Source organism: Tunturibacter psychrotolerans (genome assembly GCF_040359615.1).
In the GTDB taxonomy this organism is placed as follows: Bacteria; Acidobacteriota; Terriglobia; order Terriglobales; family Acidobacteriaceae; genus Edaphobacter; species Edaphobacter psychrotolerans.
The window spans coordinates 3,225,055-3,340,397 of the sequence record NZ_CP132942.1 but is presented as its reverse complement, the minus strand read 5'-3'; the positions used below and the strand labels follow the sequence as shown (position 1 = coordinate 3,340,397).

General features: G+C 57.2%; 92 protein-coding genes and 1 pseudogene (1 of these 93 running past the window's edge). 27 read left to right on the top strand and 66 right to left on the bottom strand.

All coding sequences use genetic code 11. The annotated features are described in order from the left end of the window. Positions 1-257 precede the first annotated feature (257 nt). Positions 258-569 (bottom strand): Rieske (2Fe-2S) protein, encoded by a 312-nt coding sequence (locus RBB77_RS13825; RefSeq protein WP_353062330.1) that lies wholly within the window; start codon positions 567-569, stop codon positions 258-260. Positions 570-667: 98 nt separating this feature from the next. On the opposite strand from RBB77_RS13825, the gene RBB77_RS13820 reads away from it, so the two are divergent. Together RBB77_RS13820 and RBB77_RS13815 are read left to right on the top strand one after the other, a co-directional pair. Continuing rightward, a complete protein-coding gene (locus RBB77_RS13820; RefSeq protein ID WP_353062329.1) occupies positions 668-1,597 on the top strand; it encodes an alpha/beta hydrolase in 930 nt (309 codons plus the stop codon). A 52-nt stretch (positions 1,598-1,649) separates the two neighbouring features. Beyond that, a complete protein-coding gene (locus tag RBB77_RS13815) occupies positions 1,650-2,048 on the top strand; it encodes a DoxX family protein (RefSeq protein ID WP_353062328.1) in 399 nt (132 codons plus the stop codon). A 262-nt stretch (positions 2,049-2,310) separates the two neighbouring features. Here the strand turns inward: RBB77_RS13815 and RBB77_RS13810 are convergent, their stop codons facing one another. The 4 genes from RBB77_RS13810 to RBB77_RS13795 form a co-directional block, all read right to left on the bottom strand. Continuing rightward, the gene (locus tag RBB77_RS13810; RefSeq protein ID WP_353062327.1) at positions 2,311-3,627 is read right to left on the bottom strand and encodes a DUF1501 domain-containing protein; all 1,317 of its coding nucleotides are present in this window, start codon (positions 3,625-3,627) and stop codon (positions 2,311-2,313) included. 130 nt (positions 3,628-3,757) lie between these two features. Further along, on the bottom strand, positions 3,758-5,971 hold the full coding sequence (locus RBB77_RS13805) for a DUF1800 domain-containing protein (protein WP_353062326.1): 2,214 nt from the start codon (positions 5,969-5,971) through the stop codon (positions 3,758-3,760). Positions 5,972-6,121: 150 nt separating this feature from the next. Further along, complete coding sequence (locus tag RBB77_RS13800; RefSeq protein ID WP_353062325.1) at positions 6,122-8,308, bottom strand: alpha-ketoacid dehydrogenase subunit alpha/beta; 2,187 nt, start codon at positions 8,306-8,308, stop codon at positions 6,122-6,124. 183 nt (positions 8,309-8,491) lie between these two features. Then, positions 8,492-10,798: a sodium-translocating pyrophosphatase gene (locus RBB77_RS13795; protein WP_353062324.1), complete on the bottom strand. Its 2,307-nt coding sequence runs from the start codon at positions 10,796-10,798 to the stop codon at positions 8,492-8,494. A gap of 216 nt (positions 10,799-11,014) precedes the next feature. On the opposite strand from RBB77_RS13795, the gene RBB77_RS13790 reads away from it, so the two are divergent. After that, positions 11,015-12,706, top strand: a complete 1,692-nt coding sequence (locus RBB77_RS13790) for a S8 family peptidase (protein ID WP_353062323.1) — start codon at positions 11,015-11,017, stop codon at positions 12,704-12,706. A 49-nt stretch (positions 12,707-12,755) separates the two neighbouring features. Here the strand turns inward: RBB77_RS13790 and RBB77_RS13785 are convergent, their stop codons facing one another. Continuing rightward, positions 12,756-13,106, bottom strand: a complete 351-nt coding sequence (locus tag RBB77_RS13785) for a hypothetical protein (RefSeq protein WP_353062322.1) — start codon at positions 13,104-13,106, stop codon at positions 12,756-12,758. Positions 13,107-13,221: 115 nt separating this feature from the next. Here RBB77_RS13785 and RBB77_RS13780 point away from each other — a divergent pair, with 115 nt between their 5' ends. The 3 genes from RBB77_RS13780 to RBB77_RS13770 all read left to right on the top strand — a co-directional run bounded on the left by RBB77_RS13780 (position 13,222) and on the right by RBB77_RS13770 (position 20,734). Beyond that, the gene (locus tag RBB77_RS13780; RefSeq protein ID WP_353062321.1) at positions 13,222-14,154 is read left to right on the top strand and encodes a mechanosensitive ion channel family protein; all 933 of its coding nucleotides are present in this window, start codon (positions 13,222-13,224) and stop codon (positions 14,152-14,154) included. A 415-nt stretch (positions 14,155-14,569) separates the two neighbouring features. Further along, complete coding sequence (locus RBB77_RS13775; protein ID WP_353062320.1) at positions 14,570-17,140, top strand: multicopper oxidase domain-containing protein; 2,571 nt, start codon at positions 14,570-14,572, stop codon at positions 17,138-17,140. Between the two features lie 51 nt (positions 17,141-17,191). Further along, positions 17,192-20,734: a TonB-dependent receptor gene (locus tag RBB77_RS13770; protein ID WP_353062319.1), complete on the top strand. Its 3,543-nt coding sequence runs from the start codon at positions 17,192-17,194 to the stop codon at positions 20,732-20,734. A 145-nt stretch (positions 20,735-20,879) separates the two neighbouring features. Here RBB77_RS13770 and RBB77_RS13765 read toward each other — a convergent pair whose 3' ends face one another. Beyond that, complete coding sequence (locus tag RBB77_RS13765; RefSeq protein ID WP_353062318.1) at positions 20,880-23,042, bottom strand: thioredoxin domain-containing protein; 2,163 nt, start codon at positions 23,040-23,042, stop codon at positions 20,880-20,882. A 265-nt stretch (positions 23,043-23,307) separates the two neighbouring features. Between RBB77_RS13765 and RBB77_RS13760 the strand changes: the two genes are divergently transcribed. Further along, positions 23,308-23,871: a PEP-CTERM sorting domain-containing protein gene (locus RBB77_RS13760; RefSeq protein ID WP_353062317.1), complete on the top strand. Its 564-nt coding sequence runs from the start codon at positions 23,308-23,310 to the stop codon at positions 23,869-23,871. 129 nt (positions 23,872-24,000) lie between these two features. Here the strand turns inward: RBB77_RS13760 and RBB77_RS13755 are convergent, their stop codons facing one another. Then, complete coding sequence (locus tag RBB77_RS13755; protein WP_353062316.1) at positions 24,001-26,151, bottom strand: TolC family protein; 2,151 nt, start codon at positions 26,149-26,151, stop codon at positions 24,001-24,003. Positions 26,152-26,754: 603 nt separating this feature from the next. Between RBB77_RS13755 and RBB77_RS13750 the strand changes: the two genes are divergently transcribed. The 4 genes from RBB77_RS13750 (at position 26,755) to RBB77_RS13735 (ending at position 31,625) form a co-directional block, all read left to right on the top strand. After that, positions 26,755-27,726 (top strand): tRNA pseudouridine synthase A, encoded by a 972-nt coding sequence (locus RBB77_RS13750; protein ID WP_353062315.1) that lies wholly within the window; start codon positions 26,755-26,757, stop codon positions 27,724-27,726. Next, on the top strand, positions 27,726-29,090 hold the full coding sequence (locus tag RBB77_RS13745; protein WP_353062314.1) for a M20/M25/M40 family metallo-hydrolase: 1,365 nt from the start codon (positions 27,726-27,728) through the stop codon (positions 29,088-29,090). Before RBB77_RS13750 ends, RBB77_RS13745 begins: the two co-directional genes overlap by 1 nt. Positions 29,091-29,120: 30 nt before the next feature. After that, entirely contained in the window at positions 29,121-30,263 is a 1,143-nt protein-coding gene (locus RBB77_RS13740) for an alpha/beta hydrolase (protein WP_353062313.1), read from the top strand. Between the two features lie 510 nt (positions 30,264-30,773). Continuing rightward, positions 30,774-31,625, top strand: coding sequence for a hypothetical protein (locus tag RBB77_RS13735; protein WP_353062312.1), 852 nt, complete (start codon positions 30,774-30,776; stop codon positions 31,623-31,625). 78 nt (positions 31,626-31,703) lie between these two features. Here RBB77_RS13735 and RBB77_RS13730 read toward each other — a convergent pair whose 3' ends face one another. Then, positions 31,704-32,651 (bottom strand): chitobiase/beta-hexosaminidase C-terminal domain-containing protein, encoded by a 948-nt coding sequence (locus RBB77_RS13730; RefSeq protein WP_353062311.1) that lies wholly within the window; start codon positions 32,649-32,651, stop codon positions 31,704-31,706. A 270-nt stretch (positions 32,652-32,921) separates the two neighbouring features. Further along, positions 32,922-34,331, bottom strand: coding sequence for a glutamate decarboxylase (locus tag RBB77_RS13725; protein WP_353062310.1), 1,410 nt, complete (start codon positions 34,329-34,331; stop codon positions 32,922-32,924). 526 nt (positions 34,332-34,857) lie between these two features. On the opposite strand from RBB77_RS13725, the gene RBB77_RS13720 reads away from it, so the two are divergent. The 4 genes from RBB77_RS13720 (at position 34,858) to RBB77_RS13705 (ending at position 40,019) form a co-directional block, all read left to right on the top strand. Beyond that, on the top strand, positions 34,858-36,648 hold the full coding sequence (locus RBB77_RS13720) for an amidohydrolase (RefSeq protein ID WP_353062309.1): 1,791 nt from the start codon (positions 34,858-34,860) through the stop codon (positions 36,646-36,648). Continuing rightward, entirely contained in the window at positions 36,649-37,575 is a 927-nt protein-coding gene (locus tag RBB77_RS13715; protein ID WP_353062308.1) for a DMT family transporter, read from the top strand. Positions 37,576-37,736: 161 nt separating this feature from the next. After that, complete coding sequence (locus tag RBB77_RS13710) at positions 37,737-39,398, top strand: trypsin-like peptidase domain-containing protein (RefSeq protein ID WP_353062307.1); 1,662 nt, start codon at positions 37,737-37,739, stop codon at positions 39,396-39,398. Between the two features lie 252 nt (positions 39,399-39,650). After that, complete coding sequence (locus RBB77_RS13705) at positions 39,651-40,019, top strand: peptidoglycan-binding domain-containing protein (RefSeq protein ID WP_434557117.1); 369 nt, start codon at positions 39,651-39,653, stop codon at positions 40,017-40,019. 73 nt (positions 40,020-40,092) lie between these two features. On the opposite strand, the gene RBB77_RS13700 is transcribed toward RBB77_RS13705, so the two are convergent. From RBB77_RS13700 to RBB77_RS13570, 27 genes are all read right to left on the bottom strand, one after another. Further along, positions 40,093-41,100, bottom strand: coding sequence for a hypothetical protein (locus RBB77_RS13700; protein ID WP_353062305.1), 1,008 nt, complete (start codon positions 41,098-41,100; stop codon positions 40,093-40,095). Continuing rightward, positions 41,088-41,396 (bottom strand): flagellar motor switch protein FliN, encoded by a 309-nt coding sequence (gene fliN / locus RBB77_RS13695; RefSeq protein WP_183980634.1) that lies wholly within the window; start codon positions 41,394-41,396, stop codon positions 41,088-41,090. The genes RBB77_RS13700 and fliN overlap by 13 nt, the downstream gene beginning before the upstream one ends. Positions 41,397-41,409: 13 nt before the next feature. Next, complete coding sequence (locus RBB77_RS13690) at positions 41,410-42,423, bottom strand: flagellar motor switch protein FliM (protein ID WP_353062304.1); 1,014 nt, start codon at positions 42,421-42,423, stop codon at positions 41,410-41,412. A gap of 50 nt (positions 42,424-42,473) precedes the next feature. Then, positions 42,474-43,394 (bottom strand): sigma-70 family RNA polymerase sigma factor, encoded by a 921-nt coding sequence (locus RBB77_RS13685; RefSeq protein ID WP_353062303.1) that lies wholly within the window; start codon positions 43,392-43,394, stop codon positions 42,474-42,476. Positions 43,395-43,469: 75 nt separating this feature from the next. Further along, positions 43,470-45,554 carry a flagellar biosynthesis protein FlhA gene (flhA, locus tag RBB77_RS13680; protein ID WP_353067631.1) on the bottom strand — a complete coding sequence of 695 codons (2,085 nt, stop codon included), beginning with the start codon at positions 45,552-45,554 and terminating at the stop codon, positions 43,470-43,472. A 35-nt stretch (positions 45,555-45,589) separates the two neighbouring features. Continuing rightward, a complete protein-coding gene (locus RBB77_RS13675) occupies positions 45,590-46,780 on the bottom strand; it encodes an EscU/YscU/HrcU family type III secretion system export apparatus switch protein (protein ID WP_353062302.1) in 1,191 nt (396 codons plus the stop codon). A gap of 99 nt (positions 46,781-46,879) precedes the next feature. Beyond that, entirely contained in the window at positions 46,880-47,662 is a 783-nt protein-coding gene (locus RBB77_RS13670; RefSeq protein WP_353062301.1) for a flagellar biosynthetic protein FliR, read from the bottom strand. Between the two features lie 7 nt (positions 47,663-47,669). Further along, positions 47,670-47,939: a flagellar biosynthetic protein FliQ gene (locus RBB77_RS13665; RefSeq protein ID WP_353062300.1), complete on the bottom strand. Its 270-nt coding sequence runs from the start codon at positions 47,937-47,939 to the stop codon at positions 47,670-47,672. 30 nt (positions 47,940-47,969) lie between these two features. After that, positions 47,970-48,887 carry a flagellar type III secretion system pore protein FliP gene (gene fliP, locus RBB77_RS13660; protein ID WP_353062299.1) on the bottom strand — a complete coding sequence of 306 codons (918 nt, stop codon included), beginning with the start codon at positions 48,885-48,887 and terminating at the stop codon, positions 47,970-47,972. After that, positions 48,878-49,186 (bottom strand): flagellar biosynthetic protein FliO, encoded by a 309-nt coding sequence (locus tag RBB77_RS13655; RefSeq protein WP_353062298.1) that lies wholly within the window; start codon positions 49,184-49,186, stop codon positions 48,878-48,880. Before RBB77_RS13655 ends, fliP begins: the two co-directional genes overlap by 10 nt. Before the next feature lie 52 nt (positions 49,187-49,238). After that, a complete protein-coding gene (locus tag RBB77_RS13650; protein ID WP_353062297.1) occupies positions 49,239-49,577 on the bottom strand; it encodes a FliM/FliN family flagellar motor C-terminal domain-containing protein in 339 nt (112 codons plus the stop codon). A 45-nt stretch (positions 49,578-49,622) separates the two neighbouring features. After that, complete coding sequence (locus RBB77_RS13645; protein WP_353062296.1) at positions 49,623-50,210, bottom strand: flagellar basal body-associated FliL family protein; 588 nt, start codon at positions 50,208-50,210, stop codon at positions 49,623-49,625. A gap of 179 nt (positions 50,211-50,389) precedes the next feature. Next, the gene (locus tag RBB77_RS13640; RefSeq protein ID WP_353062295.1) at positions 50,390-51,625 is read right to left on the bottom strand and encodes a flagellar hook protein FlgE; all 1,236 of its coding nucleotides are present in this window, start codon (positions 51,623-51,625) and stop codon (positions 50,390-50,392) included. An 85-nt stretch (positions 51,626-51,710) separates the two neighbouring features. Continuing rightward, complete coding sequence (locus RBB77_RS13635; protein ID WP_353062294.1) at positions 51,711-52,205, bottom strand: flagellar hook capping FlgD N-terminal domain-containing protein; 495 nt, start codon at positions 52,203-52,205, stop codon at positions 51,711-51,713. A 48-nt stretch (positions 52,206-52,253) separates the two neighbouring features. Beyond that, on the bottom strand, positions 52,254-54,068 hold the full coding sequence (locus tag RBB77_RS13630) for a hypothetical protein (RefSeq protein WP_353062293.1): 1,815 nt from the start codon (positions 54,066-54,068) through the stop codon (positions 52,254-52,256). Positions 54,069-54,137: 69 nt separating this feature from the next. Beyond that, positions 54,138-54,620 carry a hypothetical protein gene (locus tag RBB77_RS13625; RefSeq protein ID WP_353062292.1) on the bottom strand — a complete coding sequence of 161 codons (483 nt, stop codon included), beginning with the start codon at positions 54,618-54,620 and terminating at the stop codon, positions 54,138-54,140. Between the two features lie 4 nt (positions 54,621-54,624). Further along, positions 54,625-55,965: a FliI/YscN family ATPase gene (locus RBB77_RS13620; protein ID WP_353062291.1), complete on the bottom strand. Its 1,341-nt coding sequence runs from the start codon at positions 55,963-55,965 to the stop codon at positions 54,625-54,627. After that, on the bottom strand, positions 55,962-56,699 hold the full coding sequence (locus RBB77_RS13615; RefSeq protein WP_353062290.1) for a FliH/SctL family protein: 738 nt from the start codon (positions 56,697-56,699) through the stop codon (positions 55,962-55,964). The genes RBB77_RS13620 and RBB77_RS13615 overlap by 4 nt, the downstream gene beginning before the upstream one ends. Further along, on the bottom strand, positions 56,683-57,771 hold the full coding sequence (gene fliG, locus RBB77_RS13610; RefSeq protein ID WP_353062289.1) for a flagellar motor switch protein FliG: 1,089 nt from the start codon (positions 57,769-57,771) through the stop codon (positions 56,683-56,685). The genes RBB77_RS13615 and fliG overlap by 17 nt, the downstream gene beginning before the upstream one ends. Beyond that, positions 57,771-59,564, bottom strand: a complete 1,794-nt coding sequence (gene fliF / locus RBB77_RS13605; RefSeq protein WP_353062288.1) for a flagellar basal-body MS-ring/collar protein FliF — start codon at positions 59,562-59,564, stop codon at positions 57,771-57,773. Before fliF ends, fliG begins: the two co-directional genes overlap by 1 nt. A gap of 32 nt (positions 59,565-59,596) precedes the next feature. Continuing rightward, a complete protein-coding gene (gene fliE, locus RBB77_RS13600; protein WP_353062287.1) occupies positions 59,597-59,887 on the bottom strand; it encodes a flagellar hook-basal body complex protein FliE in 291 nt (96 codons plus the stop codon). A 92-nt stretch (positions 59,888-59,979) separates the two neighbouring features. After that, positions 59,980-60,507, bottom strand: coding sequence for a flagellar basal body rod protein FlgC (gene flgC, locus RBB77_RS13595; protein WP_353062286.1), 528 nt, complete (start codon positions 60,505-60,507; stop codon positions 59,980-59,982). Between the two features lie 3 nt (positions 60,508-60,510). Beyond that, positions 60,511-60,879, bottom strand: coding sequence for a flagellar basal body rod protein FlgB (flgB, locus tag RBB77_RS13590; RefSeq protein ID WP_353062285.1), 369 nt, complete (start codon positions 60,877-60,879; stop codon positions 60,511-60,513). A 154-nt stretch (positions 60,880-61,033) separates the two neighbouring features. Beyond that, positions 61,034-62,413, bottom strand: coding sequence for a sigma-54 interaction domain-containing protein (locus RBB77_RS13585; RefSeq protein WP_353062284.1), 1,380 nt, complete (start codon positions 62,411-62,413; stop codon positions 61,034-61,036). 11 nt (positions 62,414-62,424) lie between these two features. Continuing rightward, positions 62,425-62,682: a hypothetical protein gene (locus RBB77_RS13580; protein ID WP_353062283.1), complete on the bottom strand. Its 258-nt coding sequence runs from the start codon at positions 62,680-62,682 to the stop codon at positions 62,425-62,427. Next, complete coding sequence (locus RBB77_RS13575) at positions 62,675-63,418, bottom strand: response regulator transcription factor (RefSeq protein ID WP_353062282.1); 744 nt, start codon at positions 63,416-63,418, stop codon at positions 62,675-62,677. The genes RBB77_RS13580 and RBB77_RS13575 overlap by 8 nt, the downstream gene beginning before the upstream one ends. A gap of 162 nt (positions 63,419-63,580) precedes the next feature. Beyond that, a complete protein-coding gene (locus tag RBB77_RS13570; RefSeq protein WP_353062281.1) occupies positions 63,581-64,630 on the bottom strand; it encodes an alpha/beta fold hydrolase in 1,050 nt (349 codons plus the stop codon). 627 nt (positions 64,631-65,257) lie between these two features. Here RBB77_RS13570 and RBB77_RS13565 point away from each other — a divergent pair. Together RBB77_RS13565 and RBB77_RS13560 are read left to right on the top strand one after the other, a co-directional pair. Then, a complete protein-coding gene (locus tag RBB77_RS13565; protein ID WP_353062280.1) occupies positions 65,258-66,448 on the top strand; it encodes a tyrosine-type recombinase/integrase in 1,191 nt (396 codons plus the stop codon). Between the two features lie 792 nt (positions 66,449-67,240). Further along, positions 67,241-68,221 (top strand): IS110 family transposase, encoded by a 981-nt coding sequence (locus RBB77_RS13560; RefSeq protein WP_353062279.1) that lies wholly within the window; start codon positions 67,241-67,243, stop codon positions 68,219-68,221. 693 nt (positions 68,222-68,914) lie between these two features. Here the strand turns inward: RBB77_RS13560 and RBB77_RS13555 are convergent. Next, positions 68,915-69,586: a hypothetical protein gene (locus tag RBB77_RS13555; RefSeq protein ID WP_353062278.1), complete on the bottom strand. Its 672-nt coding sequence runs from the start codon at positions 69,584-69,586 to the stop codon at positions 68,915-68,917. 310 nt (positions 69,587-69,896) lie between these two features. On the opposite strand from RBB77_RS13555, the gene RBB77_RS13550 reads away from it, so the two are divergent. The 3 genes from RBB77_RS13550 (at position 69,897) to RBB77_RS13540 (ending at position 74,744) form a co-directional block, all read left to right on the top strand. Continuing rightward, positions 69,897-72,077: a winged helix-turn-helix domain-containing protein gene (locus tag RBB77_RS13550; protein ID WP_353062277.1), complete on the top strand. Its 2,181-nt coding sequence runs from the start codon at positions 69,897-69,899 to the stop codon at positions 72,075-72,077. 407 nt (positions 72,078-72,484) lie between these two features. Continuing rightward, positions 72,485-72,979 carry a M13-type metalloendopeptidase gene (locus RBB77_RS13545; RefSeq protein ID WP_353067630.1) on the top strand — a complete coding sequence of 165 codons (495 nt, stop codon included), beginning with the start codon at positions 72,485-72,487 and terminating at the stop codon, positions 72,977-72,979. Positions 72,980-73,304: 325 nt separating this feature from the next. Next, positions 73,305-74,744 carry a serine hydrolase domain-containing protein gene (locus RBB77_RS13540; protein ID WP_353062276.1) on the top strand — a complete coding sequence of 480 codons (1,440 nt, stop codon included), beginning with the start codon at positions 73,305-73,307 and terminating at the stop codon, positions 74,742-74,744. Here RBB77_RS13540 and RBB77_RS13535 read toward each other — a convergent pair. Further along, entirely contained in the window at positions 74,631-75,233 is a 603-nt protein-coding gene (locus RBB77_RS13535; protein ID WP_353062275.1) for a hypothetical protein, read from the bottom strand. The genes RBB77_RS13540 and RBB77_RS13535 overlap by 114 nt on opposite strands. A gap of 98 nt (positions 75,234-75,331) precedes the next feature. Here RBB77_RS13535 and RBB77_RS13530 point away from each other — a divergent pair, with 98 nt between their 5' ends. Beyond that, entirely contained in the window at positions 75,332-75,991 is a 660-nt protein-coding gene (locus RBB77_RS13530) for a transposase (protein WP_353067629.1), read from the top strand. 415 nt (positions 75,992-76,406) lie between these two features. Here RBB77_RS13530 and RBB77_RS13525 read toward each other — a convergent pair whose 3' ends face one another. The 3 genes from RBB77_RS13525 to RBB77_RS13515 all read right to left on the bottom strand — a co-directional run bounded on the left by RBB77_RS13525 (position 76,407) and on the right by RBB77_RS13515 (position 77,562). Then, a complete protein-coding gene (locus RBB77_RS13525; protein WP_353062274.1) occupies positions 76,407-76,649 on the bottom strand; it encodes a hypothetical protein in 243 nt (80 codons plus the stop codon). Positions 76,650-77,098: 449 nt separating this feature from the next. Beyond that, entirely contained in the window at positions 77,099-77,263 is a 165-nt protein-coding gene (locus tag RBB77_RS13520; protein ID WP_353062273.1) for a heme-binding protein, read from the bottom strand. Further along, entirely contained in the window at positions 77,215-77,562 is a 348-nt protein-coding gene (locus RBB77_RS13515; RefSeq protein WP_353062272.1) for a GlcG/HbpS family heme-binding protein, read from the bottom strand. Before RBB77_RS13515 ends, RBB77_RS13520 begins: the two co-directional genes overlap by 49 nt. Positions 77,563-77,648: 86 nt before the next feature. Here RBB77_RS13515 and RBB77_RS13510 point away from each other — a divergent pair, with 86 nt between their 5' ends. Further along, entirely contained in the window at positions 77,649-78,023 is a 375-nt protein-coding gene (locus RBB77_RS13510; RefSeq protein ID WP_353062271.1) for a winged helix-turn-helix transcriptional regulator, read from the top strand. Between the two features lie 131 nt (positions 78,024-78,154). On the opposite strand, the gene RBB77_RS13505 is transcribed toward RBB77_RS13510, so the two are convergent. From RBB77_RS13505 to RBB77_RS13495, 3 genes are all read right to left on the bottom strand, one after another. Continuing rightward, entirely contained in the window at positions 78,155-78,322 is a 168-nt protein-coding gene (locus RBB77_RS13505) for a hypothetical protein (protein ID WP_353062270.1), read from the bottom strand. Positions 78,323-78,382: 60 nt separating this feature from the next. Further along, on the bottom strand, positions 78,383-78,847 hold the full coding sequence (locus tag RBB77_RS13500) for an IS6 family transposase (protein WP_353067628.1): 465 nt from the start codon (positions 78,845-78,847) through the stop codon (positions 78,383-78,385). A gap of 854 nt (positions 78,848-79,701) precedes the next feature. Next, the gene (locus tag RBB77_RS13495; protein ID WP_353062269.1) at positions 79,702-81,021 is read right to left on the bottom strand and encodes a vanadium-dependent haloperoxidase; all 1,320 of its coding nucleotides are present in this window, start codon (positions 81,019-81,021) and stop codon (positions 79,702-79,704) included. Between the two features lie 195 nt (positions 81,022-81,216). On the opposite strand from RBB77_RS13495, the gene RBB77_RS13490 reads away from it, so the two are divergent. Further along, positions 81,217-83,235 carry a winged helix-turn-helix domain-containing protein gene (locus tag RBB77_RS13490; protein ID WP_353062268.1) on the top strand — a complete coding sequence of 673 codons (2,019 nt, stop codon included), beginning with the start codon at positions 81,217-81,219 and terminating at the stop codon, positions 83,233-83,235. 349 nt (positions 83,236-83,584) lie between these two features. Here RBB77_RS13490 and RBB77_RS13485 read toward each other — a convergent pair whose 3' ends face one another. The 8 genes from RBB77_RS13485 to RBB77_RS13450 form a co-directional block, all read right to left on the bottom strand. Further along, positions 83,585-84,670 (bottom strand): efflux RND transporter periplasmic adaptor subunit, encoded by a 1,086-nt coding sequence (locus RBB77_RS13485; protein WP_353062267.1) that lies wholly within the window; start codon positions 84,668-84,670, stop codon positions 83,585-83,587. After that, positions 84,657-87,803, bottom strand: coding sequence for an efflux RND transporter permease subunit (locus tag RBB77_RS13480; RefSeq protein ID WP_353062266.1), 3,147 nt, complete (start codon positions 87,801-87,803; stop codon positions 84,657-84,659). Before RBB77_RS13480 ends, RBB77_RS13485 begins: the two co-directional genes overlap by 14 nt. Positions 87,804-87,821: 18 nt before the next feature. Next, positions 87,822-89,267, bottom strand: a complete 1,446-nt coding sequence (locus RBB77_RS13475; protein ID WP_353062265.1) for a TolC family protein — start codon at positions 89,265-89,267, stop codon at positions 87,822-87,824. Continuing rightward, entirely contained in the window at positions 89,254-89,571 is a 318-nt protein-coding gene (locus RBB77_RS13470; protein WP_353062264.1) for a PadR family transcriptional regulator, read from the bottom strand. Before RBB77_RS13470 ends, RBB77_RS13475 begins: the two co-directional genes overlap by 14 nt. A 324-nt stretch (positions 89,572-89,895) precedes the next feature. Continuing rightward, positions 89,896-90,594: an IS6 family transposase gene (locus RBB77_RS13465; RefSeq protein ID WP_353062263.1), complete on the bottom strand. Its 699-nt coding sequence runs from the start codon at positions 90,592-90,594 to the stop codon at positions 89,896-89,898. A 122-nt stretch (positions 90,595-90,716) separates the two neighbouring features. Then, positions 90,717-93,926: a TonB-dependent receptor gene (locus RBB77_RS13460; protein ID WP_353062262.1), complete on the bottom strand. Its 3,210-nt coding sequence runs from the start codon at positions 93,924-93,926 to the stop codon at positions 90,717-90,719. 570 nt (positions 93,927-94,496) lie between these two features. Further along, a complete protein-coding gene (locus tag RBB77_RS13455) occupies positions 94,497-96,338 on the bottom strand; it encodes a gamma-glutamyltransferase family protein (protein WP_353062261.1) in 1,842 nt (613 codons plus the stop codon). 152 nt (positions 96,339-96,490) lie between these two features. Then, on the bottom strand, positions 96,491-96,637 hold the full coding sequence (locus RBB77_RS13450; RefSeq protein ID WP_353062260.1) for a hypothetical protein: 147 nt from the start codon (positions 96,635-96,637) through the stop codon (positions 96,491-96,493). Between the two features lie 334 nt (positions 96,638-96,971). Here RBB77_RS13450 and RBB77_RS13445 point away from each other — a divergent pair, with 334 nt between their 5' ends. Continuing rightward, positions 96,972-97,271 carry a hypothetical protein gene (locus RBB77_RS13445; protein ID WP_353062259.1) on the top strand — a complete coding sequence of 100 codons (300 nt, stop codon included), beginning with the start codon at positions 96,972-96,974 and terminating at the stop codon, positions 97,269-97,271. Positions 97,272-97,872: 601 nt separating this feature from the next. Here the strand turns inward: RBB77_RS13445 and RBB77_RS13440 are convergent. The 4 genes from RBB77_RS13440 to RBB77_RS13425 form a co-directional block, all read right to left on the bottom strand. Beyond that, positions 97,873-98,127 (bottom strand): DUF3606 domain-containing protein, encoded by a 255-nt coding sequence (locus tag RBB77_RS13440; protein WP_353062258.1) that lies wholly within the window; start codon positions 98,125-98,127, stop codon positions 97,873-97,875. A gap of 129 nt (positions 98,128-98,256) precedes the next feature. Beyond that, on the bottom strand, positions 98,257-98,883 hold the full coding sequence (locus RBB77_RS13435; protein WP_353062257.1) for a hypothetical protein: 627 nt from the start codon (positions 98,881-98,883) through the stop codon (positions 98,257-98,259). A gap of 679 nt (positions 98,884-99,562) precedes the next feature. Further along, on the bottom strand, positions 99,563-100,942 hold the full coding sequence (locus RBB77_RS13430; RefSeq protein ID WP_353062256.1) for an Hsp70 family protein: 1,380 nt from the start codon (positions 100,940-100,942) through the stop codon (positions 99,563-99,565). A gap of 506 nt (positions 100,943-101,448) precedes the next feature. Next, the gene (locus tag RBB77_RS13425) at positions 101,449-102,006 is read right to left on the bottom strand and encodes a hypothetical protein (protein WP_353062255.1); all 558 of its coding nucleotides are present in this window, start codon (positions 102,004-102,006) and stop codon (positions 101,449-101,451) included. Between RBB77_RS13425 and RBB77_RS13420 the strand changes: the two genes are divergently transcribed. Beyond that, on the top strand, positions 101,942-102,493 hold the full coding sequence (locus tag RBB77_RS13420; protein ID WP_353067627.1) for a recombinase family protein: 552 nt from the start codon (positions 101,942-101,944) through the stop codon (positions 102,491-102,493). The two genes, RBB77_RS13425 and RBB77_RS13420, sit on opposite strands and share 65 nt — an antisense overlap. A gap of 24 nt (positions 102,494-102,517) precedes the next feature. On the opposite strand, the pseudogene RBB77_RS13415 reads toward RBB77_RS13420, so the two are convergent. After that, positions 102,518-102,649, bottom strand: a pseudogene (locus RBB77_RS13415) (7-cyano-7-deazaguanine synthase); the annotation flags it as partial. A 1,130-nt stretch (positions 102,650-103,779) separates the two neighbouring features. Beyond that, positions 103,780-105,654 carry a glycoside hydrolase family 2 protein gene (locus RBB77_RS13410; RefSeq protein WP_353062254.1) on the bottom strand — a complete coding sequence of 625 codons (1,875 nt, stop codon included), beginning with the start codon at positions 105,652-105,654 and terminating at the stop codon, positions 103,780-103,782. A gap of 326 nt (positions 105,655-105,980) precedes the next feature. Here RBB77_RS13410 and RBB77_RS13405 point away from each other — a divergent pair, with 326 nt between their 5' ends. Next, a complete protein-coding gene (locus tag RBB77_RS13405) occupies positions 105,981-107,699 on the top strand; it encodes a PQQ-binding-like beta-propeller repeat protein (protein ID WP_353062253.1) in 1,719 nt (572 codons plus the stop codon). Between the two features lie 203 nt (positions 107,700-107,902). On the opposite strand, the gene bglX is transcribed toward RBB77_RS13405, so the two are convergent. Continuing rightward, complete coding sequence (gene bglX, locus RBB77_RS13400; RefSeq protein ID WP_353062252.1) at positions 107,903-110,188, bottom strand: beta-glucosidase BglX; 2,286 nt, start codon at positions 110,186-110,188, stop codon at positions 107,903-107,905. Positions 110,189-110,483: 295 nt separating this feature from the next. On the opposite strand from bglX, the gene RBB77_RS13395 reads away from it, so the two are divergent. Next, complete coding sequence (locus RBB77_RS13395; protein ID WP_353062251.1) at positions 110,484-110,702, top strand: alpha-hydroxy-acid oxidizing protein; 219 nt, start codon at positions 110,484-110,486, stop codon at positions 110,700-110,702. Positions 110,703-110,761: 59 nt separating this feature from the next. Here RBB77_RS13395 and RBB77_RS13390 read toward each other — a convergent pair whose 3' ends face one another. The 6 genes from RBB77_RS13390 to RBB77_RS13365 form a co-directional block, all read right to left on the bottom strand. Beyond that, positions 110,762-112,294 carry a hypothetical protein gene (locus RBB77_RS13390; protein ID WP_353062250.1) on the bottom strand — a complete coding sequence of 511 codons (1,533 nt, stop codon included), beginning with the start codon at positions 112,292-112,294 and terminating at the stop codon, positions 110,762-110,764. Between the two features lie 12 nt (positions 112,295-112,306). Further along, entirely contained in the window at positions 112,307-112,672 is a 366-nt protein-coding gene (locus RBB77_RS13385) for a hypothetical protein (RefSeq protein ID WP_353062249.1), read from the bottom strand. A gap of 458 nt (positions 112,673-113,130) precedes the next feature. Then, positions 113,131-113,871, bottom strand: a complete 741-nt coding sequence (locus RBB77_RS13380; RefSeq protein WP_353062248.1) for a DUF4386 domain-containing protein — start codon at positions 113,869-113,871, stop codon at positions 113,131-113,133. After that, positions 113,868-114,329 carry a zinc ribbon domain-containing protein gene (locus RBB77_RS13375; RefSeq protein ID WP_353062247.1) on the bottom strand — a complete coding sequence of 154 codons (462 nt, stop codon included), beginning with the start codon at positions 114,327-114,329 and terminating at the stop codon, positions 113,868-113,870. The genes RBB77_RS13380 and RBB77_RS13375 overlap by 4 nt, the downstream gene beginning before the upstream one ends. Continuing rightward, positions 114,326-114,814, bottom strand: a complete 489-nt coding sequence (locus RBB77_RS13370; protein WP_353062246.1) for a hypothetical protein — start codon at positions 114,812-114,814, stop codon at positions 114,326-114,328. Before RBB77_RS13370 ends, RBB77_RS13375 begins: the two co-directional genes overlap by 4 nt. Beyond that, positions 114,811-115,343 carry the 3' portion of an RNA polymerase sigma factor gene (locus RBB77_RS13365; RefSeq protein ID WP_353062245.1) on the bottom strand. Its footprint extends 22 nt past the window's final position, so only the last 533 of its 555 coding nucleotides appear in the window; the start codon falls outside the window, past its right edge — the gene reads right to left on this strand; its stop codon occupies positions 114,811-114,813. Before RBB77_RS13365 ends, RBB77_RS13370 begins: the two co-directional genes overlap by 4 nt.

Sequence of the window (115,343 nt, the reverse complement as noted above, 5' to 3'; positions counted from 1 at the left end):
CTGTGGTGATGATGGTGGTGATGACGGTGATGATGATAGGTGGAAGCGTTAGCAGGTATTACGGCACCGGCAAGAACGACAAAAGCAACTACAGCAAGAAACAACGAACGCAACTTCATGGAAGAACTCCCTCTCGATGAGCCACCCTTTCGAATGGCGTGTCTCTAAAAGGCAGCGTAACCCGTTATTCCTCGCCCGACATACAAAGTTTTCCTCAATCAAGTCGATGTTCCGACCTTGATTCCCCAAACGGGCCGTTACTCGATGTCCACCAGAACGTCCCCACCCTCCACCCGCAGCGGAAACACCTCCACCCGCTCATGCGCCGGATACTCCGCCAATCCCGTCTTCACATGGAACGCCCACGAATGCCACGGACAAACCACCGCCTCACCCTCAATCCAACCCTGCCCAAGCGGCCCCTGCCGATGCGGACACACGTTATCCAGCGCCGATAACTCCCCATTCACATTCGCCAGGCAAACCGCAACACCCTCGACCTCGGCCTCCATCACTCGTCCCACCGGCGGAGCCTCCGCCAACCCACACAACCTCACCCACTGCGCCACTCGAAATCCTCCGCTATCTCCATCTTAGAGGTTCACTCCCGCCCAAACGACTCACCACCTCAGACGCGAATGCTAAAGTCGATACAGAAGCCCGACTCATGCCCCGCCCCACTCCGAAGCCAAGCAAACACACCCCGCCAACCAGCGCTCCACCTGAAGTCGTCAGCCCCGTCTGGCTCGTGAAAGCCATTGCGGTCACCATTGTCGTGGCTCTCCTCTGCGGCTACCTAACCTTTTGCCTGCTCTTCTATCAAGGCCAATGGCAGCTGGTCCTACACCCCACTCGCACCTCAACCGCTCCAGCCTCCATCGCAGGCATACCCTACCAACTCATCCATTTCGACCCGGACGAATCCGCAACTCCCCAGCTTACCGGATGGTGGATTCCGGCCTCTCCCGGCGCGCGCTATTCCAACACCACCATCCTCTTCCTCCCCGCTGGAGACGGCTCCCTCGCCGACTCCAGTACTCTTCTCGCCAACCTCCACAACATCGGCCTCAACGTCTTCGCCTTTGACTACCGTGGCTACGGCCAGAGCGCCTCAACCCGACCCAGCCAGCAAAATATGACCCGCGACGCTGACTCCGCCTGGCAGTACCTCACGAACTCCCGCGCCATCCCCGAGCAACAAATCATCCCCTACGGAACTGGCGTCGGAGCCTCTCTCGCCACTCAACTCGCGGTCGATCACTCGAAAATTCCCGCCCTAATCCTCGACGCCCCCCATGCTGATCTCCTTGAACTGGCCCAGCACGACACCCGATCCCGCCTTATCCCACTCAGCCTTCTCTTCCACGAAAACTTCCCCCTCGCCACGCCCCTCGCCACCCTCAAAACCTTAAAGCTTCTCCTCTCCCGCACCTCTGCCACCGACCAAAGCTACCGCACCGCCGCCGATCCAAAAGTCACTGTAGAGCTCTCCACCCTCTCCGACCCTCTCTTCAATCAAAGCCTCACCCGCTTTCTCGATCAATATCTCCCCGCATCCTCTCCCCAACTCGTACCTTCCGCGGCACCCGTCCGCTAAGATCCACGTCGCCCTCCACTCCTCCGCGATACCCTTTTCAAAAGGATTTTTTATGACGAAATGGCTTAACAGCCTGCAACCTATTGGCGCGCTTCTCATGCGTCTGATCCTCGGCGTCTCCATGACGGTCTTCGGGTATGAGAAGGTTCACCCAGTCAGCGCCCTGCACCACTACGCTCACTACGTCACCACTCTCGGCCTACCTTACTGGCTCGGATACGTCTCCGCCTACACCGAATTTGTCGGCGGCATTCTCCTCGTTTTGGGCCTATTCACCCGGCTGATTGCGTTTTTGATTGGAGTCAATATGCTGGTAGCCTTTGCCACCGTCGGCATCCATCACGACTTCGATTTCTACGGCTACATCCTCGCCCTCGCCGTCCTGGCCATCATGCTCTTCTTTTACGGCGCCGGAGCGATGGCCCTCGATCGCAAGATCGGATTCGCCTGATCAATACCAGAAGAAGCAGCTAAAGGAGTGAAGGCTCCCGGTATTCTGGGAGCCTTACATTGTGGTGGGGGAGTTCTTTTGTTGCGGATATGGGAAGCCGGAACTGTGGGAACTGCTAGCCCGACTGTTTATGTGTTACATCCAATAAGACGCAGTATCGAAAGAAAAGTTGCCGCCTTTTTTCCACTATTTTGTATCCCATTCATTTTTACATTCCATAAACAGAAGAGTGACGCGCAGGATACATTCGCGCCTTTCAAGTCTACGAGAAGTTCAAAAAATCACTCGGACGAACCTGCGCTCCCGGAAACATCAACTCAAGATTTTTCGCGCCAAGAGTTTTGTACGCCGCCTCACCCAACACCCGCCGGAAGTCCGTCGTCACCGTCAGATCCCTTCCTTCGTTCAATTGCTCCTCCGCAAGCCCGGGCCACTTCCCATAAACCCTGCCCCCCTTCACCCTGCCGCCGAGCACAAACATCACATTCGCATGTCCATGGTCGGTACCACCGGTTCCATTCTGCCGTGCTGTTCTCCCAAACTCCGACATCGTCACCAGCGTCACGTTCTCCGCGTCGTCTCCCATATCCTTCCAGAACGCCGCAATCGTCTCCGAGAACTCCTTCAGTCGATTCGCCAGCTGCCCATTCACGTTCCCCTGGTTCTGGTGCGTATCCCAACCTCCGATGTCGGAGAATGCAGCCTCCACTCCCAGGTTCGCCTTCATCAATTGCGCCACCTGCTTCAAACTATTCCCAAACGGAGTATTCGGATAAACCGCTCCAGCCGCCGGTTGATATCTGGATGGGTCCGCAGACTTCAGCATCTTCACCGCCTCAAAGGTCTCCTGTCCGGTCCCATGCAGCACCGCATCCGAGCTCTCGTCATACATCGCCTGAAACGCATTGCTGATCGGCGAGGTCTGCGGTCCCTTTCCAGCGACAGAAAAATCCGCCAGATTATTTAACGCAATCGCCGGAATCTTTCCCTGCAGCGTTCTCGGCACCTGGGTCCCCAGCGCCACCGCACGAAACGCCGACGGCTTCCCCGTCAAACTCTCCGCCTGCAGCGCGCGATTCAACCATCCATCCTCCGTAGTCTTCACACCAGGCGTACCGCTCTCCATATAATCCTGCGCATCGAAGTGCGACCGCGTAGTATCAGGCGATCCCGCCGCCTGCACAATCGCGAGATGCCCTTGCTCATACAGCGGCTTGAACGCGGTCATCGCTGGATGCAGACCAAAAAATCCATTCAAATCCAGAACGTCCTTCTCCTGAATCGCGATCGAAGGCCGCATCGCATAGTAGTTCTTCTCCTTGTAGGGCACTACAACGTTCAACCCATCCACCGCGCCTCGCTGAAACAGAACAACAAGCTTCTTCTTATTCGCCGCAGCAGTCGTCACCTCGGCCAGAACGCTCCGCGACAAAAACGCGGGAATCGTTGAAGTCCCGATCAGCGCAAGTGCCCCACCCTTCATAAACCCACGCCGCGTCACTCCACGTCGTGCTGCGTCCCGCCCATGAAGATCGCATCCCCAGTCGCTCTGATCCGCCATATTCTTCATGTTCGCCATCTTAGACCTCTCTCTGCCCAGCCGTTTGCGTCGCCTGTACTTACAAACGCATCCACATCCGAGAAGTTGCCAAATCGAAACGACTCAATTCACTTACCAAAAGGCTGAGCGAGAACCAGGTTTCAACTCTCTAACGCCTCTGAAACTCCGGTGAACCCAGCAACAAACCGGCAATCCCCGCAGCCTCTCGATCAAACGGCGGCCGTACCCGCTTCGGCGAACTGGCGTTCAACACCTGCGCCATTGGCTCCTGCTCATTTGCTTTGATTCCAAAACTCTTCTCCGCCTGCTGTTGCATCGCTTGATCCTGAAACTGCGCCAACACCGTATCCCTCGTGCGATCGCTCACCGCTTGGCCAAGCAACACAGCTTCCAGCTTCCTCTCTTTCTCAGCAGCAGAGACTCCAGCAGACAAAGACCCCGACTCCCTAAGCAACCGCGCCCAATCCGTCTCCACCCCAACAACGCGATCATTGCTCAACGACACCGCAAAGTTCATCCGGTTCACCAGATCCCCCGAGTTCACCCACGGCTCCGCCATCCAGCTATACCCATTCGGTGTCTGCATCCCGTACAACGGCATCCCCAGCTTCTCAAGCGCCTGGAACAGCGGAATCGCCGTCGTCACCTCCGCCCCGCTCGCACGCACGGCCGACACCACAAACTCCTCCGGCGTCTTCACCTTAGCCCTGTAAACCTCCGGCGACCAGAACTCCGGCGAATCGAACATTGTCCGCAACACAGTTTTGATATCTCCACCACTCGAGAGATATGCCTTCGCCATCCGATCCACCAACGCCAGCGGAGGAGTATCGCTCACAAACCGCACCGCCAGCTTCGTCGAAATAAACTGGGCCGTAGCCGGACTGGTCGCCAACATATGCAGCACCTCCAGCCCCTCAGCCTCACCACTCTCCCCAATCTTCTTCCCAAGTACCGTCTTCGAACCCGGTTCATGACGCCGTTCTTCAAACCGGTACGTCCCACTCCGATTCGGCTGATCAATCGTCCAACCCGTCAGAACCTCAGCCACCTGCGTCACATCCTGCTGCGTATAACCGCGCCCACACGTCCTATCCAGCATTCTCATCGGACGATCCGCGCTCGCCTCGCACTGCACACCCAACGTATGCAGCTCCATCAACTCCCTTGCGTAATTCTCATTCAGCCCGCGGTCTTTCAGCGCCTGCTTCACCTGAGGGTTCGTTACAACCTTCGCAAACTTCCCGCCATTCTTCGCCGCCATCGAATCCGGCCCAATGCTCTGCCAGTTGTCCAGGTACATCAACATCGCCGGGCTCTTCGCCGTCGCCACCAGCAAATCCTCAAATTTACCCAGCGCATGCGGACGAATCACATCCCGTTCGTAGGCGGGCAACAAAAACGGCTCAGTTTGATTCTTCTTGAGATACACATTGAAGTGATTCAGCCAGAAGTCGGTCATCACCGCCTCCAACCGCCGTTCGCTATAGATGTCCCGAAGCATCCGCGTCTCGAGCAACTCCGCCCCAACCATTCGCGGCGAACCCTGCAGTGCAGCTAGCGTCTCGCGCTGCATCGGCGACAGACCCCCCGCGGCCACCAACAGCTCACTCCTGCTCAAACTCTTCCGAAACCGCACCAACTCCTCCGGCGGCATCGCCAGAATCCGCTGCATCCTCTGGTCCGGCGGCAGATTAATCACCTTCACCGCATCCAACCCCGAATAAAACTGCTCCTCGTGCGTAGCCATCGCCGGCGTCGCCGGATCCACCCCATCCCCTGGCAACGCCGCGTTGCTCTTTATCTCCTCCGCACTCTTCGCCATCGAGCCATCGCTCGCCACGGCCATTCCATCATCGTTCTTACCCGCCGCAGCCTGCTCGGCCTCCTTCTTTGCCTTTGCCACCTTATAAAACGCAATCTGATCCGCATAGATCGCATGTTCCACAGGATCGTTCGGGAGCGGCTCGTTCTTCGCAATCATCTGCCGCAACACCGCCGGGCTCGGATATCGCTGCATCAACTCGGCCTGCTCCATCTGCATCGCCGGAAACATCTCCAGCCGAGCTTCCAGCGCAGAATCATCGATGCTCAACGGATTCAACTGCCGCTCAAACCAAGCCTTCACCCCAACCGCCTGCACCGCCGCTACATCGCCCGGCCGTGGCCCGAAGGTAAATCGGTTTAGCGCGTGCAGGACCCGCTGGTCTGCCTGAATCTGCTGCACCGCAGGCACCACAGCCTTCTTCGAAGCCGCAGCCGCCACCATCGGCTGCTCCACCATCAACACACACAACACGCCCGAAATCAAAATCCGAGTGCCATCGAAAAAAAGTCCGGCAGGTTTCCATCCCGATCGCATCACAACTCCTCACTGTGTCCCGACCGAAGTCACACGGTCTGGCCAGTCACAAATTGACATCTGCAATCAAAGACACCAACCCCACCGAGCAGTTGCGAAAAAAATCTCTCCCACCCAAGCCGCCGCAGTCTTCCCCGCGCGAAAGCAGTGTTAAAACGCTGCCAACTCTGCCATCGCCCGATACAAATCCTCAGGCTGCGGCAAAATCGCATCCTCCAACAACGGCTGATACGCAACAAACGTATCCATCGCTGCCACGCGTCTTACCGGAGCATCGAGATCATGAAACAGTTCATCCCCGATCCGCGCCGCGATCTCCGCACCATACCCCCAGCTCAACATATCCTCATGCGCCACGATCACGCGGTTGGTCTTCTTCACGCTCTCCGCAATCGCCTCCCAGTCATAAGGAGTCAGGCTCCGCAGATCGATCAGCTCGACATCCACACCTTTATCGCGATGCAGCTTCTGTGCCGCCTGCAGCGCCCGTGGCACGACCGCACCATACGTCAACACGGTCACATCCTTCCCCGGCCGGACAATCTTCGCCTTCCCAAACGGAATGCAATAGTCCGGCCCTGGATAAGCCGCCCTCCCAAACGTCTCGCGATACAGCCGCTTGTGCTCGAGAAACAACACCGGATCGTCGCAACGAATCGCCGTCCGCAGCAGTCCAATTGCGTCCAGAGCATTCGACGGCATCACTACCCGCACCCCCGGCGTATGCGTAAAGATGCTCTCACCCGACTGGGAATGATAGATCGACCCACCCGTCAGATAACCGCCAATCGGCACTCGCATCACCAGCGGGCAACTGAAGTCGCCATTCGAACGCCACCGCACCAACGAAAGCTCATTGCGCATCTGGTGCATCGCCGGCCAGATGTAGTCGAAGAACTGAATCTCCACCACCGGCTTCATCCCACGCACCGCCATCCCAATCGCACGGCCCGTAATATTCGCCTCGGCCAGCGGTGAATTCCAGCAGCGATCACTGCCAAACTCCGTCTGCAGTCCCGCCGTCAGCTTGAACACTCCGCCCTTGCCCTTGATCTTTCCCGCCCGCAGCGCTCCATCGCGAGTAGCATCGGCCACATCCTCGCCAAACACCACCACTCGCTCATCCCGCCGCATCTCGTCCTTCAGACAGCAGTTGATCAGGTCCGCCATCGTCCGCTCCGTCGCATCCGCCGTCGGCTTCGGCTCCGTCGCAAACCGCATATCCTGCGAACTCAAATCCTCGGAATAAACATGTTTCGTAATCGAAGCGACAGTCGGCAGCGTCGCCATCACCGCACGATCGGCCGCCCGCTGCACCTCTTCATCCACCTGCCGCTCCAGCTTGTTGATCCCATCTGCATCCAGAATCCCCTCGCGCAGTAGCCACATCTGCATCCGCGAAATCGGATCCCGCGCTGCATCCGCGTCCAACTCCTCTACCGACCGGTACAGCCTCTCATCATCGCTCAGCGAGTGCGAATAAGGCCGAATGACATGCCCATGCACCAGCGCAGGCCCTTTACCCGACCGGCAATAAGCCACCGCCTCCACCATCGCCTTATAACTCGCAATCGGATCGGTCCCATCAATCTCCGCAAAGTGAAAGTTGGGAAAATTCGCCACCAGCTTCGAGATGTTTCCTCCTGGTGTATTCACCTCCACCGGCGTCGAGATCGCATACCCGTTGTCTTCGACCACATACAACACTGGCAGCTTCCCATTCGAAGCCGTATTCAACGACTCCCAGAACTCTCCCTGACTCGTCGAACCCTCACCGATCGAAACATAAACAACTTCATCGCCATGGAACTTCACATCCTTAAATTCGCGATAGTCCCCATCATGCTTCTTCGCAGCTTCGGGATGCTTCGTGAAAAATCTTCCGGCTTCCGCGCATCCAACTGCGTGCAGACACTGAGTAGCAGTCGACGAAGAAGGCGAAACAATATTCAACTTTCTGCTCGACCAGTGCGAAGGCATCTGCCGGCCGCCGCTCGCCGTGTCATCCGCTGCACCCACAGCTTGCAGCAACTGCTCCTCCACCGTGTTGCCCAGCGTCAAGCAAATCGCCCGATCCCGATAGTAAGGAAAAAACCAGTCATACCCAGGCTTCAGCGCCATACCCGCAGCAACCAGCAGCGCCTCATGCCCCGCACAAGAGATCTGAAAAAAAATCTTCTGCTGCCGCTTCAAAACAATCTCGCGATCATCCGTGCGCCGCGACAGATACATCAGTCGATAGAACTCCACCAACTGCTCGCGCGTCAGCGAACTCTCCGCCACGCTTGCTGCCACCTTTTTGCTCTCCTGCACACTGGATCCAGACTGTCTTGCCATACGCCATCCTTTACGTTGAAACCATCTTCAGAAACCGCAGCTCAACACAGCTGCAGACAAGATTGTACCGGGAAGCCGCCATCCCTGGCTCTGCTTCACGATCCTTTCCAACCACTCACTTGCAAGAAAAATCCACAGAAAAACGGGCAACCCGAAGGCTACCCGTCTTCATCCTCACCGCCGCTAGACAAACAACGGCGCAAGCACCAGCGTAATCGTAGCCAGTAACTTGATCAGCACATGCAGGCTCGGCCCGGCGGTGTCCTTGAATGGATCTCCAACCGTATCGCCCACCACTGCCGCCTTATGCGCCTCCGACTTCTTTCCCCCATACTGCCCCGTCTCGATAAACTTCTTCGCGTTGTCCCACGCGCCGCCGCCATTGTTCATCAACATCGCCAGCAACACGCCAGAAATAGTTCCGACCATCAGCAACCCAGCCACAGCCTCCGCTCCAGCCAGATTCACAGGAACTCCACCAATAGCCGGCACCGGCAGAATCGCCCCTGGCGCATACAACGCAGAGCTAGCCTGATAGCTCGCGCTGAAATGCCGGAAGATCAAACCCACCACCACCGGCAAACCAACCGCCAGCAGTCCCGGCACCACCATCTCCTTCAACGCCGCGCCAGTAACGATGTTCACGCAGCGCGCATAGTCCGGCTTCGAAGTCCCCAGCATAATCCCCGGATTCTCCTTGAACTGATCGCGCACATCTTTCACCACCATCTGCGCCGTTCGCCCCACCGCCTTGATCGCCAGCGAACTGAACAGGTAAGTCAACATCGCACCCAGCAGCGCGCCCACAAACACCGGCACCTGCGCCAGGTTGATATTCGTAAAGCTCCATCCCACCGGCATATAGCCACCAGCAAGTGCAACCTTATCGGTTACAATTGTCTTAATCTCCTCCAGGTACGCTGAGAACAGAAGAAACGCAGCCAGCGAAGCCGATCCGATCGCATACCCCTTCGTCAGCGCCTTCGTCGTATTCCCCGCCGAGTCCAGCTTGTCCGTCCGGTCGCGAATCTCATGCGGCTGATTCGACATCTCGATGATCCCGCCCGCATTATCCGTAATCGGCCCAAACGTATCCATCGCCAGAATGTAAGCCGCGCAGCTCAACATTCCCATCGTCGCAATTGCCGTTCCGTAGATACCCTTGGCATAGTCGCTGATCCCCGCCACACCGGCCAACCCCTGCACGCCGAAGTAGTAGCTCAGCAACAACGCCGCCGAGATCACCACCACCGGCATCGCCGGCGTCTCCATCCCCACAGCCAATCCGCTGATGATGTTCGTCGCCGGCCCCGTCACCGAAGCCTCAACGATCGACTTCACCGGACGATAGATCGCCTCCGTGTAGTACTCCGTAATCCAAACAAACAGAAACGCCGTCACCAGCCCAATCACGCCGCAGCCAAGCAGCCAGATCGGCTGCACCTGCGGCCCATTCAACATCGTATAAACCGCCCCGGCAAATCCAGCCAGCGCCAATGCCGAGGTCACATAAAATCCCTTATTCAACGCGTGCATGGGATCCTCATCCTCACGCGTCTTCACCACAAACACACCAACAATGCTTGCAATCAAATTGATCGCATGCACGATCAGCGGAAACAGGATCCCCTTCACGCCAAACACCGGATACAGCGCAGCGCCCAGAATCATCGCGCCCACATTCTCCGCCGCCGTCGACTCAAACAAGTCCGCACCACGACCCGCGCAGTCGCCAACATTGTCTCCCACCAGGTCCGCGATCACAGCCGGGTTCCGTGGATCGTCCTCAGGAATCCCTGCCTCCACCTTGCCCACCAGGTCCGCACCAACGTCTGCGGCCTTCGTATAAATTCCTCCGCCAAGCTGTGCAAATAGCGCCACCAGCGAAGCTCCAAACCCAAAGCCCACCAACTGATACGGCACCGCCTGCGGATGCTCCAATCCCCCAAAAAACAGGAACAACAACCCCACGCCCAGCAATGAAAGCGCCACCACCACCAACCCCGTCACCGCACCGCCGCGCAGCGCCATCTGCAGCGCCTTATTCAAACTAGTCCGAGCCGCCGAAGCCGTCCGTATGTTCGCCCGAATCGAGCAATACATCCCCGTAAAGCCCGCCAGTCCCGAGCAAACCGCCCCCACCAGAAAACTCACCACCGTCTTCAGCGCGTAAGGCGAGGTCCTCGGCGAAGCCTTGTATCCCACAAACACCACCACCGCCAACACCACGGCGATTGCACCAATGGTCTTGTATTGGCGCCGCAAAAACGCCTCCGCCCCCTCGCGAATCGCATTCGAGATCGCCTGCATCTCCGGCGTCCCGGTATCGGAAGCAATCACTGCACGTGCCAGCATCAAGGCTGCCACCAGCGCCAGTACCCCAACTCCTAGAGCAATCCACAGATAGACTCGTCCATCGCTACCGTCGACAACCGCAGGGGCATAGGGAACCTGCTGAACGGCCATCGCCAAAAAACTTACTCCAACCATGCAAAGGTCTCCTTAGAACGCAAACTTTCAACTAGCTTCACAAAGGCGGCAATTAGAGCACGTGCGATCAAACAGGGTCAATCTATCCGTTAATCGAGCAGGATCAGTCAGATTTCGCTCAAGCGACAGACCAAAGTAATAGCACACAACTGTACTGGCACTAATGCAAATTCTCGCGGCGCCGATGCATAACTCAGCGCAACAACGAGGTGCAGCGTGTCCGTTCTCATCAAATCCGCTCTCGCAAAGTCGAGTCTCCGAACGGTCAGTACACGTCCGCTATGCCGAAGCATCTCGCGCCTGGCCGCTCTCTTTCTCCCACTTCTTCCCCCACTCGCCGCCGCGCAAATCGACACCACCAGCGTCGCTCCTCACCGCTACATCGTCCTCTATCGCAATGGAACCATCCCCGCCGACGCTGAGGCCCACCTGGTCTCCGCTGGCACTCGCCTTACCCAACGTAACGAACACCTCGGCATCGCCGCCGTACAGTCTCCCCCCTCGCAGGACGACGCCACCACTCTCCGCCTCCTCTCCGCCCAGCCCAACGTAAGCTACGTCCTCCACGATCGGATCATCACCGCGCTTCGTCTACGCCTCAAGCCCGTCGCGATCAAAGCCGCCGACGTCAACAGCGGGGCAGAGCCTCTCACCCCAAACTCTCCGGTCATTGGTAGACTCCCAACCCACGGCCCCATCGTCTCCACCGCTCCAATCACTCTCCCGCCGCCACCCCCTCCCCCGCCGCCGTCTTACGACACCTACTACACCTCCACCCCACAGGGCTGGGCCGTCCAGCAGGTCGGTGGCTACGGAAACAACGTTGCCGGCGGCCCTGCCCACGGTCCGTGGGACACCACCATGGGCAAAGGCATCCGCATCGCCGTCATCGACAGCGGAGTCGACCAATCCCATCCCGATCTCGCCTCTAACCTGGCTCTCAACCTCACCGAAGTCGACCAGACCGCCTACCCCAGCGCCTGCGACGACGGCAGCCCCCAGGACCAGCAGGGCCACGGCACCTGGACCGCATCCCTCGCCGCCGGAGCCATCGGTCCCGGAACCGGCAAGATCATCGGCGTCGCACCTCAGGCGACTATCCTCAACATCAAAGCGCTTCAGCGCATGCCCGCCTCCATCACCGGAGACACCAATCCCAACGACCAGTGCGAAGCGGGCGAAGCCAGCGGCCTCCTCAGCTGGGTCATGCAGGGCATCGAAGATGCCGTGACCAACCGCGCCGACGTCATCTCCCTCTCCGTCGGCGCGGTCGCCGATCTCACGACCGGAGACGGAGCCGGACTCCTCGCCGCCTTCAACCAGATCACCTACGCCGCCGCCCAGGCCAACATCGTCCTCATCGCCTCCGGGGGCAACGACGGTATCGACCTCTCCAATCCCCGCTATGTCGAGCTTCCCGCCCAGTCACGCGGCGTCCTGGCCATCGCTGCCTCCACCAACCCCGCCTGCGCCCAGAACACCGCCCCCGGCGCCACCTGCACGCCAGGCCCAGTTTCACTCGCCTACTACAGCAACTACGGAGCCCCCCTCAACGCCCTTGCTGCACCCGGCGGCAGCTACCCCGACGGCCCCGACACTGGCGTCAGCGGCTGGATTCAGGGCGCCTGCAGCTCAGGCCTCCCCAACACCATCGACGGCCTCCCCGCCGACTCCTCTCACAGCTATGGCTGCTTCAGTCTCGGCCACACCGCCTACGTGCAGGCAATGGGCACCAGTGCCTCCGCCCCCCTCGCCGCCGGAGTCGCCGCTCTTCTCCGTGCCGCGCACCCCGACTGGAGCGCAGCAACCGTTGTCACCGCCATGCGAAACTCAGCCGCCACCCTCCCCGGCCTCTCCATCCCACTGATAAACGCCGCAGCGGCTCTCACCCAGCCCAGCCCACAATAGTCCCCGCCATCTCCCTCAAAATAAATCACTACATTTCTGATACTTACGCCTAACCCTTCATCCGTTCTTTGACACTATGGGCCAGCTTTTCGATCTCATCTGCCTTCTTGATCACATCGACTGACAAAATATTTTTATTTGTCTTATCCACCTGCTGTTTCAGATCCGTCGCCAGCGCCAGCAGCTTATCGGTATCCGCCACCAGCCGTTTCTGCCGTTCTGTGCTCCGGGCCTCTTCCTGCTGCTCCAGACGACGTGGGTCAGTGTTCGGATCCAGATCCCCCGGTTGATGAACCTGACCAGGATAGTGCTGGCTCTGAATCTGCTGAAGCTGGCCCCCACTTACGTTTCCTAAAGCCATCCCGGCTAAAACCGCCCCAACCACCGTTAATCGAAGCATCCTCATAGCATTCCCCAATCTCCGCAGTGTCTCAGTCCCTGTCTCCATTGCATCTTACAAACAGCTGACGCATTCTGGTCACAGCATTTTTCTTCCCCGAAAGCGAGACGCCGTAATGATGCTCCTTCTCACCATGGCCCCGCAAGACGATACCATCATGGATACCATCGGACGAGACTGGCATAACGACATCTTGTTCTTTCTGCAGTACAAACTGCCTAAGATCGTCGCCGTCCTCCTAATCATCTTCCTTCTCCAGCGTGTCGTTCTCTTCTTCGTCAAAAAGATGCGTTCGCGGGCTGACCATCAGATCGGCAACTTCCATCGCGCCGCCCAGCTTCGCACCATGGCCTCCATCTTGCGAGCCACCTCCTATGGTGTTCTCGGGTTCATCGCCTTTCTGCAAATCCTCAACATCTTTGACATCCCCTACCAACCCATCCTCGCCTCAGCCGGAATCATCGGCGTCGGCGTCGGCCTTGGCGCTCAATCCATCTTCAAAGACATGATCAACGGGTTCTTCATCCTCGTCGAAGACCAGTACAACGTCGGCGAAGTCGTCCTGCTCGCCGGTCTCAAGGGCACCGTCGAAGACCTCTCCCTCCGCCGCACCACCGTCCGCGACGGCGACGGCACGCTCTACATCATCCCCAACAGCCAGATCGCCACCGTCTCCAACCTCTCCCGCGACTACGCCGTCGCCACCCTCCAGGTCTCGGTCGACGCCAGCGCCAATCCTGACAAGGTCATCACTCTCCTCAGCAAAGTCGCCAACGAAGTCCGCCACGACTCCGCCTTCAAAGACATCGCCATCGCCGACCCGGTCATCCTCGGCGTCGACAAGATCGAAGGCCGCGCCGTCACCTACCCCGTCCAGATCCGCGTCCGAGCCAATCAGCGCGATGGCGTCCTCCGCGAGCTGCGACGCCGCATCATCCTCGCCTTTGAAAAGGAGGGCATCCCCCTCGGCAACGACCCCGCAAACATGCTCATCCTCCGCGCCCCCAATCCGACAGCTCCACCCGCCCAACAGCCATTTGGCGGCTGAACCCTCGGCAACCCGCCTGCCGAACGAACAGAGCCAATGCGAGCGGTTCATGGCGTCCCATCTCGCAGGATCGCCTGTAACCATCAATTTACAAACGGCTCTTGTATCTACGACCGATATTGTCGTATATTTCGGCTATACCAGATTGCGGACTCTTACAGTCGGAATTCACCTGGCAGAGACCGACTGAACCTCAAGGCTCCGCGTTTGCACTGGTAAAAGGCTGAGAATGCATAAAATCTGACCTCACGGTTGACTCCTGGCGGAGACCGCGAGGACTCAAGAACCACACCTGGGCTAGACTGCGACTCCACCACTAGGCCCCTTGTCCGCAAAGAATTAACCGTCACGATGGCGAGCGGCTCTCTCCGCCCAGCCAAAAGACGAAATTTGCACTTTTTTCGAGGCTTGGTCAATGAACGCTGCAAGAAATGTCTTACCGAGATCCAACCGCGTCCTCTCTTCTCTGCTCCTGATCCTGTTCTCCGCGCTCGTCCTGAGCGCGAACGCGCAGCAGTCTCACCTGACGCATGGCGCAATCTCGGAACAAGACCTCGCAAAGCGCTCCACTCCCGCGGCGACCGGCTCCGACACCGCCGATCAGGTCTGCGCGCGCTTCACCACCGGCTCCGTCGTCTCCGCGCCCCCTGAGTTGAGAAGCCAGAATGGCGTCCTCGAAGTCACCATGCAGTTCCTCGCCACGACCGACTCTCAGGGCCTCCTCCGCTACTGCTACGTCACCAACACCGGCCTTGAAGCCCCGACCCTCCGCGTCAATCCCGGCGACCAGCTCATCATTCACTTCCAGAACAATCTCCCCGCAAACCTGACTCCCCCCACCCCCGCCGACATGGCCGGCATGAACATGACCCTCTCCGCAAAGGACACGCCAGCCACCAGCACAAGCAGTGCCTGCAATGGCACCATGTCGGCCGCAGCCACCAACATCCACTTCCACGGCACCAACGTCGCACCGGTATGCGGGCAAGACGAGGTCATCCACACGCTCATCGCGCCGGGCCAAAGCTTCGACTACAAAGTCCAAATCCCTGCGAACGAGCCGCCCGGACTCTACTGGTACCACCCCCATCCTCACGGCTTCAGCGAAGGTCAGGTCCAGGGCGGCGCAACTGGCGCACTCATCGTCGAAGGCCTCCAGAACGTCAACACCTCCCTCGCCGGCCTTACCGAGCGCACCTTCGTCCTGCGCGATCAGCTTCTCCCCAACTCCGAACTCAACGACACCAACATCCCAGCCTGGGACCTCTCCATTAACTACGTCCCCGTCACCTATCCCGGCTACACCCCCGCGGTCATACAAACCAACCCCGGCCAGCAGGAGCTATGGCGCGTAGCCAACACCGGCGCCGACACCATCTTCAACCTGCAATACCTCGTCAACGGAACACCCCAGCCAGTCCAGATCGTCGCCATCGACGGCTATCCAATCGCCGCAGGCAGCAGCGGCCAGCAGTCGGAAAGCGAAACCAGCGTCCTCCTCCCACCTGGCTCACGCGCCGAGTTCGTCATCACCACACCAAACCTCGGCGACAAAGCTCAGCTTGCCACGCAGTACTGGAACACCGGCCCAGACGGTGACTTCGACCCCGCCCGTCCGATCGCAAATATCGTCAGCCAAGCCGGTGTCGAAAACTCTGCCGTCACCCCAGCCGCAAAGCATCTCCCGTCGAAGGCCGTCGCGGCCAAAGTAACGCGCTTCGCCGCACTCGCCAGCGCAACCCCAATCGCACAACGCAACCTCTACTTCTCCGAAACGCTCCTCGACCCAACCAACCCACTCAGCCCCACCACCTTCTTCATCACCGAGGTAGGCCAGACCCCAACCGTCTTCACCATGGATCAGCCACCCAACATCACCGTCCACTCCGGCACGGTCGAAGACTGGGTCGTCGAGAACCGCGCTGAGGAAGATCACATCTTCCACATCCATCAAATCCACTTTCAGGTCCTCGAGGTCAACGGCCAGCCCGTCAACGACCCCGCCATCCGCGACACCGTCGACATTCCTTACTGGAACGGCAGCGGCCCCTATCCCAGCGTCAAGGTCCGCATGGACTTCCGAGACCCCAACGTTATCGGAACCTTCGTCTACCACTGCCACATCCTCGAGCACGAAGACGGCGGCATGATGGGCGAGATTCTCGTCCTTCCCGGCGGCTCAGCCTCAACCACCTCCGCCGCCGCATCGGCAACCAGCGTCAGCCCCAACGGAAACATCACACTCACCGCCAACGTAGCCGATGCAGCCACTGGAGCCGCCAAGCCAACCGGCCTCGTACATTTCGAGCTCAACGGCCTCAACGTCGGCAATCCTGTGCCGCTCGTCAACGGAAAGGCCGTCCTCTCCACTCCGATCAACGGAGTCGTAGGCACCAGCAACCTCACCGCCTTCTATCAAGGCGACGCAACCTACAACGAATCGCTCTCCGCAGCGATCCCGATCACCATCTCGACCTTCGCTCTGTCGTCACCCGGCACCACAGCTCCCCTGGGCTCCGCCGCCCTCGCTCCCATTAACGTCGACGTCGCCACCAACTACACCGCACCCATCGCCTTCACCTGCGCCATGCCGTCGAGCCTCACCGAGTCAGCCTGCTTCGTCAATCCAAACTCGATGACCGGCACCGGGCAGGCCTCTCTCACCGTCAACACCACTCCATCTCACCCACTAAGCAGTTCGCGACCGAAGACTCCCGGCTGGCTCGCCGCAGGCGGCGGCACTACCTTCGCCTGCCTCTTCCTGATAGCCCTGCCACGTCGCAAAACCCGCGTCCAGGCCATGCTCGCCTTCATCACCACAGCGGCCTTCACTGCAGCTCTCTTCATGGCCATCGGATGCAGCGGCTCCGCAGGGACTGCCCCCGGCACAGCAAAAGGTACCTACACCGTCGTAGTCACCGGCACCTCAGGCACCGGAGCCTCAGCGATCCAGACCACAGTCAACGTACCAATCACCATCCAGTAAACGCATTCACGCATTGCGCAGTTAGGCAGTTAGAAAGATCAGGAGAGAAGTATGTTGAGCAAGTTTCGTCGTCTCGGTTTCGGTATCAGCAAAGCTTTCTGCATCGTTGCCGTTCTCTGTGCCTCCATCGTCTGGGCCAGCGTCGCAGGAAGCATCTCCGGAACCGCAAAGGATCCCTCCGGAAGAGTCGTTCCAAAGGCCGAGATCACAATCCACGAAACCAGCACAGGCCTCTCCTATCACGCCACCGCCAACAGCAAAGGCTATTACACCCTCCCCGTCCTCCCCGTCGGCCACTACGAGCTCGAGGCCCAGTCCCCCGGCTTCCGGAGCTACCAGCGCAAGGACATCATCCTCGACACAAACGCATCCCTCACCATCGACGTCGCATTCGAGCTAGGCAGCGTCAAAGAAACCGTCAGCGTCACCGACGACACCGTCCACGTCGAAACCATCAGCACCCAGATGGGCGAGGTCATCACCGGCCGCCAGATGACCGCGGTCCCGCTCAATGGCCGCAGCTACACTGACCTTCTCTCCCTCCAGGCTGGCGTCGCTCCCGCCACCTCCATCACCTCCAGCACGGTACAGGACGTAGGCGCCACCATCCTCAACCCCTCCGGCACACTCAACCCCGGCACCGTCTCCGTCAACGGCCAAAACGAATTCTCAAACTACTTCAGCGTCAACGGCAGCGACGTCGAAGAGGACGTCAACGGCGGCACCGCCATCGTCCCCAACCTCGACGCCATCTCCGAGTTCCGCATCATCACCAGCAACTTCGACGCCGAGTACGGTGAATTCAGCGGCGGCCAGATCAGCGTCATCACCAAATCCGGTACCAACGCCTTCCACGGCAGCGCCTTCGAGTTCCTTCGCAACACCGACCTCGACGCCCGCAACTACTTCTCCCCTACGCGCGGCGCCTTTCGCCAAAATCAGTTCGGCGGAACCTTCGGCGGCCCAGTTCACAAAGACAAAGCCTTTTTCTTCATCGACTATCAAGGCACCCGCCAAACCCAGGGCGTGGACACAGGAAACATTAGCGTACCCTCCAACGCCGACCGCCAGGGCAACCTCTCCGATCTCTCCAGCAACCTCACAGGAGCAGTCGGTGGCCCATACTTCGCACAACTCCTCACTCAAAAACTCGGCTACGGCGTAACCTCAGGCGAACCCTACTACGTCCCCGGCTGCACCAGCTCTGCACAGTGCGTCTTCCCCAACGCCACCATCCCGCAGAACGCATGGTCCACTCCCGCACAGAGACTCCTTCAATACATCCCCGCACCAAACACCGCCTCCGGCACCTTCGCAACATCCTCCTTCAACCAGACCGTTCGCGACGACAAAGCCGGAGCACGCTTGGACGTCAACACCCGCATCGGACTCATCTCCGCCTACTACTTCATCGACGACTTCAATCTCGACGACCCCTACCCCGTCGCGCAAAGCGGCGCCAGTGTTCCCGGCTTCGACGCCCTCACCACCGGGCGCGCCCAACTCTTCTCCGTCGGCGACACCAAGACCTTCAGCGCCTCTTCGGTCAACGAATTTCACCTCAGCTTCATGCGCAACCTCACCAATCTCGGCCAGCCCATCGGCGGTCGCAACGTAAGCCTCGCATCCCAGGGCTTCGTCAACGCAGACGGCAGCACCAGCATCGTTCCGCTCGATCCCAAAGGCCAGAGCGTCATGAACCTCAACTTCAACGGCTACTCCACCGGCGCCGCGGCCAATCAACTCATCCAGGCCAACAACACCTATCAGGTCTCTGACGTCTTCTCCAAAGTCATAGGCAGACACACCCTCAAGTTCGGTGGCGAGTTCCACGCCGATCAGGTCAACGGCGCACCCATCGCACAGTTCAACGGCAACTTCGTCTTCACAGGAACAGAAACCGGAGTCGACTTCGCAGACTACCTCATCGGCGTTCCCAGCCAGTACAACCAGAGCCAGCTCAATCCCTTCTACGCGCGCAACAAATACGCCGGCCTCTTCGCGCAAGACAGCTTCCACGTCCTCCCCAACCTAACCATCAACTATGGCCTACGCTGGGACCGCGTCACACCATGGAGCGAGCGCTACAACCAGATCTCCACCTTCGTCGCCGGTGCACAATCCACCGTCTTTCCCGGAGCGCCTCCAGGAATCCTCTATCCCGGCGACCCCGGAATTCCCGACACCCTAGCGCCAATCAGCAATCGAAGCTTCGCCCCGCGCGTAGGTCTCGCATGGTCTCCCCAATCTGACTCAAGCTTCCTCGAAAAAATCCTCGGCGCCCCAGGATCCACCAGCATCCGCGCCAGCTATGGCAACTTCTATACCGCGATCCCCGCGCTCTCCATAGGCGTACTCGCAGCCAACGCTCCCTACGGCACCACCTACACGAGCCCCCAGGCACCGCTCTTCGCTACCCCGTTCGTCAACGCGGCCGACGGCCAGAGCAACGGCCAGCCCTTCCCCTACACCTTCGCACCGCTCAACTCCTCGCGCAGCAATCCCGACCCCAACATCGACTGGAGCACCTTCGAACCAATCGAAGGCATCCCCGGCTATGACATCCACAACAAGATCCCCTACACCGAAGAGTGGGTTCTCTCCATCGAACGTCAGCTAGGCCCCAACACCGTCTTCAGCGCGAGCTACCTAGGCACCTCCAGCCACCGCCAGCTAGTCCTCATCGAACCTAACCCCGGCAACCCCGCGCTCTGCCTTAGCCTCAGCCAACCCAGCCAGGTCCAACCCGGCACCCTCACCTGCGGCCCCGGCGGCGAAGACACCGTCTACTTCCCCATCGGCGGCGGCCAGGTCAACGGAACCCGCGGCCCTCTCGGCTCAAACTTCGGCAGCAACGCCCTCCAATCCACCCTCGGCCACGCCAACTACAACGCCCTCGAACTCAGCGCCCGTCACACCAGTGGCCGTCTCGAGTTCTCCGTCGCCTACACCTACGGAAAATCGCTCGACCAGTCCTCGAACCTCGGCGAAGAGGTCAACCCCTTCAACCCCTCGCTCAGCTACGCAATCTCATCCTTCGACGTGAAGCACAACCTCGTAATCAGCTACGAGTACCAACTTCCCTTCGATCAGTTCCTTCATCCCAACCGCCTCACCAATGGCTGGTCCCTCTCCGGCATCACCCACTTCGCGACCGGCTTCCCCATCACCGTCATCAACAACGGAGACAACTCGCTGATCGGAACCAATCCCAACGGCATCAACAACAGCAGCATCGACGAGCCCGACTACAACGGCTCCGCCCTCAAGCTCAACCACAATCCCCGCAATGGCAACAGCTACTTCGACACCACCACATTCAGCATGAACGCGCTCGGCTCCCCCGGAACCGCGAAGCGCCGCTTCTTCTACGGTCCAGGCTCCGACAACTTCGACATGGCGATCGGCAAAAGAACAGCCATCACCGAATCGAAGTCCCTGCTCTTCCGCGTCGAGGCCTTCAACGTCTTCAACCATACCCAGTTCAGCGGCCCGTCATCAGTCGACGGCGACATCGGCAGCTCAACCTTCGGCGACGCCATCAGCGCAGCTCCCCCCCGCATCCTGCAAGGCGCAGCCAAGTTCACTTTCTGATTGCGACCAACGGGAGCACCGAGTAAACGAGCCCCACCCAAACAAGGTACACAAGTCACGAAGTGACCGCCCCACGCGCAGTGGGCCCGTCCGGCAGGACATCTCTCCGATATCACAAGCGAAGCAGTGGTATCGGAGAGACAACTCACAAAGCCTTATTCATAGCCTCAATCAACTCATCCACCCCAGACACCGGCGGCTGACATCCCTTCGCCGTGCAAACCACAGCAAAGCTACCCTCGCCACCCAACCCAGGCAGATGCGGCAGCGTCTCCGCCAGCGAAGGAGGCAGCGCAGCAAGCTGATCCCTCCGCAACCGAATCACACTCTTATTCACCGCATACCGAGCCAACGCCACGGCCTCCAGCCGCCGCGCCGCAGCATCATCCCCAATCACACACACCTCGACCGCCCGCAGCACCATCCGCTGCAGCGCCAGCCCATAGCTCGCCGCATACAACCCAAAGTGCTCCACAACACCAGCAAAAGTCTCCAGCGTCTCAAGCGCCTTTACTTCATAGTCTGCCCGCCCATTCAGCGCCTCCAACCGCAACAGCAGCGCCGCTCCCACAGGATTCCCCGCAGGCGTAGGCGAGTCCTGCAACGGCTTCCTGCGCGTCACCAGCGCCCCCAACCGCGTCTCACCCTCCGCCACACTCTCAGTATCGAATAACGCGCACCCAACCGGATCATAAAACTTCATCAGTGCGCTCTCCATAATCGCCTCAGCCGCCGTGTAGTACCGCAACTCCCCCGTCAACTCCCACGCATCCAGCGAAGCATGCCCCAAAAACACATAGTCATCGAGCACCCCAGCTACCCGCGCTCCGCTCCCACCCTGTTCTCCATACGCAACTACATGCGCCAAGCCAGCCTTCGCGTCCCAGGCCTCCACAAGCACTCGGTCCAGCGACTTCAACGCGAACGCCCGCACCTCCGGCATATCCAGCACGCGCCCCGCCTCCACATAGGCCGAGATCATCATCCCATTCCAGCCCACATAGATCGTCTTATCCACATACGGCGTAGGCCGCTTCAGCCGAGCCGCATACAACTTCGCCTTCGCCGCATCCAGCCGCTCCTTCGCCACCTCGAGCGTAATCGCATTCGCCTTCGCTACACCCTCCAGCGTACCCCGCACATGCAAAACATTCTTCGCGGGATTGTGATGCATATCACCAATCTCACCGATGTCGTAATACGCACTCGCAATCGCCATCTCTTCACCCGTCAGCGCCGCCGCGGCCTCATCGCGCGTCCACGTAAAGTAGTCGCCATCATCCTCGAGCGAAAAGTCCGCATCCTGCGAAGCATAAAATCCTCCCCGGTCGCGGTCGCTCAGCCACTCATCGATCCACTGAATCATCTCGCGCGCCACCCGCGCCGCCTCCGGCTCCACAAACGTCTGGAAAGCGTGAACATAGTTTTTCAGCAGCTCGCTATTGTCATACGACATCTTCTCGAAGTGCGGCACCACCCACTGCTCATCCACCGAGTAGCGATGAAATCCCCCCGCCAGATGGTCATAGATCCCACCCCGCGACATCTTCTGCAGCGTCACCATCGCTGCAGTCTTCGCCGCCTCGCTCCCATTCTCCGCTCCGCCACTCGATACACGCGAGGACACATCCAGCAAAAGATCAATCGCCCCAGAATGAGGAAACTTCGGCTGCGATCCAAATCCACCCGACCGCGAATCGAACTGCTTCAACGTCGAAGCCACCAGCTTCGCCACCAGTTCCGGCCCCGGGCTCCCGCTCCTCCCCATAAACGATTCGTTATGCTCGATCGCCGCCATCACGCTTCCAGCCGATTCATTCACTTCATCGCGACGATTCTGAAACGCCTCCGCCATCGTCAGCAGCACCCGCTGAAATCCCGGCCGTCCATGCTGATCCGCCGGCGGAAAATAAGTCCCTCCAAAGTAAGGCTTCCCCTCAGGAGTCAAAAACGCAGTCAACGGCCACCCACCCTGCCCACTGATCGCAGACACCGCCGCCTGATACCGCGTATCCACATCCGGCCGCTCATCGCGATCCACCTTCACCGCAATAAAGTGATCGTTGATGATCTTCGCCGTAGCCGCACTCTCATACGACTCGCGATCCATCACATGACACCAGTGGCACCACACCGCGCCAATATCCAGCAGAATAGGTTTATCCGCAGCCTTAGCCTTCTCAAACGCGGCCTCACCCCACTCCTGCCAATCCACCGGCTGATGCATCGCAGACCGCAGATACGCTGAAGCCGCCTTCGCCAACGCATTCAAGTGCACACTGATCTCTTCAGAACTCTCATGACCCATAGAACATTAGTCTAGTCGAACTTCAAATTCGATATGAATCGAGACCCATCAGCCGATACCATCGCGCAACGAGTTCCTGTGCATCGCGCCAAGGTCGCGAAAGCCCTCCTCACCACCTTATCTGCGCACGTGTGTTATCAGCACCAATTTGCTCACTCGCGAATGTTTTTTGACCGAACCAAAAACGAGCTTAGCCAATCTTCTTCGATCGCGATAAGAACCGCATCCTACGGCGAACGGTAGTTTGTGTCACAGAGGGCCATGTATGCGTAGAAAGATCGGTCTATTGATTCTCTTTTCCACCCTGGCTACATCAAACATTGCGGGCCACGCTGACACCTACAACTTCATCATCACCACCGCAGCCACCACCACCTCCCAGGGAGCCCACTTAGACATCGGCGACCCGCTCACGGGCAGGCCAGCTCCACGCATCCCATCTGCCATCGATCTCACCGGCGTTACAGGTTCTGGTCAGGAATATGGCTTCACAAGCATCGTTCTCTTCGGAACCGACCACACCAACGCCTACAACGAACTTCTCTACACTCATCCGATCGCCAAGCACGTCGACTCCGAGAAAGACCTTCTCTATCTTGACAGCTCCGTCGGAATCAACCTCGCTCACGTCTATGACAACGACGGCTACCACATGGAGGTCTTCGACCCTCACGATTCTGTCGATATCGCCCCATTCACCATTGGCTTTTTCCGCCTCATTCCCATCGCAATTCCCGAGCCATCGAGTCTCATGCTGCTCGGCATCGGCATCCTAAGCCTCGCAGCAATAGCTCGCAGAAGATTCCGGCGCCTGGAGCTTCCCCGTTAATCCTCAATTTATTTTGAGAGTGCGCTCCTAAGCGGCGTTCGCCGTCATTGCAACTCACAGCAACCGTCTCATGAAAGCGAAAGGGCCCGAGCCGCAGCCCGAACCCTCTCTTCAACCATCCGCCGCCCTCTACTGCTGTGGCGGAGCCACATCGATCGGTTTCGGTGCCTCAGGAGCCTTCGGAGCCGTCAGCCCCGGAATCACAGGCGCCTGCATCCCCGCTCCGCCCGCAACCGCCTGGGCCGCAGATTCGATACTGATTCCATACCGCTCCAGCGTATTGGCCAGAATCTGAAACAACTGCGCCCGATCTCGTGCGTACGCTGCCGTCGCGGAGATAGAATTGTTCTCCGCCGTCGCCAGGTTCCTCGCCTGCTGCAATACATTCGCAGTCGTCGACGCGCCCAGCCTGTACTTCTTTTGCTCCGCATCCAGACTCTGCCCCGCAAAGTCTCTCGCCGCTTGCGCCGCCTGTACCTGCGCCCGGTCATTAGTCAACGCATACTGCTGGTTCGTCACCTGGATACGAATCACTGTGTAAAGCTGCTGCAAACGCATCTGCGACTGCCGATACTCCATCTGCGACCGCGCCTGGTCGGCCTGCGCCGTACGGTTCCGCAGCGGAATCGTCATGTTCACGCCCACACCTTTATCCGGCGCGTTGTTGTTGAAAGTGTTCTGAAAGACGTCGCCATAACCGACCGAAGGAAACGTCCCCGGCGGATAGGGTTTGTTCGTATTGAAATCGATCGCACTCGGATTCTGAGCACCACCCAATGCACTGCCACCATAGAACGCATACGCATCGAGAATCGGAAGCAGTCCATTTTTGAACGCCTTAATCGTGATCTCGTTGTTCTTCATGTTCAACACCGCCTGCTCAATCTGCGGGTTGTTGGCATACGCCTGCTTCACCAGATCCTCAACCTGCAGATCCTCCTCCGGCAGTCTGTCCAGTGCCACACGATCGGTCGGAATCACCGGCGCCTGCGACAGTTGCGGATCGTTCAGATTCCGCACAATCGCCTGCTTCATCAACAACTGCTGGTACTCGAGATTCGTCTTCGAAGCCACCAGCGCCTGCTTATCGCTAGCCACCGCGCTGTCAGAGTTCACCACATCGAGCGGCGCCAGTGTGCCAATCTCCAACTGCTTCCGGTTGTCCGAAGTCAGCTGCGTCGACTGCGTCAACTGACGTTCCTTCGCCTGCTCATCTTCGTACGCACTCACCAGTGCCCAGTAGATGTTCTCCACCTGGTTCACCGTATACAGCACCTGCTGCCGAAATGCCGAGTCTGTAATCCGTCGGTCATTCTTGGCCTGCACAATAAACCGTCCATTCACACCCCATCCGAACCCCTGCAACAGATGCTGCGTCGCGGTAGCGCGAAAGCTTGTCGTCAAGGAGGGGCTGAAATTGCTAAAAGGATTGTCCGTCGTCACGCGTGTATTGTTGAAGCCCACCGTCAACTGTGTGCCAGTCAAAAATCCCTGAGCGTAGTTGAAGTTGTAAGTCGCCGTATCCGTAGTCAATACATTCAACCCACCGCTGAACAGCGTATTCAACTGCGGCGCCGTCGACGCTTCATACTCCAGCTGTCCCGTCAGAACCGGATCAAGATTCTCGGGCAAAGGTCCGCCGCCGTTCGTGCTAACAACGATTCCGCCCACGCCCGTACCACCGCCGCCCACACCTGCCGAGGTCGCACCTGGTCCGCCGCCTGTCGTAATCGTCGTCGTCGTTCCGCCAATCGTATTCGTCAACAGTCCCGTCGAAACACCGCGTAGCGACGATCCCGCCTTCGCCCGCAGCAGGTCTGTATCCGCGATATCCAGATTGATCCGTGCGATCGCGATATCGTAGTTATTCTGCAGTGCCAGCGTCACCGCATCCGCAAGGCTCAGATAGATCTTCCCGTCCTTCAGCAGATTGCCTATCGACGTGTTCCCCATTTGGAAGGTCGGAACATTCGTCGGGGTGTAGGGAGCAATCGGATTCCAGATATGGCTCTTCGGCTTCGTGTAGTCGACGCTCGTAGGGCGCATAAACAACGGCTCGGTCGGCTTCGGCTGCGGAGCCTGCGGCAACCCCGGCGTTCCCGTCGTGTCATTCACCACCGCCTGCGGGGCTGCTGGTGCCGTCGGATTACTCTCCGTCTGTTGCGGCTGAGCTGGCGCCGTCGGACTACTCTGCGTCTGCTGGGACCATCCCGGCTGTGTGCACAGACTCATCAGCAGCAACGAGATACTCGCCGCCCCCTGCATATTCTTTGATCTCACGATTCGCTCTCCAACTCTTTCCTGAATCTTCTCGACGCCTACCGGTAACGTCCACCGATGTTCTCGACACCCTTACCGGACTCACAGCCTTCCCAACCCCGCACAAAAACGCGAGGGTCAGTCTCGCAACCAGATTTTGCAGTCTTACTCAGATTTTTCAGTTCTCACTCAGACGCGCAGCACCTTCCCAACGACTCTTAAAGACAAAAGACACGTAAAGCTACCTGGAAAAATCCTGCTGACCGGCATCGCTTTTCAAAAGCGTTGCTTAGGCTGAGCACAGATACGCACCCATCGCTCGCTTCGTTCCCAACATCTGCGGCAAATGTTCATTCCGGATACGATGCGCCAAGTATATCAACCCCATGCCCTTACCCTCAGCCCATGACCCTCTGCTCCTGGGATCTCGCACTGGCTTTGTTTGCCTTTGCCCATCTTGTTGTCATCCCCGCAGGGGATCTGTTGTTGCACTTGCCGTTGCAGTTCGCATCTAAATCCACTAATCGCGGTCATCAGAGCTTTCATTGTTCTGATCACAGCCGAGTCGGATGACCGTTAGACCGCATTCCCGCCCACCAACCGTGATACCGTCCAAAGCAGCCCATGCCTCACTGGAAGACCATCCTCACTTACGACGGAAGCCCCTACAACGGCTGGCAGATTCAACCCGCCCTCCCCACCGTTCAGGGCACACTTGCTCAGGCGATCCATCGCATCACAGGCGAAACCGTACTCCCGCAGGGCTCCGGCCGCACCGACACCGGCGTCCACGCCCTCGCGCAGGTCGCCACCTTCTCCCTCACAGTACCGATCCCCGCCGCCAACCTCCATCGCGCCCTCAACCGCGCCCTTCCCCCCAGCATCCGCATCCTCTCCGTCGAGCCCGTCCCCGAAGACTTCCACGCCCGCCACAGCGCCCGCCGCAAAACCTACGAGTACCGCATCCTCCCCTGCGAATCCCATCCCGAAGACCGTATCTGCCCCCCGATGCTCGCTCCCTACGTCTGGGCTTACCGCTTCCCTCTCGAACTCGCCCCTCTCCAACAAGCCGCCACCCACATCCTCGGCACCCACGACTTCACCTCCTTCGCCGCAGTCGACCCCGACCTCACCACTCGGTTAAAAACATCCTCAGAATCCGTCCCTGCCGTCGCCCCAACGAGCCCCACCGTCTCCTCCCCTTCCCAACCAAACAAAGAAATCGTCACGACCGAAGGCGAACCTCAGCCAAACAAAAAAGTCGTCATCTCGACCGAAGGCGGGGCTTCTCCCGCCGCAGTGGAGAGACCCCCGCATTCCTTCTCCACCCCGAATGAACCTTCAACCATCCCTACCGACAACACCCGCACCGTCTTCCACTCCGCCTGGCACCAGCGCGAAGACATCCTCATCTACCGCGTCACCGGCTCCGGTTTCCTCCACCACATGGTCCGCAACCTCGTCGGCACCTTCGTCGAAACCGCCAATAGCCATGACCCCGACGTCATCCCCAAAATCCTCGCCGCCCGCAACCGCTCCGCCGCCGGCCCCACCGCCCCCGCCCGCGGCCTCTTCCTCGTCGAGGTCGAGTACTGATGCCCGCCACAGCCAACGCCCAGCGCCGCATCGCTCGACTCGCCACTCTCACCGCAGTCCACCGCGCCTTTCACTGGCTGCACCTCCACCAGCCTCAGCTCCGCCAATGGCAACTCGAACTGGTCCGCATTCCCGCCCCACCCTTCGGCGAATCCGCCCGCGCCGCCTGGTTTCTCGACCGCTTCCACGACCTAGGCCTCACCAACATCCACCTCGACGACGCCGGCAACGCCCTCGCCGAACTCCAACCCGATGCAACCTCTGTTTCACCTCCCATCAATAACGTCATCTCGACCGAAGCGACCGACAGTCTCACCCTCCGCCGCGAAGTAGAGAAACCCCAGCATCTCGATCAATCCGCCACCGCCTCGCCAAACAGCACCAAACTCGGCGATGCCCCACCCTGCATCCTCATCTCCGCCCACCTCGACACCGTCTTCCCCGCCGACACCCTCATCGACCCCGTCGAAACCAACGACTCCCCCCGCATCTTCGCCCCCGGCATCTGCGACAACGCCGCCGGCCTCACCGCTCTCCTCGCCATCGCCGCTGCACTCCGCCACGCCAACATCACCCCACCCATCCCCATCCTCTTCGCCGCCAACGTAGGCGAAGAGGGCGAAGGCGACCTCCGCGGCATGCGTCATCTCTTCGAACGCGGCCCCTACCGCACCCGCATCGCCGCCGCCCTCATCCTCGAAGGAGGAGGCACCTCTGCCGCCGTCACCCGAGCCCTCGGCAGCCTGCGTTTCCGTGTCACCATCACCGGCCCCGGTGGCCACTCCTGGGCCGACGCCGGAACCCCCAACCCCATCCTCCTCCTAAGCCGCGCGCTCGCCCAAATCGCCAACCTGAACCTCCCCACGGACCCCCTCCTTACCCTCAACGTTGGCCACATCTCCGGCGGAACCTCTATCAACTCCATCCCCGAGTCCGCCTCCGCCCTCCTCGACCTCCGCTCCACCGACGCGACCCAGCTCATCTCCGCCGCCACCGAAGTCCACCAGATCTTCGACGACATCGTCACCACACATTCCACCACCAACTCACCACTAAAACTCCACATCGAGACCATAGGAAACCGTCCCGCCGCCATCCTCCCCGACGACGCCCCCATCCTCCACACCCTTCGCGCCGTCGACCGCCACCTCACCCTCCGCACCGAACTCCGCCTCGGCTCCACCGACGCGAACATCCCCCTCTACCGCGGAGTCCCCGCGATCGCCCTCGGCAGCGGCGGCACCGGCGGCGGCATCCACACCCTACAGGAGTGGTACGACCCCACCGGCCGCGAAGCCGCCCTCCGACGCATACTTCTCACCCTCCTAGACACTCTGGAGACCACCGCCAACCCCGCACATTAATTCATCCAGCATCTCCTCGGGAGCATTCAGTTGAAGACTCAACTTCGAAGCAACTCCAGCCGCCGCATCGTCACCCACACCACGGCCCTCGCACTCACCCTCAATATCGCCACAGCAATCGCCCAGACTCCGACAACCCCACCCACCCGCGACCCCCACACCACCGGTTACGTCGCAGCAAAAGAGCTACCCGACGGCGCCATCCCTTCGCCGCAACAGGACGGCAACTTTATCCTCGGCCCGACCCATCCCATCGCCCCCGAGATGTCTCCTCACCCAACCGTCCCGCAAGGAGACATATTCGAGTTCACGATGAACTTCTCCGACAGCAAGCTCTATCCCGGCATCGCACGCGACCCCGGCACCTTCGGTACTCCCGACCCCAAAGACCCCGCCAAACTCATCGTCACCACCAGCCACCCCGCCCCCTACACCCGTAAGGTAGCGGTCTACATTCCAAAGCAATATGTACCCGGCACCGCCGCGCCTTTTATCATCGGTGCCGACGGACCCGACCGCACCCTCTTCACCGCCCTCGATAACCTCATCGCACAACACCGCATTCCCGTCATGATTGCGATCTCCATCGGCAACGGCAGCGGCGACGCTCAAGGCAGCGAACGCGGCCTCGAATACGACACCATGTCAGGCCGCTACGCCGAGTTCGTCGAGACCGAAGTCCTCCCTCTCGTCGAAAAGCAATATCACGTCAAACTCACCAAAGACCCCGACGGACGCGCAACCATGGGCGGCAGCTCCGGGGGCTCATGTGCCCTCATCATGGCCTGGTATCACTCCGAGCTCTACCACCGCGTCCTCACCTACTCCGGTACCTACATCAATCAGCAGTGGCCCTACAGCCCGGACACCCCTCACGGAGCCTGGGAGTTCCACGAACACCTTATCCCGGCCACCCCACCCAAACCCATCAGAATCTGGATGGAGGTTGGCGACCGCGATCTCTTCAACCCCAACATCATTCTCGACGACATGCACGACTGGGTTCTCGCCAACGAACGCATGGCCAAAGTGCTGGCGGCCAATGGATATCACTATCAATTTGTCTTTGCCAAAGATGCCGGCCACGTCGACCACGCCGTAAAACAACAAACCCTGCCCGAAGCTCTCGAGTACCTGTGGCAGGGCTACCCCATCGCAAAATCGAACAACTGATTCCCACTTCCACCGGCGACACAGCCTCACCGGGAACAGTGCAATGGAGAGACCCCCCGCGTTTGTCGTGGTATAACCACCGATCGCGAAGCCGCCCTCCGCCGCATTCTCCCCACCCCCACTCGACACCCACCAAACCACCGCCGTCCCCAATCCAATTTTTAGAGCAACTTTCCGCACCTCGCCGGGTTCTCACCGCAAACACCGCGGAATTTTTACGCTCGTCCTAAAAACGCACTCATGAGATTGACTCTTTGTGCCGATAACGCCGATAGCCCAGATGCCACCCCGGGAGGGTACAGATCGGCATGCACAATCGCTTTCGTTCATAGGAGGTGTGTCAATTTCAACTCACAGAAATTTATGTGGCATACGCCAGAAATTAAGCTAAGATCCTCGGCAACAAAACTCGCTCTACATTCTGGCACGTCTAGAGATCAACCCCCGCGATCCGGCGAACCGAAGATGTAAGGCACACGGAATCCACCCCGTGTGATGAGGAGGCCCCCCATGAAACGCATCCTTGCCTCGTTGCTGCTTATTCTGCCCATCTCCATCGCAGGGGCGGAGCAGCTCATTCCAGCCGGATCCTCCATGCAATGCATGGTCTCCGACAAAATCTCCTCCAAAACCGTCCACGTCGGCGACGCCATCCTCTGTCAGGTCAGCCACACGGAGATGTACGGCCGCTCGGTCTTCCCCTACGGAAGCTATCTCGTCGGCCACTTCGAGGACTACAAAGATCCCGGCCACTTCGTCGGCAAAGGATGGATGGAGCTCAGATTTGATCGCATCGTCGTCGGAAACGACACTGTCATCCCCATCTCGACCCGAGTCATCGCAAGCTCAGGAAAGAATCCGGTCGATGTGAACGGCAGAATCGTCGGAACCGGACACGCAACTCGCGACACCATCGAGTGGCTTATTCCCGTCCTCTGGCCCCTCGACCTCATCAACCTCCCACGGCGTGGCCCATACCCGGTCCTGAAGCCAGAGACCCGCCTCACCGTCAAGCTCCTGGACGACGTAGGCATTCCCACCAAGTCCGAGGTCCAGCACCAGCCCGAGGTGATCTCCCGCTTCAACTACGCCGACCCCACCCCCGCCGTCCAGCAGCAGCCCGCACCCGTCGAACGATCCTACCCTCAGCCGGTCCAGCAGTCCTACGCGCCCCCACCATACTACCCCCAGCAGAACCCTTCGGTGGTCGTAGTGCAGGCCCAGGCACCCGCCCCAACCTACATCCAACAACCAGCTCCCGTCGTCGTGCAGCAGCCGCGCCCCGTAGTCTACGGCTACCCGCCGCCTCCACCCCCCTACGGCTACTACCCACCTCCCTACGGCTACTACCGCCCCTACTAGTCGCCTGAACCAAAGTCATCGCCCCAACCACCAAAGCTTCGATCGAGTTCGCTATCGATCGAAGCTTTGGTGATTTAATCATGGGGTCGGTACCGAAGGCTTTAGCGGAGTATCAGTCGCAACAGCGACAGTGAACCTCATACCGGGCTTGATCTCACCTTCGCCACCGTGCATCATCACAGCTGGAATCGAACCCACAAACGTCACCCACAGAAGAACAGCCCTTGTCGTGTGGCTGACACCATCGAGGCGTTCACCGCCCTGCAATGGGACGGTAGTTCCGTTTACAGCTAAGGAATGGACGGCGAAGGAAATCGAGCCTGGGATGCCGACGAGGCCCGATCGAGTGACCGCGGTGATGGTGGCATCGACCGAGGTCCCTTTGGGAATCTCCACGGAATCCCCAACTTTGACATCCTGATCGAGCACGATGGGAATCTTTTCGCCAACCGTCGCCTTCTTGGAGCTCAGCGTGGAATTTGTAACCAAATGGAGTCTAGTTTTGGCATGGAGTACATCGTCGGTGCCGATCGTTAGTGGAAACACAGTCAGGGGCGGCCCTTTTACCGTGTAACTGGCGTTGGTGTAGGTGCTATTCGCCATGGTGGGAGCAGCGGCAAAGGCCTGTAGCTGGGTGCTGGCAAGCAGGGTAATCGGGCCAGTGTAGTGCCGGGAAGATGTCGTAGGGGTCCACCCCGTTGTGGTGTAGTAGATGACCGCGTTTGGCGTGGGGCAACTGATGCTTACCGTGGTCCCCGACTTCACTCCGCCTGATTTGACGGAGAATTTTGGCTGGCCGGTGGAAGGGATGGAGGGTCCAGAGTTGTCCTGATCTTGCAAGTTGCGGATGTTCTGCATCGCCTGCGCCTGAGCTTCATCTGTCAACCGCTGGTTCCTTTCCATCTCATGGAGGCTCTCTTCCGTCATCCGTGTGGCCTCGTCTTGTTGTCCAAAGGCGGATGAACTATCAAGGACCGGCACGAGAGAGGTGATTCCAAGAACGAATGCGAGAAATGCAAGTTTCAATTTTGTTCCTTGGCAGTGGATCGGAATTTCTACAGAAAGAAAGCCAGCAGCTTGAGAAAGTTACCCGCTTTTCTTCAACGGATCTTAGAACTCCTCAGGTCCAGACGAACTCCCCTGGAAGTGTTATCAGATCCACTATCGTCAACCGCACCATGCGCTCGTCCAAGTTCAATTTCTGACAGACCGAAGCAAACCAGCCTTGTAGGTGCGTTTTTTGAAGTCGGTGGCATGCGCTCCAGATGCATCTTCGCAAACGCATTCTCCCAGACGCTAGCGTCCGGAATGATCATGCGCGCTCGATTCAGCGCCCACGAGCGAATCGGTCAGCCGTTCTGCTGGTGGATGATGGGCAAATTCGTCCAGGACTATCTGCATTTGAACGAGAAGCTCGCCGGCCATCTCCAGCGTGAAGCCGTGGCGGATGAGGATGCGCTGGATCACGAGATCTTCGCGGTTGGGCGGCATGGAGTACGCAGGAACAAGCCAGCCACGCTCGCGCAATCGATCGGCGAAATCGTAGAGGGTGAAATTTGAAGAAGTAGGATCCTTCAACTCCCAGCAGAGTCCGGGGATTCCGCCTTCACCGTTGTAAATAATCCTGAAAGGGCCAAATTCAGCGATCTTGTCCGCAAGATAGCGGCCTAATGCACTGCATTCAATCTGGATCTCACGATATCCCTCTTTGCCCAGGCGCAGAAAATTGTAGTACTGGCAGATGATTTCGCCGCCTGGCCGCGAGAAGTTGAGCGCGAAGGTCGGCATGTTGCCGCCGAGGTAGTTGACCTCAAAGATCAGTTCTGAGGGCAGGTCGTGCTTCTCGCGCCACAGGGCCCAGCCCACGCCGAGCGGTGCGAGACCAAATTTGTGACCAGAGGCATTGATGGATTTCACGCGAGGCAGGCGGAAGTCCCAGAGAAGCTCCGGCTGGATAAAAGGCGCCAGGAAACCGCCGCTGGCTCCGTCCACATGGATAGGAATGTCGAGTCCCGTCTCGGCCTGCAACTTATCGAGAGCTAGGCTGATCTCGTGAACCGGCTCATACTGGAGGGTGAACGTAACCCCAAGCGTGACGACAACGCCAATGGTATTTTCGTCGCAGAGTTTGAGCACTTCCTGAGAAGTGAGCAGGAGACGATCGCCTTCCATGGGAACTTCGCGGATTTCGACGTCGAAGTAGCGACAAAATTTGTGCCAGCAGACCTGAACAGGCCCCATGACAAGATTCGGGGCATCGGTTGATTTTCCCTGGCCGCGCCGACGTTTGCGCCAGTTCCACTTCAGGGCAAGTCCACCGAGCATCGCTGCCTCGCTTGAGCCGGTAGTGGAGCAGCCGATGGTGCTGGCGGCTTCGGGAGAGTTCCAGAGATCAGCCAGCATGTGAACGCAGCGCTCTTCAATAGCCGCGGTCTGCGGATACTCATCCTTGTCGATCATGTTCTTATCGGCGGACTCGTCCATAAGCTGCTTCACTTCCGGTTCGATCCAGGTCGTGCAGAACGTAGCAAGATTTTGCTGGGAGTTGCCGTCGAGGATCAGCTGATCGTGGATGGTCTGGTAGACGGTTTGCGGATTCTGTCTTTGTTCGGGAAAGACGTAGGTCTGGGTCTCGTGGTCCAGAACATCAGACTCGACTTGATTGCTCGGGGCAGCTTTGAGTTCTTCCGTGTCGTGCAGTGCCATGATCTTTCTCCCGTCTTTCTGAAAGTCGAACTGTATGTGCGCTGGGGAACAAGATGGAAAAGAGAGTGACTGACCGAACGCAAACCAATCCTGCCGTGCGATTTTCGAAGTTGGCGTAGCGCCCCCTAATTTATCAGTCACAAGTTCATCCCTTTTTGAAAAACTGCAAAACCTGTCAAGCCCCTCAGATCACAAAACCCGCACCAGACGCCGACTTTCACGTGGCGTATGAGTTACCGCCAATCTTCTATAATGGAAGTAACCGGTAAACGCAGCGTTGTCAGAGTACAGATCCCATTCAAACTTACAATTTGAGGCGAAGTATTCCCCACATCTACAACAAAATAAGTATTTTGCACGTAACCGTTTTGCTTTCTATATTTTAGCGACACACCCTGGCCGCAAGTAGATGAATCAACGTGACTTCCCTGCAAGATACCCCTCAAGGGGAGGGGGAGGGTCCTCAAACCGAGATCCCGAACACTTCACAACCCCAGCCGGGCGAACTCCGCGATACACTCCACTCGTGAAACCCTTCACCCTCATCGCAATCCTCCTCCTCACCACCGTCGCGCAGGCGCAACAAACCCCGCCTGACACCATCTACCACCACGGAAACATCCTCACCGGAGCCCACCTCCGGCCCGACGACCCCTCCCCCACCCCCGCCAAAGTCCAGGCCCTCGCCATCGCCAACGGAAAGATCCTCGCCGCCGGCTCCGACGCCACGACCCTCAAACTAAAAGGTCCAAAAACAAAAATCATCGACCTACACGGCGCCTTCGCAATGCCCGGCTTCAACGACGCCCACACCCACATGGCCGACGCCGGCCAGCAGCAACTCTCCATCAACCTCGACGGAGTCAAATCCGTTGCCGAGATGCAACAGCGCATCCGCATCTATGCCGCCAAGGCCAAACCCGGCTCCTGGCTCCAGGGCGGCGGCTGGGACCATACCCTCTGGCCCGGCGCCAAGCTCCCCACCCGCGAGGACATCGACCAGGTCACCACCGGCCACCCCTGCATCCTCAGACGGGTAGACGGCCACATGGCTCTCGCCAACTCCGCCGCCCTCGCCGCCGCCAACATCACCGCCGACACCCCCGACCCCACCGGCGCCAAAATCGACCGCGACGCCTCCGGCAACCCCACCGGGATCCTCCGCGAACCCGCCGCCTACAACCTGGTCGTGAGCAAAATTCCCTCACTCGGCCCCGAAGAGCGCACCAAAGCCCTCAATCTAGCCATTAACGACGCCCTCGCCCATGGCGTTACCAGCGTCCAGGACAACTCCGATTGGGAGGACTTCCTCGCCCTCGAAGAACTTGAGGACGCTCACAAACTCCACCTCCGCTTCGCCGAATGGCTCCCCTTCGACAAGCCCCTGACGGTCCTCAAAGAGCGCCGCGCCAGCCACCCCACCGACGATTCACTCCTCCACCTCACCATGCTCAAGGGCTTCATGGACGGCTCTCTCGGCTCCCGCACAGCCGCCATGGACGAACCCTACTCCGACGACCCCAACAACTCCGGCCTCCCCCGCTACCAGCAGGACAAGCTAACCCAGCTAGCCTCCGAACGAGCCGCCGCAGGCTTCCAACTCGGCTTCCACGCCATTGGCGACCGCGCCAACGACATGGCCCTCAACGCCTTCGGAGCCGCCGACCAGGTCGCCACCCTGCCACCTCAACCCACCAACCCCAACAGCCCCGACGCCCACGTCGTCACCGCCCCGCCACCCGCCGAACCCACCCCCGCCAGCCTCCGCTTCCGCGTAGAACACGCCCAGGTCCTGCTTCCCGACGACTTCGCACGCTTCGCCAGTGAGGGTGTCATCGCCTCCATGCAACCCTCCCACCTACTCACCGACATGAAGTGGGCCACCGACCGCCTGGGCACCGAGCGCGTCAAATACGCCTACGCATGGAAGAGTTTCCTGGACCACAACGTAACTCTGGCCTTCGGTACCGACTACCCGGTGGAGTCCATCAATCCCTTCCGCGGCCTCTACGCGGCCATCACCCGCCAGAATGAGGCCGGTACCCAAACCTTTCAACCACAGGAAAAAATCTCACTCAACGAGGCCATCTACGCCTATACACAAGCCTCCGCCTTCGCAGAGTTCCGCGAACATCAGAAGGGCCGCCTCGAACCCGGTTACCTGGCGGACCTTATCGTTCTCGATCACGACATCACCACCGGCACTCCCCAGCAACTCCTCCACACAAAGGTTCTTCGCACCATCCTGAATGGCGAAACTGTCTATACCTCGACCGCGAATCGCCCAGCCAAACCCACGACCGGGGCGGACAACTAGTTGCCCAGGCGACTCAGCCCCACCGCCCTGGCCCACCTCCTGCTCCTCGCAGTCGTCATCATTTGGGGAGCGACCTTCGTACTAATTAAAGACGCTCTCCAAGATGCCTCGCCACTCCTCTTCAATTTGCTCAGAATGGCTCTCGCCTTTGTTGCGCTGGCAATCATTAACCACCGTCAACTTGGCTCCGTCAAACGCCAGAGTCTAATCTCCGGCCTCATCGTAGGTTTCTTCCTCGCTGCCGGATATCAGTTCCAGACCGCAGGCCTCGCCCGCACGACCGCAGCGAAATCCGCCCTCATCACCGGCCTAGTAGTCGTCTTTGTCCCTCTGTTCACTATTTTCCCCGCGCTTCGTCCTTCGGGAACACCACCTCCCCGCTGGACCAGCGCCCTTGGTGCCATCCTCGCCTTCTCCGGTCTCCTCCTCCTCACGACACCCGCAGGTACCTCCTGGCAAAACCTCTTCAGTACCGTCGGCCTGGGAGACATCCTTACACTATTCTGCGCAGTAGCCTTTGCCGCCCATCTGCTGTCCCTGGCCCATGTCTCGAAAGGCATCCCAACGGCACAGCTCGCCACCCTCCAGATCGGATCGGCCGCACTACTGATGGCTATCACCCTTCCATTAGGCGGAAGACCCCATCTCACCTTCACGCCCCGTCTGATCACAGCACTTGCCATCACCAGTCTTCTGGCCACAGCTGCGGCTTTCACCATCCAAAGCTGGGCGCAGCGGTATCTCCCCCCCACCCACACCGCTATCCTGCTCAGTTTGGAACCAGTCTTCGCGTGCATCACCTCATTCCTGGTTCTGCATGAACATCTTGGCCGCCGCTCGCTTTTGGGGGCTACCCTCATCCTCATCGGAATCGTCATCATCGAGCTTTTTCCCTCCGACGCGCCAATCCCCATGTATCCGATCTAAACTCCACGAAGACTTTCGTCTTTTTTTGCGTCTAAATAGAGAGTGAAACCCGCCCCGACTCGTACAAAACGATAGCCTAGAGCAGCGACTATACTTAAACTTCATGCCGCGCACGCCGTCCGGCGCACAGCAACACATAACACTGAGGTCAAGATCTACTAATGGACACACCGAAGAACACTTCCTCCACTCTGCTCGAACGCATTCGCGCCCATCGCCTCACCACGACGTTCACCCTCCTTGCGACTTTGTCCGTCGGCATTCTGGCCGGTTCCATTCTTACGCGCAACGTCAGCGGAAAAGAGCAGTCAGAGGTCAATTCCACCGACGCGAAACCACTCGTGATTCCATCGCCCGTTGCGCTCTCCAACGGCTTCTCTCAGATCGTCAAACAAGTCGGACCAGCTGTCGTCAATATCAACACCGAAGAGCTACCCAAGCCATCCAACAGTAAACGCAAGCGCGGCGGTCAGCGTCTACCTCAGCCGAGTGACCCAAACAGTGACGACGACAGCCAGCAGTCCCCCGGCGACATGCAGGACTTCTTCAATCGCTTCTTCGGTGGGCAGGGCGGAGACGATGGTGACGGTGGCGCTGCAGGTGAGCGCCGCGCTCTCGGCTCCGGCTTTATCGTGGACTCGCGCGGCTACATCATCACCAACAACCACGTAGTCGACAAAGCCGACAAGATCTACGTGAAGCTCTCCACCGATCCTGACGGTGGTCCCGGTGACGAAGGACGTCCCGCCACAGTGATCGGCGTCGACAAAGACACCGACATCGCCGTCATCAAGATCGATACCAAGGAACCTCTCCCCACCGTCAAACTTGGCAACTCCGACGGGGCACAGGTCGGCGACTGGGTGCTCGCCATTGGCAGCCCATTTGCCCTTTCTAAGACGGTCACGGCGGGCATTATCTCCGCCAAAAACCGCAGCATTGACGAGCCCAGCCCCAATGGAGTCTCACAAACCCAGTTCCAGCGCTTCATCCAGACCGACGCCGCGATCAATCCAGGCAACTCTGGCGGTCCGCTTGTCGATATGGCTGGTCAGGTCGTTGGAATGAACACCGCCATCTACACCCAATCGATGGGCTCTCAAGGCGTTGGATTCGCGATGCCCGCCAACATCATCGCAAACGTCTACAACATGCTAATCGGTCCGGAACATAAGGTGGTTCGAGGCTCCATCGGCATTCAGTTCCAGGTCGCGCAATCCTCCGCTGTCAATCGCGTGTATGGCTTCTCAAGCGGAGTCATCGTCGGCGTCGTCACACCGAACGGAGGCGCAGCAAAGGCTGGCATTCAGGCAGGCGACGTGATCGTCTCTATTGACGGTCGCAACATCAAGGATGGCGACGATCTGGTCAACGACATCTCTGCTCGGCACGTTGGCTCGACCGTAAAACTCGGTTATCTCCGCGAGGGCAAGCAGAATAGCGCCAACGTCGTTATCGGAGATCGCGCCAAGACATACGCGGATATCACTGGTCAGCCGGATGACACCTCCACTCCTCAGGAAACCGATGCAGGAGAAGGCAAACTCGGCATCACCGTATCGGCAATCCCCGCGTCACTGTCCGCTAAGGTCGGTGTCAAAGGCGGAGTCATTGTTACGAACGTGCGGCCTGGCTCTTTTGCCGACGAGATTGGACTTGGCAAAGGAACGATCATCACCGCCATCAATCGCAAACCGGTAACAGACGAGGCCAGTTATCGAGCCATTGTTTCCGCTCTGAAATCCAAAGACGACGTCGTCTTTGTCATTCAGTCTCCAATCCAGAAAAACCTCAACTCCTACGTAGGTGGCACTCTCCCGTAGCAAGCGAACAGAGAGGGAGTGACTGGGTCAGTCTCAACATCACTCCTTCTCTGGTTCAGAGCTAACCCACCCAAAAGATGTATTCCCGCATGTCAACCTTTTTGTTGCCACGCACGTTACTAACGGGATACTCTACCTTCAACATTGACGACAGATCCTGCACTCTCTGTCCGATATTCAAACCAAGGTAATGGTTTCACTATGCAGTTTGGCAAATCACTCCTAACCTCGACGTTGTTCCTCGCAGCCGCGGTGCCATGCTTGGCATTCACTCACGCGCGTCGCGGACCGACATCCCCCAGGTTATCGAATAAACACTCCGCAACGAAGCCAGCAGGCCAGCGGGGCATTGATGACGCGCGAGCAACGCAGATTCAGGCGTCGCTCATCAAGTCAGGCTATCTCTCCGGCGAAGCCTCCGGCCACTGGGATCCTCAGACCCAATCGGCCATGCAGAAGTTTCAGGAAGATAATGGCTGGCAAACAAAGCTGATTCCCGATTCCAGAGCGATCATCAAGCTTGGTCTCGGCCCCCAGCAGGATTCCAACATTAGCGCTGGCACATCCTCCGCAATGGCCGCGCCTTCCATGTCGCCAGCTCCAGGTTTCATGCAACGATAGGCATTTCCCCGCGCACAAAAGAGGGCCAACCGGCCATCTTTTCTATCTTGATGAGATCAGAATTCAGTCGTTTCTATTGGACCCGGATGGTGAAAACGTGGTCTTTGACATCTTCGTGCGAGACCGGCAGACTGCCTGTCTTTCCGACTGTGCCACTCTCCAGCCACATCCTCAACCAATAGTCCTGATGAACTCTAACCAGGCGAGCCGCGACCGGTTGTTTCTGCTCCAGAATCGCGGTGATTCGCGCCGCCATTGAATCCTTATCTTCCGCGGTCTCCAGCTTTGCATCAACTCCTTCACAAGCAAGAAGCTTACTTTGAGCGGCCTCGAACTGAGTCCCCTCAACAACTCCACTCTCCACCTTCAACTCTGTCATTTGTTCCATTGCAAATGCTAAAGAAGCATCCAGCCTATCCGTAAACCCAAGATACAGAATTCGCGAGCCCGCGACCCGCAGAGGTAGCAAACCGAACTTCTCAACAAATATTCTTGGCATCACCAGAGCCATCGACTCTGGAGAAAACCCTTCGGTCGTCAGCACCGGACAGCCCCACTGCATGCTCAACCCACGCGTGATCTGCTCTGCTTCCACGCCGCACTCACTCAAAAGCCATTCTCCAATCTTGCCCGTTCCGCTCTCCCGCTGCGCCGCCAACGCTTTTTGGAGCTGCGGATGAGTAATCCACCCCTGCGCCAGCATGAGCAGGCCGAGCGGTACTCTATGCCGGTGCGGAGACAAAGCAGCTGACGTTCCTCCCTCACCAAGTTCACGACGCACCGCAGCCTGCACCATTGTGAGCACACAACGTCCGCTGCAGCCCCACTGTCCTTCGAAGATCGGCCGCCGCCGATTTCGCCATGGCATCGTCCAACCACTCTCACACTCTAAGTTTCCGCAGACCCTTCGCTGCGATGTTTTTTCCTTAGGAGACGGAAACCCATATCCCGTCAATCCTTCCAACTCGTTCGACGGCCTGTACTCATCCTCCTGCCAGGCCACTCCATTCCCTGCCCTCAAGGCACTCGGCATCAGTGCGCTCACCCTCATCGCTCCCGTCTTCTTCGTTAGAAAAGGCATCGAATGCTCTCCAGTCTCAGTTGCGGCGTCGCCACCTCGGTAATGCGCAGAGCGAAGTTGCCACTGACAACGACCACCTCACCCCGAGCCACAATCCTGTCACCCACTATCAGGTCAACCGGCTCCGATACGTGGCGGTCCAACTCCACCACGTCCCCCGGCCCCAACTGCAACACCTCCCGCAACGGCATATCGCGTGAACCGAACTGCAGCGTCGCATCCAGTTCAATGTCACACAATAGCCCGATCCCTGGATCAATCCCAGCTATCTCATCCGAGCCAATCACCTTGTCCATAACCCGTTCCCTCCTAGTTCACACTCATGGTTTCGACCACGCCCTGACTCTCCAAGGCATCGTTTAAGATTTCGCCGTCGATCTCGCCCTCTAACTGAGCCCCGCGATGCTCGCCAGTCCGCACCGGGTGCGCTCTCCCAAGCTGCAGACCGCCAACGCGCAGCTCCGAGATCGAGTGCTTCGCTAACGGAAGACGCAACACCGTGCCCGGCTCCAGGGCCGCCAACTCACTCGCCTTTAGACGCATTGATGGAAACTGCAGCGCGGTGCCGAACTTTACCTCAGCCAACAGCTCGCGCATCCTTGCCTGCGCCTCCTTCGATCGTCTCTTGGGACGATCCCCCTCAGAGATCAACCGTCGCAGAATCGCATTCAAGACAACTGCCGGGAGGCAGATGTTCATCGCACCCTGAGCCTCAGGCATACGCGCCTCGAAGCTGACACACAGCGTTTTTTCCCCGGAGGTTAGCAACCGCGCCACCGCAGCGTCAGTCTCTCGCTTCTCGAAAACAAACTCCAACCCGACCGACTGCCATGCCAGGTTCAACTCCTTCACCGTCATCTGCACAACCGACGTCAGAATTGCATCTTCGATATCCGTCAACTCCCGCGCCGGCCAGGCCCGCCCCACCCCACCAAGCAATACATCAACAATGGGCGACGCCAGCGCCAGCTCCAGTTCCAGCAACCCAACTGCCCCAAGTGGCTCCAACCGAATCGAACAGATGTAATTCGGCGATGAGAGCCGCTCCAGAAATTCGCTGAAGGGGAGTTGCTCGCCCGCCACTAGCTTCATCTTGAACGGGGTCCTCAGCCATGCACCAAGGGTATGCATTAGATTCCTGGCAAACAGGTCGTTGACCGAACTGATCGCACGCATTTGATCGTTGCTAATCTGACCCGCGCTACTAAAGTCATACTGCTCCAGAGGCACCTCGGCCTCTGCGCCCTCTACCTGCTCAGAAGCATTTGCCCCGGCCGCCGCAAACAGTGCATCGATATCTCCCTGCCCAAGCTGCTTTCCCATTGCATACCTTTCTCTGGTTAGAGATCTCTCACGACAACTCAATCAGAGCGTCAACGTACTCCAGACTTCCGTTTCGAAGCCTTCGCCTTCACCACTCCGACCGAATCTCCCGGCCGCAGACTCGCAAGAGACGCCCTCAGTCGCAACACCGCCGAAGAGTGGATCTGCGAGACTCTCGACTCCACCACGCCCAAAGTCAGTCCAATCTCTTTCATCGTGAGCTCTTCGTAGTAGTACAGTGTCAATACCATCCGCTCCTTCTCCGGAAGTTCGTCGATCGCATCCGCCAGTCGCTGCTTCATCTCCCCTTTCAAGCAACGAAAGAGCGGATCATCCTCTGGTGCTCCGGGCACGTAAGCAAGCTCTTCGTCACCCGAGTCCTCCGACCGTTCCATGTGCAGACTGCCGATCTCAAGGCCCTTCAGATCTCCCAACAGCGCCTGATACTCCGCCAGTGTCAGCTCCATCTCCCGAGCAATCTCCTGCTCAGACGGCGCTCGTCCCACCCGCTGCGTCACCGCACGAATCGCCTCTTCAACGGCCCTTCCTTTACGTCGCAACTCTCTTGGGCTCCAGTCCAGAGTACGCAGCGAATCAAGAATCGCTCCACGAATCCTGAACTGCGCATAGCTTTTGAACTGCACCTTTTTCTTGTGGTCAAACTTCGAAAAGGCATCGATCAACCCAACCACTCCGGCGGAAACCAGGTCATCCAACTCCACATGCTGAGGCAGCCGTTCATGGATACGTCGTGCGAGGTAGCGCACCGTTGGCAGGTGCTCCATCAAAAGCATGTCCCGCTCGGTTGCACTGCCACCCTCCGTCGCCCCTAGCCCCTCAGCGGTGAACGGGGCAAATATGGCCGTCTCCTTCAGACCCGCCATCTCATCAAATTGTGCAGCCTCCGACGAAGCCCATTGCTCTCCGGAGAGCTTCCCCTTCGACAACCTTTGTCCAATCTGTATCGGCATCGAACCCCCTGTGTTCATACTTCCTCCATTCCTGATCTGCCCCGAACCGTCCTGCTGTCTCTCTTCGACCTATCTCTACCCAACCGTGCCAATGCTCCGTACTCGAATCTCAGGAGGAATCTCTCCTGGCGCCAGCACCGTCACCTTCGGCAAAAACGGCTCCAGCCAACGTCGCACGTGATAACGGGCTGGACTCGGACATAGAAGCACGGGGAGTGCCGAGGTGGCCGCTCCTCCGGTTAGGCGTTTCACAGATTCCACCAGCCGCTTCAGAAAGTCCGAGCGCATGCCCGCTGGTCGTGATCCATCCCCCAACAGCAACCCGGCGCCCTGTGGATCAAAAGTCTGCTGCAGTTCGCTCTCAAGGTCCGGCTCCAGCACCAGCACCTTCAATCCGCCTTCGCCATCCAGCAGGGAATGCACCAGCCCCCTCCCCAGCGACTGCCGCACACTCTCCACCAGGTGCACCAAGTTCTTCGACTGCTGCGCGGCTTCCACCAGGATCTCGAGGATCGCCCCCAGGTCGCGAATCGAAACCTGCTCCCGCAGTAGCTGCTGCAGCACGCGCTGAACCTCGCCCAGCGTCATCATCTTTGGTACCAGCTCTTCCACCAACTTGGGATGACTGTCATTCAAGCTGTCCAACAGACGCTTCACCTCCTGCCGGCCCAGTAGTTCATGTGCATGCCTTCGAATCAACTCACCGAGATGCGTTCCAATCACAGTGGTCTGATCCACTACCGAGTAGCCTGCAGCAAGAGCCTGCTCCTCCAACCCAGGCTGAATCCACCGGGCCTGCACGCCAAACGCCGGCTCTTTCGTCTCCACGCCAGGCAGCACACGCGCTTTTGGATCTGAGTTCACGGCCAGCAACCAGTTTTGCTCTGTCTGCCAACGCGCAATCTCGATCCCGCGAAGACTCACAACATACTCACGCGGCTTCAGCCGCAGGTTGTCCGTAATATGAATCGGCGGAACGATAAACCCAAGCTCGGTCGCCAGGTGTCTCCGCAGCGCACGCACGCGGTTGAGCATTTGTCCGCCCTGCTTCTCGTCCACCATGGGAATCAGCTGGAATCCGATCTCCAACGTCAGCTCATCCATCTTCAGCAACGAGGCCAGATTCTCACCCTTCGCTGCATCCGCTGCTTTCGCTTTATCGCCCTTCGCAGCAACTCCGGAGGTCTCCTCCGCCAACAGTAAAGAAGCGTCCTTCGCCGCGGGAAGCCGCCGCGCAATCAATCCAACGCCAACTGCCAGCAACACAAACGACAGCTTCGGCAATCCAGGAATCAGAGCCAGCCCAAGCAGCACACCGCAGGCGATCCAGAGCGTATTGCGTCCCCGTAACAGTTGCGTACCCAGCTCTTCGTCGAGCGACCCAGCAGACGAAGCCCGCGTCAGCACCATGCCACCTGCAATCGAAACCAGCAGGCTGGGGATCATCGTTACGAGACCATCGCCGACCGTCAGAATGGTGTAGGTCTTTACCGCAGTAGCCAGATCCGTGCCATGCTGCAACACCCCGATCAACAATCCAGCCACGATGTTGATCGCCGTAATCAAAATCGTCGCCAGCGAATCTCGTTGATTGAACTTAGCCGCGCCATCCATCGCGCCGTAGAACTCAGCCTCGCGAGCGATGGCCTGTCTTCTCTTCCTCGCTCCTTGCTCATCGATCAAGCCTGCATTCATATCCGCGTCGATGGCCATCTGCTTACCCGGCAGAGCGTCGAGAGTAAATCTTGCCGTGACCTCAGCTGTTCTCACCGCACCATGGCTCACCACAAGAAACTGAATCGCGATCAGCGCAAGAAACAGAACCAGCCCGACCACATAATTCCCACCGACCACAAACTGCCCGAACGCTTCAATCACCGCACCTGCGGCATGCGTTCCCTCCTGTCCATGCAGCAAAATCCTCCGGCTCGATGCCAGATTCAAGGACAGCCGAAACAGTGTCAGCAACAAAAGCAGCGTTGGAAACACCGAGAAATCGACCGCGCGCCGCACCTGCACCGCTGTCAAAAACACAATCACCGACGCCGTAATGGAGGCTGCCAGCAAAATATCCAGCACCACACTCGGCACCGGAATAATCATGACGAACACCATGCTGATAGCCGCTACCGGCAACATCAGCGTCTGTAGCTTCGCCATCTGAAAACCACTATTCTTCTTTATCGCTGCTTCACTCACATCCCACCTCCAAAACCACGCATTCCAACCATTCCCGTCGCTCCCACGTTCCCTCTTCCATCGAACAGCCGGCTCGCCAATTTGGCCTTCTGCTCTCTCTCGTTCGCCTGACGATCCCGTCGCACACGCTCCTCTACCTTTTGCCGATAGAGAAAAGCCAGAATTCCCGCTACCGCCGCGTACAGATCAAATGGAATCGATTGCCCCGGCTCGACCATCTTGTATAAGCTCCGCGCCAGCGGCGGATTCTCAATAATCGGAACCCCCGCCCATCGCGCCTCTTCACGAATCTCCGCGGCCAGCAGATCGCGCCCCTTGGCGAGCACCGTAGGCGCCGACATCGTCTCGAAGCTGAACTCCAGCGCTACCGCATAGTGCGTAGGATTCGTAATCACCACGCTCGCCCGAGACATATCCGCCTTCACCTTGCGCTTACGCATCGCTCGCTGAGCCTGCCGGATCTTCGCCTTGATCTGCGGATTGCCCATAGCATCGCGCATCTCTTCGCGCAGCTCCTGCTTGCTCATCTTCAGCCGCTGATTCCAGCTCCTCCACTCGATCGCATAGTCGAGCGCGGACCACACCAGCGTCACCCACGCGGCATCGAGCGCCAACCCGTACGCCGCAGAAAACGTCGCAGGCAGTCGCAGCAGACTCATCACCGGCATCGGAATCATCAACGCCTTCAGAGCGCCCCAGCCCAGCACAACCATGACCGCTGCCGGGACCAACGACTTCACCAATCGTGTCGCCGATCGCAAGCTGAACAGGTTTCCCAAGTTCGTAACTGGATTCAGCTTCGAAAATTTAAGCTCCAACGTACTCGGATAGATCTGCACGCCACCGCTCTGTGCCACTCCCGACACCAGCGCACCGGCGAAGCTTGCCGCCATGACGAACCCCACAGGCATAAGCGCGGGCACGAGAATACGGCGCACAGCCACGTTGAAAAGCTGTTCTCCGCTCTGTCCATTCAAGCCGCTCACATTTGTCGTAGCGGAGCGGAGACTCTCCTGGTACACCTTGCCCCAGTCAGCCACAAACCCATTCGACATCGCGCCGAGCATCATGATGCCGCCGAGCATTGCCATCGCTGACAGCAACTCGCGGCTATGAACGCTATCGCCCTTATCCTTCGCTTTCTTCTTTCGTAATGGAGTAGCCTGCTCTGTGCCTTTATCTGCCATGTGGACCTCTCAAGCAGCAACAGCCCACCAGCACGATCGCGTGTCCCCACAAAATCTCAGACGCCGCCGACTGTCCGGTTTCACTCCCCATTGCCAGTCTCATGCCCGCACCAACAGCTTTGCCGCAGCATCCAGCAACGCCGTGAAGTGTCGCTCAATCCATCCAGGCCACACGGCCAGGCTCGCTATCAACACTACGTACGACACCATGGTCTTAGTCGGTACGCTGATCACAAGCGAAGGCAACTGAGGCGACAACCGTGCCACCAGCGCAACCGTCACCTCTACAGCCAACGCAGCCGCCATTACAGGAGCAGCCAACTGCACTCCGGACAAAAAGACTCCACCCGCCATCATGGCCAGCGCTACTCCGGTCTTCGCCTGCATCACCGCCTGCCCCACGGGCACAGCAGAAAAGCTCCTCACCACCGCGGCCAGCAAGCTACGATCCAGCCCTGAGCCGATGATCACCAGCACGCCCAGCCAGCTCAGCATCTGTCCCAGCACCGCCGTCTCGATCATCGCGTTGGGGTCTAGCAGATTCACCAGCGAAAAGCTGAACTGCAATCCCAATAGCGTCCCTGCAAAAGTCAGAGCCTCATTCAACAGCATCAGCGAAAGTCCAAACAGCAGCCCCACGCTCAGCTCCCCAAGCAAAGCTCTCCCGTCAAGCACGGCTCGCGCCCCCGGAACCATCGCCACTGCTGGCGCCAGCAGAATCGTCATCGCAAACACAAACCCGGCCTTGATCCGCGGGGCAATCGCCGAAGAAGAGAAGACCGGAGCGAATACCATCAGCCCGCTCAGCCGCACCATCACCAGCACCGCTGCCGTCAGGTACTGCGGCCAATCCGCTGTCAATCCACTCACTTCGCGATTCATTGCGCCTCTATCCCAGGTACTTGTGAAAGTCAGTGAACAAACGCACCGTAAATCCAACCAGCCGATGCACCATCCATGGCAGCACCGCCACAGTGATGACAAAGACCACCACCAACCTCGGAACGGCCGTCAGCGTCTGCTCCTGCACGCTCGTGAGGGTCTGCAGTAAACTCACGGCAAGACTTACCAGGGCCGCCGCCACCAGCAGAGGTGCGCTCAAAAGCATCGCCTCAATCAACACTCGCCGCATAATCTCTACCGTCTGATCCGGTCCCATCTCCGCTCCGATCGCGACTTACTCGCCGCACTAAAAGCTCTTAATCAGCTGATCTGCCAACAAACTCCACCCGTCGATCATTACGAAGAGCAAAATCTTCAAAGGTGTCGAAATCACGACCGGTGGCAGCTGCATCATGCCAATCGAGGTCGTAATACTTGCCACAACTAAATCCACCAGCAGAAACGGCAGAAACAAGATCGCGCCAATCTGAAACCCTGCCTTCAACTCGCTCAGGATGTATGCGGGGACCACGACCTGAATCGGCAGGTCCTCTCTCTTATTCGGTCGCGTGGCCATCCCCGCCGAAGCAAATACTGCAAGATCCTTCTCCCGCGCATAGCGCAGCATGTATCTCTTTACGGGTGCCACTCCGAGGTCCAGTGCCTGCTCCCCCGTTATCGTCCCCGCGCTGTACGGAGCGACAGCGGTATGCTCGACCTCCAGCAGAACCGGCTGCATCAGAAACCAGGTCATCATCAACGCCAGTCCCATTAAGATCTGGTTTGACGGAGCAGTCTGTGTCCCCAGCGCCTGCCGCAAAAAATGAAACACCACAAGAAGCCGCACCATGGGAGTCATCGACAGCAACAGTGCCGGCAGCAGGGTCAACAGTGTCAGGCCAACGACGATCGACCACGGAACGCTCTTGCTTCCCGCCAGCTCAGATGCGATCGAATCGTTCTTCTTCGCACCCGAAGCCGCAGTAGCAGTGTTCGCGCCCGTTCCGACCCCATGAGTCTTCACACCAGCTTTGGCGTTCTTTGACTGCGTCTGACCGTGAACGGCAATAGAGCTTCCCGCCGGCTTCTTAACCCAGAATGACTCCGGCGCCACCGCCGCTGCGACCATCATCCTGCCCTCTGCCTGCGCATAAGCCACAGGCAAAGCCATCGCCAACACTGTCAGCGCAAGCACCAGCCAGCGAAGTGCGGTTTTCACCGGCATAGTTCATCCATCCTGTCCGTCGTGAGGCTCGTCGAAGACTCAGCTCTCAGCCGAACGATTGTCTCCACACTCTCGAAGCTGCCACCAACCAGAAAGCTCTCCCCCGCGCACGTCACCAACATCAGTTGCCGTTTCCCGCCAAGCGACAGTGTCTCCACCAACTGGAGCTGTTTCTTCTGAGAGACTCGCGGCTCGCGCCAACTCTGCGCCAGACCTAACACCCATCCCGCAAGTCCCTGAACCTCGGACGCCGCGGCTTCGTTCAAATTTCGTGGTCTCACACCCTGCATAAACCGCATCTCAACTCCTCGCTCGACACACTTAGTCAACTTTCCATGCAGCGCTGCACCCCTACCCGAGGCGTGTCAACCGAAGTCCCAGCCGCTGATCCACGACCTCAAACTCACTCCAACCCAACTGCACCTGACCGACCATCAGCGGTACATCTTCCGTTTCAGGCGAACCGCTTTCAAACACCTGGCCTACCTTCAGCGTCAGCACGTCGCGCACCCGGAACCGATTCAAAGGCACTCCTACCCGCATCGTGATCCGCAATTGCGACAGCATCTCCCACGATGGATGCTCTTCAATCCGCGTTATCCATGGAGCACCAGGCGCCGTCTTTACCAGATCCAGACTCTTCGTCCCAACACTCCCCATACCGGCCACCGCAAGCTCTGTCCCCGTCATCTCTCTCCCTGTCCGCTCGTCTCTTCTGCGAGTCAAAATCTCGTGTTAGCGCTGAACCAGAAAGTCGGTGAAAAACACATCCATCACCTTCAGATCAGCGTTATGTTCGGCCAACGCCGTCTTCAACTCTGTCTTCAACTCTTCTTTGCCATCAACGGCCAGTAGACGGTCCGCAGTCTGTTGCCCAAGCACCGTCAACATCGTGTCGCGTACCGAGGCGACGGCATCACTGTTCTCTTTGCCATCTTTGGGCTTTTCTTCCTTGGGCTTCGCGTCTTTACCTTCTGCGGAATCTGCCACACGCAAAGTCATAGCGATCCGGAGGTACGAGCTCCCGCCCGCATCCGCGAGGTTAACCAGTAACGGATCCAGCACCATGGCATGAGTCGCGGCCGGGGCTGCAGCTTCCGCCCTGTGAGCTGCCCCTTCTCGTCCAGGTAGCCGACCCGTCCGCACCAGGTAGTACACAACGCCGCCAACACCCAACGTGGCGACAACGACTCCCAACACCACGGCAATCAATAAAGGAATGAGTGGAAACTTAGCCGCCACCGGAGCTGCCGTTGCAGCGGGAGGGGAATCCGGAGGAACCGTAGAAGAGACGCCAGCAAGAACTGTAGGTGAAGTAGCCATGATGCCTGAAGAGATTGCAAGCGGGTGGCCAGTTCAGAGTCTGAGAACATTAGCGAATTTTCAGGTTCCGTACCGTAGGGCTCGCTCTTGAACAGGAAGAACAGCCGAGGCGGCCAGCCGGTCGGACCGATCTTCCGGTCCCGCACCCGCTAAGCCGCCTCAACCAGCTTCAGGAGATATTACCGAACCATCCCAATCACATCCTGCGAGATCGTATCGAAGGTAGTTACCGTCTTCGAGTTGGCCTCGAACGCCCTTTGCGCAACAATCAGATTAGAGAATTCTGTTGAAATATTGACGTTGGACTGTTCGAGCGTACTGTCATCCACTACACCGCGCCCGCCGGTTCCCGCCACTCCGGCAACGAACTGCCCCGAGGCCCCCGTCGTCTGGAAGTTATTGCCTCCCACGGAGACCAGGCCCTGCACGTTAGCAACATTCGCCACCGCAATCTGACCGATCGTCTGCGAGTTGCCGTTGCTGAACTTAGCTTGAATCACGCCACTGGGGTCCACTGTGAATCCCGTGTAGTTACCACTTGTGAAACCATCCTGAGGAGTCGCGCCGTTGCTGTTCGCGGAAGCCAACTGTGTGAGTAGAGGGCTTGTTCCCCCTCCGTTTAGATTCCAGTTGAAGGTAAGATCACTGGCTCCATCGGCCATCGTGGGAAAGCTGATCCCGCTGATTGCTCCAGTTGGTGACGTCAGGTTTCCGCTCGAATCAAAGGTAAGAGTTCCGGTAGTGTTTACCGGGGTTCCAGTCGCATCGCCGGCGGGCAATGCAATAGAGTAGCTCCAGGTGTTTGTAGCGGTTTTATCATAGGTAATCGTTACCTGATGGCTCTGGCCGAGCGAGTCAAACACCTGTATTGGCGTCGTAAACGTTGTGCCAACTGTCGCGCCCGAGTTCAGGTTCGCGGTCACCGAAATATTCTGTGTCGCCTGAGCTCCTTCGGTCGCGCCCACCGGAAGCGTGATCGGTGCGGGATTGGTGTTCGTATTCACCACGCCGCTCGTCGCCGGGTAACCCAATACAAACTGACCGTCCTGCGTCGTCAAACTACCGCTGTTGCCCACCGTAAAGTTTCCTGCCCTGGTCAGCGACTGCTGGCCATTTTGCTCCACGATGAAAAAGCCATTGCCGTCCAGAGCCATATCGCTCGTGTTCCCGTTGGCATCAGGCAAAAGCGTTCCCTCACTGAAATCAGTCGAGGTCGAACCGACCTTGGTTCCTGATCCCACCTGGATCGGATCGCCCGCCCCGGACTCTCCAAGCTGTTGATGAAAGAGATCTTCGAACGAAGTCGTCTGCCCCTTATAAGCCGTCGTGTTGAGGTTCGCCAGATTGTTTCCAATCGTGTTCAACGCAGTCGTGTCAGCCTCAAGTCCTGACAGTGCAATCGAAAAATTTCCCATCTTCTTCTCCCTGTTCTTTCTGGTTATAGTTCTGTTGACCGCGCGGACCGTCGGTAAACGGGCGCCACAGGCTGTCCATTGTGGCTTAGCTCGCCGTCGAGCCGCCCCATATCGCGTTCTGTCCTGGAATCGACTGCAAACCCAACGCAGCGTTTGCGCTCGTAGCTGCAGCCACCGCATCCGAGCTCGCCCCGGAAGCGGAGCTGGAACCAGAGCCAGATGGAGGAGCAGGAGCTGATACTGCACCATCAAGGGTCCCAATTCCCTGGTTGATCGAAATGAGCTGTTCGAGACTGTTCACCTGTGCCAACTGTGTGATGTATTGGTTTGGATCCGTCGGCTGCGTAGGATCCTGGTTCTGGAGCTCACTCACCAGCAACGTCAGAAAATCATCCGACGTGATATCCGATGGATCGCTCGCCGCACTGCTGCTAGCTGATCCGCTGTTAGATGTTCCGTTGGTCGACGTCGCCTTCGGCGTCGCATGTACGGCCGCCTGCTTCGGAGCCAGTGCCGAAGCCACTGTTCCTGCCGACGACGCTCCCGATGTTACAAACGAATTTAGTTGTGACCAATCCATCCTTCTATCTCCTCATCCCATGTAGTTTGTTGAAATTTGATCTGTGCGTTATGCCCTAACGCTCAACCAGCTTCCGCCGCCTTCATAGACGGTCAGCGGTAGCGTCCCATCCTCTCCAACTCCCCGCAATTCCTGATAGCTCGAGACATCCTCTGTAGCCTCCGTGGCCGCATTCACAGAACTCTGTCGTTGCTCTCCTCCTTCGTTACTTCCCTGTGGCGTTTGTCCATTTGCGCCACTCTCTGTTCCGGCTGAGTAGCCTCGCGAGTCAGTTCCTGTGCCCGCCGCCGGATGAACAACAACCGAATTCACCGCAACCTTCTCCGCCTGGAGATAGGCCGTCAGCGAGGGCAGCTCCCGATGCAGCATCTCCTGGCTCGCCGAAGACGCCGCCGAGACCGAAGCATTCACGACACCGCCGTCTGTCATCTCAGCCCGAACCTTCAACCACCCGTGTGTGCCATCAGGAATCCCAACCTCAAGCGCCGTTGGAGTCGCCGACAAAGTTCGTGGCATTGACTCGAAGGACCGCGCAACCGCACCTGAACCATCCTGCTCTCTGAGTCCAGTAGTCAGTCCCGAAGTCTGTGCGCCCGACTCTCCGTTTGGCAGCTTCACTAGCCCTGTCACACCAGACGGCACCGCCGCACTCGTAAGATCGCTCCCAGAAACCACCGAATGAATCGAGGTCCCCAGAGACTCGCCTGCAGTTCGTCCCTTACCATCGCCATCGCCGGCTGGATTCCCCGTTACTGCCGATGATCTCTCCGCTCTCACATCAACCTTCGCGGTTCCGGTCGGATCCGCCGAAGCCGTAGGTGTCGTCTCAATATTCGACGCAGGAGTTTTCGTGCTCTGCACAAGGTTTTTGTGACTCGAGCCATCTGCAGTTGAGGTCGTCCCCGCAATCGATGTTGTGTTGCTCGCAGCCGCACTAACGAGGGCCGTTCCATCTGCAGCCCCATCACTCATAGCGTTATGTGAAACGGTCGAGGCGACATATGCCTCTGTGTGACCAGACAACGGAGCGGGAACCTGTATCACAACGCCCTGCGCAGCCTTAGCCTCATCTGTCACCGCATGGACTGCAGTCGTGCCGCCCTTCGAAGCAACTGCTGCCGTTGCATCACTCCCTTGCGTTTTGATTGTCTTCTTCGCGGTGGCAGTCTCCGGCGCTGTGCCTGTCGCCGCAATCCCCTTCGAAGTCACAGGCGTCTCGAGGCTGGGTATCAGAACCTGATTCTCGTCCCGCTGGCCCTCCACCGGATTTACCGCCCCAGTCCGTATGCCTGAGGCCGCAGCAAGGGGCAGACCCGTTAGCGTCTCCCCTGTGATCCCTTCCGTGTTCTCGGATAGCTCAGCAACTTGAGTTCCTGAATCTTTCGTCTCTACAAAACACTCCGGCTCTGCTGCAGCCACAGTCTGCGAGGGACTACTCTTGGCGCCTGCGATCTCTTTGCTAGCACCTCCGCTTGAGACCACCTGGCCCGCAAGCGTCTTTGCCTTCCCCGCAGCCGTCAACTCAGGCACGTCAATCAAATTCTTAGTGACTAACTCCGACTTGGGAGTACTCCCTTCGGGCAGTGTTCCAGCCGCAGATCCCTTCTCCACTAACGCCGCAGAGCCTCCTACTGAGGCCTCCAAATTCCACGCGCTTGGACCAGCCGTCGCCTCCGCAGTTGTCCGCAACTCAGGCGGAGCTCCCGCAGCAGAATCCTTGTCCACCGTCTCCGAAGGGATACCCACGCGAGCATCAAGGGCCTGCGCGAACGTGGGTCCTTCTAACTTATCTACCTCTTGGGCAACCGGACGCTTCGTACTCTGTTCCGCGCCCATCGACATCAGAATCGCCGTGCTCATCATCTCTGTCCCTCGCCCATCTCTTGCAGCCGATGCAATTGCAATCCACAGACCAAACCAATCCCAAAACTATTAGGAAGCTTTCATGTGCTCATTCTCCTCCGCCATCTCTGTCGCGTCGGTCCATCGCCTTCGCGACAGGAAGAGATCATCGGAGGTTGATTGCGCCCTGCGGCCCTCTTCCACCGCCGTTCGCCTTTCCATCTCCTCGTAGACTCGCTTCATCTGTTCTTTTTTCAAGCGGCTCGCGACATACTGCTCCCTGGCTGCATCGCTCAGCTCTTGGCGCTCCAGGCGAATCTTCTCCAGTCTCTGTGTCCGCCACCCTGCGGTCTCCTGCTGGGTTTCGGACATCATCCAACCGGCACGATCTCCGGCCGAAAGCGCTTCACGACCATCAGTACGCGCCGTCTGTGCGACACTCTGCTCCATCTCAATCGCCCGCTGTGCCTCATGAACCGCGATTGTTATCCTCTGCAGTTCGGTCGAATGCATCTGCTCGACAGCAGCATACAAATTCATCAATCGTTGCAAGGTCTCCAGCCGTGTCGACATTCTTTTAAATCTCCATCCGGTTTAGCCGTGCCACACTGTCCTGCATCGTCACTCGCTCATCGCTTCTCTGTTCAAGAAACTGACGTAACATAGGCATCGCCTGCATCGCCCGGTCAAGATCTTCATCGGTCCCCGCTTTGTAGGCTCCAATGCGAATCAAATCCTCTGATCGCGCATAGGCCGCCAGCAGTCTACGCACGATAGAGGCCTGTGCCCGATGCTCAGGTGCCGTGACCGCAGGCATCAATCGGCTCAGCGAATCCAGGACATTCACCGGTGGATACCATCCGCTCGCGGCCATCGACCGAGACAACACCACATGCCCATCCAGCAGCGATCGCACCGCATCCACCACTGGATCCTGCTGATCGTCGCCTTCCATCAGTACCGTATAAAAGGCTGTGATGCTCCCATTGCGAAAGTTCCCCGCGCGCTCCACCAGCTTCGCCAGCTTTGCAAACACCGAAGGCGTATACCCCTTGCTGGCTGGGGGCTCTCCCGCCGCAAGCCCCAACTCTCGCGCCGCCATCGCGTATCGCGTCAACGAATCCAACACGAGCAAAACATGCTTCCCTCGTGCCGCATAAAACTCCGCCACCGAGGTCGCTGCCATCGCCGCTCGCATCCGCAACAAAGGACTTTGATCCGAAGTTGAAACCAACACCACCGATCGTTTGCGCCCCTCTTCCCCCAGCGAATCCTCGACAAATTCGCGCACCTCGCGCCCACGCTCACCCACCAATCCAACCACCGTAAGATCGGCCGCTGTATTCCGGGTCATCATCCCTATCAACGTGCTCTTACCTACACCCGACCCACCAAATATCCCAACTCGCTGCCCACGCCCAACCGTCAGCATTCCGTCCAACACGCGAAGGCCTGTCTGCAACGGCTCTCGAATCGGCTCACGCTCCATTGGGTGCGGTATGGTTCCATCAAGTGGCCACACCGCTGTCGCCCGCGGCGTCGGCAGTCCATCAAGCGGCGTCCCCAAAGCATCGACGATGCGCCCTTCCATCTCTGTCCCTACTGCGATCTGCGGCGTCACACCCATTGCGAGCACCGCATCTCCATAGCGAATTCCCTGCGTCTCCTTCAAAGGCATCGCCAGCACATGCCTGCCGCGAAATCCGATAACCTCCGCCCGATGTCTTTGACCCTCGCTGTCGACGATCTCGCAACACTCTCCCACCGAACACAAAGGGCCCTCGGCTTCTACCGTTTGTCCATTCGCCTCCACCACACGCCCACTCCACCGCCAGGCTGGCCGATTCGCCAGCTGGGTCATGTAAACGCCCAGACAATTCGAACCCGTATCCACGGCGCCCTGAGTGTCGCCTCTCATGCGGGCCTCTGCTGCAGCAGATCGAAGAAGCCTCGTTCAATCTCCTCCAACTGCGCGCTTACACCCAGTTCCACTCGGCCAACGTTTGTTTCAAGCACACATTCGCTGGTTCCCAGCCGCTCATCTCCCACCAGCTTCAGAGTGGATTCTTGATTCGCGGCAAACGCCCCCCGCCACTTCTCAACCTCGCTAGCTGGCACTCGCAGCACCACACTACTGTCCTTTGCAATCTTTTCGAGCGCCACTTTCACCACGCCAGCCAATAACAGCGGATCGAGGTTAGCCTCACGATGGAGCACTCGGTTCGCGATGGCTAGTGCCAACCGAACAATCTCACTCTCTACTGCAGCAAAGTATTTCGTTCGCTGTTCACGAAACTCTTCTTCAACTCTTTGAAGCCGAGACCGCTCCTCCGCGATCCTCTCTTCAAGCTCCGTCTGCCATAGAAGACGAGCCTCAGCCGTCGCCTCACTCCGCGCGATCTCGACTCGATCTGACATCTGCTCCGTCTGAGGTTGCTGTGGCCCAACAAGCGCCTCTTTCTCCGGCGGAAGAGTCTCTACACCAGCGATCTCGTCCTCCGACTCGCTATCAGCGACGAACGCTGGTCGATCCAACGGATAAAACTCAAGCCGCGATATGTTCTTCGCATCCGGCTTCATGAGCCTCTCGGGCAATCGCACCGCGGCGCTACCGTTCGCATCTGCACCTGCGCTTTCAGACGGCGAGATCATCTTCCACCTCCATCTTCAAGATCATCCGTCCTTCGCTTTCAAGCTGCCTCGCCAGAGCAAGCAGCTCCTGCTGAGCCGCATTCACGTCTCTCATCCGGACCGGTCCCATCACCTCCATGTCCTCTTTTAACATCTCGACTGCACGTGAACTCATTGCCTTGAACAAGTGAGCTTTCACATTGTCCTTGCCGCCCTTCAGAGCAACCGCCAACGTCTTTTTGTCAACTTCGCTTACAAACTCGCGAATACTCTCAGCAGGCACCGTGCATAGGTCTTCGAACACAAACATCAGCTCGCGTATCCCGATAGCCACCTTCGGTTCGCTCTGTTCAATCTCCTCCAGGATCCCGCGGCTCTCGCCCTGATCCAGCCGGTTCAACAGTTCAGCGACTGCCTTGAAGCCCGAGTACGACTTCCTCCCACTCGAACCCATCTTTTCCATTCGCTTATGCAGCGCCATCGCAACCGTCTGCGCCATCTCCGGCGAGAACTGCCGCATCTCCGCGAGGCGCCGCACCACATCCACCCGCATCGCACCCTGCAGATTCATCAGCACAGTCGAACCACGCTTCGCATCGAGATGTGCCAGTACCAGCGCGACAGTCTGCGAGTGTTCATTCTCCAGAAACTTGCTCAGATGTTGTGCATCCATATTCTGCAACATCGCCATGTCGCCGTTCGTACGTTCGCGAATCTTCTTTACCTGCTGCAGAAGTTCCTCGGCTCTCGTTGCACCAAAGGCTTCTGTGAGCAGCTTGAGCGCGTAGTCCGGGCCGCCGCGAACCATGTATTGCTGCGTCTCCAGCAACCCGTAGAACTCGGTCAGCACCTGGGTCAACTGGGCCGCAGGGACATCTCCCAGCCTCGTAATCTCTTCCGTCACCCGGCGCACATCGTTTTCCGAAAGGCTCTGAAAGAGCGTCTTCGCCAGTTCGTCTCCGATCGCGACCATCAGGATTGCGGCCTTCCGCAGTCCCGGAATATCGGCCGGCACAAATCCCGACTCCGGTGTCAACAGCAGCGGATTCTGCCGCATCGTCTCTGCACCTGAAAACTGCACTGCTGTCCCCATTACGACCTCTCCTCAGACGTTCCAATCCACGCCTCGATCAACCGCGTGCTCTGCGCCGGCTCCCGGCGAATGTGCTCCGACACCTGCTCAAAGATTCCCTGCTGCAACTGGTAGGTTTTGTTTCTCGACCGCGGCAGTTCTTCCACCGATTCCTCGGGCAGCGGCAATAACTGTTCTCCCCCCGCGCCCATCACTCCCACCTCGCCACTTGCCGCCGGCAACATCATTGGCTCGCGTAACGTCGCAGTCATCTGGCTCGCAACCGGCCGCAACACAAACAGCACCAGCAGCACACCGCAGAGACCAATCACCGACGTTCGGACGAGTCCCGGTTGCGTATGCAACAACCCGCGCACCTCTTCCATCAGCCTGTCCATGGTCGGTGGCTTTACCTCAGGAGCATTCGTGCTGAAGCTCACGTTTTGCATCACCACCTGGTCACCGCGCCGCGCATCATAGCCAACCGCAGCCTGCGCAAGCTCCTCCAGCCGATGCATCTCCTCCGCGCTGCGCGGCTTCCACACCACATGTTCCAGCTTGCCCGCACCCTCAGTCATACTCCGATCGTTCACCACCACCGCAGCCGACACACGACGCACTCGGCCCGGCCCCTGCTCCGTATGCACCAGATGTTTTGTAACTCCGTAGGTTCCATTTTCCTGATGAATGCTTTGCCCCTGCGCTCCATTCTGTTGCGGATACACCGGCAAAGCCTGAGCCTGTTTCTGCAGCAAGGGAGGAGTTCCCGGTGCAGCGGCCGCCTGCGATCCTGCCACGGCACCCTCAGGAGACGCCCCAGGCGAATTACTTGCCGTCCCCGGAACGCCCGAAGGCCCTCCCCGTCCGGTCGATATCTGTTCGCTCTTCTGCATGCTCAATGTCGCCACTTCGGTTGGGTCATAGACCTCGTCGGTCCGCTCTTCGCTTCCCTCGTCATAGCTAACGTTCACGGTAGCGCGCACGTTGTCGCGCCCTGCCAGCGGCTCGAGCATCGCGACCAACTTTGCTTCCATCGACTGCTCAGCGTCAGCCTCAGCCGCGTTGCTCGAGCGCGGCTTGAAGTTCACCCGTCCATCGGCATCCACCAGCGTGACTTGATCCGTGCTCAGATTCTCCACCGAGCCCGCTACCAAACTACGAATCGCATCCGCCTGCTCCGGGTCGAGCGCATCCCGCTTCAGCTTCAACACTACCGAAGCCTTCGCCACCCTCTCTTCGGCGGTAAACAACGAAGGCTGCGGCAGCACCAGGTGCACACGGGCCGACTTGACCACACCCAAAGTTCCAATCGTGTGCTCAAGCTCGCCCTCAAGAGCGCGCTGATAGTTCACACGTTCATCAAACTCACTGCCCACCCAGTTCGGTTTATCGAACAGTTCGAAACCCAGGCGCCCGGTCTGCGGCATCCCCTTCGCCGCAACCTCCATCCGAGCCTTATCCAACATATCTGCCGGCACCTGCACTCCAGCGCCATCTGCCGTTGTCTCGTACGGAATTCCCGCTGCTGCAAGCTCCTGCGAAACCTGCTGTACATCCTTTGCATCCAGCCCGTTGAAAAGCACACGCCAATCCGGCCGGCCCGCAAACCAAACCATCGCGGCGCACATCGCAGCCAGAAAAACCCCAGCCGCAATCAGCCACGTTCTTTTCGCCGCCGGCATTGCCATCAACCGCTCGCGCATCGCCGAGGCCATCGCCTGCGCCTTCTCGAGCGGAGTCGCGCCCGCCACACCAGCGCTGGCCTGTCCCGCTCTTTGAATCCCCGCCCCGCCAACCTGTTCTGTCTCTGCCATCTCGCCCCAGCGTCTCTCTGAACCCTAAGTTCTTAGAACTGCATGCCCATCATCTGCTGATAAGCGCCTACTGCTTTGTTCCGCACCTGTAGCGCCAGCTCAAACGCCATATTCGCCTTCTGCGTCGCTATCATGGCGTCATGTACTTCAACACCAGAGCCATTCAACAACCCGGTCACAGCCTCCCCAGCCTTCTGGTCAAGCTTTGCCGTCTCCTTCACCATCGACTGCAGCACTCCCGCAAATGGCACACTACCCGCACCGCCCCCATTCGACGCCGCGACGCCCGCATCACTCAGGAAGCCATCATCGAGACCTCCCATTCCCACTCCGCTCATTACCCCAGGACCAACAGGCAATCCGACCACAATTCCTCCTCTGTGTTTCTTATGTCTTCGCGCCCCGCGCTATTGCCTTACTTCAAAAGATCAAGCGAAGAGTTGAACATGCCCTTCTCCGCCGTGATCGCCGAGGCGTTCATCCCGTAGGACCGCGTCGCCCCCATCAAATCGACCATCTCCGTCAGCGGATTGATATCCGGATACGCCACAAATCCATCCGGCCCCGCATCTGGGTGCGATGGGTCATACCGTTGCAGCGGCTTACTTGCATCTGCGATCACACCAGTTACTTCAACCCCGCCCGGCGTAGGATCGGCGGCAGTCACATCACCGCTCAAGCCACCGATAACCCCGCCGCTATAGATGTTTTTGAAACCTGTCCCCGAACTAATGCTCGAGCCGCCACTCAACTGGTTCACCATCGAATTCTGAAACGTCCCACCATCTTGAGCTTGGAACACTACATGGTGGCGTTGATAGGGCCCACCTTCCGTGGTTCGCGTCGTCTCAGCGTTAGCCATATTCGAAGCCACAACCTCGGCACGTACTCGCTCGGCCTTCAACGCCGAACCGCTTATATCCATCACTCCAAAGATATTCATGGCCTATTTCGAATCCATATGAATTGCACTCATCACGCTTGAGAACTCACCCTTCAGGAGCTGCGTTCCCAGCTTGAACTGCATCTGCGCCTTGGCTAGTTGCAAGCCTTCGCGGTCCATCGACACGTTGTTCCCATCCGGCCGCGACACCAATCCGTCGACGTCCTCCATCGGAGCTTGCACGCCCTCAAGGCCCGTCGCCCCGGCGCTATTATTCAACTGCTGAGCGAACACTTCTTCGAAGTCGAACCCCTGCGTCTTGAAGCCAGGCGTATCAACATTCGCCATGTTTCTCGCAGTCGCTTGCATCTGCTGACTGGTCAGATCCAGATATCGTCCCAACGCATCGCTCATCGCTGTCGTCGTCTGCATGTCCTGCACCTCCACGCCATGACATATGCAGTCGTACGACCAAACAAAAGCGCCCTCAAATGAGAGCGCTCTTATCAACTTCAATTTCGATTTGGATGCTAAACAAGTAGTTAGAAATCACAGGTATCGCGCCCAAGACGCGATCCGTATCTAGCTACCCTCGCGTAGCTCGTCCGAAACGAATCTCATCCTCTCCGATTTCCATCTTGTCGCCTGCCAAAATCGCGCCACGCTCCAGCACATGCATCAGCTCCCGCACATTGCCCGGCCACGAGTGTTCATATAACTTTGCTTCTGCATCGAGGGCTAACCGCTTGCGTGGCATCTCCTGCCCCATCTGCTCCAGGATGTGCTCTGCTAGCAACCCAAGATCGTCCATCCGGTCCCGCAGTGCCGGCACCTCAATCGGAAAGACAGCCAGCCGATGGTAAAGATCCAATCGGAAGGTCCGTTCCGCACCGACACTGGTAGCAAGTTTCTCCAACGGTTGATGCGTCGCCGCGATCACTCTTACATCGACGCGCATCGTCTCGTTATCGCCCACCCGCTGCAACTCGCCACACTCCAAGAACCGCAACATCTTCGCCTGCAAGGCCATTGGCATCTCGCCTATCTCATCCAGGAACAGAGTTCCTCCGTGCGCTGCCTCAATCCTTCCCGTCCGCGACTGCACCGCTCCGGTAAAGGCCCCACGCGTATGTCCAAACAACTCCGCCTCCAGCAAAGCTTCAGGAATCGCCGCGCAGTTCAACACAGCAAAAGGCTTCCCAGCTCGCTCGCTCAACCGATGCAACGCTCGCGCCACAACCTCCTTCCCCGTCCCCGTCTCCCCCTCGATCAATACCGTCGTCGACCGCGGAGCGACCAACCGAATCAACCGCGTCAGTTCACGCATCGGTTCACTTGCCCCAATCATCTCAGGCAACATCGCCTCCGTCTTGGCCAAAGGCCGGGTTACTTCCTCCCGTCCCAACAAAGCCGCCAATGCCTGCCGCGTCGACTCCAGTCGAACCTGCTCTTCCCTCTCCTGCTCCACGTCCTGGTCGATATCTTTTCTTATTGGGGTCGGCATCCGAACCGGTGTCTTCGCTCCCGCGCCAGACGCAGCAGTCGGAGCAGGCACAGGCACCGAAGCCGGAGCGGCTGCCCAGGCCGCTGTATCGTTCAGTGGCGCATTCTGTGCCTCCCGCAAGGCGTGCAGCAACTCATTACGCCGTGGACTCCGCGCCCCCCCATCCACACCACCATCCACTCGAAGCAACTCCATCGCCGGATACATCATGCGAATCACGCTCGCAAACTCACCGACCTCGAGATCTGGCAGCCAGCTATCCACCAGTAAAGCCTCCGATCGCGCGTCCTCAAGCTGTGCCATCGCCTCCGCTCCACCACTGGCTTCGCGCACCTGCCATCGCAGTCCCGTCAGAGAGGTACGCAGCCGCTGCCTCAGGGCCACATCCGCACTCGCCAATACCACCGTTCGTGCAGCAGCCACCTCACCCGTATCCATATTCAACACTGACTCGCGTCCCATACCCATCTTCGTCACCCTATCCTCTCGCCATTCGTATCCGACTTCACCTGTTGCAGCATCGTTCGCATCGTTCCAACCGTCTGGTTCAACCGCACACACTCTTTTAAAGCCTCTCGAATCGCCTCCAGCATGGCATCTGGCTCCCCAATCAACTCGCCCATCGCCAGTCTGCACTGCAGCACTGTCAAAGGCTGGCAGAGACCATGCAGCGCAGTGTCCAGGCGCTCCACAAACTCAGCGCGACCACTTTGTTGCGCAAGCTCACGCACCGGCAAACGCCGCATTTGCAGGAAGCATACCAACTCGTCCCATCGGTTTGCGCACGGCACTCATTCGGTAACCCTCTCCCCGCACCGTCTCGATAACGGAGTTCCCAAGGTCGCCATCCGCACTCGTCGCCGCCAGCTTTCGCCGCAGATAATTGATATACACATCCACCACATTCGTCCCGGCATCGGGAGACATCTGCCATACATCCCGCAGCAACTCACTCCGGCTGCAGCACTGCCCGCCCCGCTTCAGCAAGAACTCCAGCAGGCTGAACTCCTTCACGGTCAGATCCACCAGTTGTCCGTTGCGCATCACCTTGCGCTCCATCCGGTTCAACTCCACGTCGCCATGCCGCAACACCGGATCCGCAAACTGCTCTCGCCGCCGCATCAGCGCGCGGCATCGTGCCGTCAGTTCATGAAAGCTGAAAGGTTTCAGCAGGCAATCATCCGCCCCCAGATTCAGGCACTTCACCCGTTCTTCCACCTGGCTTCGCCCCGTCAACACCAGCACCGAGGTCTCATCGAACCGGCCGTTCATCTCAGCCAGCACTTCGGTTCCGTCTTTCCGTGGAAGACTCAGATCCAGCACGATCAGGTCCGGACGATGTTCTTCCGCATATCGTAGCCCTGCCTCCCCATCAGTCACCCAATCCACCTGGTGTCCCTCCAACTTCAAACCCTTCTGGAGAAACAATCCCAGTGCTGCGTCATCTTCCACGATCAAAACTCGCATTTCGTCTCCCAAGGCACAGTCAAGATGTTCAGGTCATCCACACCAACCGAAGTCACGTTACTCAACGGCGCGGTGTCTTATTACCTTGGTGCATTCACTTCATCCTGACAAGGGATCTTTCGCAAACTTTTGCGTGCGAATTTCAAAACGGGAAAACCTGCATCACCGCGCCAGAAACCGCTCTACGCGCGAGGACACCGCCTCAGCATCGCACTGCATGATCAAGTGCGCGCAGCTTCCAGCCGAAATATAAGTCTCTGCCCCAACATCCTTCGCCCACTCCAGCGCAGGCTGCGGAGCAACCATCCGATCCTCCGCTGCCACGATCACCAGAAACTTCACCGGAACTCCCCGAGCAACCTCTTCAATCGTCCTTCCATGCAGCACATCGTGATGCATAATCGCTCTTGCCTGCCACATCCTGTCATTCGCGTCCTGCCGCTGCGGCGACTCCACCAACTTCATCCACTCCGCAAACTGCTCCCTCGGCACCTCTGCATTTCGATACTGCGGCGCACTCACGATCAGCGTCCCAATCGCATTCGCAAGCTTCAACTCCGGCTCCGTCACATATCGGCCGCCCATATATCCAGGATCCGACTCAATCGCCTCAACCAAAATCTGCTTCGACAACAGATCGAAGCTCGTCACCTGCGGCGTCCCCACAATAGGCACTGCCCTATCCAAAAACTTCGGGAACAAAACCGCCCAAGCAAATACCTGCTCTCCACCCATCGACAACCCTACTGCTGCGTGCACGTGTCCCACATGAAGCACCTCGGTCAGCACGCGGTACTGTGCCCGCACCATATCCTCCATGGTGAATGCCGGAAACTCCGGCCCACGTTGCCGCTTGCTGTTCGAAGGCGACGAAGACACTCCATCCCCAAACGCATCGAACGCCACGCCAAAAAACCGTGACGTATCCACCAACCGATGCCCGGTCTCCTTATCCCCAAAGAACGGAATCAGCTCCTCGCTTCGCCCATTCAGCCACGAAGGCATAACGACGACATTCGTCCCATCAGCGTTCATCACACCGAAGGTTCTGTACCCAACCTTGCAATCCAGCACCACCTGACCGCTCGCCAACGGACATTCTCCCAGCTCGGCAATCTTCTGTGCACCCTCCTGCGCCCACCCCACCGAAATCGTCAGCATCCATACCGCAGCCCACCCAAAGACTCGAACCCGGCTCCCCATGATTTTCATAAAATCAGCATATCCCCCGCCTTCCGGTGTGGGTTTATTCATAAAGTGAAACTTGGCATCGCTGTATATCAATAACTTGAGGAGAACCAGACCTCATAAGGTGAAACCTGGTGACCGAATAAGATGAAACTAACTTGGGGAAATTACTCATAAGGTGATATTTCCCCATCTTGGCGGGTTCGACTGCTGTTTCTAGATTTTCGTAGGTCATTGCGCGGGAATGGTTTGCGCCCTAGCTTATTTGATGTCTTAACCGCCGCCTGCTTACGGCCCAGGAACATAACCGCGGCTGAGTTTCTGCGAGCGCGGATCGCGGCTACGTGGACAACGTCGTGGATGTATATCCGCGAGGCAATGCCAAACAGCGGCGACTCTTCGAGGAGAAGAGACCCAGAACGACAGATCTCACGTACAGCTTGCAACCCTTCGATTAACAGGGGCATTTTACGGTTTGCACAGTGTCGCACCGGCTCGCATTTTTGTTGCAAACATTAGACTTATAGTTTTTCTCCTTGCACCGGATCGCACCCGAAAAGCACCTATTCTCAATCCGAACAGCCACCAAAACAGCCACCACGACCCCAGTTCGGTGTGATAGTTAAGTACAACGGAATGGGGTGCGGAACGATGGCAAACGGGACGGTCAAAAAGCCGAAAGCGATCAAAGGGATTTTCGAGAGACCGGACGGTAGTGGCATCTGGTGGATCAACTATTACATCGAGGGTAAACGGTTTCGGGAAAAGGTTGGTCGGCGTTCGGACGCTGTCACTCTCTACCAACGTCGCAAGACGGACGCCCGAATGGGTGTAAAAATGCCGGAGGTTCGGGCGCGCCGCGCGGTGCTCTTTGAGGAGATCGCGGCGGACGCTCTGGTGTACTCCCAGGAGCATAAGGCCTCGTACCCCGGTGACCGTTCGACGGTCGGGAAACTCTTGCCAACCTTCGGAAAGATCCCACTCGACAACATCACGCCGCAGACGATCAAGGCATATCTGGATAAGCGCACCGATCTGACGAAGACGACGATCAACCGATATCGCGGAACTATCTCCATGATCTTCGAAGAGGCTATCCGCAACGAGAAGGCCACTGCCAACCCCGCTCGGCTCGTGCGCCTCCACCGGGAGGACAACAGCAGAGTTCGCTTCGTCACCTTCGCGGAGGAGGCGACGATACGCGCAATCATTCGCGAGAGGTGCCCAACCCACGAACCCGAAATGACCTTGGCTCTTGAAACTGGAATGCGACGCGGAGAGCAGTATTCGCTGGAGTGGGATCGTGTCGATGTAGAGCGAAGACAACTGCTGTTGCTAAAGACTAAGAATGGAACGGCGCGGGTGGTCATCCTGACCACCGTTGCGGTTGCGGCGCTGGAGGAACTTCGGGAGCGGCGGAATCAGCTAAAAATCAAGAAGGAGATGGAGCGTGCTCTTGTCCTCACAACTGGCTCGTCCATGGCACTTGAGGATCAGCAGAGTCAGACTGTCTGCCTTACAAGATATGGTGAGCCAATGGCGTCGCCCCGTGCCTGGTTTGAACTGGTGATGGAGGAAGCAATAAAGAGAAATTCAGCACTCAAGGACGTCACTTGGCATATCTTTCGCCACACCTACATCTCGCGCCTCGTAATGGCCGGCGTCGATCTGAGGACAGTGCAGGAACTCGCCGGCCATAAAGACATCAAGATGACCGTCCGTTACGCTCATCTTGCGCCGGCGCATAAGCTGGCCGCCGTTGATCGGCTTGCCGAATATCGTCAAGAGCAGGAGAAAGCCGAAGCGCAAAGGGCAGTTGAACTGGCGCTCGTTGCTGCGTAGCGGCTCCCGGCGGAGTGTCTGACATTCCCTCTGTCGTCACTAACTGGATCGCTTCCAGAAAGCCAAGTCAATACAATGGCGTTTATCAGGACTAATGCATTTTCGGTCGGGCAGCGAGGGATAAGACCACAGTGCGGCTAATGACAGGACAGCGTGTCAGACAGGCGGCAGGTCTTTGTACTTCTCACGGTAGAGCTTGTAGGAATGTCCGTCGTACCGGAAGACTTGGATGTCTCTGTGAGAACCCGCGAACCAATCGGTGCGTACGTCCCGGTAGCCATTGTGGCGGCTGCGAAGAACCGTTACTGTGCTGGCTTGAATCCAGGTTGTACGGGTTTGCTATCGGCAGAGGTAATTATCCAGAACCACGTATTATCTCCTCCGCTCATTGGGAAGTCGCCTCTGACGATCATGTCTGTCTGCCGTTCACTTGCTAGGTGAACCACAAGTCCTCTGAGCAGTTTCGGGATGCGAGCACGCTCTGACGTATCCGCATCTTCAAGCTCTTGACGCGCTGCATCCGTGACTAGGATGGCGGCGACGATCGCGGGCGAAGGTGGGGGAGCCTTATCGAGACAGGGGTCATCATCACCACTGAAAACCCGGCAATTCGAACACGTGCTTTGAGCCGTGGAAGCAGAACTCCCTAGAGCGATGACCGCGAGCAAAAGAAGACATTCGGTTTTTCTCATAAGCTCTAGTGCAGTGAAGTCTAGCAGCAACGTTTCGCTTTTCGGATAGTCCTGATAAATGGGATGAGCAGGTCTTCCGAAGGAGGAGCAGACTGTTCCCATGAAGAAGCCAGCGCAGCACCTCATCGCTGAAGTTCCGCGCAGACAGGCCAAGGTTGAGATCACGATCGGCATCGACCTTGGCGATGTCTGGAGCCATTACTGCACCCTCAACCAGGACGGAGAGGTGGTCGACCGTGGCCGCTTCAGAACTACCCCGAAGGCGATCGAGAAGTGGTTCACCGACGTGGCTCCAGCGCGGGTTGCGATGGAGGCGGGAACGCATTCGATCTGGATCAGCGCGCAGTTGCAGGAACTAGGTCACGAAGTCATCGTGGCGAACGTCCGTGAGTTGCGGGCGATCTCGCACAGTGACCGGAAGAGCGATCAGGTCGATGCTGAGAAGCTGGCAAGATATGCCCGGCTTGATCCGAATATCCTTCGGCCGATTGCCCATCGCACCGTTGAGCAACAGCAGGCTCTGACTCTGATCCGTTCGCGAGCGCTGTTGGTGCGACTGCGCACTGCGGCGGTGAACGCCGTTCGTGGTCTGACGAAGTCGTGCGGCTACCGTATGCCTGCCTCCGCCACAACGTGCTTCGCCCAGCGCAGCCTGGCCGTTATGCCACCTGGACTGGCACAGGCGCTCGGTCCGGTACTTCAGCAGATCGCGGAGATGACAGTAAAGATCAAGCTGTACGACCGGCAGATCCAACAGCTCGGCCAGACCGAGTATCCAGAGACGCAGGCGCTGCCGAAGGTTCACGGCGTCGGTCATCTCACCGCCTTAACCTTCGTGCTGACGCTCGGAAGCAAAGAGCGGTTCGGACGAAGTCGCGACGTTGGGTGCTATCTGGGCCTGCGACCGCGTCGAAGTCAGTCTGGAGATCATGATCCGCAGCTCGGCATCACTCACGCCGGCAACGCCTATCTCCGAAGTCTGCTGATCGAGTGCTCCAATCACATCCTTCGACCGCACGGACGAGACTCGGCCTTACGACAGTGGGGCCTGCGCCTAGCCGCCCGAGGTGGCAAGAAGTAAGGCCGTCGTTGCCGTGGCCCGCAAACTTGCGGTGTTGCTTCATCATCTCTGGAGCACCCAAGCTACGTATATGCCGTTCTACGAACAAGCTGCTTGAGAGATCAACATGTTCACCCGTTGCGACGACACCGTGTTCCGATGACTGCGAGCCGACTTCGGCCTTCGAGGCCGACCGATAAATGGCAGCATCGACTTTCCTCTCGAACCCCAACCGACACCGAGCTTGCATGAAGACAGCTCATCAAGAGTGCGAATAGAAACACGGTGGAGAGCAACGAAACCAAGAGCAACAACAAAAGCAAAAGCCCTATGAAGAAAAAAACAAAGAACAATCCCTTGACACTAGTGACCTGCTCATAGAAAGTCGGCTTATCGTCAGTGACTCCGCAACTGGTGAGAACGGCGTCTATCAGGAGTCATAACGACGATGGTCTCTCTCTGACTCTCAATGAGTGCATTGGCCTGTTGGCAGCAGTTGAAATCAGGATTGGTAACTACTAGCCGACTTGAACTTAATAAACTGGACATTCTATGTGCTACGAAAACCGGACGCTAATTAGCTACGAACAGTGAAGCTTTTTGGGGCCGCTCAAAAGGCTGGGCGACGAAAAGCGGTGCACGGACAGCAGACCTATCGCATCACTCCAGCGATAAGCATGCTGCCCCGGCCTCGCTTCCGCAGAAGGCAGCCTGCTAAGGAATCGGAATTCCAACCGCAGCCGAGCTGACCTTCGTCAACAACCACTTCCCGTTGATCTTTTTGCCTTCACCGCTAAGGTATACGTGGCTCTTTGCCGTCCAAAACGGCTGGCCAGTGGCAGGATTCAATGACACGTCGAAGTAATGGCATTCGAAATACACTGATGATTTCCATTGGCTGTCACCGTCCTTTACAGGAACATACTTCGTTTTGTACGCCGGGGAAAGCGACACCAACCTATTGGCTGGCTGCAACCCGCCGGCAACATACTTGAAGAACGTGCACAGCGTGCCCTGTTTCCCGGCGGCGGATGTGTCGAGCGAGGGTATAGGGCAAGTTGCGGGATCCTCCGGATCGCCGTTGCCAATGTAATTTCCTGCCGTGGTAGTAGTGCCTATAACGGTGAGTTCGGCGTCTTTGGACCAGAGCGCGAGTATGTCGCGGGTTCGCTGAGTTATCACTGCAGGCGAATCGAGGTTCACGGGATCGTGCACGCTGATTGACGCATGAAAGGTTGCGTGAAGCTGTTCCAGTTCCGTCTTTTGGGCCAGTTGTTCGTAATCGTCCCACCAACCATCTGCGTGGGCGACTCCTATCGCCGCGATAATTCCGACAGCGAGCAGTACCAAAGAACGTGCGTACGTCTTCCTAAATGTCGACTTCATGTCCGTCTCCCTCTGATTCTGCGGCGAGTTTCTCGTTTTCACCGCGGCTGTTTAGTTGTCTTCACTCCGTTTGCGAAAATCGCAGCCGGAACTTGTAAGTGGGCAGTTTCCTCTTCGGCGGTTGTTCTCTTTCTGGACTCGATGTGACAGTGATGCGTCCGAAGTTTCCATGACTGCCCTTCCGGAAGCAATGCCTACGCGGCGAATTGTTTCTCCCCGAACAAACCTTTCTGCAGTAATCAGTTGGAAGAGTTGTCCCCGACTAACCTTGGAGTGCTAAACTTGGGGCTCGCGGTCTGGCGGGTGTGGAATGCCCCTTTCACTCACTGAAGGGACGGTTCGGTTTGACCAGTTTGAGCTGGATCTGAGGACGCGCCAGCTCACTAAGAACGGCGCGAAGATCCGGTTATCGCAGCAGCCGATTCAGGTCCTGTTGTTGCTCCTCGAAGTTCCCGGCGAGATTGTGACACGTGAAGAATTCAGGCGACGCCTCTGGGCGTCCGATGTGTTTGTCGATTTCGACCACGGGCTGAATAAATCCATCCAAAAATTGCGCGACACTCTGGGAGATTCGGCAGGCTCTCCCCGTTACATCGAAACCATTCCGCGGATCGGATACCGCTTCATGGCGCTCCCCAATGAGGCGAGAGGAAGCCTGGAACTGCCGTCAGAAACGGGAATCTCAGTGCCGCCGACTGCCCCGGCTCTCCCGCCTGGCGGCCGGATCGCAGGAAACCGACTGGCACGATGGATTCTACTTGCCGCTTCTGTGGCGGGCTGCGCCCTTGGGTTCTTCGCGCTGGCCCTTTATCGATCCCGCCATCGCCCGCCAGAAGTCCGGTTCATGCAGCTCACCGAATTTACCGATTCTGCCGTAGCTCCGGCGCTATCGCCGGACGGACATATGGTGGCCTTTATCCGCGGTAACAACACCTTTCTTTCCTCTGATGAGATCTATGTGAAGATGCTGCCGAACGGAGAAGCCAGGCGGGTGACGGACGACCACCGGCCGAAATACGGGCTGGCGTTCTCGCCGGATGGGGCAGAGATTGCGTACACGGTGTTGGAGGGTCCCCGGTTCTCCACCTACGCCGTATCAGCGCTGGGAGGTGAGCCTCATCTATGGATGCAGAATGCGGCGGGACTGGTGTGGCTTGACCGCGATCATCTTCTCTTTTCCGAAATCCGATCGGGCGAGGCGATCCATCTGGGAGTGGTGACGGCAACAGTGACGCGTGCCGGTTCGCGTGAAATTTACTTTCCTGCGCACGAGCGTGGTATGGCCCACTACTCGTATGCCTCTCCGGATCGGCACTGGGCTCTCGTGGTAGAGATGAACGAGAACGGCGATTGGGCGCCGTGCCGACTGGTGGATCTGGAGGGCCAGGCCTCCCCGCGGCCGATTGGCCCCGTTGGTGCGTGTACCTCCGCGGGTTGGTCCCCAAATGGCAGATGGATGTATTTCACCGTGACAGTGGATGGGCAGAGCCACATCTGGCGGCAGTACTTTCCAGACGGAGAGCCGGAGCAAATCACCTTTGGACCGACCGAGGAGGATGGAATGGCGGTAGAGCCGCAGGCGCCAGCGCTGATTACCTCCGTGGGTGTGCACGAGAGCGCACTCTGGATGCACGACGGGAACATCGAGCGGCCGCTCTCTTCTGAGGGTGAAGTGGTTGGCGGACTGTCTCATCCCGTTTTCAGCCCCGACGCCAGTGTTCTTTATTACCTTCTGCGGCAGGGGCAGAACTCGGGTGCAGAGCTGAGGCGCACAGTCGTCGAGTCGGGAAAGAGCGAAGTAGTGCTACCCGGAATTTCGATGATAGCTTTCGATCTATCGCCGGATGGCAAACAGGTGGCATATACGACCGCCGCGGCGGGGGGGACGACGCAGTTGTGGCTGGCACCGGTGGGTGGCAGCAATCCCCCACAAAAATTGGATGTTACCGGCGCGCAGTCACCCCACTTTGGCGTGGGGGGCCAAGTCCTGTTCCAACACACGGAAGGGAACAAAAACTACCTGGAGCAGGTTGACGCGGACGGGACACACCGCTCCAAGGTCGTCCCGTTTCCCATTTTGGAATTCCAGAGCGTCTCACCTGGGCGGCGATGGGTGATCGCATTCGTTCCCGCGACACCCGAAAGAAAAATTTTTGCCGTCACAGCGATTCCGCTAGCCGGCGGAGTGACGCGGCGGATTTCCGCAACCTACTGCTTTCCAAGATGGTCGACTGACGGAAAATTCCTTTTCGTTCCAGTAGAAGAGTCATCACGGACAAGCCCGGGTCGCAGTTTGGCGATTCCCCTGGGGCGGGGGGAAGACTTGCCGGTTCTTCCTGCGGACGGGATCGCTCCATTCGCCGAATCAAATGTCGTTCGTGGTGCCATATCCGTGAGCCGTGAAGAGCTGGTCCCCGCCAAGGACCCGGAGCACTATGCCTGGGTGAACACGACGGTACACCGGAACCTCTATCGAATCTCACTGCCCTAGCCCTGTAACAGCTACGTTCCGAGGCCATCCGCAGCAACGCCTTCGCGAGTGAACGCGGCAGGAGTAGAAAAGAAGCCGCTCACAGGTTTTGGCCCACAGAGGAACTGGTGAGCCCTTTAATGGGCACCGCAAAGGCATTCCCGATAACCTGAGCGACTTGCCATCGTTGTATGGGCCACACACGACTCGCACAGAGGTATTCGCGCCCGTTTTCGGAGTTCCGCTCGCACAACTGGCTTTGCGGCCAAGTGATCTTTGCCACTTGACGCGCTATGACTTTTCTCGACAGGTGATAAATCGCCGAGTCACTTATCGAGCGGGGCTATTACCTCAATGAGCACATCGGCCTGTTAGCACTAGTTGAAAACTCGATCCAAGAAACTGGCGTAGTGCAAGTGTGATGTCGCATTTTAGAGACGGCTAGCTTTGACGATCAAGGACGGGAGGTCGACGCCGACAATCGCCTACGTGACTGGTGGACGGTAGACGATTCAGCGCAATTCAAAGTGCGTGCAGATGTTCTGAGCAGCCAGTACTCGGCGATGGAGCCGCTGCCGGGACTGCACATCAAGGGCGATGTCACTCTTGGCGAGAACATTGCCGATCTGGGAGGTGTGACGATAGCCCTTGAGGCATACCACCGATCGCTGTTCGGACTTGCCGCGCCCGTGCTCGACGGTTTCTCAGGAGACCAGCGATTTTTTCTTGGATGGGCTCAAGTCTGGCGCGAGAAGCGTCGCGAAGACAACCTACGCCAGATGATCACGACCGACGTTCATAGCCCTGCAACCGCAAGGGTGAACGGGGTCGTACGCAACATGGATCCCTGGTACCACGGTTTCACCGTCCAGCCAGACCAAGCTCTGTTTCTCGCGCCTGACAAGCGGGTGCGCATCTGGTGACCCGCCGCCAAGGATGCAGCGATACTCATCGATTTTGAAACGTCGGTACTGTAATCCTCGCAGCACCAATTTAAGCGAACCCATACCGAGGGGCCTTACGGGTATCTGCTTCTAACCATTGCAGTTCAAAGAAGGTGCGAACAAAGTAGGATTCATGTGAGTATGGCCGGTTGAGCGCCGAATGTCAGGCTTGAGAGCTTCTACCGGGAATCGAGAGAGCACACCGTTGATTACATTTGCAACCCGTCGTGAAGTCTTGCGCACGCTGCTATCCGCATCGATCGGGGGCATCTTACCTGTTTCAAAGCATGACAGAAACGATTCGATGTCTTCGGTTCCGGCTCATGCGCGACCCAGCTTTGAGCCTGTTCGGAACCTGATCCTTCGAGCGATCGCGCAAGGAAAGGCTACTGGAGTAGCTGTTGCCGTGGCGCATGGTGGAAGCATCGTCTGGGAACAGGGCTTTGGATGGGCCAATCGTGAGGCTCGCCTTAAGGCAACAGCGCATACGCCGTTCACCCTAGCGTCCATCACCAAACCGTTCACAGCCACAACGCTTATGGCCCTGGTTGCGGAGGGGAAATTGTCCTTAGATGACTCCGCAAACAAATATCTTACGAACAGCAGGATCCAGGGTACGAACGGAAACGCGGACACGGCAACCGTCCGGCTCCTGGGCGCGCATGTCAGCGGTTTGCCGACGATGTACGAGGGATACGATCGAGGCGAAGCCAACCTAGCTTTAGATGCAGACGCGCTCATCAGTAACTATGGCAGACTCGCCTATTCGCCGCGATCCTGTTACGAATACAGCAACATCGGTTTTGCTGCATTGGCAGTCGTCGCATCGAACCTGACGGGAACGGATTTCGGGGCTCTCATGACACAAAGGGTTCTCACACCGCTTGGCCTTCACGACAGCTTCTTCAACACCAGTGTTGCACGGCTCCGAACGGGTGCCGCGCGATACGATTCCTTGGGAAATTTAATCCCGTACTACACAACATCCACTCCGGCATCGGGAGAACTCTATGCCAGCGCTCACGACCTCGCGCGCTTTGCGATGTTCAACATGAAAAATCACGTTCCGGGTCAGGCGCCGTTTCTGGATGACCATTGCGTCGACGAACTCCACAAGCCGGTCTTCGTGGGGCCTTCGGGCGTCGCCACGACCTTCGGCTGGTTCACGGGGCATTTGAAATCCGGCATCCCGGTGATCTTCAAAATTGGTGGCCAACCAGGTGTCGCAACGGGCCTGTATATGCTCCCATCGGAAAATCTCGCATGCATGGTCTTGACGAATCGATCCGACGGGAGAGAACTGTGCTCCGAGGTCTGCAACCAAGTACTTGCCGGTTACCTGCCTGAATGGCAACAGCCTGAAGAAACAAGTGGGCCTCCAACCTCTCCGTTCGTCGTCAGACCCAGCTTCGGTGGTCATTGGCGGGGAACACTGGCGAATGATGGCGCGAAGATGCAGGCTGAGCTGAACATAGACTCCAGCGACCTGGCCACGCTGTCGCTCGGTGACAAACCTGCGGCGAGAATTACCGGGATGCAGTCAGAAGGAGTGGCTCTCACGGGCGTGTCGGTGGGTTTGATCGACTCCCCTGACTCGCTCCGCACTGGAGCGAAGACGCTGAAGATTAAGCTACTCCCACAGGAGGGAAAGCTTGTGGGCAGGGTTATCGCAGTAGCAGGTGATCCCAATGTCAAAAACGTGATGTTGCCGTACGTGCTCACCTTGAACCAGATACCGAGGTGAGTTTGTAAGCTCGATGCTAAAACGATTCGCCCTGAGTTCATATTTGGCCCTGTCGTGGTTCCTCAACGAGCGCATCATCGCCGATGCGCTCATCGAGGTCCGGATTGGTAACGACAAATGGGATGAGCAGGTCCTCCGAAGGAGGAGCAGACTGTTCCCATGAAGAAGCCAGCGCAACACCTCATCGCTGAAGTCCCACGCAGACAGGCCAAGGTCGAGATCACGAATCGGCCGGAGGATGTTCGGATCAAGACGGGCGTAACGGGCCAGCTTCTCCGCATCGACCCGGCCGCTCCTCCGGTCGCTGTGCGAGATCGCCCGCAGCTCGCGGACGTTCGCCACGATCACTTCGTGGCCCAGTTCCTGCAGCTGTGCGCTGATCCAGATCGAGTGAGTCCCGGCCTCCATCGCGACCCGCGCTGGAGCCACGTCAGTAAACCACTTCTCAATAGCCTTCGGGGTAGTTCGGAAGCGTCCGCGATCGACCACTTCTCCGTCCTGGTTGAGGGTACAGTAATTGCTCCAGACATCGCCAAGGTCGATCCCGATTCGCCCATCGCACCGTCGCCCAGCAGGCGGCCCTCACCCTGATCCGTGCGCGAGCTCTGCTGGTGCGACTACGCACGGCTACAGTGAACGCCGTGCGCGGTCTTACGAAGTCCTGCGGCTGCCGTATGCCCGCCTCCGCTACAACGTGCTTCGCTCAGCGAAGCCTTGCTGTCATGCGGCCTGGACTCGCACAAGCGCTCCGTCCAGTACTTGAGCAGATCGCTGAGATGACCATCAAGATCAAGCAGTACGACCGGCAGATCCAGCAACTCGGCCAGACCGAGTATCCGGAGACGCAGGCGCTGCTGAAGGTTCATGGCGTCGGCCACCTCACGGCCTTGACCTTCGTTCTGACGCTGGGCAGCAAGGAGCGGTTCGGGCGAAGTCGCGATGTGGGTTGCTATCTTGGCCTGCGTCCTCGTCGAAGTCAGTCCGGAGACCATGATCCTCAGCTCGGCATCACCCACGCCGGGAACGCGTACCTTCGAAGTCTGTTGATCGAGTGTTCGAACCATATCCTCCGACCACACGGAAGAGAATCGGCACTTCGACAGTGGGGTCTGCACTTAGCCGGAAGAGGTGGCAAGCAAGCCAAGAGCAAGGCCGTTGTTGCAGTAGCCCGCAAGCTTGCCGTCCTGCTTCATCACCTCTGGAGCACCCAGGATCCGTACATGCCGTTCTATGAACAAGCCGCCTAAGAGATGCCTATGTTTACTCGTTGCGACGACAGGGTGTTCCGATGACTGCGAGCCGACTTCGGCCTTCGAGGCCGACCGATAAATGGCAGCATCGACTCTCCTCTCGAACCCCAACCGGCACCGAGCTTGCTTCAAGACAGCTCATCCAGAGTGCGAATGGAAACACGTTGGAGAGCAACGAAAAAGAGCAACAACCAAAGCAAAAGCCCTATGAAGGAAAAACAAAGAACAAATCCCTGACACCAGTGACCTGCTCATAGAAAGTCGGCTTATCGTCAGTGATCATGGTGCCGCCAGCGGCTGCCGCGTAAGCAGCAGATGACAATCAACATTCTTGAGGATGCTTAATTTGACATAGCCTAGATCGGAAACCTACGCATACGCACCTTGTACCTGACAGTTATCCCCGCGAAAGCTAGGCCATTGAACTGCCGACTGCTTTATAGATCTCTTCAACGGACAGTAAATCCTTCATGCCTTCTTCGCCCGGGGTAGCTGGCTCGGTGTTTTGTAGAATGCAATTTGCGAAGTGTGTGACCTCAGTGACGAACTGGTCGGGATCGTATACAGCACCGCTGCCAGCGAGATCGCCCGACTCGGTCTTCCCCTCGTATTTGAGGATTGAGTTGCTGTGGGCCCGTGGCTGGTGGTTTTCCACTCGGGGTAAAGCAGCACCACTTCGCCGCGAGTCTGTACTGGGATTGTTTCGCTTACGCGGAAGAGGCTATGAATCGTGTCGGTAGCATCGACATGAAGTTGGATCGTACCCGTAAAGGGCTGATCGCGCGGCTCAGATACTGGAGCTGGAAGAGGCGTGGAGGAAGGGCTAACCCCGATCTGAGCGTTCGCAGAAACACAAAGCAGAACAGAGACAAACAGCACTACGAGACGCATAGTCGATTGTATCCAACCGAAACAGGGCCCCCGCAATGTTACCCACATGCTCGCTACCCGCATGATCCGCCGACCACCTTCACGCTGGATGTAGTGGGCCGCGATGAAATCCTCAATCGCCGCAGGCAGTAAAGGACAAGGCTGCCGCGTGCGACCGATTGTTGCTTCGACAAGCAAAAACGGGGAGCCATTGCTGGCTCACCGTTTGCATAATTATTCAGCAGGAACAGCGAATCCTACGGAAACTTGAAAACCGACCGACTCCAAAGCAACCTCACAAGCACGGGCATCTTGGTGGTAGTTTCCACCGGAGATTCCGATCCCGCCGATCAGTTTTCCGTTCTCCAGGATAGGGTGACCAACACCAACCGCAACCATGCGCGGCGATGCGAGAGCTGTTCAATTTTAGAATTCCCAGTCAGCAGTGAGTTCCACATATGCGTCGGGATGCCGTACGACGCGGCGGTCCAGGCTTTGTCGATTGCGACGTCGCAAGTCAGAAAGCGAGCATTGTCGGTCGACTGGAATGCTTTGAGATGACCGCCTGCATCAGTGACTGCTATGGACACCTCGATTCCTGCCTTTTCCGCATGCGCGAGTGCGGCGTCGATGAGAGCGACCGCTGCATTGCGGGAGACGGACGCCGTGACGAAAGAGTTTGCTTGCTGTGTGCTCATTTGTGACTCCTCTTGATACTCAGGATCAGAGTATGTGGTACTACTAGCTTTGACATGTACACACAACTGTCGTCGGTAGGTACAAGATGGATACTGTAAGAAAGCTCCGGCACACTAGCTTTGAATGCAATCCGGGCTGTCCAGTCGAGGCGACGATCAGCCTCATCGACGGGAAATGGAAGTGCGTGATTCTGTATCACCTGCTTGACGGCACGCTGCGATTCAGTGAATTGCGGAGGCGTGTTCCGTGTGTGACACAGCGCATGCTTACGAATCAGCTTCGCGAATTGGAGGCAGACGGGCTGATTGTACGCACGGTCTATCCTCAGGTACCTCCAAAGGTCGAGTACAGTCTTTCTCTCTTGGGCGATAGTTTGCAGCCCGTGCTTGTGGCATTGGGAGCATGGGGCGAGGCCAATATGAGCCTGTTCGGAAGATCAGGATCAGAGGCTAGCCCGTGACGCTGGGGAGGTGATTACCGCGCCGGGCCTAACTCACTAGCACTTATGCGGCGCTACTTCGGTGATTTCTGGTCCGGCCGGCAAAAGAGATGCGCCTGTCTAATGACAAGCGCATTTAGAGGGTGTGGGGCTTAAGCAGTTTTCTTCGATGCCTTCGGAATGGGCCTCGGTTCGATCTTGGCAGCGGACCTCGCCTTTTCCTTGGCTGCGAACTCATGCTTTACCTTGAGTGCAATCGCATCCGTATCCACCTTGTACGCCTGAGCTGCGGCGCGAAGAACTTTCCCTCCGTCCGGCATTGTCAACTTGAGACGTTGAGGGACATTCTGAGCTGGGAACGCTGCGGGTCTTGCGCTGGCTTAGGCCACAGTCACTTCCCGCCAGACCGCGAATGACCGCGATCGCAGTAGCCGGTGATTGCTAGACCTCAATAAGTGTCGGCCTACACGGAACAGATTTCGGACGGCATCATGGAGGGAGAGAAAGCGTTGTGCGTGCCTGGCAGATTTGAATCGGCGCATTTGCCGTTCCCGTTGGCGCGTTAGCTGATGCGAGGCTTCGACGCGATTGTTGGCGTACCGCTCCACCCTGTGAGTCACGTTGCTGAAGATGCTTCGCATGGCAGCGGAGTAGCTTCTCAATTTGTCGGTAATGATCTGCAGTGGTTCGGAACCCTGGCCACGCAAGAGTTTTCGAAAAAATCGCTCTGCGGCGCGCTGATCACGATGCGGCTGGACCAGAATGTCGATCACGTCGCCGTCCTGATCCACGGCGCGCCACAAATACCGCTGTTGGCCGTTGATTCGAATGAAGACTTCATCCAAATGCCAGTGGTCGCCCAGCCGTCCCTCTCGTCGCTTCAATCGCCGACTAGCGTCTCAATCTTCATTTCAAAGAATCGCCCTCATCACCCTTGATTCCGTGAATTGTAACCCCTCGATTGCATTCGAGGCCAAAGCCTTCGACCTGATCCCTCAAAATCAAGAAACGGCGTGATATCCAGGCAGCCGGTTGCTAGAGTTCCCTGCCAACGCGGGTCCTGGTGGAGAAGGGAAGGAAGGATGGCGCCGCCGATCATGAGATTTGCAAAGGCATCGGCATAGCCAGCCCCTAAGCGCTGACCGTACCGGTTGCATTCGCCAATGCCTCCTCGCTTGTGTTGCACTGTGAGATTTTGATATGGCGGCTGATCGTGCGGCAATCTCATTCTTGGTTGAGGGGGCTCTGCTCGACTGGAGTGCGCTTTTGCTTGTCGGCGAACACCTCGTCTCTGCTGCGCGCGGAGCCACATGGCCGTATAGTCGGCTTATCGTACATGTGTCCTCCTGCAGATCCCATCCCGGAATAATGAAATGCCAGTTGTCCCGTAGCCGGTTTTACGTCCACTTGCCGAAGGACCGATCCGAATCGGTCAACGAGTGCATCGGCCTGATATCGCCAACCGAGAGAGCCAACATCGAGACAACTTGTCACGCGCCTAGTATCTGGAAGCGTGGCACTGTTAAGGCCGTTGATCAGAGGCTTAACGCCATTCTGCAGCGATTGTGCGGATGCGTCGTCCAGGCTCAGGAGGGCACAATTTCTGGTGAGACTTGTGCGGTCTCGCCTTGAGTATAGCTTGACCGCACAATCACTGGACCGCATGACGCGAATGGAGTGTCGTTCTCAAGCTGATCAATCACTTATCATCCCGGTCATCATCCCAGCCATAATCGTGCACAGCACGCAAGTTGCTCTTGTAGACTGCTCTGCCGACAGCACGACCCAGGCGAGCTGCTGCGTCCTGGTCGGTTCGAAAATGTATCCCGCCGTAAACGCGAGCGTCGGTGATGTCGTCGGTAATCTGCCTGAATGATCCGTAGTGCAACACGATGGTGGGGACCGCCGGGTTTGACAACGTGATCGCATGTCCAGCTTCGCCGTAAAGACGTCTCATGACCTCGGCTCCCGCATTGGATAAGCTGCCGTGGTTTGAGGGATAACCCGGGAAACATGGGGCCGGGATGAATGGGACCCAGTTCGGATCAGGGTCGGTTTTCGGGTTGTCGTCCGTGTCACCTGCATGGATCGCGGTTTCGGGACGCCAGAAGTTGTAGTGGTACTTGTTGAAGAAGGAAGCGAACGAGCCGTCGCCGATCGCCATGTTGATCAGAGCGAAAGCCCGTGCGTTCTCGGACAGCGAACGCCGCCCTTCTTGCGCGACGACCTGCCTTGCGGCCTGATTGAATACGAAGGTTGGCGAGGAGGCAGCGTAGAAGAGCACGACATTAGCCCGATCTGGAGGCCGCTCTATGCTGTTGGCGCTGGCGCTCCCTACCGTCTTCACCTCGTTGTAGGCTTTCGCGTATTGGTTGCTGTCAAGCGCTGGTGGCGGATCGAGGAGAAACTCACTAACACTCGGGATACCGAAGGGAGTGACCTTCCCCCATTGAAAGAAAACTCCGACCCCGATTCCATTAGGTTTTGGACAGCTCGGCGTGGCCTGCCACTCGCCTGGAACCACCGGGCCGGGTATTTTGAATTGCGCCGGCGACGAGCCGTCGTTAGCACGAAGAGCGATCATGGCAGAAGCTGAGGCGTCGCCTACGGCTATGCCGTCACTTTTGGGTTGGCCGTCCGGTATGAGAGCCAGCGAGTTCGCGCGAGCAGCGTTGAGCATCGACGCGTTGGCCGGATCTGGGAAATACGTAATGAGCACCCGATAGGCAGCCTGGATGGCTGCGGCGTCGGCTGAGGCGTCATGAGGTGCGCCGATGGTCCCAAGGTACGGTCGATAGTCCCCGGTGATAGCGTTGACGGCTTCAAAGACAGCGAGTTGCACAATCGCTACATCTCGCGCCTGGACGAACGGTCCGCTTGGGTTGGTTGTGTTTACCGCAATCAGGTTCCAGTCCAGAACCGCATCGGCCTTTGCGACCGCGTGCCCGAACAGTAGAGTCGCCATCAACATGCATACGCCAAAAGTTCTCTTCGTTGCGCCACTATGCATCGTTTTCATTGTGCTTCCTCCTGATTCTTCACTGGCTTTTCGGTAGTGGTGATCGGCATATTCGCGGCAACGGAGGCTGGTGTCCATATCGGAGAGTGTGTCGCGGCGTTATGCTTTGTGTCGCTCTAAAGACAAGCGTGGGTTGCACTTGCGTCAGCCTCAACCGATGTGGTGTAAGATCGGTCTGCTTCGATGGGGTGTGCCATGGCTTCCGAGCCAGCTGGAGTGGAGCAACCGATCCGGTTCGGCGAGGGCTACGAGGTTGAACTGCGTCCTCGGAGGCTCCGCCGTGGCAGTCATGTGCTGAAGCTTGAGCGTATCCCGTTCGAGATCCTTCTCCTGCTGCTTGAACACCGGGACGAGATTGTTACGCGGGATCAAATCGTTTCCAGGGTTTGGGGCCAGGGTGTTTTCCTGGATACCGACAACAGTATCCGGGGCGCGATCCGCAAGCTTCGCCAGGTCCTGAAGGATGACGCCGAGACCCCACGGTTCATACAGACCGTGACCGGGCAGGGGTATCGCTTCGTCGCGCTGGTTATTACTCCCAAAGAACCAAGCGCACCTTCCGAACCAGATGCAGCGGGTGTTCCTGCCGGCGAGCGGGATTTCGTGTCGGAACTCGATAGCTGGTTACAAGCCCGAAGACTGCTTTTAATCGAGCCAGATCAGGATCGCACGGCGGAAAAGACGACGGATGCCGGAACCGAACAGGCGAAGCGGAAGTCCTACAGGTGGCTTTTCGTTGGAGCAGCCGCTTTGCTCTCAGTCGCGTGCCTTCTGTCATTCCTGGTAGTTCGGGGCTGGCGACGAGCAGCGAACCCGCCCATACATTCCCAGGGCAAGATAGTCCTTGCTGTTCTGCCATTCGAAAACTTGAGCCGCGATCCGGACCAAGAGTTCTTCAGTGACGGTCTGACTGAAGAAATGATCGCCCAGACCGGAAAGCTGAATCGGGATCGACTCACCGTGGTAGCCCGCAGTTCGGTTGCAAAGTACAAAGGCACCAATCTGGCCGCGAAAGAGATCGGTAAAGAACTGAACGCGGACTATCTTCTCCAGGGCGCCGTTCGCCGCTCGTCGGACCGTGTACGAATCACCGTCCAACTCGTCGAGGCTCAAAGTCAGACAGACCTCTGGACCGAGAGTTACGACCGCGAACTCAAAGATCTGCTAGCTGTGCAGGACTCCGTCGTGCAAAGCATCGCGAGCCAGATACACATCGCTCTCACGGAAGAACAGAAAACACGTTTAGCAAATCCGCGGCAAATAAGGCCTGAAGCATACGAGGCGTATTTGAAAGGTCGCTACCACTGGAACAGGCGAACAGCCGACGGCATGCAAAAGGCGGAGCATTATTTTCAGCAGGCCATTGACAGCGATCCAACCTACGCAGCGGCATATTCCGGGCTGGCCGACTGCAACAGCGGGCTTGCGTGGCACGGGTTTAAATCCCCGGCCGACGCGCTTCCAAAAGCTTACACGGCCGCTCGCAAGGCGGTCGAGATCGACCCAGAATCTGCTGAGGCCCACGCCTCCCTAGGCCTCGTGTTCAGCCATGATTGGAATTGGGCCGGAGCCGAGGCCGAGTTCAAGCGTGCTCTGGAGTTGGATCCTCAATATGCAAATGCGCACCACTGGTACGGAGACTATCTTTCCATTAAGAGCCGCCATGACGAGGCGCTCGCCGAAGCGAGCCGTGCACAGGAACTCGATCCACTCAATCTCATGATCAGCACATGGGTGGCACTGCGATACTATCAGGCACGTGACTATTCCCGCGCAATCGAACAAGGTAGAAACTCTGTTGAGCAGGACTCGAACTTCGCAGCTGCACACCTTCTGCTGGGCGAGGGCTACGTTCAGGCAGGCTTGCGCAGCGAGGGCGTTAGTGAGCTGAAGCGGGCTGCGAGTCTGTCAGGGGGTAGCCCACTTTACACAGCCCAGGTCGCGGTTGCCCTCGCAGCGGCAGGGCAGAGGCGTGACGCACTCCGAATCGCACACGAGCTAGAGACAATCTCGAGGAAGCGCTACGTTTCGCCCTACGGGTTGGCTCAGATCTACGCAGCGTTGAAAAGCGATGAAGACACATTCAAATGGCTGCAAGCCGCGTATCGCGATCACGCTGTCTGGATGGATTACCTCGCCGTCGATCCGATCTTTGATCGCTATCGCTCCGACCATCGTTTTCAAGAGCTTCTCCGGCGAATCGACCTGCTCTGAGTTAGATTACGAAATCCCGGATGCTCTGCCGCCAAGAGTTGGGGTTCCTTCAGAGGCCGCTGTCAGAGGGGAGAAAACTGTCAACGAGCGCCAATCGCCAACTCGCTCAATCACGACCGAGAGCATTCCACTTGTTTGTATAGTCGTCTTCTCGGACAAGTGGTTCCCGTAGTTCCTTGAAAACGGGGTTAGCGGCAACTTCGTGGCGAACTTGCCGAAATCCCGACTTTTCAGGCAGTTCGGTTCCACCTTTGCGGACAGCCGGTTTTGCGTCCAAGTGGACTGGATTTGTAAACACTGACGGAAGGCATCCGAACTCGTCTCAGCCGATTATCGAAGCTAGATTCAACTATCTGAGCGACGTTCCTTCGCGGATCTCATCAGAAGCCCGCTTGACGACCTCCTGGCCGACGGCGATTTGCCCTCGGATAGAAACGTTCTCCCCAGCAGTTGGCCCCTTCCGCACATCAATCCAGTGCGCTCGGCCATTGACCGACGCAATCACGAAAGCTCTCTCAGTTGTTGTGACGACACTTGTGGTGGGAACAAACAGAAGATTCTCTCCAGCGCCAACCGGCCAATCAACGGTAGGATACATACCCGGAGCCAAACTCCCGTCTTTGTTGTACACATCCAGTTCGACCATCATCGATCGGCTCTGCTGATCGAGGGCATTCGGGACGCGTGCCACCTTAGCTGTGTAGCTTTTTCCCGGATGCGCTGGAACATGGAACACGACTGACATTCCCTTCACGACCGAGGCGGTATAGGTCTCAGGCACGGGCACTATCAACCGCAGATGAGTGACCTGCTGTAGCTTGAGCATTGGAGTGTGACCGCCATCGATGAGCATTCCCGGATTAACAAATCGGTCGGTAATCATTCCATCGAACGGCGCAGTCACGCGGAGATACGACTCCGTCGCCTGGCTCGCCTGGAGACGGTCTTTTGCGGTGCGTACCGCAGCCTTCCGGCTATCCACCAACGCCTGCGCCGCATCCCGCTGCTTTTCGGCCTGCAGCAATTCGTTGCCGGCGACGGCACCAGGGGTTTTGGCTGCCTCTTGCAGCTTCGCTGCTGTGCTTTCAGCCGCAGCCGCCTGAGCCTCGGCTTGTGCGACGTCCGCTTCGGCCTGATGGAGATTCGCTTCCGAGGCCAAAGTTTGCGAGTTGATCTCCGGCGCGGAGAGCTGAACCAGCAGTTGCCCCCGGTGAACCGGGCTGCCCCGATCAACAAGCACCTTTTCCACGTAACCAGGGGAGCGGGCTTCAATATCGGTCTGTAGAAATGGAGCAAGCTCTGCCGTCAGAGGAACCGTTCGAGCTGAGGAATGGCTTTCCACCTTCGCCATCTCCACATGCGCGGGACTCTGGGAGAAGGCGGGCGGGCAGCACATGAGCGGAGGCAAAAAGCAGATGCGTTTATGGATGGACATGGTATCGACTCGATGGGTCTTCGGGATTCAGTGAATTCGACGTGGTAGATGCTTTGCGTTGTAGCAGAGCATAGACGGCTGGGAGGACAGTGAGCGTCGTCAGCGTGGAGAAGATGAGTCCACCGATCACGGCCCGACCGAGAGGAGCCGACTGCGCGCTCCCTTCGCCAAAGCCAATTGCCATAGGAACCATGCCGCAGATCATGGCGGTCGCCGTCATGAGAATGGCCCGAATGCGGCTTGTCGCTCCCGTCCGTGTCGCCGTCTCGACGTCCTCATTCTGATGTCTTGCCTGCTCTGCAAAGCTGACGAGAAGAATGGAATTGGCGACCGAAATGCCGACTGCCATGATCGCCCCCATGAAGGACTGGATGTTAAGCGTCGTCCCTGTGAAGAGCAGCATAAGAACCACGCCACAAAGAACACCTGGAATTGTGGATAGTATGGCCAGCGGAAGTCGAAGGGACTGGAAGTTCGCCATAAGCAGCAGGAAGATTACGGCGATGGCGAGAAGAAGTCCGGTGCGGAGACCAGAGATCGTCTCTTCGAGGGCGGGGATTTGCCCCCGTACTGCAACAACCGAGCCCTTTGGCGCTGCTGGAAGATTCTTCAATACCGCCGCTATGCGCTTTTGTGCTTCGCCTAGAGGCATCCCGTGCAGATTTGCAGTTACACTCACAATTCGCTGTCCGCTCAATCGTTCGATCATCTCAGGCATCGTCCCGTATTCCAGTTTGGCAACCTGATCGAGCTGCGGTTGAGTCTGTCCATCGCGCATGAGCGGCAATGTACAGAGCGCACCGAGACCTTGCATACGGTTTGAAGGTAGCTGTACCTGGATCTGGAATGCGTTGCCCGTTCTCGGATCACGCCAATAGTTCGGTGCCGTGAATCGGGAGGAACCAGTGGCCGGGGTCAGCGAGTTTGTCACGTCGGCCATCGTCAGGCCGAACTGACCTGCGTAATCGCGGTTTACCGTCACCTCGACAGTCGGGTAAAGATGGGGCTGAACGATGGAAATATCCCGCAGGAAGTCGAGCTTCCGTAATTCGGCTTCGACCTTTGCCAGATAGGCGTAGTCCTGATCGATGTCGACACCTTGCACATCGATCTGAATGGGTGTCGGCGACCCGAAGCTCATGACCTGCGAGATAATGTCTCCCGCTTCAAATGCAATCGTCAGGTTAGGCATCTCCTTGTGGAATGCGGCGCGAAGATCCTCTCGTAACCTCTCATCGTCGGGATGGCCTGGCCGAAGCTGGACCTGTACCAGAGCCTCTTCCGGGCCACTCGTAAAGAGATGAATGAGATTGACCGGGTAGCTTGAAGGTTGAACGCCAACGTAGTCAGAGGTAATCTCTACGTTATCTTTGCCGACTGTTTTGCGGATCAAATCCAGAGCATTAATCACCATAGGCTCCGTCTCTTCAATCCTCGTGCCAATAGGCGCTTTCAGCCGCATTCGCAGGACAGGTCCGTTGGAGTCCGGGAATATCTCGCTCTCGATGCGGGGCGCAACCAAGAAGAGAATGAGTGCAGAGATCGCGAAGTAGCCAAGGATGACGTGCCACCGACGATCCAGCACAAAGTTTAGATACCGCTCATAACGTGTTCTCAACCTGCCGAAGCTGCCTTCTCTCTCTTCTCCCTTATGCGATTCCTTCATGATCCAGGTGGCAAAGACCGGAACCAGGCTGCTCGACAGAAAGTATGACGCGACCATAGCGAAGCCGACAGCAAGAGACAGCGGAACGAAGAGCTGCCGTCCGACTCCATTCATGAAGAAAGACGGAACGAATACCGCCAAAACGCAGAGCATCGAAAGCAGTCGGGCCAGCACGGTACGACGGCAGGCTTCGAGAACAGCTCGTGCCCGAGAGACACCTGGCAGGAGCTGTGTATGGATGTTCTCTACTTCGACCGTCGCTTCATCCACGAGGACACCTACCGCCAGTGCGAGTCCACCAAGCGTCATGATGTTGATCGTCTGGCCTGTGGCCCATAAGAGGAGTACAGCTGTGAAAAGAGCGAAGGGGATGTTGGCTACGACGATCAATGCGCCGCGCCAATCTCTCAGGAACAACAGGACAACTAATCCTGTCAGGATCGCGCCGAGTGCCGCTTCTCTGACGAGGCCATTGATTGCGTTCGATACATAACCGGATTGGTCGAACGCCAGTTGCACGTCGACATCATCCGGCATCACTTTCTTAAAGCTGGGGATTGCCGCTCTTACGGCTTGAATAACCGCCAGCGTGGATGCATCCGACCGCTTCGTCACCGGGATGTAGACGGTACGACGGCCATCGACATGAGCGTAGGCCGTCACGATATCCGTCCCATTCTCGATGGTTCCGATGTCGCGCAAATAGATGTTGGCTCCAGAACGCGGATGAATGGGAGCCGCCATCAAGTCGTTCAGTTCGGGCCCCAGTGTGGAGTTCGTCCGAACGATGCGGTTCAGGGTTCCGTCGTAGAGATTGCCGGAGGGTGATACGACCGAGCCGCTAGTCACTGCTGCTATCGCCTGTTCAGGAGAGACCCCATACTGCTTGAGCTTGTCGGGATCGAGCGTAACGACTATCGTTCGCTGGTTGCCACCAAAAGGAGGCGGTGCAGAAACTCCGGGAAGCGTCGCAAACAGAGGGCGCACCTGATTCAGAGCGATGTTCTGCAATTCGCCTTGCGTGTGGCTATTGCTCGTAAACAAGAGGAGACCAACGGCAACACTTCCAGGATCGAAGCGCGTGATGAAAGGCGGTACTGTACCGGGTGGCATGAAGGCTCGGGCGCGATTCACATAGCCGACCGTCTCGGCCATCGCCTGCTGCATGTTTGTGCCTTCACGGAAGGTAAGCTTCATCAGAGCAGCGCCCTGGACGCTCTTGCTGTCTACCGCTTGAATGCCGGTGATGTAGAGGAAGTGGTACTCGTAATAGTAGGTAAGAAATCCTTCCATCTGAGCGGGTGTCATGCCGCCGTAAGGCTGCGCGACGTAGATCACAGGATTTCCCACTTCGGGGAATATATCCATGCGCATTCTCCCAATCGCCATGAAGAACCCGGCGATGATTGCGATCAACGCCACGATCACGGTGAGAGGACGACCCAGAGCTGCGAGAACTAGACGCATGTCAAATGACCACCTGAATTACTGAGCTGCCTGAAGGAAAGGCTGAAGATCACCGCGGATAGACTGCAATTGAAGAAACGCTCGCCAGACATTCAGGCGCGCAATCGAATCATCCATCTCTGCCTGCACCACAAGACGTTGTGCCTGCGCCACATCATCGATTGATGTGAGGCCGGCCTTATAACGAGCCGTGGCCTGGGCGAGAGCGGTTCGAGCAGCAGCCGCCTGAATGGGAGTGTTCTTTGCGATGCTGCGCGTCGCACGCAGCGCGGCTCGTGCCTGGGCGAACTGTTCCTGGAGTTGCCGCCCCACCAAAGTCTCGCGAGACTGCTCTGCTTTTAGGGTGGCAGCCTGTGAAGCTTCGCGAGCGTGGATGTTGGCGAAATCGAGAAAGCCAAAGGTTATGTGCAGACCGACAGCGTAGTTTCCTACGGTTGGAGCGAGACCATTTGCTCCACCCAAGCGCTGTCCGCTTGTCTCTGCGCCGCTGCCTCTCCCATAACCCGCTGCTTCAAGGTTGAACTGCGGAACCCAGCTTCGGTCAGTGGCGTGAAGCTCCGAAGCTGACTGAGAGACGACCGCATGTTGCTCCAACATGGTGGGCGTATTTTCTGGATGAAAAGCTGCATCGTCCTCTGCTCCCAAAGGAACTTCCCCAAGGAGATGGGAGGAGTTGAGCGGCCTCGCCAGATCATCGGGTTTCGAGAGAAATTTCGAGAGGGTCGCCTGTCCTATCTCGACCGCTTCTGTCGCGAGGGCCAGTTGAGTATTCGCAGCCGCCTTCTCGGCTTCGATCCTCGATTCGTCGGCGCCGGGACGCAGTTCCGACGTCGTGAGTGCATCGATACTCTTGCGCAGGGTCTCCCAATTTTCGACGGCAACTTGAGCGGCATTCTGGGCTTGACCGGCTGCAAGCACCGTCAGAAAGGCATCCGCCGCTGCGCTTAAGACCTCAAGTTGGCTTCTCTGGACATTCGCATTCGCCCGGTCGCGTGCTGCAGCGGCTGATTCGACTTTCGCGTGTCGTAGGCCGAAGTCGAATGGTTGCCAATTGACTAGGAGCCCAGTCGCACTTCCCCAAACGGACCCGGCGTCGTTCGTCCCGATCACCGGCCCGGACATGCTTGGCAAAATACTCTGAGGGAGGAGCGTACCGAAGACGTTGTTTCGCGTGGCCCTGTTGACCTCCACAATCCCATCGAGGCGTGGAAGATAGGAAGTCCTCGCTAACCGGATATTTGCCGCAGCCGCGTTGAGCTCCTGTTCGGAGACATGGATCGCGGGGTAGTTCTGCTGGGCATCCTGAACAACTTGAGCGATCGTGAGATCAGGGGCTGCTGCGGAAGTAGCTGCGACCGGGGACTGGGCCAAAACCACAGCCGAAGCACTGGCTACGAGGAAGCTGCCAATACCGATCCCACGGATCTGCCGGAAATCTCGAATTAATGGACTATTTGCCTTCAATGAGCTCTCCAAATAGCTCGCGAACCCGGAGCTTCGCTGTCTTGAGCGCACGACGACCGGGAGCCGTGATCCGGTAGAGACGCCGGATACTCTTGCCGGACCTTTCTTCCTCGGACTTTAGATATCCGCGCTTTTCTAAGCCATGGAGGATCGGATAAAGGGTTCCGGGGCTGATCTTGTATCCGTGCCGGGCAAGCTCTTCTGCCATGCCTGCTCCGAAGATGGCTTCATGCTCGGCGTGATGCAGGATGTGAAGACGGATCATGCCGGAGTAAAGATCGCGGTTATCCTTATCGCCATCCATATCGCACCTCGTTATCGAAACACGATAGCACATCAAACCTTAAGGCACGATGAAATCATGTTTGGAGTCCCGCGGGAGCAAAGGGGACTAGAGGTAAGATCACTCGGTTGCGTGGGGTGGCGTACCGCAACCCTAGCACCCGCCACGGCTACTATTAACCGATTGAGCGCGATGCACATGCTCTCAATCGCAAATGATACAGGGCGTTATTTGCCCTTTGCATCTGTTCTCAAGTACAACGCTGGTGTGGTTCCCAAAGGGCATTGTCAACTTAAGACGTTGAGGGACATCCTGAGCTGGGAACGCTGCGGGTCTTGCGCTGGCTTAGGCCACAGTCACTTCCCGCCAGACCGCGAATGACCGCGATCGCAGGAGCCGGTGATTGCTAGACCTCAATAAGTGTCGGCCTACACGGAACAGATTTCGGACGGCATCATGGAGGGAGAGAAAGCGTTGTGCGTGCCTGGCAGATTTGAATCGGCGCATTTGCCGTTCCCGTTGGCGCGTTAGCTGATGCGAGGCTTCGACGCGATTGTTGGCGTACCGCTCCACCCTGTGAGTCACGTTGCTGAAGATGCTTCGCATGGCAGCGGAGTAGCTTCTCAATTTGTCGGTAATGATCTGCAGTGGTTCGGAACCCTGGCCACGCAAGAGTTTTCGAAAAAATCGCTCTGCGGCGCGCTGATCACGATGCGGCTGGACCAGAATGTCGATCACGTCGCCGTCCTGATCCACGGCGCGCCACAAATACCGCTGTTGGCCGTTGATTCGAATGAAGACTTCATCCAAATGCCAGTGGTCGCCCAGCCGTCCCTCTCGTCGCTTCAATCGCCGAGCATAGTCGAGACCGAACTTCTCACACCACTGCCGGATCGTTTCATAGGATACGATGATGCCGCGCTCGGCGAGAAGATCTTCGACATCCCGGAAACTCAGGCAGAAGCGATGATAAGCCCACACCGCATAGCTGATGATCTGGGAAGAAAAACGATAGCCAGAGTAACGAAAGCAATCACTCTTCATGGCACCAGTGTTTCAGGTTTCGTGCGCAAGTTGACAATGCCTGTCGAACGCATCGAGGCAGCTTAAACAAAGCGGCGCCCCGCTGAAAGCAACTCAGCGAAGCGTCGTCTCAGGCAGCCTATCTAGAACACAAACTTACCGCTAATTTGAAGCTGACGGGAAGAGCCGCCATCGCTGGTGGCGAAGCGGGTCGAGGAGATCTGGCCGAAGGTCGAAGACTGCGTGTTGCCAGACGGTTGACCGAAGTTGGGATGGTTGAGAATGTCGAAGGCATCCACACGCAGTTTAAAGTTAAGCCCCTCAAATAGCTTCGTGTCCTTCTCTCCAGAAAGATCGAAGTCCGCAAATCCAGGGCCGGTCGCTGCGTTTCGCTGGATATTGCCGATGCCGGTGTAGACGATGGCTGCAGTAGGAGTCGCCTGCGTTCCCTGAATCTGCAGGCTGCATCCAGCCGGAACTGCCAGAGTCGGTCCGATGGGGCAAACATTCGAGTGCGGAATGAACGTGACGTTGGCAATAGCACCCTGCGATTTATGCGTGGTGATGGTACCAACCTTGTCGGGGCGTACGGCGCCGGTAAGGCCGTTGAAGCTTGAGCTACTTGCAAGTATGTTGATGGGGTTTCCGGTCTGGTACTGGACGATCGTCGAAAGCTGATAGCCCGAGACCAGGCGGTTGCCCTTGAAGGGCAGGTTATAGATCGCGGTTCCGGCGAAATGATTGCGCGTGTCGAAATCCGACAGCCCGTAGTTGCCGCTGGGATTGTTGCTGTCCTGCGGAGCGCCGCCTGCGGCAGTAAGGCCGCCCTGTGACCCGAGTGAGTTGAGATCCATCGACTTCGTCCACTCGTAGTTCATATTGAACTCAAGTCCGCGTCTCATGGTCTTGCTCAGCGTCGCCCACATCCCGTTGTAATTCGAGATGCCGATGCTGTTCACCTCCGGAATGTTGGCAGCGATGGAGGTATTGGCATCGATGGGGCTATTGGGTGAGAGCTTCTGATACAGATGCGGGGATCCAACTGGACCGGTAGCCTGGTTCTCGTTGGTTGTAATACGCAGATGGCGTCCAACCGATCCGTAGTATCCGATCGAAGCAACCATGCCCGCGGCAAGCGCCTGCTGCACGTTCAGATTGAAGCTTTCGATATACCCGTTCCTGAGGTTAGGGTTGACGGAACTGATCCCGATGGCCGAGGCCTTCGCCGATGCATACAGCGTCGAGACCGGAATGGGAGCTCCATTGTAAGAGACTGCGGTGCTGAAGGGGGGATTGGTGTACAGTCCGCCCACTACGTTCGAAACCGGTTGATCGACCAGGTACGCATAGCCTCCACGCACCACGGTCCTCCCCGTGCCGAAGACGTCGGCCGCAAATCCCAGCCGAGGTTCGATGTTGTAGTTCTGCGAGTAGGCGCCGTTGGCTGGAATTCCATTGGTGCCCACCTGCGTCAGCGTTGGACCGCCGTTTCCATTCGGATTGAAGAGCACAAATCGGTTCGCGCCTTCCACAGGCGTACCGTTCCACTCGAAGCGCAAGCCATACTCCAGCGTCACCTTCGGTGTGAGCTTGAAGTTGTCCTGCACGAAGCCTCCGACTGCAGTGTCGTAGACACGGCTGGTGACAGTATTTGGCTGAATACTGAAGACCGTGGCGTTGTCCATCTCGAAGTTATTGGGTGTGCTCACATAAGTAAGGGTGCCGATGTTCCCGGCAAAGCTGGCGCTCAGATAGCGGCGGTACTCCCCTCCGAATTTGATGCTGTGCCTGCCGCGCAGCAATGTCGCCGTATCGGACAGAATGCCAAGCGTATCGTTGCGTCCCTGCGGGAACCCCGCAGGCCCACCAAAAACCAGACCAATATCGGAGAGAGTGATCTGCGGCAGGCCAACATTGCCCTGAAGGCCATCGCCGAGGCCTACATCATTCGGATTAGTAAGATTGGCCGGGTTGAAGGCGATGGAGATGCGGTTGAAGCCGAGACGCACTTCATTCACGAAGTTCGGGTTGAAGACATGCGTCTCGTTAAAGGTGAGTATCTGCCGATGCGCGTTGCGGTGATCGCCCCATCCGGGAATCGTATCGCCCTGCAACGCAGGCTCCGTACGAACGTCTTTCTGGAAGGCATAGAAACCATGCGCCGAATCTGAGCTGCTGAACTGGTGCATGATGTCGACGGTGAACTGGTCAATATTAACGGGACCAGGCGTGAACGCGACATAATTACTTCCGCTGTTCGGCAGCGGAAGCAGCGCTGCCAATTTGGCAGCTGCTGGAAACTGTGCCGCGTTCGCCGCGATCTGCGCCTGCTGAGCGGCCGTAAGCACCGTGCTGTTCTGCAGAATGCCCTGTTTCTGCCTCAGGCCTTCATAGCTGCCGAAGAAGAAGGTGTGTTCTCTCCAGATGGGACCGCCCACCGATCCGCCGAAGTTGTTGCGCTTGAGCGGCGCCTTCTCGCCCGGTAGGCCAGGAATCGGTAGTCCGGTTGCAGGGCTGAAATTGCGGTTGAAGTAGTTGCGCGCGTCGAGCGCGTCGTTGCGGAAGTAGTCAAACGCCTCGCCATGAAACTGGTTTGTGCCGGAGCGCGTGGCAACGTTCACAATTGAGCCCGAGCTGCGGCCATACTCTGCGCTGAACGTCGAGTTATCGATCTTGAACTCGGAGGTGGTGCTGATCGACGGTTGAAAGGTGATCTGGTTCTGGCTTATGTCGTTCAGGTTCACGCCGTTGATCTGGAAGTTTACCGAGTCTTCGCGATTCCCTGCTGAGTCAAAAGAGTTGGCACCCAGACCGCGGCTGGCCGCCGTCAGACTTCCGGCCGTTGGAGCAACCACGCCGCCGGGCGTCAGCACCGTCAGATCCAGAAAGTGCCGCCCGTTCAGTGGAATCTGCTGCACCGTCGCGCTGTTGATGACCTGCCCGACCGTCATGGTCTGCGTCTCGATCTGCGGTGCGCCACTGTCCACCTGCACCGTTTCGCCGGCGGATATCAGAGCAAGCTGCGCATTCACCGCAACCGTCTGGTTCACTTCCAGCACCAGCTTTTTTACGGTATATAAACTGAAGCCCGCACCCGAAATCTGCACATCGTACTCGCCTGGTTGCAACGACGGAACGCCATAAATTCCCGCCCCATCGGTAACAACCTCGCGATCAAGGCCCGTGGCAAGCGAATGTACTCTAACATGCGCGCCCGGAACCACTGCACCGGTTGGGTCTATCACGGTGCCCGACAGATTCGCCGTTGACTGTGCAAGACACACGCCAACGCTCATCTGTAAGAACAGAACAAAACCTAACAATGCGTTTGAGAACTTATCTGAAATCTTCACTTCAGGCCTCCTGCAGATGAAGTTGCAACACCTACGATCTCTCTATGGAAGAACTGCGGCCGAAAAAGGACTTCGAAACGTACGTAGTGACAAGTACATTCGATCGGCCCAAATAACGGCGGTGGACCGCTCTCGTCGGCCTCGATTTACTGTCTGAGTCGGACCGAGATCAGTCCACAACAAAACCGTTTCGTGGTGATATCTAAAATTTCACCTATTTCCAGCGGTGTCAATATGCCGAGTCATTACGGGCGGATTTATTTTTCGTCAATCTGCCGACAAAGTAATGAGTGCAAATGTGGGTAGTGGAATCAATCAGTTCTGTCAGTTTCTTCGAGCTAATTTCGCCACTTTAGGATGTGAGCATCGACTCAATGCGAGCGGCAAGCAAAGAGGAAGCCGTAGCGGAGCGTTTCAAGAAGATCCGATTTAAAACAAAATAAAGGGCAATAGAAAAAGCTGCCGAAGACGTCACTCAGTTAGACGACGATTCCCTAAAACAGTAACGATCATCCAAAGTGGGTCGCGCGTGCGCCTATCGAGTCAGACAAGGATGGATCTCTGGCCAAGTTAGTAGCAGAGGGCGCAGCCGTCGGCGCGCATCTCTGAGGCCGCAGAGTAAACGCGGTCGGTGCCATCCATGCGGTGTTCTATGCATTCATAGCGTCCGTAGCCGCCGTCGGAGGGTCCCATCGGCCAGCCTAGAGCAATGAGGGACTCGCGGGTCGCTGTCGGAACTCCGGCTTCCAGGCGCAGGATGCCTGTTGGGCCGAGGCCTTTGGGGTCTTCGCCCATGGATTGCGAGCTGCCTTCGTGGTGCCAGCGGGGGCTGTCGCCGGCGGCCTGAATATCCAGACCGTAGTCGACTCGGTTGATGATGATCTGAGCCTGACCCTGAGGCTGCATGTCTCCGCCCATGACACCGAAGGACATCCACGGCTTGCCGTCTTTGGTGGCGAAGCCGGGGATGATGGTTTGGAAAGGACGTTTGCCGGGGGCGTAGATATTTGGGTGACCGTCCTGCAGCGAGAAGAGTTCGCCGCGATCCTGGAACATGAAGCCGAGGCCGTCGGCGACGAGACCGGAGCCCATGCCGCGGAAGTTGGACTGGATCATGGAGATCATGATGCCGTCTTTGTCTGAGACAGTGAAGTAGGTGGTGTCGCCGTGGCTGGGAGCCTGCCCAGGATGTACGGGGGTGAGGATGCCGTCGAGTTTGATGAGTTTGGCGCGCTCGGCCGCGTAGGACTTTGAGTTGAGGAACTCGTAGGGGATTTTGGCGAAGTGGGGATCGGCGTAGTAACGGGCGCGGTCTTCGTACGCAAGGCGCTTGGCTTCGATCTGAACGTGAATAGACTGCGGAGACTGGAAGCCCATGTTGCGGAGGTCGAAGTTTTCGGCGATGTTGAGGAGTTGGAGAGTGGCGAGACCTTGCGTGTTGGCGGCCATGCCGTAGACGTCGACGCCGCGATAGTTGGTGACGAGAGGGTCGCCCCATTCGGCGTGCTGGTCGCGAAGATCTTCGGCGGAGAGCCAGCCGCCGATGCGCTTGAAGTAGGCGTCGATGGTCTTGGCGATGGGGCCGTCGTAGTAGGCGTCGCGGCCTCCCTGGGCGATCATTTTGTACGTGCGGGCAAGATCGGGGTTGCGGAAGACATCACCCTCGTTCGGAGCTTTGCCGTTGGGAGCCCAGGTGTGCAACGCGTTCGCGGTCTCTTCGACTCCCGAGCCAGGGCGCGTGAAGGCAGTGAGGTTTCGCTTGATGTAGTAGCCGATGATCTGTGGGACAGGCACGCCGGATTCGGCGAGATGGATCGCGGGCTCGAAGAGCTCAGCCCACTTGAGTTTTCCGTAGCGCTGATGGAGAGTCCACCAGGCGTCGAGTGCTCCAGGGGTCGAGACGCTAACTGCCCCAAGGGGCGGGAGAGCTCCGTCTTTGGCGCGGGAGCGAGCGGTCTCGAGTGTCAGGGATTTCGGAGAACGACCGGAGCCAGCTAGGCTGACGACCTTGGCGAGCTTTGGATCCCAGATCATTGCGTAGCAGTCGCCACCGATGCCGGAACTCGTAGGCTCGAGGAAGCCGAGGCAGGCGTTGGCGGCGATAGCGGCGTCGATTGCGGAGCCGCCTCGCTTCAGGGTTTCGATTGCAGTCAAGGTTGCGATGGGATGGGCTGTACCGGCGGCTCCAGAGCATCCCATCGCGGCGGAACGGCTGGCGAAGCTGGCACCTGAAACGCGATCGCCGGCGTGAACGTCTGGCCGTACGAAGCGCTCGTCGCCTGCGGGCTGAAACTTCGGCAGCGAAGTGTTCGATGCGCCTGTTTTCCGGTCGTCGCTCTGGGCAATGGCAATGGATGGATGAACCGAAGCGACAGCAAGCGGGAGTGCGGCGATAAATGAGCGACGGCGCAATGTGTTCTCCTGGTCGAAATGTTTGCAGACAAGAAAGGAGGTGCGATCAAAGGCATCCGTTTGGCGTTTCGCTTTGAGATATCCAATATATCAAGGTGTTCTTATCTTGCTTCTTTACCCAAGCGGACTGTCTCCGCCCGAGCAATGAAATATCAGATCACTCTAGATACCGTGACAGACGGATTCACCGGTGGAATGGTAGAGACTTGGCCATCCGCAAACAGCTTGAGACCCCGCGCGACGGCGCCGCCTTGTTTACCCGTGGATCCCGTGACGACGACTGTGAGCTCTTGTGCCATGTTTTTGTTCCTTTCTCCTGCGGTCAGGCCCGCAGCTGCAAGCGCGACTCGAACAACCCGGAAAACGCCGGTCGCACTTCGACGAAGATCACTGAACGGCCGAATGGCTGGCCTGCATGGTGGCAGGGTCGCTAGAAGAGGATTACCGGCCGACCGCGAAGTCCGCCGGCCTCGATCGCGCGCTGTGCATCGGCGGCCTGCTCGGGTGCGTATGGTTTTGAGCGGAGCACAGCTGTACAAGAGCTTCCTTGGGGGCGTGCGTCCAGGCGATTCACCGGTCGATATCGAGCTGCGTGAACCGATATCGTTCGCACGGCGCGGAAGCGAAGTCAAATTGATCTTGTCGAAGGGAGAGTGTAAGAGCGGCGCTCCGATCGCTTCCCTCGTGCGCGCCGCCGTACTGGCGAGAACATGGTCGGACTGGATCGTCTCTGGGGACGTGAAGAACTTGGAGCAGCTTGCGGCCAAAGCCGGCCTCAACAAACGCTACACCTCTCGAATTCTTCGATTAGCGGCCCTCTCTCCGACGCTCTACGAAGCGATTCTCTCAGGAAACCACCCGCCCCTAGTCACACTGCTCGCCTTAACGAAAACCCTTCCCCTGAGCTGGGAGGAGCAGCGTCTCCCAGGATGACGACAACTTCTGACCGAACGAAGAGGCAACTCAGACTATTTGCCACGTCCAAAAGAGCCCTTTATCTCTATTAGATAGCGTCTAAATAATCGATTGGGGAACCTATTTGGGCAAAGAAAACGGGCGGCGAACCTGTCCAATTGAGGTGTACCCCATTTAGACTTCGCCAATTGTTCAAGTCGGGTTTTCGCGGTTGCCGTTCTTTTTGCTCAATTTCGTTCGCCGTAGCTAATCACTACTCTGATACTTCGCGAAGTGAATGGCGGTCGAGGCTGCTCCGCTGACCTCGGTGATGCAACCACGCGGGACACCGCCGCCCAGCATCTCATCGACTCCAGTCATACCAGTGGCGAACAGCTCCGGGGCACTCTCTGAGCCAGCTTGGTTTCAATCTGGAGACGGATTGCATGAGCAGTAGCCATAGGATGTTCGCTTTATATTCGCCTAAGCTACTGCCATCCATACTTTGTGCACTTTTGCTGTAAGTCTTTGAAGATAAAACAATAATAAAATTCGGTCGTTCTCGTTTTGAATAAGCAAAACAATGCCCGCTTTCGTGACGACGCAGCAGTCACGAAAGCGGGCATCTCTGTATTAGCTGTTATTTGTGATGACTCAGCGCCGCGCGAACCTTCTCCACATGCGTACCATGCACGCGGATCGCCTCATGCAGCTGATCGCCCGTCACACCAAACTCCTTCGCCCAGTAATGAATATCGGACGACATCTTCGGATTAATCTCCTTCGGAGCATGCGGGCCTTTCTCTGGCTCGACGTGCTCCGCATGAGCGGTGCGAACTTTGGACTTCTCAACCTCTTCGTGTTCATGCGGCCGTGCGGGATCTGGATGAGACATTAATTTGCTCCTCTTTTCGCGTTCGTCAGTTAGATGCGGAAGAGGTAATGCACGCCACGATAACGAAAGCGGATTGGTGTTGTGGTGACTCAGCGGCGCAAACCTTGACCTATCAGAACCAGATAAAGTCTAAGGTTCAGAATCATCGAGTAAAACGATCTTGTCCACAGCGAATTTCTCGAGGTGGGGGTCTTCTTGACGCCAACTCTTCAATTCTTCGACGAGACTCTTATATTTTTCATTTTCGCCCTTCAGGGTCATACAGCAGTCGTATCCCGTCGCCTTGAATTCTAGATCGGATCCTCTATCGCGGTCGAAAAGGAAAAAATGTTGTTCATCGGTAGATTGGTGGTTAGGACATTCTTCCCAAAATGCCAAAGGCTCCATACAGAGCACCTCTTTCTGCTGCAAGTCTAAGACGAAAGGCTGATAGTTCGAGAAGGCTTCAGCGCCTTCATAGTCAACACACAAAGAAAATGGCTGTAAGGCACCGTGTGCCAAACGAAAGCGTCCCGAGTAACCTTTGCCAAATCTCTTTCTCTGAACTCCTTCAAAAAAGCCGAAAGGAGAAACCTTGTAGACATCGTTAGCGACGTTTCCAATGAAGGTCATTGCGCCCACGATGTCGATTTCGTCGCTTGAGGTCTTGTTGTGTTTCCGTTGGTTTAGAGAATGAACAATTTTATTCATGTCCTCAACCCGCTCAGGTTCGAGTAACCTGAGCGCTGGTTTGGCGATAACAGCTTTCTTGCCCAACGAACTAAGACACTCTTTGAGCAGACCCCATAAGGGCCGATAGACCTTTGGGTAAAACCCTTAAAAGTTCGGGTCTTACCTCGATCTGTCGTGCATAGTTCGATGTATGTTGTGTAGGCAAGGAGGGCAAGCGCTGCTTCAATGAATTCAAGTGCTCTCATAAAACCCTCGTGTGACTGCATGCTCGACGATCCACCCATGACACGATTTAGCGGTCTGGCTAATGTATAAGGTAGTGAGGAAATGAGTTCTTGTAGCGTCAGCCATTCGTTATCCGCAGATCTTGCTCTGAGAACATCCATATATTGTCTGCTTAGATAAGAGATCGCGGAGTTACTTGTCCCAAAATCGATTCCCAGGTAAGCGGTATCTGTTTCTCCGGAACCGACGTTTGTCATGTCTAGATAAAAAGGCCTACCTGCAACGGCGACGGAATCTTCGCCTTCTCGTCCGGTCTTATATATAAAGCGCGGTTGAGCTGTACCGTCTTTGCTGACGATTAGCTCGACTTGTAATTGGCTGTCGAAGTCAGATTTGGTCGGAGTGAAAAGCACTGTTTCCTCAACGTTCTGAAGATTTACGAGGTCTTCTGGATCAAAGCCCGACCGCATAAAGTAGTATTCCAGCTTTTGTTTCGGCGGATGATCCAAGCGGAACTTCCATCGAAGAGGAGTCTCGATCAATGTCCTAGTGCGGTCGCTGAAGGCAAGAGAACTCCGTCTGGTAGAACAGTCTTCTCAGTGCCAAACTTAGCAGCGTACTTGGGAAGAAGCTCACCCTTGTCATCGGAGTCTAAGGTCAAGCAAAGCCGGTTGTAGGTAACGGATCCAAAATCGCCCTTGTCTACATGAAATCTTCTGGCACATTCTATAGCGAGACCTTTAGCTACGATGGCATGGTATTCCGGCAAAGTTAAAACATTTGCTTCTCGGATTTCGGACTCGAAATCACGCAGTAAAAGCATCTTCAGCCAGCCGAATCCTGACGCCCCCCCCGACAGTAAGACTACGTTTATCGAAGCCCCGTTCATTTGTGAACGCGCACTATTCAGTGTCGAAGCAATTTTTTCTTTTAGGCGCGGCCATATCTTCTTAGAGAAAATATTCAAGAGCTCTGATGCGTGCAACTGTTGTGTCTGTGATGAACTCGAAACTGAGAAAAAGTCTTGCAGCACGCGGACAGGCACGCTGATACGAGGTGCATTGTCCAAGTTCCAAGATGAAATATTTCGACTCAACGCAATTTTTACATTCTCTACGTCGTGCACGAAACGATCAAAGTTCTGTACGAAAGTGAAGTACTCAGCGGAATAAGAGGATAGATCTTCAGGTGTTCTTCTCCATTTTTTGTAAATCTCCAGGCCTTTTTTTATTTTTGATTCGTTTCCTTTATGAAAAGAGATCACAAGATGTTCCGCAATTTGTCGATTGATTTCGAACCCACCAATTGGTACAGACGAGGCTCCTAGGGGATCAGAATTGCGACCGTTGTACCGAATGTCTCCATCTTTCTTTGTCTCAATGACGAAAGTATCGAATGTCCCCCCGCCAAAATCGAGAATGAGTGCCCTATGAGTTCGTTTGTCGGCGAGAGCAGGATGACGATAGCCGTAACGATAAAACTGAAATACTGCAAACGGCTCAGGCAGGAAGTCTATCTTTGATTTATCAAAGCCTTTACCGACAAATATTCTCGTTAGATTTGCACGATAGTTCGGAATCCAATTGGGCTGATCCGGATCTTTGAGGGGCTCAGCGAGTAAGATGCTCGGTGCGATATCTAAACCGTTTAGGGATAGCCAACGACGGGTACGATTCAAGAGTTCATTCAGAAAGTCAGATGTGATTTCTGCCGCAGACTTTTCTGACCCCGATTGAATGCGAAAACGTTTACGTATAAGAGTTTTAGGATCATAGCTGCCGAGATCGATCTTAAAATCTTCATTGAGGAGGCCGCCTGGTCTGGAACTAACAGTTATTGCCTGTCGTCCGACCTTGACGCCCTCCCCGCTGTAGTTGATTACGGTTGGGATGTTGGTGTCGCCGTCAACTTCAACCATAGGTAGAGCATGAACAATCAATTCCGAGCCCGCCAGTGTGCCAATAAGTCCTGTCTAATGAAATATTTACAAATCATACATTTCTATCATGGATAAGTGCTTTCTGGGCTGATTACGATGAATCGAGGTTCTGTCAACGTTTTGCGGATGACTCTGGTCTGTCGACCAAACCGCGCCCGCGCACCAGCGCATAGAGCTTCTCCTCACCCAGCACCCGGCGAAGCTCCCATCCTTCGCTACAGGAACCCAACGGTACAGGTCTAGGACTAACCATGGCTCGTTGTGCCGCTGAACAGCACGGTGGCAGCCTGTACTTGGATGAGTCGGGGTTGGGCAACACTGCGTTTACACTTAGCTTCGAGATGGATCGTGCGAATCTGTCGTAACTGAGTTCTCGTCCACGAATAGCGGGCCATAGAGTCACCACAGAATTAATTTCACAGATATTCACTCCTCGCCATCCGGTAAACCTACGACGGGTCGTTTGTTGAAGCTAGGGCGGAAATTTACCTTGCCGGTGGTGGAGGAACTGGGATTGCGATGTCGCTCGCCATCTTCCATCCAGCGGGCGTTTTGACCCAATCGATCAGAATCAAAAATGGTTTTGGCACAGGTTGCTGTCCACCGTAGCCAACGGTGATGTGAACGGGCACGTAGGTCTCGGCCACGCCGGCGTTCAGTAGAACGACCTTGGCTTTCGTGTAGTCGGGATCGATGTGGAACGGCCCGCCGTAGATGACATCGTGGAGATGCTGGACGACTACGTCGTGTCCCCAGAAGCCGGCCCAGTTCCCTTCCGCGGCCGTCGCAGTCTTCGCGACGAAGAGAGCAGAGGGAGACTCCCATACCATCGCCTTGACGGTGTCGAAGTCTTTTGCGTTCTCGGAGGCGATCAGTTGCTTGTTCAAGTCAAGAACCTGTTCGAGGCTTGTCTGTGGGGTGTCGGCCGCGCTCTTACTCTTTGAGCCGGAGAGTCCGTACGCCGCGGGATTCGGAACGATGCTGACCAGGAAGATCGCGGCGGCGACTGTTCTCGCGATTTGTTCAATCGATGTCTTGTACATAAAAGTTCCTTGTTTGAGGGTGTTCGCCGCAGCAGACCGCCTCACTCGCGCGCTGTCCGACTTCGCCAAGATAGTTGATGCCTTTGATAAGCAAGGGGTAAGCTTCGTCACCGTTACGCAACAGTTCAATACGACTACCTCCATGGGCCGTTTGACTCTCAACGTGCTTCTCTCCTTCGCGCAGTTCGAGCGTGAGGTCACGGGCGAAAGGATCAGAGACAAAGTCGCCGCCTCGAAGAAGAAGGGCATGTGGATGGGAGGCCATGTGCCCAAGGGCTACGACAGGGTGGAGGGAAAACTCATCGTCAACGCCGAAGAGGCCGTGGCTGTCCGAAGTATCTTCCTCACATATCTCGAGTGTGGATGTGTCCGGAAACTCGCCGAACATCTGAAGCACTCTGGAATTCGAAGCAAAAGATGGACCAGCTCCACGGGACGCCAACGAGGTGATGTGGTTCTCTCTCGCGGCTCCCAACACCGCTTGTGATTCCTGATGAGCCGCTGCCTGCGAATAGTCAACGAATAAGCCGCGTACAAGGAATCCTTGTTCCTTCAACAGGTAAATGCAGGCGGTTGAGTCAATTCCGCCGCTGAAAAGAACAATAGCTTCTCGGGCAAAGGGTCTATCCAGAACTGCCTCCATCTCGGTGATGCTCATCGTCGTGTGTGCTGCTGGGCCTGATGGTGTGCAGACCTTTTTAGCACAAGCGAATAGAGACCTTCCTGAATTCGCAGGACTTGATCATCGAGAGTTAATGATCAGCAATAACTCGGCGCAACGGTACGCAGCATTCGCCTCGAGCAATTACTAAAGATGCGCAGCCTTCCGCAGTGGCTTTCGCCTTATCTGCGCCTACGCTAGTTTCATGTTCGATTCCGATGCCCACGTTCCCCGCCCGAAATGCAACCTGATCTATTTCGGAACCGCCTCTCTGCCAGCGGCTCCCAGCCGCGATCTAAAATCGCCCAATAATTTCTGCAGCCGACAAGTCCGGAGATATTTGCCCACGCAGGCCAGGCGGCTCGGACCGCAACTCTCTCCGGAGAAGAAGCTCACTTAAGAAAACTCAATTTTATGGGGACTTCCGCGAGTCTCTACCGTAGCAAATCGCTACTCTGAGACCCGATAGATAAAATGGCGGTGGAGGCAGTCCTAAGCGTACCGCTCTCCGTCACAATTCCCTGCCATCAGGGTTTAATACAGGGATTTTTCAACGAGCTTTGTTTAAAATGCCTTGGAGTTTCGCGTCAATCCTCGTGAATAAAGGGCGCTTTCTCGCGCCTTCCTCTTAATTAGGCCCCAACTGAACAGGGAATTAAATTTCAACTATCAGGGAATCGTAATTGTCTATCTCGGTAATTTGAGGCCAATATCAGAGCTTCGGAATCCATAAGGTGCAAGAAGAACGATTGAGAAATAGGACTGACAGCGCTTAGATTTTTCGATAGAGATCGACTTTGTTCTCGAAGCGTATCCCGATCGGTCCTCCCAACTCAGGCGATTCAGATCACAGAAATCAGAGAGAGCTGGAGTGGCCCTATAACTACGCACACGCGGCGGGGCGGCCGTTCTAGCTGTAATGATGGTTCTGATCCAACTGTTCGATCGGATTATTGGATTTCGTTTCAACCATCCTGGTAGGCATACGGACCTATTGCTTTGAAGCCATAGACCTTGCGCTGCATTCATCGATGAACTGGGCTGCTGTGACACGCGGTTCACGAGTATTATGATCGCCGTAGCGGACTAGTTTTCTTCTGCCGCCGTGTACGCTACTCAGCTTTTCCTATCAAATGCTCTTTGTATATTTTTTGAAAGTATAAGAACGTCTGTTTTTTTTCGCCGGCTTCCGAGATGAGACCTTTGCGATTGAAGCCATCCTGAAGTTTTGGGATATTCCGCGTGGTCGAACGGAAGTCCATAAGTACCCATGGAATTATGCCGCGGAGTTGAGGAATTTTGTTGAGCATGATGAGTTGATGCTTGAAAACATCGACTTGTTGTTCTTCCGTCCAGCGCTGGTTGATGGCACCGTGGTTACCGAATTTCGCTTCGGCGCCGAACTCGCTGATGAGAACTGGCTTTTGCGGAAAGATCCACTGAATTTTGTCGGCCTCTTCGGGGTTGAGTTCATACCAACCGATATATTCATTCTGGCCAATGACGTCGAGCGCATCGCAGAGTGGATCGTTTACAACTCTCTCATTGCCGTTGGGCTTCGGTCCGAGCACTGCTGAAGTAATCAGGCGGGTCGGGTCAAGCTTGCGCGCTTCATTAGCGAGATTGGTGAGGAACTTGGTGCGAGTAGGATCGTTAGATGTCTCATTGGATACGGACCAGAGGATGACGGATGCCTTGTTGCGGTCACGGCGGATCATTTCTCTGAGCATTGTGACGTCTTTGGCATAGACTTCTGGTTTGTCAAAGGAGATGTGCTGCCAGTTGGGAATTTCAGACCAGATCATGATGCCGTTGCGATCCGCGGCACGTTCCATACGTTCGTCATGGGGATAGTGTGCGAGGCGCGCGAAGTTGGCGTTGAGGTCTTTGAGGTAGCTAAAGAGAGTTGCGACGTCCTGGTCGGTGTTGACGCGACCTCCGCGAATAGGCGCCTCAGCATGTACGTTGACGCCCTGGAGGAAGATAGCCTTCCCGTTGATGAGGATGCGAGTGCCATCGACACGGATGTCGCGGAAGCCAATGTCGTCGCTAAGCCGGTCATCTCCTGAGGCAAGGTTGACCTTGTAGACCTTTGGCGTTTCGGGCGACCAGAGGGTGAGCTTTGCGGCCTTAACGGTGAAGACGGCGTTCCCGTTGGCATCCGTCCTGGCGACAGTCTTTGCGCCTGCTTCAGGAATGTCGATTGCCACTGATGTGCCCGCTGGCGCGTCGAGCACGTGGACATACCCGGTGAGTTCAGTGTTGTCAGGCTCGAACTGGGCTTTGTGAGCGAGGTGGACGTCGTAGTCGTCGATGAAGGTCGCGGGCACGGTCACAAGTGAAACATCGCGGGTTAGGCCCCCGTAGTTGAACCAGTCATAGCCGACGGAAGGGATGCCATCGACGAGCCGGGTGGCGTCGACGGCGATGACGACAAAGTTGGATCCGGCGTGAAGAATGGAGGTGACCTCGCAGTCGAACGGGGTGAAGCCGCCCTCGTGATCGCAGATTCGTTTTTGATTGACCCAGACGTGAGAGCGGTAGTTGGCTGCTCCGATATGGAGGAAGGTGCGAGTGCCTGGTTTGGGCTGGGCGTCGAAGTCTCGCTGATACCAGAGCACGCCCTCGTAGTTGAAAAGTTGGGGGACTTGGGTGTTCCAATCGCTTGGGACCGCGATGGTGGGTGCGGTAGCGAAGTCGTATTCCTGGTTGTGATTGCCAACGATGTTGGGATGCTCGTTCAGGGCGTAGGACCTGTCATTGATCTCACCATTTCCGATGTATAAGGCGCGTCCTGGGGCTTGGTCGACGAGGTAGTGCCAGTCTCCGTTTAGACTGGTGACGGTTCTGTGGTCAATGCCTACGAGAAGCGTTTTTAGTGACTGTTGCCCCAAAGCCGGCATCATCAGTCCCAGGCAGAGGAACAGGGTGGCAATGTTACGGGGGATCAGGCACAACGCGGCGGAGCGTTTCAACAACTGAATCATTCCAATCATTCCTCGAAACGAGCATATAGTTTCTGGGCGAGCCAGGCGAATACTAATTAGCATGGTGACATCGGCAGATGTGAGCGCTCTCTGCATCGTAAAGTTTTGCCCTCACCATCTCTAGTTCTTAATCGTCACAATGGCCTGACAATGGCTGGCTCGGAGTGTAAAGAATGCGATTTTTCGACTGTATCCTGAAACACTTTTCGATCTTCGTTTTGCCCTGCTTGTCTTTATTTGCGGTTAGTACCTGCGTATATGCACAAGTCGATGTTCTGACGCAGCATAATGACAATTTGCGGACTGGTGTAAATCTGCGAGAGACGATGCTGACCCCGGCAAATGTAAATCAGGCCCAGTTTGGGATGCTTTTCAAGCGGGTTGTGGACGACCAGATCTATACACAGCCGCTGGTGGTGACTGGAGTGGCGATCGACGGAGGCACGCGCGATCTTGTGTACGTGACCACGGTGAACAACAGCGTCTATGCCTTCGACGCCAACGATGCGGCAGCCTCGGCGCCGGTGTGGCACGTGAACTTCGGAACGCCGGCAAACCTGCACAGCGAAAATTTCGGCTGCCTGGATATCAATGGACAGATGGGCATCATTGGCACGCCCGTAATCGACAAGGCGCGCGGAGTGTTGTATGTGGTTGCGCTGACGCGGGCGGGGGCGGCGAATGGTCCGCGAACCGGATTCCTGCAAAGACTTCATGCACTGGATCTGGCGACGGGTGCTGATCTGCCGGAGAGCCCAGTGACGATCAGCGCACCTGACTTCAACGCGCTCATGCAAAACCAGAGGCCTGCGCTGATGCTGGCTAACGGCATGGTGTACCTAGGCTACGCGTCGCATTGCGACAAGGATCCGTATCACGGATTTCTGATGGCGTACGATGCGAAAACGCTGACACAGATTAGTGTTTTCAATACATCGCCGACGGGCTCTGAGGCAAGTATCTGGCAATCGGGCCAAGGACCCGCGGCAGACGCAGACGGGAACGTATACGTAGTGACTGGCAACGGCAGTTGGGATGGCGTTAGGAACTTCAGCGAAAGTTTTTTGAAGTTGACGCCGCGCCTCAAGCTACTGGACTGGTTTACTCCGACGAACCATCTCGCACTCGACAAGGAGGATACAGACCTTAACTCGTCAGGTGCGACTCTCATCCCGGGCACGCACCTGGTTCTCGGCGGCGGGAAGGAGGGCGTGCTCTACACGCTGGATGCGAGAAACCTGGGACATCTCGGCGATGAACATGCGTTGCAGCACTTTCAGGCCACCGCTTCGCATCTGCATAGCCTCGTCTACTGGCAGAGTGCACATAGCGGCGACCTGCTGTATGTGTGGGGGCAGAGGGACAAAGCCAAGGTTTACAGGCTCGAAGGAGAAAAGCTTGGAGAGACGCCGTTGATGATGCGGGATATACCGAATGAAGGTCATCCCGGCGCGATGCTGTCGCTGTCGGCAAATGGAGACAAAGACGGCGTTTTGTGGGCAGCAATCCATGCAACCGGGGACTCGTGGCATGAGTCACGACCAGGCATTTTGCATGCCTATGATGGAGATGACATTCGCCATGAACTATGGAACTCGCTGCAGGTTCCCACGCGCGACGATTGCGGCGAATACTCCAAAATGGCGCCGCCGACAATTGCGAATGGGATGGTTTATCTTTCAAGTTTTGGTACGGAAAATGTGGGAACGGGTCAGTTCTGCGTCTACGGGTCGCTGCCTGCAAAGGATGCGATCAAGCCGGCTCCTCCGACTGGCGTAAAGGCAACGATCCTAAGCGGCGTTTTGACGCTTACCTGGAATGTTTCACCAGGGGCCAGGGATTACCGCGTCTTGAGGACGAGCACACTTGAGCTTGAAGCAAAGCTGGTGGGGGTTGGGTTGACTACCGGGAAGTTCACCGAACCAGCGCCTGAAAGAGGCGAGTCTGCAACGTACACGATCGTTGCGGTCGGAACGAATGGCGTGAGCGAAAGGTCAGATGCCGTGAAGATGACGTCGCCGAAGCCGAAACAGATGGAAGACTGAGCAACGATGTTGAAGCTAGTAGTTCGTGGTGCTTTCTGGGAGCTTGCTGTGTGCGGCTTCTGTTTACTAATGATCGAGCTTGTTCAGTGCCCAGTTGGCGATAACAGGCGGAGTCACTTATTGACCCCGGGTGATGCGTCTCGACTGGATCGGTGACGAAGAGCCGACTTGCCCCCGTCCGGACGAACGTTCCTGTTCCATCTTTACCGCATCACCGAGAAGCTGTCGTGCAGTGTGGCTGTCGAACTGTTGCCAACCCATACGTCGAAGTCGGAAGGTTCTACAACCCATCCATTCTTCGCGGCGCTCCAATAGTTTCGCTCGTCGCGGCCGATCGTGAAGCTGACCTCCTGTTTTTGCCCCGGCTGTAGCGTGATACGACGGAAACCCTTCAACTGACGAACGGGTCTCGATGCCGAACCGAATCGCTGATGCAGATAAAGCTGCACTACTTCGTCGGCTGCTCTTGAACCAGTATTTGCAACCGTGACAGTTGCGGTGATGGATTCGTCCAACTGAGCGGTTTTAGCGGTTAGTCGAAGATCGGAGATAGTGAAGGTCGAATAGCTTAGCCCATAGCCAAAGGGGTAAAGAGGTGAGGTCGGAGCGTCCCAATAGCGGGAGGTAAAGTCCGGCGAATCGTAGGGCTTATGTGAGGTGGTATGCGCGTAATAGATTGGAATCTGCCCACTGGTTCGTGGCCAGGTAACCGGCAGCTTACCTCCGGGTACCGCATCACCCACCAAAAGATCGGCAACTGCATTCCCGGTCTCCGTGCCGCCGAAGTAACAATCCATAATCGCTGGAATGTGTTCTGAAGCCCACGAAAGATCAAGCGGCCGGGTGCTGAAGAGCAGCAACACGACAGGCTTCCCAAGCGCTTGAATCTTCTCGAGAAGTTCCAGTTGTTTGCCGGGAAGATTTAGCGACGAACGCGAGGAGTACTCGAAATCCATAACGCTTAGTTCGCCGAGGGTCACGATCACCACATCAGATTTCCCGGCCAACTGCAGAGCGCTCTTCATCTGGCGATCCGCCTCTTCGGGGCTCCACGGTGTTTCTATCTTAGGCCCGATGAAGCCATCGAATGAAGAAGGAAAAGCCTTGGCAATCTGCACGCCTTCTGCATATTCCACATGCGAATCGGGGAGCTTTGCGCGGATACCGTCGAAGACAGAGACTGTATCTTCTGCCTTAGCAGTCAAGCTCCAGGGTCCATTCATATCGCCTTTGCTATTGCCCAGCGGCCCGATAACCGCAACATGCTTTGTAGTCTTTGCCAGCGGCAGCAGACTGCCTTCGTTCTTAAGCAACACAGCAGAACGTGCAGCTGCGGTTCTCGCCATCTGACGATGCTTGGCAAGCATCTCGGCGTGGGTCTGTTCCGTAGCATCCGCATATGCGTTCTCAAAAAGCCCCAGATGATACTTTGCTGCGAGAATAGGGCGGACAAGATCATCAAGCTGAGTTGGAGTTAGCTGCCCCTGATCAAGCAGAGACTTCATATGTGCCAGGTAGGTGGCGCTGCCCATATCCATATTCACGCCAGCCGTAGCACCGCGGAATGTCGCGTCGGTCGCATCCTTAGCGAAACCCTGAGTGACCAGACTCCCGACGGCAAAGGCATCGCTCACGACGAATCCTTTGAAGCCAAGTTCTGCACGCAGAGTGTCTTGAAGGAGGTGCACATTCCCGGCGGCCGGGACATCATTCAAATCCATATAAGCGCTCATGACAGTTCCTGCGCCCGCTTCAATCCCAGCGCGAAAAGGAGGGAGATAGACGTTCTGCATCTGCTCCTCCGGAATGTACACGGCGTCGTAGTCCCTGCCACCTTCAGCGGCACCATAGCCTGCGAAATGTTTCAAGGTCGCGATGAAGGGCCGTGGATTCTCAGGCGTTCCTTGAAAACCTCGTACCTGAGCGCGTGCCATTGCCGCGCCAAGGTAGGGATCTTCACCAGCTCCCTCGGAGATCCGGCCCCACCGTGGGTCTCGTGCGATGTCCAACATAGGCGCGAAACTCCAGCGCAGACCCGCATGGCCCGCCTCCTCCGCAGCGATCCCCTGCGCTTGTTCGGCCATCGTCGGATCCCAGGAAGCGGCCACGGCCAGCGGTACAGGAAACTCGGTATCAAAGCCGTGAATCACGTCGAAGCCAAAAAGAATTGGAATGTGCAAGCGCTGCTCGGTCATCGCGATCTTCTGCAGACGGTTGATCTCCTTCGGATCGGTGAGGAACAGAAAGGAGCCGACCTCCCCGTGACGCACGTGGTCTTCGTATGAGACCGGATCAGTCTTCACGCCGGGGATCGGAAGTTTTATGTAGAAGGGCTGGTTCAGCTGTCCAATTTTTTCCTCGGTTGTCATCTGCTTTAGAAGTGCTTCGGCGCGATCCGTATCGTTCCGCGAAATGGGAGCTTGGGCTTTTGCCGCTCCAGAGAGAAGCAAGCTGATGACGCTAAAGCAGAGACAGCGCAACTTAGTCATGGAAACCTCGCCACGATTATCATCGATCAGGAACACGGGGGTCTCCAATCTTTCAGATTTTCTCCCCTGAGTTCTTTAGAACAGCAACGTGGCGGGAGTCACCGTTCCGGCACAATCGTTCTCAACAGCCACACTCCAGCTATCTTCCACACATACAGCGCAGCACTGACTCGTACCAGCAAACGCACTTTTTGGAAGCTATCATTATCGACGAGAAGCCGACAACACATCCGAAACGAAGCATTCCCTCAGGAAACCGAAATATTTCGAGGACGGCCCGTCTCGAGGCGTACCCATGCCAAACCGCAAGCTGAACTCGTCTGCCATCGTGAATATCGAGGATCTTCGCCGGCTGGCCGAGCGAAGAGTCCCCAGGTCGGTCTTCGACTATCTCGACGGTGGCGCGGACGCCGAAGTCACATTGGCGGAAAACTGCCGCGCCTTTCGCGATGCGACATTTCGTCCGCGCAACGCGGCAACTTGGGTTTTAAAGCCGCACAAAGCGGCGCTTTGAGTGAAGACCAGCAAAGAGCTCACTTACCACAGAGCTTCCGAAAGCGCTGCTGCGCATGACTAGTGTCCAGTTTGGTTAAGGAATGGCAGCGTCACTGCAGAGGCCTTCACCGCAAGCAACGAGTGTCCCTGAGAGTACGTCGTCTGGAACTGCAACAGAAGTTCTTTGCGTTGGGATGCCTTCGCTAACTGATCGCGAAGGTCTTGCGCTGTGAAGCAGTCGCAGTTGGGATAACCAACCGGTGCCCGGGTTGACGAAGGCAATAGGTCCGTGTCCTTGAGGTCGCCGGATGCGACCTGAACGTATCCATAGCTGTCGAAGGCGTCAAGGTTTTGACGCTTTCTTGCTTCGTAGATCGTTTCCTGAGTTTCAGGAAGTTTTCGCCACCATATTCCATGTTCGATCTGTTTTTTGAGCAGCTTGATATTCTGATCGAGTGAGTTGACATCGCTTGACGTGATTTCGGCTGCAACCTGTCCCTTCGCCTTATGAAGAGCATCAGGTGAAGCGGGAGCAAGGGCGTTACTGACTGCTTTCCAAACGCCGGCGTATTGCGGGGACTGTTGTGTGCTGGGATACATGGAGCGGATTTGCCGAGCATAGATCGCAGCAACACCGGTCGGTCTGACGAGCGGGACACGGAGTGCACCGGGGAGCTGGGTTTCCAGCCACTTTTTGTAAGCATCTCGGAAGGGTTTGCAATCGTGGGTGTCGGCAGGAACGCCGGCGTTTCTCAGCATCGTTATGGCCTGAGTTGCATTGACGAGGGGGAAACGGGTGTAGGGCAGTTGCATGATGCTTGCAATGTCTTCCATGAGGTGGCCGTAGGTGTTCCAGTAGCCCGACGGCGCATGATCGATGATCCATTGGATGGCGTCAACGTTGCCATCGATCAATGGCCGATAGACAGGAGCGTAGAAGTATCGCGCGAGAAGCACGCCGGTTGCGCTAGGGTCCGCAAGGGGACCGGCGATCGGTTTGACGTATTTGAGAGGATTGAAGCCGCTTGTGATGAGCTGGTCGAGGAAGGGCTTTGCAACGGGGAACTGTCCCGATGTGAAGAGTAGAACATATGATGTCTGAACGTTGCCGGAGATGGTGTCTTCGGGGCGACAGTGCCAAAGGGTAAGAACTCGGCTGGCATCGAGGGCTTTGATGGCTAGTGCGAAGGTTTCTGTTGTAGCTTCGCTGCAGTCAAGCTTCGCGGAGAGGGTATCTAGTTTTTTGTCAATGGATGCGAGGAGCAGACTGGCCTCGTCCAGTTTGCCTTGCCTAAGAAGGGTATCCGCTTCAGATTTCTGGGTGGCGTCGAGGGCGGGTTGCGAGGCGCGGCTGGCGAGATCGAGGTAGCGATCCTTCCATTGGTTTGCGTCCTTTGTGAGTTTCTGGATCTGAGTATCTTTGCCCCTGAGCTCCGATTCAAAGTATTTATTGAGAGCACGAACGACATCGGGAGGAATGCCTGAGCACACAATTGAAGGGTTGCCGATGACGCCAGCCACCTGGTAGTTTCCCGTCTGGGTAATGGCTCCGGTGGTGAGTTGTGCGCCGGCGGTCCCGGCTAGAAAGCACGACAACAGAACACATTTCATATGGCGACTCGCTCACTTGTGGGCCCGGGATTTCTTTTGCTGCGAGTTAATTCTCACGTCACCTTGTACTCCAGCAACGTTACCGTCGCCGCTCTGGTTGATGTCTCCGATCGTGATGGAGGAGGGTCGCGTCGCAGGCTGCGGAGCGATAGCCGCCGGTGGGACGGGAACAGGCACGGGTTTCGCTGAGTCGCGATGCCAGGCAAGGGAGAAGCCACCGACAACGCAGATCACTGCGAGAGCATAAGCGGCGGGCGCGAGCCAGCGGTTTTGTCCTTTGCGTTTCTGTGAGATGACGCGTGTGGCCAGCGCAAATGCAAGAGAGAGGGCAAAGCCGGCGATTCCGAGCGGATCGGTGATGACCTTTTCCCATTGCATCTCTATGACTCGCTGAGTTGCATTCGAAAAGCTGTCCCAAAGGCCTGTTGGATCATACGCCTGATCACAGATCTGTGGTGAATCAATTCCAAATGCCGCAAGTGCCGTGGTTCCGGAAGCAAGGCGGGGACGCGACGATACACGATGCGACTTTAAAACGCGCCGCATAAACCCGACTTGACCGTTCACTTGCCTGTGTATTTGACTTGTCGTGCAAGTGACTTGTGAGCTGTTGATATCAAGGCAATGCGCTCATTGACAGGGTTCTGGGTGGTTAGTCGGCCAAACCGCGCCTTACTCTCCAGCGCCCGACTCCGACCACGTCCAGTGGATCCGAAACGCCTGAACCATCGAACTTGCCGATAACCCGACTTTGCAGGCACTACGAGATTATTTCCGGTTTGCCCGTCATTCAGAGGCGTGCATAACGTCACTCCTCCCACGTCCGAGGAAGGGCATCATGGCACGCCAGTGATTGGATCGACTTGAGAGTTTACGGTCGGCTCCTGGACCTTCCAGCCCCTGATCCAGAGCCAAAGAGTAAAGAACACTTCGCCGAAGGCCGTGATGAGAGTGAAGTCAAGGTTGGCATTCGGAAGAAAGTATGGACCTAAGCCGGCAATCATCCAGCCCAATCCAGCGATGAACAACGCAATCCCCAATAGGCACGGGATGTAGCCGGACCGGTACACTAAGTAGCCCAAGAGGACAAGATGAATTCCGAAGATGATCAGGGACATGGACCATTCGTAGTGAAACGAATGGAGCAGAAGCCAAACTTGCGCATGCAGCTGACCGGAGCCAAAGAGGGTCAAGTAATACGGTGTGGCAAGGAGATGATAAACCTCCAGCAAGCCAAACACAGCGCAGAGAGCGACGCCGGCGTACACCAACTGGAACCACGCGGTAAGCAACGACAGCGCTCTGTTGACTGGTGCGAGCAGGACATACAGCGCCCAGGCAATGATGATGTCACCTATAAAGCTGACGATGTAACAGAGTATCGCGGCAGCAAGAAGGCCCACATGGGCGGAGATGTTCTGCACCGTTTGATCGGCGTTGCCCGCAACCACCAGCTTCGGGTAAATAGAAAACTCAGCGTAGCTGACAGGATTGAGCAGGTAGGCGAAGCCGGCAACCAACGCTGCCTGACGCAAGGTAACGCTATCGTAGGATTTTGCTGCGGATGCCGGCTTCATTGGCTTGCTCCTTGCGACAGGTTTGCCGTGAGTGGTGCTTTGGTTGAGTTCGGTAGGGATTGCGCAGTGCCACACCACGAGCAGAATCGCTGATGGTTCGAGACAGTCATGCCGCAGTGAGTGCAGGTCGCGGCGATCGGGTGACGCATGACAAAGTAAAGAAGAAATCCGAGCAAGTGAGGGAACAAGGCTGCGACCAGAACCCAGAGGATTGACCGCATATCGCGCCGCCGAGCGTCCGCAAACACGAACCCGAGACACAGAAGCCAGATAGCGAGCACGATGCCGAGCACTAAGGCGGCGCCGCCATACGCGGACAGAGGCCGCAACACAGCGCCCGGGTCAGCGGTCTTGTATCCCAAGACCAACCCGACCAGGAACGCACAGCCCACAAAGACCGAAGCCCAAAGCTGAACTGTCTTCGGAACAATGTTCAAAAATCGACGGAGGAGTTTCATAAAATCCTTTCTTCCTGGTGAGTGCCGGCTTTCGATAACAAAGGCAATAGCGGAAACAGCAGTAAGAAACACAGCGAGGGCACAATCCAGAAAGCAAGTAGCCCATGCCGCACCTGCATGCGCTCTATATCGAAGACAGAAGCGATCAAGCCCCCGAATTGCAAATCGACGAACGAGCCGCCCATTGTGAGTACGACGGCGGCAACGCTGATCAACACCCATCGCCGGCGGCTTGGTTGCGTGGCCTGGAGGTGCTGCGCAGGCAGGCTGAGAGACGCGAAAACCCTGGCATTGAGTGTTGGATTTACCCCGAAGGAAAAACCGCCGAGGCCCGCGATAACCCGGTTGCTTGCGCTGAGATACTCCTGGCATGGAGCACAAGTGTCGAGATGCTCGCGAAGAGATTGTTCCCTCTCAGGCGATATGCCGACCGCGAGACTCTCGTCGATCATGTGCTGGAAACTTTCGTGGAGGTCAGTGTTCATGCTGTTTCTCCCTCGAACTGCGGCCGCAGCGTTGCCAGCCCTCGATAAATTCTGGAAGCGACGGTAGAGACCGGCGCTCCCACCACTACAGATATTTCCTGTAGAGACAAATCTTCTTGAAAGCGAAGTACGAGGACTTCGCGATAGACCGGCTCCAGAGTTTGCAGCGAGCGAGCAAGCAAGTCAGCATCTTCTGTCCGCGCCGCAAGCGTGAATGGCGAAGGCTCATTGGAAGCAGGCGATGGTCGATAGCCACCGTCATCATTTGAGTCCAGACTGAACATCGGCCGCTTACGCATGGCATCGAGAGCAATATTGCGTGCGACCCTGAACAGCCAGGGCTCAAAGCGGGACTGCCCGTCGTAGGAGGAGCCTCGCTCTAGAACCCGCAGCCAGGTCTCCTGCACCAGATCGTCAACCCCGTCGCGTCTGCCCAAGAGGTAAATGAGATAGCGAACAAGCCGATATTGGTACTGCTCGACCAGCGCCTCAAGGACAATGACATCTCCCTGGCGCAATCCAAGCGCGA

Bases quoted from the DNA above. Each gene is read 5' to 3' on its own strand.
- RBB77_RS13670 (WP_353062301.1), bottom strand. From the start codon at position 47,662: ATGAATCGCGAAGTGAGTGGATTGACAGCGGATTGGCCGCAGTACCTG.
- RBB77_RS13560 (WP_353062279.1), top strand. From the start codon at position 67,241: ATGAAGAAGCCAGCGCAGCACCTCATCGCTGAAGTTCCGCGCAGACAG.
- RBB77_RS13385 (WP_353062249.1), bottom strand. From the start codon at position 112,672: ATGCAATGGGAAAAGGTCATCACCGATCCGCTCGGAATCGCCGGCTTT.
- RBB77_RS13760 (WP_353062317.1), top strand. From the start codon at position 23,308: ATGCGTAGAAAGATCGGTCTATTGATTCTCTTTTCCACCCTGGCTACA.
- flgB (WP_353062285.1), bottom strand. From the start codon at position 60,879: ATGCAGACGACGACAGCGATGAGCGATGCGTTGGGACGATATCTGGAT.
- RBB77_RS13450 (WP_353062260.1), bottom strand. From the start codon at position 96,637: ATGGCACAAGAGCTCACAGTCGTCGTCACGGGATCCACGGGTAAACAA.
- RBB77_RS13805 (WP_353062326.1), bottom strand. From the start codon at position 5,971: ATGCGATCGGGATGGAAACCTGCCGGACTTTTTTTCGATGGCACTCGG.
- RBB77_RS13625 (WP_353062292.1), bottom strand. From the start codon at position 54,620: ATGTCGACACGGCTGGAGACCTTGCAACGATTGATGAATTTGTATGCT.
- RBB77_RS13585 (WP_353062284.1), bottom strand. From the start codon at position 62,413: ATGGGACGCGAGTCAGTGTTGAATATGGATACGGGTGAGGTGGCTGCT.
- RBB77_RS13630 (WP_353062293.1), bottom strand. From the start codon at position 54,068: ATGATGAGCACGGCGATTCTGATGTCGATGGGCGCGGAACAGAGTACG.
- RBB77_RS13575 (WP_353062282.1), bottom strand. From the start codon at position 63,418: ATGCGAGTTTTGATCGTGGAAGATGACGCAGCACTGGGATTGTTTCTC.
- RBB77_RS13375 (WP_353062247.1), bottom strand. From the start codon at position 114,329: ATGAAACTCCTCCGTCGATTTTTGAACATTGTTCCGAAGACAGTTCAG.
- RBB77_RS13645 (WP_353062296.1), bottom strand. From the start codon at position 50,210: ATGGCTACTTCACCTACAGTTCTTGCTGGCGTCTCTTCTACGGTTCCT.
- RBB77_RS13820 (WP_353062329.1), top strand. From the start codon at position 668: ATGCCCCGCCCCACTCCGAAGCCAAGCAAACACACCCCGCCAACCAGC.
- RBB77_RS13655 (WP_353062298.1), bottom strand. From the start codon at position 49,186: ATGCGGTTTATGCAGGGTGTGAGACCACGAAATTTGAACGAAGCCGCG.
- RBB77_RS13725 (WP_353062310.1), bottom strand. From the start codon at position 34,331: ATGGCACTGCACGACACGGAAGAACTCAAAGCTGCCCCGAGCAATCAA.
- RBB77_RS13785 (WP_353062322.1), bottom strand. From the start codon at position 13,106: ATGCTTCGATTAACGGTGGTTGGGGCGGTTTTAGCCGGGATGGCTTTA.
- RBB77_RS13465 (WP_353062263.1), bottom strand. From the start codon at position 90,594: ATGAAGAGTGATTGCTTTCGTTACTCTGGCTATCGTTTTTCTTCCCAG.
- flhA (WP_353067631.1), bottom strand. From the start codon at position 45,554: ATGGCGAAGCTACAGACGCTGATGTTGCCGGTAGCGGCTATCAGCATG.
- RBB77_RS13420 (WP_353067627.1), top strand. From the start codon at position 101,942: ATGCTGACCAGGAAGATCGCGGCGGCGACTGTTCTCGCGATTTGTTCA.
- RBB77_RS13425 (WP_353062255.1), bottom strand. From the start codon at position 102,006: ATGTACAAGACATCGATTGAACAAATCGCGAGAACAGTCGCCGCCGCG.
- RBB77_RS13615 (WP_353062290.1), bottom strand. From the start codon at position 56,699: ATGATCTCGCCGTCTGAAAGCGCAGGTGCAGATGCGAACGGTAGCGCC.
- RBB77_RS13520 (WP_353062273.1), bottom strand. From the start codon at position 77,263: ATGGTTGCGGTTGGTGTTGGTCACCCTATCCTGGAGAACGGAAAACTG.
- RBB77_RS13470 (WP_353062264.1), bottom strand. From the start codon at position 89,571: ATGGATGGCGATAAGGATAACCGCGATCTTTACTCCGGCATGATCCGT.
- RBB77_RS13620 (WP_353062291.1), bottom strand. From the start codon at position 55,965: ATGAGAGGCGACACTCAGGGCGCCGTGGATACGGGTTCGAATTGTCTG.
- RBB77_RS13510 (WP_353062271.1), top strand. From the start codon at position 77,649: ATGGATACTGTAAGAAAGCTCCGGCACACTAGCTTTGAATGCAATCCG.
- RBB77_RS13650 (WP_353062297.1), bottom strand. From the start codon at position 49,577: ATGACGGGGACAGAGCTTGCGGTGGCCGGTATGGGGAGTGTTGGGACG.
- RBB77_RS13370 (WP_353062246.1), bottom strand. From the start codon at position 114,814: ATGAACACTGACCTCCACGAAAGTTTCCAGCACATGATCGACGAGAGT.
- RBB77_RS13795 (WP_353062324.1), bottom strand. From the start codon at position 10,798: ATGGTTGGAGTAAGTTTTTTGGCGATGGCCGTTCAGCAGGTTCCCTAT.
- RBB77_RS13440 (WP_353062258.1), bottom strand. From the start codon at position 98,127: ATGTCTCATCCAGATCCCGCACGGCCGCATGAACACGAAGAGGTTGAG.
- RBB77_RS13410 (WP_353062254.1), bottom strand. From the start codon at position 105,654: ATGATTCAGTTGTTGAAACGCTCCGCCGCGTTGTGCCTGATCCCCCGT.
- RBB77_RS13540 (WP_353062276.1), top strand. From the start codon at position 73,305: ATGTCTTCGGTTCCGGCTCATGCGCGACCCAGCTTTGAGCCTGTTCGG.
- RBB77_RS13635 (WP_353062294.1), bottom strand. From the start codon at position 52,205: ATGGATTGGTCACAACTAAATTCGTTTGTAACATCGGGAGCGTCGTCG.
- flgC (WP_353062286.1), bottom strand. From the start codon at position 60,507: ATGAATATCTTTGGAGTGATGGATATAAGCGGTTCGGCGTTGAAGGCC.
- RBB77_RS13775 (WP_353062320.1), top strand. From the start codon at position 14,570: ATGAACGCTGCAAGAAATGTCTTACCGAGATCCAACCGCGTCCTCTCT.
- RBB77_RS13780 (WP_353062321.1), top strand. From the start codon at position 13,222: ATGATGCTCCTTCTCACCATGGCCCCGCAAGACGATACCATCATGGAT.
- RBB77_RS13565 (WP_353062280.1), top strand. From the start codon at position 65,258: ATGGCAAACGGGACGGTCAAAAAGCCGAAAGCGATCAAAGGGATTTTC.
- RBB77_RS13430 (WP_353062256.1), bottom strand. From the start codon at position 100,942: ATGGTTGAAGTTGACGGCGACACCAACATCCCAACCGTAATCAACTAC.
- RBB77_RS13745 (WP_353062314.1), top strand. From the start codon at position 27,726: ATGCCCGCCACAGCCAACGCCCAGCGCCGCATCGCTCGACTCGCCACT.
- RBB77_RS13675 (WP_353062302.1), bottom strand. From the start codon at position 46,780: ATGGCAGATAAAGGCACAGAGCAGGCTACTCCATTACGAAAGAAGAAA.
- RBB77_RS13480 (WP_353062266.1), bottom strand. From the start codon at position 87,803: ATGCGTCTAGTTCTCGCAGCTCTGGGTCGTCCTCTCACCGTGATCGTG.
- RBB77_RS13710 (WP_353062307.1), top strand. From the start codon at position 37,737: ATGGACACACCGAAGAACACTTCCTCCACTCTGCTCGAACGCATTCGC.
- RBB77_RS13485 (WP_353062267.1), bottom strand. From the start codon at position 84,670: ATGTCCATCCATAAACGCATCTGCTTTTTGCCTCCGCTCATGTGCTGC.
- RBB77_RS13570 (WP_353062281.1), bottom strand. From the start codon at position 64,630: ATGAAAATCATGGGGAGCCGGGTTCGAGTCTTTGGGTGGGCTGCGGTA.
- RBB77_RS13505 (WP_353062270.1), bottom strand. From the start codon at position 78,322: ATGCCGGACGGAGGGAAAGTTCTTCGCGCCGCAGCTCAGGCGTACAAG.
- RBB77_RS13555 (WP_353062278.1), bottom strand. From the start codon at position 69,586: ATGAAGTCGACATTTAGGAAGACGTACGCACGTTCTTTGGTACTGCTC.
- RBB77_RS13380 (WP_353062248.1), bottom strand. From the start codon at position 113,871: ATGAAGCCGGCATCCGCAGCAAAATCCTACGATAGCGTTACCTTGCGT.
- RBB77_RS13550 (WP_353062277.1), top strand. From the start codon at position 69,897: ATGCCCCTTTCACTCACTGAAGGGACGGTTCGGTTTGACCAGTTTGAG.
- RBB77_RS13665 (WP_353062300.1), bottom strand. From the start codon at position 47,939: ATGGGACCGGATCAGACGGTAGAGATTATGCGGCGAGTGTTGATTGAG.
- bglX (WP_353062252.1), bottom strand. From the start codon at position 110,188: ATGACTAAGTTGCGCTGTCTCTGCTTTAGCGTCATCAGCTTGCTTCTC.
- RBB77_RS13515 (WP_353062272.1), bottom strand. From the start codon at position 77,562: ATGAGCACACAGCAAGCAAACTCTTTCGTCACGGCGTCCGTCTCCCGC.
- fliP (WP_353062299.1), bottom strand. From the start codon at position 48,887: ATGCCGGTGAAAACCGCACTTCGCTGGCTGGTGCTTGCGCTGACAGTG.
- RBB77_RS13815 (WP_353062328.1), top strand. From the start codon at position 1,650: ATGACGAAATGGCTTAACAGCCTGCAACCTATTGGCGCGCTTCTCATG.
- RBB77_RS13735 (WP_353062312.1), top strand. From the start codon at position 30,774: ATGAAACGCATCCTTGCCTCGTTGCTGCTTATTCTGCCCATCTCCATC.
- RBB77_RS13395 (WP_353062251.1), top strand. From the start codon at position 110,484: ATGCCAAACCGCAAGCTGAACTCGTCTGCCATCGTGAATATCGAGGAT.
- RBB77_RS13640 (WP_353062295.1), bottom strand. From the start codon at position 51,625: ATGGGAAATTTTTCGATTGCACTGTCAGGACTTGAGGCTGACACGACT.
- RBB77_RS13405 (WP_353062253.1), top strand. From the start codon at position 105,981: ATGCTGACCCCGGCAAATGTAAATCAGGCCCAGTTTGGGATGCTTTTC.
- RBB77_RS13690 (WP_353062304.1), bottom strand. From the start codon at position 42,423: ATGGGAAAGCAGCTTGGGCAGGGAGATATCGATGCACTGTTTGCGGCG.
- RBB77_RS13495 (WP_353062269.1), bottom strand. From the start codon at position 81,021: ATGAAAACGATGCATAGTGGCGCAACGAAGAGAACTTTTGGCGTATGC.
- fliN (WP_183980634.1), bottom strand. From the start codon at position 41,396: ATGGACAAGGTGATTGGCTCGGATGAGATAGCTGGGATTGATCCAGGG.
- fliE (WP_353062287.1), bottom strand. From the start codon at position 59,887: ATGGGAGGTCTCGATGATGGCTTCCTGAGTGATGCGGGCGTCGCGGCG.
- RBB77_RS13700 (WP_353062305.1), bottom strand. From the start codon at position 41,100: ATGCCTTTTCTAACGAAGAAGACGGGAGCGATGAGGGTGAGCGCACTG.
- fliF (WP_353062288.1), bottom strand. From the start codon at position 59,564: ATGGCAGAGACAGAACAGGTTGGCGGGGCGGGGATTCAAAGAGCGGGA.
- RBB77_RS13810 (WP_353062327.1), bottom strand. From the start codon at position 3,627: ATGGCGAACATGAAGAATATGGCGGATCAGAGCGACTGGGGATGCGAT.
- RBB77_RS13490 (WP_353062268.1), top strand. From the start codon at position 81,217: ATGGCTTCCGAGCCAGCTGGAGTGGAGCAACCGATCCGGTTCGGCGAG.
- RBB77_RS13765 (WP_353062318.1), bottom strand. From the start codon at position 23,042: ATGGGTCATGAGAGTTCTGAAGAGATCAGTGTGCACTTGAATGCGTTG.
- RBB77_RS13685 (WP_353062303.1), bottom strand. From the start codon at position 43,394: ATGCCGATACAGATTGGACAAAGGTTGTCGAAGGGGAAGCTCTCCGGA.
- RBB77_RS13770 (WP_353062319.1), top strand. From the start codon at position 17,192: ATGTTGAGCAAGTTTCGTCGTCTCGGTTTCGGTATCAGCAAAGCTTTC.
- RBB77_RS13800 (WP_353062325.1), bottom strand. From the start codon at position 8,308: ATGGCAAGACAGTCTGGATCCAGTGTGCAGGAGAGCAAAAAGGTGGCA.
- fliG (WP_353062289.1), bottom strand. From the start codon at position 57,771: ATGGGGACAGCAGTGCAGTTTTCAGGTGCAGAGACGATGCGGCAGAAT.
- RBB77_RS13750 (WP_353062315.1), top strand. From the start codon at position 26,755: ATGCCTCACTGGAAGACCATCCTCACTTACGACGGAAGCCCCTACAAC.
- RBB77_RS13390 (WP_353062250.1), bottom strand. From the start codon at position 112,294: ATGAAATGTGTTCTGTTGTCGTGCTTTCTAGCCGGGACCGCCGGCGCA.